This is a genomic window from Pseudomonas sp. LBUM1652 (genome assembly GCF_059716105.1).
In genome coordinates this window covers 2255660-2370098 of sequence record NZ_CP166804.1, presented here as the reverse complement: position 1 = coordinate 2370098, position 114439 = coordinate 2255660, and the positions used below count along the sequence as shown (strand labels likewise).

At 58.2% G+C, this 114439-nt stretch carries 111 protein-coding genes, 10 tRNA genes and 2 pseudogenes (2 of these 123 cut by a window edge); 36 read left to right on the top strand and 87 right to left on the bottom strand.

What is annotated here, in order from left to right; translation table 11 throughout:
* On the bottom strand, positions 1–248 hold the 5' portion of the coding sequence (locus ACA069_RS10715) for a hypothetical protein (protein ID WP_497617409.1). Its footprint begins 100 nt before the window's first position; the window shows 248 of its 348 coding nt (coding positions 1–248); its start codon is at positions 246–248; its stop codon lies off the left edge, out of view.
* A gap of 194 nt (positions 249–442) precedes the next feature.
* Between ACA069_RS10715 and ACA069_RS10710 the strand changes: the two genes are divergently transcribed.
* The 8 genes from ACA069_RS10710 to ACA069_RS10675 all read left to right on the top strand — a co-directional run bounded on the left by ACA069_RS10710 (position 443) and on the right by ACA069_RS10675 (position 4988).
* Positions 443–847 (top strand): hypothetical protein, encoded by a 405-nt coding sequence (locus ACA069_RS10710; RefSeq protein ID WP_497617407.1) that lies wholly within the window; start codon positions 443–445, stop codon positions 845–847.
* A complete protein-coding gene (locus ACA069_RS10705; RefSeq protein ID WP_497617405.1) occupies positions 844–1035 on the top strand; it encodes a hypothetical protein in 192 nt (63 codons plus the stop codon). The genes ACA069_RS10710 and ACA069_RS10705 overlap by 4 nt, the downstream gene beginning before the upstream one ends.
* Positions 1032–1226: a hypothetical protein gene (locus tag ACA069_RS10700; RefSeq protein WP_497617403.1), complete on the top strand. Its 195-nt coding sequence runs from the start codon at positions 1032–1034 to the stop codon at positions 1224–1226. The genes ACA069_RS10705 and ACA069_RS10700 overlap by 4 nt, the downstream gene beginning before the upstream one ends.
* A gap of 156 nt (positions 1227–1382) precedes the next feature.
* Entirely contained in the window at positions 1383–2273 is an 891-nt protein-coding gene (locus ACA069_RS10695; RefSeq protein WP_497617402.1) for a RecT family recombinase, read from the top strand.
* The gene (locus tag ACA069_RS10690) at positions 2270–3898 is read left to right on the top strand and encodes a YqaJ viral recombinase family protein (protein WP_497617400.1); all 1629 of its coding nucleotides are present in this window, start codon (positions 2270–2272) and stop codon (positions 3896–3898) included. Before ACA069_RS10695 ends, ACA069_RS10690 begins: the two co-directional genes overlap by 4 nt.
* Complete coding sequence (locus ACA069_RS10685) at positions 3895–4137, top strand: hypothetical protein (protein WP_497617398.1); 243 nt, start codon at positions 3895–3897, stop codon at positions 4135–4137. The genes ACA069_RS10690 and ACA069_RS10685 overlap by 4 nt, the downstream gene beginning before the upstream one ends.
* On the top strand, positions 4134–4598 hold the full coding sequence (locus tag ACA069_RS10680) for a hypothetical protein (RefSeq protein ID WP_497617396.1): 465 nt from the start codon (positions 4134–4136) through the stop codon (positions 4596–4598). Before ACA069_RS10685 ends, ACA069_RS10680 begins: the two co-directional genes overlap by 4 nt.
* Positions 4599–4673: 75 nt before the next feature.
* On the top strand, positions 4674–4988 hold the full coding sequence (locus ACA069_RS10675) for a hypothetical protein (RefSeq protein ID WP_497617394.1): 315 nt from the start codon (positions 4674–4676) through the stop codon (positions 4986–4988).
* On the opposite strand, the gene ACA069_RS10670 is transcribed toward ACA069_RS10675, so the two are convergent.
* Positions 4989–5201, bottom strand: coding sequence for a hypothetical protein (locus tag ACA069_RS10670; protein ID WP_497617393.1), 213 nt, complete (start codon positions 5199–5201; stop codon positions 4989–4991).
* 109 nt (positions 5202–5310) lie between these two features.
* Between ACA069_RS10670 and ACA069_RS10665 the strand changes: the two genes are divergently transcribed.
* Positions 5311–5712, top strand: a complete 402-nt coding sequence (locus ACA069_RS10665) for a hypothetical protein (RefSeq protein WP_497617391.1) — start codon at positions 5311–5313, stop codon at positions 5710–5712.
* Here ACA069_RS10665 and ACA069_RS10660 read toward each other — a convergent pair whose 3' ends face one another.
* From ACA069_RS10660 to ACA069_RS10650, 3 genes are all read right to left on the bottom strand, one after another.
* Positions 5713–6225, bottom strand: coding sequence for a hypothetical protein (locus tag ACA069_RS10660; RefSeq protein ID WP_497617389.1), 513 nt, complete (start codon positions 6223–6225; stop codon positions 5713–5715).
* Positions 6226–6293: 68 nt separating this feature from the next.
* Positions 6294–6482 (bottom strand): hypothetical protein, encoded by a 189-nt coding sequence (locus ACA069_RS10655; protein ID WP_497617388.1) that lies wholly within the window; start codon positions 6480–6482, stop codon positions 6294–6296.
* 188 nt (positions 6483–6670) lie between these two features.
* Positions 6671–7336, bottom strand: coding sequence for a hypothetical protein (locus ACA069_RS10650; RefSeq protein WP_497617386.1), 666 nt, complete (start codon positions 7334–7336; stop codon positions 6671–6673).
* Between the two features lie 70 nt (positions 7337–7406).
* Between ACA069_RS10650 and ACA069_RS10645 the strand changes: the two genes are divergently transcribed.
* Complete coding sequence (locus ACA069_RS10645; RefSeq protein WP_497617384.1) at positions 7407–9452, top strand: DNA cytosine methyltransferase; 2046 nt, start codon at positions 7407–7409, stop codon at positions 9450–9452.
* Here the strand turns inward: ACA069_RS10645 and ACA069_RS10640 are convergent.
* The gene (locus ACA069_RS10640) at positions 9449–9733 is read right to left on the bottom strand and encodes an Ea8.5 family phage-derived protein (RefSeq protein ID WP_489532186.1); all 285 of its coding nucleotides are present in this window, start codon (positions 9731–9733) and stop codon (positions 9449–9451) included. The two genes, ACA069_RS10645 and ACA069_RS10640, sit on opposite strands and share 4 nt — an antisense overlap.
* Positions 9734–9870: 137 nt before the next feature.
* On the opposite strand from ACA069_RS10640, the gene ACA069_RS10635 reads away from it, so the two are divergent.
* A complete protein-coding gene (locus ACA069_RS10635; RefSeq protein ID WP_497617381.1) occupies positions 9871–10458 on the top strand; it encodes a hypothetical protein in 588 nt (195 codons plus the stop codon).
* Complete coding sequence (locus ACA069_RS10630) at positions 10455–10760, top strand: DUF4406 domain-containing protein (protein WP_497617380.1); 306 nt, start codon at positions 10455–10457, stop codon at positions 10758–10760. The genes ACA069_RS10635 and ACA069_RS10630 overlap by 4 nt, the downstream gene beginning before the upstream one ends.
* 6 nt (positions 10761–10766) lie before the next feature.
* On the opposite strand, the gene ACA069_RS10625 is transcribed toward ACA069_RS10630, so the two are convergent.
* A complete protein-coding gene (locus ACA069_RS10625) occupies positions 10767–11414 on the bottom strand; it encodes a hypothetical protein (RefSeq protein WP_497617378.1) in 648 nt (215 codons plus the stop codon).
* Between the two features lie 88 nt (positions 11415–11502).
* Between ACA069_RS10625 and ACA069_RS10620 the strand changes: the two genes are divergently transcribed.
* The gene (locus tag ACA069_RS10620) at positions 11503–12348 is read left to right on the top strand and encodes a hypothetical protein (RefSeq protein WP_497617377.1); all 846 of its coding nucleotides are present in this window, start codon (positions 11503–11505) and stop codon (positions 12346–12348) included.
* A 57-nt stretch (positions 12349–12405) separates the two neighbouring features.
* Here ACA069_RS10620 and ACA069_RS10615 read toward each other — a convergent pair whose 3' ends face one another.
* On the bottom strand, positions 12406–12720 hold the full coding sequence (locus tag ACA069_RS10615; protein WP_497617375.1) for a hypothetical protein: 315 nt from the start codon (positions 12718–12720) through the stop codon (positions 12406–12408).
* A gap of 21 nt (positions 12721–12741) precedes the next feature.
* Here ACA069_RS10615 and ACA069_RS10610 point away from each other — a divergent pair, with 21 nt between their 5' ends.
* Genes ACA069_RS10610 through ACA069_RS10595 form a run of 4 tightly spaced genes read left to right on the top strand, consistent with a single transcriptional unit; the run spans position 12742 to position 14610 of the window.
* Positions 12742–12864, top strand: coding sequence for a hypothetical protein (locus ACA069_RS10610; protein WP_497617373.1), 123 nt, complete (start codon positions 12742–12744; stop codon positions 12862–12864).
* 48 nt (positions 12865–12912) lie between these two features.
* A complete protein-coding gene (locus ACA069_RS10605) occupies positions 12913–13242 on the top strand; it encodes a hypothetical protein (RefSeq protein WP_497617371.1) in 330 nt (109 codons plus the stop codon).
* A 43-nt stretch (positions 13243–13285) separates the two neighbouring features.
* Positions 13286–13498, top strand: coding sequence for a hypothetical protein (locus ACA069_RS10600; protein ID WP_072392567.1), 213 nt, complete (start codon positions 13286–13288; stop codon positions 13496–13498).
* Entirely contained in the window at positions 13498–14610 is a 1113-nt protein-coding gene (locus ACA069_RS10595) for a tyrosine-type recombinase/integrase (protein ID WP_239779179.1), read from the top strand. The genes ACA069_RS10600 and ACA069_RS10595 overlap by 1 nt, the downstream gene beginning before the upstream one ends.
* Before the next feature lie 89 nt (positions 14611–14699).
* Here ACA069_RS10595 and ACA069_RS10590 read toward each other — a convergent pair.
* The 9 genes from ACA069_RS10590 to thrS form a co-directional block, all read right to left on the bottom strand.
* Positions 14700–14776: transfer RNA gene (locus ACA069_RS10590), tRNA-Pro, on the bottom strand.
* Between the two features lie 89 nt (positions 14777–14865).
* The gene (locus ACA069_RS10585; RefSeq protein WP_003179985.1) at positions 14866–15222 is read right to left on the bottom strand and encodes a MerR family transcriptional regulator; all 357 of its coding nucleotides are present in this window, start codon (positions 15220–15222) and stop codon (positions 14866–14868) included.
* Positions 15203–15505 (bottom strand): integration host factor subunit alpha, encoded by a 303-nt coding sequence (ihfA, locus tag ACA069_RS10580; RefSeq protein WP_002553164.1) that lies wholly within the window; start codon positions 15503–15505, stop codon positions 15203–15205. Before ihfA ends, ACA069_RS10585 begins: the two co-directional genes overlap by 20 nt.
* A gap of 3 nt (positions 15506–15508) precedes the next feature.
* Positions 15509–17887, bottom strand: coding sequence for a phenylalanine--tRNA ligase subunit beta (gene pheT, locus ACA069_RS10575; protein ID WP_497617368.1), 2379 nt, complete (start codon positions 17885–17887; stop codon positions 15509–15511).
* A gap of 26 nt (positions 17888–17913) precedes the next feature.
* Positions 17914–18930 carry a phenylalanine--tRNA ligase subunit alpha gene (pheS, locus tag ACA069_RS10570; protein ID WP_003226365.1) on the bottom strand — a complete coding sequence of 339 codons (1017 nt, stop codon included), beginning with the start codon at positions 18928–18930 and terminating at the stop codon, positions 17914–17916.
* A 109-nt stretch (positions 18931–19039) separates the two neighbouring features.
* Entirely contained in the window at positions 19040–19396 is a 357-nt protein-coding gene (gene rplT, locus ACA069_RS10565; RefSeq protein ID WP_003219940.1) for a 50S ribosomal protein L20, read from the bottom strand.
* Between the two features lie 28 nt (positions 19397–19424).
* Entirely contained in the window at positions 19425–19619 is a 195-nt protein-coding gene (gene rpmI, locus ACA069_RS10560) for a 50S ribosomal protein L35 (RefSeq protein ID WP_002553160.1), read from the bottom strand.
* A gap of 59 nt (positions 19620–19678) precedes the next feature.
* A complete protein-coding gene (gene infC, locus ACA069_RS10555) occupies positions 19679–20230 on the bottom strand; it encodes a translation initiation factor IF-3 (protein WP_170947229.1) in 552 nt (183 codons plus the stop codon).
* Positions 20230–22152 (bottom strand): threonine--tRNA ligase, encoded by a 1923-nt coding sequence (gene thrS / locus ACA069_RS10550; RefSeq protein WP_489881453.1) that lies wholly within the window; start codon positions 22150–22152, stop codon positions 20230–20232. The genes infC and thrS overlap by 1 nt, the downstream gene beginning before the upstream one ends.
* A gap of 372 nt (positions 22153–22524) precedes the next feature.
* Between thrS and ACA069_RS10545 the strand changes: the two genes are divergently transcribed.
* The gene (locus tag ACA069_RS10545) at positions 22525–22827 is read left to right on the top strand and encodes a hypothetical protein (RefSeq protein WP_187676967.1); all 303 of its coding nucleotides are present in this window, start codon (positions 22525–22527) and stop codon (positions 22825–22827) included.
* Positions 22828–23115: 288 nt separating this feature from the next.
* Positions 23116–23328 (top strand): cold-shock protein, encoded by a 213-nt coding sequence (locus tag ACA069_RS10540; RefSeq protein WP_003179963.1) that lies wholly within the window; start codon positions 23116–23118, stop codon positions 23326–23328.
* 72 nt (positions 23329–23400) lie between these two features.
* On the opposite strand, the gene ACA069_RS10535 is transcribed toward ACA069_RS10540, so the two are convergent.
* Both ACA069_RS10535 and ACA069_RS10530 read right to left on the bottom strand, forming a co-directional pair.
* Complete coding sequence (locus tag ACA069_RS10535; protein WP_401271509.1) at positions 23401–23718, bottom strand: I78 family peptidase inhibitor; 318 nt, start codon at positions 23716–23718, stop codon at positions 23401–23403.
* Between the two features lie 168 nt (positions 23719–23886).
* A complete protein-coding gene (locus tag ACA069_RS10530) occupies positions 23887–24192 on the bottom strand; it encodes a hypothetical protein (RefSeq protein ID WP_489881451.1) in 306 nt (101 codons plus the stop codon).
* A 132-nt stretch (positions 24193–24324) separates the two neighbouring features.
* On the opposite strand from ACA069_RS10530, the gene ACA069_RS10525 reads away from it, so the two are divergent.
* Positions 24325–24531 (top strand): hypothetical protein, encoded by a 207-nt coding sequence (locus ACA069_RS10525; protein WP_401271515.1) that lies wholly within the window; start codon positions 24325–24327, stop codon positions 24529–24531.
* A gap of 35 nt (positions 24532–24566) precedes the next feature.
* Here ACA069_RS10525 and ACA069_RS10520 read toward each other — a convergent pair whose 3' ends face one another.
* The 8 genes from ACA069_RS10520 to ACA069_RS10485 form a co-directional block, all read right to left on the bottom strand.
* Positions 24567–25595, bottom strand: coding sequence for a nucleoside hydrolase (locus tag ACA069_RS10520; RefSeq protein WP_123532934.1), 1029 nt, complete (start codon positions 25593–25595; stop codon positions 24567–24569).
* Positions 25596–25626: 31 nt separating this feature from the next.
* Complete coding sequence (gene rbsD / locus ACA069_RS10515; RefSeq protein ID WP_497617364.1) at positions 25627–26031, bottom strand: D-ribose pyranase; 405 nt, start codon at positions 26029–26031, stop codon at positions 25627–25629.
* Entirely contained in the window at positions 26028–26945 is a 918-nt protein-coding gene (gene rbsK, locus ACA069_RS10510) for a ribokinase (RefSeq protein WP_187676961.1), read from the bottom strand. The genes rbsD and rbsK overlap by 4 nt, the downstream gene beginning before the upstream one ends.
* 24 nt (positions 26946–26969) lie before the next feature.
* On the bottom strand, positions 26970–27989 hold the full coding sequence (locus ACA069_RS10505; protein WP_497617362.1) for a LacI family DNA-binding transcriptional regulator: 1020 nt from the start codon (positions 27987–27989) through the stop codon (positions 26970–26972).
* A 3-nt stretch (positions 27990–27992) separates the two neighbouring features.
* Positions 27993–28970, bottom strand: a complete 978-nt coding sequence (locus ACA069_RS10500) for an ABC transporter permease (protein ID WP_187676959.1) — start codon at positions 28968–28970, stop codon at positions 27993–27995.
* Complete coding sequence (locus ACA069_RS10495) at positions 28967–30520, bottom strand: sugar ABC transporter ATP-binding protein (RefSeq protein WP_497617359.1); 1554 nt, start codon at positions 30518–30520, stop codon at positions 28967–28969. Before ACA069_RS10495 ends, ACA069_RS10500 begins: the two co-directional genes overlap by 4 nt.
* A 56-nt stretch (positions 30521–30576) precedes the next feature.
* A complete protein-coding gene (locus ACA069_RS10490) occupies positions 30577–31533 on the bottom strand; it encodes a sugar ABC transporter substrate-binding protein (protein WP_187676957.1) in 957 nt (318 codons plus the stop codon).
* 199 nt (positions 31534–31732) lie between these two features.
* A complete protein-coding gene (locus tag ACA069_RS10485; RefSeq protein ID WP_497617357.1) occupies positions 31733–32182 on the bottom strand; it encodes a hypothetical protein in 450 nt (149 codons plus the stop codon).
* Positions 32183–32531: 349 nt separating this feature from the next.
* Here ACA069_RS10485 and ACA069_RS10480 point away from each other — a divergent pair, with 349 nt between their 5' ends.
* From ACA069_RS10480 to ACA069_RS10470, 3 genes are all read left to right on the top strand, one after another.
* Positions 32532–33620: an asparaginase gene (locus tag ACA069_RS10480; RefSeq protein ID WP_187676955.1), complete on the top strand. Its 1089-nt coding sequence runs from the start codon at positions 32532–32534 to the stop codon at positions 33618–33620.
* Positions 33621–33818: 198 nt separating this feature from the next.
* Positions 33819–34088, top strand: a complete 270-nt coding sequence (locus ACA069_RS10475; RefSeq protein WP_187676954.1) for a DUF1654 domain-containing protein — start codon at positions 33819–33821, stop codon at positions 34086–34088.
* A gap of 4 nt (positions 34089–34092) precedes the next feature.
* Positions 34093–34782, top strand: coding sequence for an endonuclease (locus ACA069_RS10470; RefSeq protein ID WP_497617355.1), 690 nt, complete (start codon positions 34093–34095; stop codon positions 34780–34782).
* Positions 34783–34835: 53 nt separating this feature from the next.
* On the opposite strand, the gene ACA069_RS10465 is transcribed toward ACA069_RS10470, so the two are convergent.
* Both ACA069_RS10465 and ACA069_RS10460 read right to left on the bottom strand, forming a co-directional pair.
* A complete protein-coding gene (locus tag ACA069_RS10465) occupies positions 34836–35747 on the bottom strand; it encodes a siderophore-interacting protein (protein WP_497617354.1) in 912 nt (303 codons plus the stop codon).
* An 87-nt stretch (positions 35748–35834) separates the two neighbouring features.
* A complete protein-coding gene (locus ACA069_RS10460) occupies positions 35835–36203 on the bottom strand; it encodes an SPOR domain-containing protein (RefSeq protein ID WP_489881445.1) in 369 nt (122 codons plus the stop codon).
* A 250-nt stretch (positions 36204–36453) separates the two neighbouring features.
* Between ACA069_RS10460 and csrA the strand changes: the two genes are divergently transcribed.
* A complete protein-coding gene (gene csrA / locus ACA069_RS10455) occupies positions 36454–36648 on the top strand; it encodes a carbon storage regulator CsrA (protein ID WP_003179932.1) in 195 nt (64 codons plus the stop codon).
* A 226-nt stretch (positions 36649–36874) separates the two neighbouring features.
* Here csrA and ACA069_RS10450 read toward each other — a convergent pair whose 3' ends face one another.
* From ACA069_RS10450 to ACA069_RS10440, 3 genes are all read right to left on the bottom strand, one after another.
* Positions 36875–37330 (bottom strand): DUF2214 family protein, encoded by a 456-nt coding sequence (locus ACA069_RS10450; RefSeq protein WP_489881444.1) that lies wholly within the window; start codon positions 37328–37330, stop codon positions 36875–36877.
* Between the two features lie 452 nt (positions 37331–37782).
* A protein-coding gene (locus tag ACA069_RS10445; protein WP_497617351.1) for an IS3 family transposase occupies positions 37783–39005 on the bottom strand; the annotation gives its coding sequence in 2 pieces (ribosomal slippage) (positions 37783–38654 and positions 38654–39005; 1224 coding nt in all).
* Between the two features lie 138 nt (positions 39006–39143).
* Positions 39144–41069 carry an acyltransferase family protein gene (locus ACA069_RS10440; protein WP_497617349.1) on the bottom strand — a complete coding sequence of 642 codons (1926 nt, stop codon included), beginning with the start codon at positions 41067–41069 and terminating at the stop codon, positions 39144–39146.
* A 521-nt stretch (positions 41070–41590) separates the two neighbouring features.
* Here ACA069_RS10440 and ACA069_RS10435 point away from each other — a divergent pair.
* Positions 41591–42751 (top strand): annotated as a pseudogene (locus ACA069_RS10435) (IS3 family transposase).
* A gap of 3 nt (positions 42752–42754) precedes the next feature.
* Here ACA069_RS10435 and ACA069_RS10430 read toward each other — a convergent pair.
* Both ACA069_RS10430 and ACA069_RS10425 read right to left on the bottom strand, forming a co-directional pair.
* A complete protein-coding gene (locus ACA069_RS10430; RefSeq protein ID WP_497617347.1) occupies positions 42755–43090 on the bottom strand; it encodes a nucleotide pyrophosphohydrolase in 336 nt (111 codons plus the stop codon).
* A 292-nt stretch (positions 43091–43382) separates the two neighbouring features.
* Positions 43383–43459, bottom strand: a tRNA-Val gene (locus ACA069_RS10425).
* A gap of 183 nt (positions 43460–43642) precedes the next feature.
* Between ACA069_RS10425 and ACA069_RS10420 the strand changes: the two genes are divergently transcribed.
* Entirely contained in the window at positions 43643–44926 is a 1284-nt protein-coding gene (locus ACA069_RS10420; RefSeq protein WP_187676949.1) for an NAD(P)/FAD-dependent oxidoreductase, read from the top strand.
* Between the two features lie 46 nt (positions 44927–44972).
* Here ACA069_RS10420 and ACA069_RS10415 read toward each other — a convergent pair whose 3' ends face one another.
* From ACA069_RS10415 to leuC, 23 genes are all read right to left on the bottom strand, one after another.
* The gene (locus ACA069_RS10415) at positions 44973–45944 is read right to left on the bottom strand and encodes an XdhC family protein (protein ID WP_401271547.1); all 972 of its coding nucleotides are present in this window, start codon (positions 45942–45944) and stop codon (positions 44973–44975) included.
* 1 nt (position 45945) lies between these two features.
* Positions 45946–47181, bottom strand: a complete 1236-nt coding sequence (locus tag ACA069_RS10410) for a c-type cytochrome (RefSeq protein ID WP_401271549.1) — start codon at positions 47179–47181, stop codon at positions 45946–45948.
* A gap of 2 nt (positions 47182–47183) precedes the next feature.
* Positions 47184–47723, bottom strand: a complete 540-nt coding sequence (locus tag ACA069_RS10405; protein WP_401271552.1) for a (2Fe-2S)-binding protein — start codon at positions 47721–47723, stop codon at positions 47184–47186.
* Entirely contained in the window at positions 47716–50547 is a 2832-nt protein-coding gene (locus ACA069_RS10400) for a xanthine dehydrogenase family protein molybdopterin-binding subunit (RefSeq protein WP_401271554.1), read from the bottom strand. Before ACA069_RS10400 ends, ACA069_RS10405 begins: the two co-directional genes overlap by 8 nt.
* Positions 50548–50962: 415 nt before the next feature.
* Positions 50963–51039 (bottom strand) — tRNA-Asp (locus tag ACA069_RS10395).
* Between the two features lie 93 nt (positions 51040–51132).
* Positions 51133–51209, bottom strand: a tRNA-Asp gene (locus ACA069_RS10390).
* A gap of 55 nt (positions 51210–51264) precedes the next feature.
* A tRNA-Val gene (locus tag ACA069_RS10385) sits at positions 51265–51340 on the bottom strand.
* A gap of 90 nt (positions 51341–51430) precedes the next feature.
* Positions 51431–52207, bottom strand: coding sequence for an SDR family oxidoreductase (locus ACA069_RS10380; protein ID WP_401271556.1), 777 nt, complete (start codon positions 52205–52207; stop codon positions 51431–51433).
* Positions 52204–53415, bottom strand: coding sequence for an O-succinylhomoserine sulfhydrylase (locus tag ACA069_RS10375; protein ID WP_497617344.1), 1212 nt, complete (start codon positions 53413–53415; stop codon positions 52204–52206). Before ACA069_RS10375 ends, ACA069_RS10380 begins: the two co-directional genes overlap by 4 nt.
* Before the next feature lie 80 nt (positions 53416–53495).
* Positions 53496–55001 (bottom strand): amidophosphoribosyltransferase, encoded by a 1506-nt coding sequence (gene purF / locus ACA069_RS10370; protein WP_086793216.1) that lies wholly within the window; start codon positions 54999–55001, stop codon positions 53496–53498.
* A 41-nt stretch (positions 55002–55042) separates the two neighbouring features.
* Positions 55043–55603: a CvpA family protein gene (locus ACA069_RS10365; protein WP_007913461.1), complete on the bottom strand. Its 561-nt coding sequence runs from the start codon at positions 55601–55603 to the stop codon at positions 55043–55045.
* Positions 55604–55701: 98 nt separating this feature from the next.
* The gene (locus ACA069_RS10360; RefSeq protein ID WP_489878732.1) at positions 55702–56358 is read right to left on the bottom strand and encodes an SPOR domain-containing protein; all 657 of its coding nucleotides are present in this window, start codon (positions 56356–56358) and stop codon (positions 55702–55704) included.
* Complete coding sequence (folC, locus tag ACA069_RS10355; RefSeq protein WP_187676940.1) at positions 56342–57649, bottom strand: bifunctional tetrahydrofolate synthase/dihydrofolate synthase; 1308 nt, start codon at positions 57647–57649, stop codon at positions 56342–56344. The genes ACA069_RS10360 and folC overlap by 17 nt, the downstream gene beginning before the upstream one ends.
* Positions 57646–58566 (bottom strand): acetyl-CoA carboxylase, carboxyltransferase subunit beta, encoded by a 921-nt coding sequence (gene accD, locus ACA069_RS10350; protein ID WP_016984535.1) that lies wholly within the window; start codon positions 58564–58566, stop codon positions 57646–57648. The genes folC and accD overlap by 4 nt, the downstream gene beginning before the upstream one ends.
* Positions 58567–58771: 205 nt before the next feature.
* Entirely contained in the window at positions 58772–59392 is a 621-nt protein-coding gene (locus tag ACA069_RS10345; RefSeq protein WP_497617341.1) for a phosphoribosylanthranilate isomerase, read from the bottom strand.
* Between the two features lie 64 nt (positions 59393–59456).
* A complete protein-coding gene (truA, locus tag ACA069_RS10340; RefSeq protein WP_497617339.1) occupies positions 59457–60347 on the bottom strand; it encodes a tRNA pseudouridine(38-40) synthase TruA in 891 nt (296 codons plus the stop codon).
* A gap of 164 nt (positions 60348–60511) precedes the next feature.
* Positions 60512–63160: a motility hub landmark protein FimV gene (locus ACA069_RS10335; RefSeq protein WP_401272085.1), complete on the bottom strand. Its 2649-nt coding sequence runs from the start codon at positions 63158–63160 to the stop codon at positions 60512–60514.
* Between the two features lie 208 nt (positions 63161–63368).
* On the bottom strand, positions 63369–64379 hold the full coding sequence (locus ACA069_RS10330; protein WP_401272086.1) for an aspartate-semialdehyde dehydrogenase: 1011 nt from the start codon (positions 64377–64379) through the stop codon (positions 63369–63371).
* A 181-nt stretch (positions 64380–64560) separates the two neighbouring features.
* Positions 64561–65673 (bottom strand): aspartate-semialdehyde dehydrogenase, encoded by a 1113-nt coding sequence (gene asd / locus ACA069_RS10325; protein ID WP_187676935.1) that lies wholly within the window; start codon positions 65671–65673, stop codon positions 64561–64563.
* 66 nt (positions 65674–65739) lie between these two features.
* Positions 65740–66822, bottom strand: coding sequence for a 3-isopropylmalate dehydrogenase (leuB, locus tag ACA069_RS10320; RefSeq protein WP_497617336.1), 1083 nt, complete (start codon positions 66820–66822; stop codon positions 65740–65742).
* A gap of 55 nt (positions 66823–66877) precedes the next feature.
* Positions 66878–67645, bottom strand: coding sequence for a class I SAM-dependent methyltransferase (locus tag ACA069_RS10315; RefSeq protein ID WP_401265676.1), 768 nt, complete (start codon positions 67643–67645; stop codon positions 66878–66880).
* A gap of 136 nt (positions 67646–67781) precedes the next feature.
* Entirely contained in the window at positions 67782–68426 is a 645-nt protein-coding gene (gene leuD, locus ACA069_RS10310; protein ID WP_187676932.1) for a 3-isopropylmalate dehydratase small subunit, read from the bottom strand.
* A gap of 10 nt (positions 68427–68436) precedes the next feature.
* Positions 68437–69855, bottom strand: a complete 1419-nt coding sequence (gene leuC, locus ACA069_RS10305; protein WP_497617333.1) for a 3-isopropylmalate dehydratase large subunit — start codon at positions 69853–69855, stop codon at positions 68437–68439.
* A gap of 140 nt (positions 69856–69995) precedes the next feature.
* On the opposite strand from leuC, the gene ACA069_RS10300 reads away from it, so the two are divergent.
* The 3 genes from ACA069_RS10300 to ACA069_RS10290 all read left to right on the top strand — a co-directional run bounded on the left by ACA069_RS10300 (position 69996) and on the right by ACA069_RS10290 (position 76011).
* The gene (locus ACA069_RS10300) at positions 69996–70886 is read left to right on the top strand and encodes a LysR family transcriptional regulator (protein ID WP_187676930.1); all 891 of its coding nucleotides are present in this window, start codon (positions 69996–69998) and stop codon (positions 70884–70886) included.
* Between the two features lie 68 nt (positions 70887–70954).
* On the top strand, positions 70955–74233 hold the full coding sequence (locus tag ACA069_RS10295) for a sensor domain-containing protein (RefSeq protein WP_489878727.1): 3279 nt from the start codon (positions 70955–70957) through the stop codon (positions 74231–74233).
* Between the two features lie 86 nt (positions 74234–74319).
* Positions 74320–76011, top strand: coding sequence for an Hsp70 family protein (locus ACA069_RS10290; RefSeq protein WP_497617331.1), 1692 nt, complete (start codon positions 74320–74322; stop codon positions 76009–76011).
* Here the strand turns inward: ACA069_RS10290 and ACA069_RS10285 are convergent.
* The 13 genes from ACA069_RS10285 to uvrB all read right to left on the bottom strand — a co-directional run bounded on the left by ACA069_RS10285 (position 76008) and on the right by uvrB (position 87701).
* Positions 76008–78686 (bottom strand): DUF805 domain-containing protein, encoded by a 2679-nt coding sequence (locus tag ACA069_RS10285; RefSeq protein ID WP_497617328.1) that lies wholly within the window; start codon positions 78684–78686, stop codon positions 76008–76010. The two genes, ACA069_RS10290 and ACA069_RS10285, sit on opposite strands and share 4 nt — an antisense overlap.
* Positions 78683–79378, bottom strand: coding sequence for a DUF1266 domain-containing protein (locus ACA069_RS10280; RefSeq protein WP_489878724.1), 696 nt, complete (start codon positions 79376–79378; stop codon positions 78683–78685). Before ACA069_RS10280 ends, ACA069_RS10285 begins: the two co-directional genes overlap by 4 nt.
* 189 nt (positions 79379–79567) lie before the next feature.
* On the bottom strand, positions 79568–80014 hold the full coding sequence (locus tag ACA069_RS10275) for an Hsp20 family protein (RefSeq protein ID WP_187676925.1): 447 nt from the start codon (positions 80012–80014) through the stop codon (positions 79568–79570).
* Between the two features lie 121 nt (positions 80015–80135).
* A complete protein-coding gene (locus ACA069_RS10270; protein ID WP_497617326.1) occupies positions 80136–81095 on the bottom strand; it encodes a tRNA dihydrouridine synthase in 960 nt (319 codons plus the stop codon).
* A 161-nt stretch (positions 81096–81256) separates the two neighbouring features.
* Positions 81257–81700, bottom strand: coding sequence for an acyl-CoA thioesterase (locus tag ACA069_RS10265; protein WP_489878723.1), 444 nt, complete (start codon positions 81698–81700; stop codon positions 81257–81259).
* A 47-nt stretch (positions 81701–81747) separates the two neighbouring features.
* A complete protein-coding gene (locus tag ACA069_RS10260; protein ID WP_497617323.1) occupies positions 81748–82581 on the bottom strand; it encodes an alpha/beta fold hydrolase in 834 nt (277 codons plus the stop codon).
* Positions 82582–82611: 30 nt separating this feature from the next.
* Entirely contained in the window at positions 82612–83151 is a 540-nt protein-coding gene (locus ACA069_RS10255; RefSeq protein WP_187676922.1) for a TetR/AcrR family transcriptional regulator, read from the bottom strand.
* A 181-nt stretch (positions 83152–83332) separates the two neighbouring features.
* A tRNA-Glu gene (locus ACA069_RS10250) sits at positions 83333–83408 on the bottom strand.
* A gap of 81 nt (positions 83409–83489) precedes the next feature.
* Positions 83490–83565 (bottom strand) — tRNA-Ala (locus ACA069_RS10245).
* Positions 83566–83618: 53 nt separating this feature from the next.
* Positions 83619–83694, bottom strand: a tRNA-Glu gene (locus ACA069_RS10240).
* Between the two features lie 79 nt (positions 83695–83773).
* Positions 83774–83849, bottom strand: a tRNA-Ala gene (locus ACA069_RS10235).
* A 203-nt stretch (positions 83850–84052) separates the two neighbouring features.
* A complete protein-coding gene (gltX, locus tag ACA069_RS10230) occupies positions 84053–85534 on the bottom strand; it encodes a glutamate--tRNA ligase (RefSeq protein ID WP_187676921.1) in 1482 nt (493 codons plus the stop codon).
* Between the two features lie 151 nt (positions 85535–85685).
* A complete protein-coding gene (gene uvrB, locus ACA069_RS10225) occupies positions 85686–87701 on the bottom strand; it encodes an excinuclease ABC subunit UvrB (protein WP_401265658.1) in 2016 nt (671 codons plus the stop codon).
* A 337-nt stretch (positions 87702–88038) separates the two neighbouring features.
* Here uvrB and ACA069_RS10220 point away from each other — a divergent pair, with 337 nt between their 5' ends.
* Together ACA069_RS10220 and ACA069_RS10215 are read left to right on the top strand one after the other, a co-directional pair.
* Positions 88039–89235 carry an amino acid aminotransferase gene (locus ACA069_RS10220; RefSeq protein ID WP_187676919.1) on the top strand — a complete coding sequence of 399 codons (1197 nt, stop codon included), beginning with the start codon at positions 88039–88041 and terminating at the stop codon, positions 89233–89235.
* 134 nt (positions 89236–89369) lie between these two features.
* Positions 89370–89570: a hypothetical protein gene (locus ACA069_RS10215; protein WP_053118898.1), complete on the top strand. Its 201-nt coding sequence runs from the start codon at positions 89370–89372 to the stop codon at positions 89568–89570.
* On the opposite strand, the gene ACA069_RS10210 is transcribed toward ACA069_RS10215, so the two are convergent.
* A complete protein-coding gene (locus ACA069_RS10210) occupies positions 89567–89797 on the bottom strand; it encodes a hypothetical protein (protein WP_150650998.1) in 231 nt (76 codons plus the stop codon). The genes ACA069_RS10215 and ACA069_RS10210 overlap by 4 nt on opposite strands.
* Before the next feature lie 228 nt (positions 89798–90025).
* On the opposite strand from ACA069_RS10210, the gene ACA069_RS10205 reads away from it, so the two are divergent.
* Positions 90026–90101 (top strand) — tRNA-Asn (locus ACA069_RS10205).
* Positions 90102–90224: 123 nt separating this feature from the next.
* On the opposite strand, the gene ACA069_RS10200 is transcribed toward ACA069_RS10205, so the two are convergent.
* Complete coding sequence (locus ACA069_RS10200; protein WP_401265654.1) at positions 90225–91751, bottom strand: nucleobase:cation symporter-2 family protein; 1527 nt, start codon at positions 91749–91751, stop codon at positions 90225–90227.
* Between the two features lie 256 nt (positions 91752–92007).
* Between ACA069_RS10200 and ACA069_RS10195 the strand changes: the two are divergent.
* Positions 92008–92291: pseudogene (locus ACA069_RS10195) on the top strand (BrnT family toxin).
* Positions 92292–92294: 3 nt separating this feature from the next.
* Positions 92295–92627, top strand: coding sequence for a BrnA antitoxin family protein (locus ACA069_RS10190; RefSeq protein ID WP_401265652.1), 333 nt, complete (start codon positions 92295–92297; stop codon positions 92625–92627).
* Here the strand turns inward: ACA069_RS10190 and ACA069_RS10185 are convergent.
* Positions 92624–93457, bottom strand: a complete 834-nt coding sequence (locus tag ACA069_RS10185) for an arylamine N-acetyltransferase family protein (protein ID WP_497617319.1) — start codon at positions 93455–93457, stop codon at positions 92624–92626. The genes ACA069_RS10190 and ACA069_RS10185 overlap by 4 nt on opposite strands.
* A 100-nt stretch (positions 93458–93557) precedes the next feature.
* On the bottom strand, positions 93558–94352 hold the full coding sequence (locus tag ACA069_RS10180; RefSeq protein WP_497617316.1) for an exodeoxyribonuclease III: 795 nt from the start codon (positions 94350–94352) through the stop codon (positions 93558–93560).
* 127 nt (positions 94353–94479) lie between these two features.
* Here ACA069_RS10180 and ACA069_RS10175 point away from each other — a divergent pair, with 127 nt between their 5' ends.
* Positions 94480–95061 carry a GNAT family N-acetyltransferase gene (locus ACA069_RS10175; RefSeq protein WP_497617314.1) on the top strand — a complete coding sequence of 194 codons (582 nt, stop codon included), beginning with the start codon at positions 94480–94482 and terminating at the stop codon, positions 95059–95061.
* 11 nt (positions 95062–95072) lie between these two features.
* On the opposite strand, the gene ACA069_RS10170 is transcribed toward ACA069_RS10175, so the two are convergent.
* A complete protein-coding gene (locus ACA069_RS10170) occupies positions 95073–96515 on the bottom strand; it encodes a mechanosensitive ion channel family protein (RefSeq protein ID WP_187676911.1) in 1443 nt (480 codons plus the stop codon).
* Between the two features lie 149 nt (positions 96516–96664).
* Positions 96665–97531 carry a pirin family protein gene (locus tag ACA069_RS10165; RefSeq protein WP_489878715.1) on the bottom strand — a complete coding sequence of 289 codons (867 nt, stop codon included), beginning with the start codon at positions 97529–97531 and terminating at the stop codon, positions 96665–96667.
* Between the two features lie 370 nt (positions 97532–97901).
* Here ACA069_RS10165 and dkgB point away from each other — a divergent pair, with 370 nt between their 5' ends.
* Positions 97902–98705, top strand: coding sequence for a 2,5-didehydrogluconate reductase DkgB (gene dkgB, locus ACA069_RS10160; protein WP_497617311.1), 804 nt, complete (start codon positions 97902–97904; stop codon positions 98703–98705).
* 4 nt (positions 98706–98709) lie between these two features.
* On the opposite strand, the gene ACA069_RS10155 is transcribed toward dkgB, so the two are convergent.
* The 11 genes from ACA069_RS10155 to ACA069_RS10105 all read right to left on the bottom strand — a co-directional run.
* Complete coding sequence (locus tag ACA069_RS10155) at positions 98710–101901, bottom strand: transporter substrate-binding domain-containing protein (RefSeq protein WP_497617309.1); 3192 nt, start codon at positions 101899–101901, stop codon at positions 98710–98712.
* 37 nt (positions 101902–101938) lie between these two features.
* Positions 101939–102565 carry a response regulator gene (locus ACA069_RS10150; protein ID WP_401265637.1) on the bottom strand — a complete coding sequence of 209 codons (627 nt, stop codon included), beginning with the start codon at positions 102563–102565 and terminating at the stop codon, positions 101939–101941.
* Between the two features lie 133 nt (positions 102566–102698).
* Positions 102699–103121: an ANTAR domain-containing protein gene (locus ACA069_RS10145; protein WP_497617307.1), complete on the bottom strand. Its 423-nt coding sequence runs from the start codon at positions 103119–103121 to the stop codon at positions 102699–102701.
* Between the two features lie 90 nt (positions 103122–103211).
* Positions 103212–104420: an EAL domain-containing response regulator gene (locus ACA069_RS10140; protein WP_489878712.1), complete on the bottom strand. Its 1209-nt coding sequence runs from the start codon at positions 104418–104420 to the stop codon at positions 103212–103214.
* A gap of 93 nt (positions 104421–104513) precedes the next feature.
* Complete coding sequence (locus ACA069_RS10135; protein ID WP_497617305.1) at positions 104514–104903, bottom strand: hypothetical protein; 390 nt, start codon at positions 104901–104903, stop codon at positions 104514–104516.
* Positions 104904–105066: 163 nt separating this feature from the next.
* Positions 105067–107220 carry an autotransporter outer membrane beta-barrel domain-containing protein gene (locus ACA069_RS10130; RefSeq protein ID WP_497617303.1) on the bottom strand — a complete coding sequence of 718 codons (2154 nt, stop codon included), beginning with the start codon at positions 107218–107220 and terminating at the stop codon, positions 105067–105069.
* Positions 107221–107489: 269 nt separating this feature from the next.
* Positions 107490–108263: an OmpA family protein gene (locus ACA069_RS10125; protein WP_497617302.1), complete on the bottom strand. Its 774-nt coding sequence runs from the start codon at positions 108261–108263 to the stop codon at positions 107490–107492.
* A gap of 10 nt (positions 108264–108273) precedes the next feature.
* Positions 108274–108687 carry a DUF4398 domain-containing protein gene (locus ACA069_RS10120; RefSeq protein WP_497617301.1) on the bottom strand — a complete coding sequence of 138 codons (414 nt, stop codon included), beginning with the start codon at positions 108685–108687 and terminating at the stop codon, positions 108274–108276.
* 261 nt (positions 108688–108948) lie between these two features.
* Positions 108949–112596, bottom strand: coding sequence for a transporter substrate-binding domain-containing protein (locus tag ACA069_RS10115; RefSeq protein WP_497617299.1), 3648 nt, complete (start codon positions 112594–112596; stop codon positions 108949–108951).
* Entirely contained in the window at positions 112597–113223 is a 627-nt protein-coding gene (locus ACA069_RS10110; protein ID WP_187676899.1) for a response regulator transcription factor, read from the bottom strand.
* 153 nt (positions 113224–113376) lie between these two features.
* Positions 113377–114439: the 3' portion of an EAL domain-containing response regulator gene (locus tag ACA069_RS10105; protein ID WP_497617297.1), read on the bottom strand. The gene runs 125 nt beyond the window's last position; 1063 of the gene's 1188 nt are visible here — the last part of the coding sequence; its start codon lies beyond the right edge, outside the window; it ends in the stop codon at positions 113377–113379.

Sequence of the window (114439 nt, the reverse complement as noted above, 5' to 3'; positions counted from 1 at the left end):
TCTGCTTTGTGTTTTGGCTGCGAGGAGAATTCCCTAATGTCGTTTGCTAATTGAGTCGACATGTGTGGATGTAGCGATATGTATTGCTCTAAAGAAAGCTCCTTTTCTGGATGCTTCTGTGCGCAGACTTGGTAGAGAGCTGCACCACCGACGGCCATCTCATGTTCGCTGGCAGCCTGTGCGGTCGACGCAAAAGTGCTGCCGATAAGCGCGGCGAACACGCCTATACGCGATCTTTCCAACGGCATTTCATACTCCAGATTTCATGTTTGGCATCAATGCCGACGCAAGACTATCGGCCTAGTCCCATCATTTCTTTACCCCCTCCCCGCTGCCGACACCACCCGAATGCACTCACCTCCCAGCCCAACGGCAACCAGCGGAGCGGATGAGTGCATTGTGAGTTTTGTTGGATCAACACCCCGCCAATCTGGAGGCGACCATGTCAGCTCTACGCAAGCCCATCCCGGAAGACGACTTTCTCGACATGGAGGCAGGTCAGGAATGGCTGACCGAGTCGGTCGACGATCTGCTTTCTCGGCACCACGTCGAAGCGCCGAACCCAGTTGGACGAAGCAAGGTACTGGTCAACGCAGACCACCTGCCGGAGGCGCTGACGGATTACATGGCCGCGAGCCCAGATCCTGATCGATACATAGAGAAGATTTTGATTGAGCTGATCAGGCGCGGTGAGGATGGGATTTTGCACACTTGGGCCGTGGAGGCTGTCGGCGGTGATCCGAAAATTATCCGATCGCTGGCCGGCGACCTGGTCGCGGTGCACGCCAACGAATACCGAGACGCCAAGCGCGAAAGCGATCGCGTGGAACGGGAGTGCGGGTTTTGAGCCCTCACATCCTGATCGACCAGGCCCTTGATGGTGTGTCGGCTCCCGCCGGCGAAGAAGACATCAGCCTGCTGGTGCAGGGCCTGATCACCCGCCTCTTCACCGACGGCGCGATCACCACCGATGAGTTCAACCACTACTGCAAACGCCTGCGTGACACCTGTCAGCGGCGCAAGGAGGACACATGAGTACGGCGCCGGTTAAATCGCTGATCGACGAGCAGCTCGAGGACATCGAACACAAGATCGCCCTGCTCGGCTTCGGTCTTCCCTTCAACGAGGTCATCGGGCGCAAACGCGAGGATCTGGTTGCCAGTCTTCCTCAGCGCCTGGCACCAACGATGAAGGGCGGGCGCATTGCCGTGAAGGTTCGGCCGTGACCGCTCGCCAATGGGCGCGCCGCCTGATCATCTGGCGCGGCGCCTTATCTTCCCTCGGCGTTTTCACCTTCCTGATGCTGCTCAGCGCCCTCGCTGACCGAATCACCCAATAAACAATGCATTCAATCGCTGCGCAGCGCGCGGCAAGGAACAGTCATGTCCGCTCAAAGCGTGGCGCCGGTGGCGCACGACCGAAACCTTCACGTCCTTCCTCACGCCGCAACCAGCACCAGCGCTTTGGTTCTGGATGGTGACAGCTTGGACAAGATGATGCGTCTGGCAGAAGTCATGGCCACCGGCCGCGCCACGCTGCCGAAACACTTCAATGGCAACCCGGCGGATTGTCTGGCGGTCGTCATGCAATCAATGCAGTGGAAAATGAATCCGTTCGCCGTGGCGCAGAAAACGCATTTGGTGAACGGCGTGCTGGGCTACGAGGCACAGCTGGTGAATGCAGTGATCACTACCTGCGCACCGGTGGTGGATCGCCTGCACTACGAGTGGTTCGGTGCCTGGGAAAAGGTGATCGGCCAGTTCGACATCAAGACCAATAGCGAAGGCAAACAATACCGCCAGCCAGGCTGGAAGCTTGAGGACGAGCAAGGTTTGGGCGTGAAGGTCTGGGCGACCTTCCGCGGCGAAGAAGAGCCGCGAGTCCTTGAGTTGCTGCTTGCCCAGGCTCGCACTCGAAACAGCACGCTCTGGGCTGACGACCCTCGCCAGCAACTGGCGTACCTCGCCACCAAGCGCTGGTCGCGCCTCTATTGCCCGGACGTGATCCTCGGCGTGTACAGCCCAGATGAACTCGAAGAATCCGCGCCAACCATTCGCGACGTATCACCGGCGCGCGGCGCGGTACCAACTGAGCTTCCGCCCTACCCCGACGAGAAGCTCGCCGAAAACCTGCCGAAATGGCAAATCGCTGTCGACGCCGGCCGTTCTGCCCCTGATCACCTGATCGCAACCGTCAGTAGCAAATTCACCCTGAGCGAAGAGCAGATCGCCAAGATCAAAGCGCTCGCGCCAATTGAAGGAGATAAAGAATGAAAATCCACAATGTCGCTCAGGGCTCCGAAGCCTGGCATGCGCTCCGCGCCAACTACTTCACTGCATCAGAGGCGCCAGCAATGATGGGAGCCTCGAAGCAGATGAAGCGCACCGAACTGCTGCACGCGAAAAAGACTGGCCTTGATCGGGACGTATCGTGGTGGGTGCAGAAAAACCTGTTCGACAAGGGGCACGAAGCGGAGGCGCTCGCTCGACCGATCCTCGAAGCACGAATCGGAGAGGATCTGTTTCCCGTGGTCGGCACCGAAGGTGATCTACTCGCATCGCTCGACGGCTGCACGATCCTTGGCGATGTGCTTTTCGAACACAAGATGTGGAATGAGCAGCTCGCTGCTGACGTTCGCGCCGGCAGCCTCGATCCGCACTACTACTGGCAGCTCGAACAGCAGTTGCTGGTGAGCGACGCCGAGAAGGTGATCTTCGTCTGCTCCGACGGCACTGAAGAAAATTTCGTTTCGATGGAATACGCGCCGGTACCGGGCCGCGCCGAAACGCTCGTCGCCGGCTGGAAACAGTTCCAAGCCGATTTGCAGGACTTCACCCCTGCTGAAGCGGCGCCGGAAGCCGTTGGAAAAACACCGGAGTCCTTGCCAGCCTTGCGCATCGAAGTAACCGGCATGGTCACCGCCAGCAACCTGGAGCAGTTCAAAGCCCACTCGCTGGCTGTCTTCGGCTCGATCAACACCGAGCTGGAAACCGATCAGCACTTCGCCGACGCCGAGAAAGCGGTCAAATGGTGCAGCGATGTAGAGGAGCGTCTGGAAGCTGCAAAGCAGCATGCGCTGAGCCAAACCGAAAGCATCGACGCGCTGTTCCGTACCATCGACGAAATCAGCGGCGAGGCGCGTGCCAAGCGCCTGATGCTCGACAAGCTGGTGAAGGCTCGCAAGGTGAGCATCCGCGAAGATATCGTCATGACCGCAGCCAAGGCGCTTCAGACGCACATCGACCAGATCAACACTTCGCTTGGTGGCAAAGCCCGGATGCCTGCGGTACCAGCGGATTTCGCCGGAGCCATCAAAGGCAAGAAGACGATCAGCAGTCTGCGCGACTCCGCCGACTCTGAACTGGCCCGGGCGAAAATCGCTGCCAGCCAAATCGGCGACAGCATCCGGAGCAACTTGGCCAGCCTGGACGAACTCGCCGCCGACTACCGGTTCCTGTTCAACGATGTGCAGCAGTTGGTGATGAAAGCGAACGACGACCTGGTCGCGCTGATCAAGGTGCGCATTTCTGAGCATCAGAAGGCCGAGGAGCAGAAAGCCGAAGAACAGCGCGCGCAGATCCGTCAGGAGGAGCTGCAGCGAATCGCCGACGAGGCGAAAGCCAACGCGCCGGTCGAGCCTGCACCAGTTGCCAGCCCCGCACCGGTGAAACCCGCTGCGCCAATTCAGTCTGCCGCGAAGCCAGCGACCACTACCGCAACGCCGGTGAACTTGCAGGCCGAAGTGTTCGATCTGGAGTCGCTGATCAAAGCTGTCGCCTATGGCCAAGCCCCTATTTCGGTGCTGACGGTGGACTGGGAAGCGCTCGACACGATGGTCGCCGCTCAAGGCGCCAAGTTCAGCATGGCCGGCGTCAAGTTGGTCAAGGTGGCGGCATGATCAGCCTCAACCTCAACGCAGTTCGAGCAAAACAAACTAAGTCGGATGAAATCGCCGCTGCGATGGCTGATTTCTGGACGCGGCCCGGCGGCACCTTCAAAGAGCTGTCGCCGGTTCGGATGGAGCCCAGGCCTGCGCGGCGGGACTGGGTAGACCCTGAAACGGTCCTCAAGCGGCGCCCGAAGCCGATATCGGCCGCCGACCGAAAGGCTCTTCGCAAAATGGCCGAATCGCTATGAAGTCGAAACGCAAACCCAACAACGGTTTCGCCCGGGCAGAGCGCAGTTGTCGGGCGCTGCTGCGCACCAACCACGTCGCAGTGGTGAACATCGACCCCAGCGGCAGCCAGATCATGGCGAACTGGAAGAGCTGCCGGCAGATCCGCAGTCTGGCGATCGTCAACGCGATCTTTGATTTCTCCTACCGGTGGACGATCTATATCGGTGCCATGTGTCGCGACGAGCGCGGCGCCGAGTACATCAAGTCGGTGGAGATCTCGCCTGAGGGGATTTACAAGGTCGAGCGCCTGACCGATGCGATCGAGCATTACTACCTGGAGCTGCGCAACAGCTGCAACCCGACCCATATGGTCGCGTCAGGCTGGATCGCCATTCCGGACGAGATATCGATGGACGAAGCTCAAGCCGCGAAGCTGTTCTACGCCGCCGGCGCTTGGCGTCAGGTGAAGATCGCAGCGTGAGACGTTCCAGACCCCAACAACGCAAACGACAGACCTGGCTGGACTTGCCGGCCAGCGGAATAGAAGAGGTAGGCCATGGCCAAGAGCAACGCGGAACGCTCAGAGAAAGCCGCGGCGAAGAGGAAGAGCCGCGGCGAAGAAGAGATCAGGCTGCACTGCCTGCCCGGCACTCGCCAAGCACTTGCTGAGCTGATGGCCTGGAGCGGCATCGAGAAACAGGGCGAGGCGATCACCCTGATGATTCATCACCTGCACGGCCTTGGACCGGGCGGCGCTCTTCCACTGCTTGAGCCGCCGCCGCGACACGAATACGTGATACCTGAAAACGTGTCGCGGAAATTGAAGCTCGCCTATCAGCGAGAGTCTATGCGGATAGCGATCGAGGAGTGATCAGACTTGGAAGCCTGCAGTTAGCTGAATATTCTCGAGAGCCTGCATAGCCGCCGTTTTCTCTTTTGGTCCTCCAGGGCCATTACTTCCCATAATAGAGCCTGCGGCAACATGGAAAACCGAAGCGGGAGGATGACCAGACCTAAGGCTGTTTTCCTTGATAAGGGCAATGACAAGATGCTCGAGAGCGGCCAAGCGTGCTGACTCATCCATAACAGAATCTCCGTGGTAACCGGCCTAATACCGGTCACCCGTAATACCCCACCCCAAACCAAATTGCCACCACCGGTCACGGAGGGCGGCGCCTGACTGGAGATAATCCATGGACCACAACTGCGCGTACGTCCGGCAGCACTATCAGGTGCCTGCCGAAATCGGTCGCCGCGTCATCGCCTACGGAAAGCCCGGTGTGATCCTGGCCGATCGCGGCCACTACATCGGCGTGGTGCTGGACGAAGATCAGAAGAAGCGGATCAGCAACTACCACCCAACCTACGAAATGCAATACTGCGAAATGGCCGAGACGTTACCGCTGAAAGAGTGGTTGGTCCTGCCGTTCGAGCATGATTGGGACGATCTCGACTGGAGCCGGGAGGCCCGCGAAGATCTGGTAAGAGTTTGGGCAGCCACTCGAAGTCAGGCCAAATACAAGGCCTACGAGCGGCTTCAAGATTACTGCCACAGCATCAAGGCGATGCTGAATTTCAAAGTTCGACGCGCTTGATTAAGGCTTATCTTTTCGCACCTGCGGCTTCACGTTTCTTATCCATGTGTGAAAGATGTTCTCGACGCATTTGCGCTGTGCTAATTCAATCAGGGCCCGCTCAAGCCATTCGGATTTAGGAAGAGCCTTGGATATGTATTCAGGGCGATCATGTTCGGATGACTCTTCAATAAGAAAGAAAAGGTCCATCTGAAGAGCGCTCCAAGCAGAGTGGACGTCGTCCAGATCACGATCGGTGAAAAGCAGCTGCAGTCGCACTATGTCCTGCGACAGCTCATATCGAGCTATCGGCCAATGAGCATCGAGCGATTGCTTTTCATGTTGGGTCAAGCCGTGGAGTTGATACTCGCCGTGCACCTCACTAATTAGGAACCTAGTAATGAGATTCGCTCGTAGCAGCGCACCGCTGGTTTTCTCGTAGCGCTCTAACCATAGTTTTTCTTGCTTTGTTTTGAATACCGCGAAATATGCGCCAGCTGCGGCAACCAAAATAGTAAGTAGAAACGAAGACATTACTTCTCCTTGATCCGACTCAATGCCGGGGCGAACAGAGATACCGCAACGAGCGGCAATATTCCAGCTCAGACGAAAATTGTAGGCTCAACGACTAGATGCGCCGACTCCATATAGCTGGCCAGGTCGATGACCTCCCGAAGGAACACGGCCATTTCCAGCTTCACTGCGTCGTCAGGCAGCCCGATCCGTTTCAGCATCGCTTTAGCGTCCTCTTCGATAGCCGCTAGCGCATCTACATCGCTCTGCAACCTCATGTCGGCCTCCTGCCAGTGTGAGATTGCAGATAAATACCCCACTTCTACAAATCACGCCAGCTGGCAAAACAATTGCATGAGCGAGCACTGATAATTCGATATCTGATCACAGGGTTCCAGACTGGTACCAGTCATACTCAGATTGAAGTAGATGGCGCCTTTCCTATTGTGCCGATTAACGCTCCAACTCATTCTGGTCTAGAGTATTTTGCAAGTAGATCATCGGCTTTTTTGCAGATATTAGATTGTACGTCACTAATCAGATTAAGACGGGCCTGCCCTTTCAAAAAATAGTCTTCCCACAAATCAGTAGGCTTTTCACGAAGTGCGAAGATCCTAGTAGAAAATGCAACTATTTCTGAACCGCCGCTTCTGACTTGTTCAATGAACTGCCAATAAGAGGTACTAAGTTCGGCTTGTTCTTCTAAACTCAAATGATGCTGAAGAATAATGTAAGCGCCGTAGAGCGCCGCATCAGCATTAGTCCAAGCTTTTCTAGCAGCTTCCGTTTTACCCCAGAACCAACCGTCGACCTCTCTGTTATCCCACACATCGTCGAGCAGGCTAAAGCCTAGTGAGACGTACCAATAACCCTCACCTGCGCTTTGACACGCTTGGTGAAAATCTCGAATAGCTCTGTACTTTTCAGCAAAAAGAAACTGCTTCCTCCAAGCACTTAAAGCAATCAATGCCGCAGCTGCGGTGATAACGGTGGCAACAGCCCCAAATATTTCAAAAAGATCGTGGACATTATCCACCACGAAAAAACCTGTCTTATCTGGAATCATCCCCCAAATCACCCCTGTACAAAACAACGAGATACAGCCAACCCAGATCACCCAGTCTCTTTTCAAAAAAATTTCCCGGCAAATTTCACTTAACGAAGATTATGCCGAAGCCAAAGGCTTCCGGCGAGGATCCCCTATGTCCGCACAACAGAAGAAACACCCCTTCGATTTCAAAACTCAATACGGACTAGGCTTCAGCACTCAGGACGATGAGATCGTTGTCGACTTCTTCTGCGGTGGCGGCGGCGCCGGTACTGGTCTGGAGATGGGCCTGGGCCGCGCGGTGAACGTGGCGAAAAATCACAGCCCGCAGGCGATCAGCATGCACACCGTGAATCACCCGGGCGCGGTGCACTACACCACCGACGTGTTCGAAGGTGATCCGGACACCGAGTGCGGCGGCAAGGCCGTGGGCTGGTTCCACATGTCACCAGACTGCACGCACCACAGCCAGGCCGCCGGCGGCCAACCGCGAAAGCGTGAGATTCGTAACCTGTCGTGGATCGGCTTGAAGTGGGCCGGCAAGAAGAAGCCCCGCGTGATCAGCCTCGAGAACGTTAAGCAGATTTTGCAGTGGGGCAAACTGATCGCCAAGCGCGATAAGGCCACCGGTCGCGTGGTGAAGCTCGGCGGCGAAGTGGCCGCACCTGGTGAGGTTGTGCCAGTTGGGCAGCAGTTCCTCATCCCAGATCCAAAGCAGCGCGGTCGCACATGGCGCCGCTTCGTGGCTCTGCTTGAAGGGATGGGCTACGTCGTTGAGTGGAAGGTAATCAAGGCCTGCGACTTCGGCGCGCCGACCAGCCGCGAACGACTGTTCATGATCGCCCGTTGCGATGGCCAGCCGATTGTGTGGCCTGAGCCGACCCACGCGAAGAACCCGGCGAAGGGCCAAAAGAAGTGGCGTACCGCCGCCGAGTGCATCGACTGGACCATCCCGAGCAAAAGCATCTTCGACAGGCCTAAGCCTTTGGCGCCGGCCACCCTTCGCCGAATCGCCAAAGGCATGAAGAAGTTCGTCATCGATGCCGCCGACCCGTTCATTGTGCCGATCGCGAACTGGTCCGGTGAGTGCGTGCAGTCTGCGCATGAACCGCTGCGAACCGTTACCTCATGGCCACGCGGCGGATCGTTCGCAATGGCCAGCCCGATCATCGCGCCAGCAACCCATCAGGGCAGCGACCGGATCAACGACCCACATGACCCGCTGCCGACAGTCACTTGCGCCAATCGCGGCGAGTTGACGTTGATCAGTCCGGTACTGGTTGGCACTGGTGGGCCAGCGTACAGCGGCAAGCCTGCGACAGCGGATCAGCCGGCCGGAACATTGATGACCCAGAACCATCGCGCGATCGCTGCCGCACACCTGGTGAAGTTCAGGTTTGCGGATGAAGGCAAGGCGCTCGACGAGCCGCTGCCAACCATCACCAGTGGCGGAAACTACCAGCGCCCCGCCGGCGCAGCGCACGCCATGGGCATTTCAACCGTATTCATGGCGCAAATGAATGGAGGCTTCAATACCACGGCGGCCAAGAGCATCGAAGACCCAATGACCACGGTGACCAACACCGGCAGCCAGCAGCAACTGGTGACAGCGAACCTAGTGCACCTTCGTGGCAACTGCGCTGCACGGGACGCAGCCGAGCCGCTGCACACCATCAGCGCCGGCGGCACCCATCACGGGCTGGTAACCGCCTTCGTGGAGCGCCAGTTCGGCGCCAGCGTCGGGCAGGGTGTAGACGAGCCAGCACCAACCATCACGGCCGGCGGTGGCGGCAAGAGCTCGCTGGTCGAGCTGCAGCTTTCGCCAGAGGTTGAAGCCGGCGCGCTGCGTGTAGCGGCATTCCTGATCAGCTACTACGGCACCGAGAACATGAGCGCCGCCGACGCGCCAGCGCCAACCATCACTACCAAGGATCGGTTGGGCCTGGTCACCGTCACCATCAAGGGCACGCCCTACGTGATCGTCGACATCTGCCTGCGGATGCTGCAACCGGCAGAGCTGTACAAGGCTCAGGGCTTCCCCGCCGACTACATCATCAGCCACGGCGCAGACGGCAAGCCGTTCACCAAGACTCAGCAGGTCCACATGTGCGGCAACAGCGTCAGCCCGCCGCCGATGGCTGCACTGGCGCGAGCCAATGATCCGTGGCGAGCAAACAACCGGCAGGCGGAGGCTGCTTAATCATTATCGCGGATATCGGAGCATGCGTAGCACTCATCTGCGGCTGACTCCACTACCTCCTTGACGTGATCGGTCATGTCACGGGAGTTATCAAAGTTACCCACCTCGCCGCTCGTCATAAGCGAGTTGCCTAACTTGTAGGCAGGGGTGGGGTCGTTGCCCGGGTTGTAATGATTGGAGTGGCGCTCGCAGTACTCCAGCACTCCCGCCCTGACAGCAATACTGATAGCCATGGATTGCTTTTCTTCCTCTTCCATCATCGCATTCTTTGCCTGGCCCATTGCGCTAACTCCGATAGAAATGAGGACTCATCCTGATCCTCTGCGGGACCTCCTTCAAGCACCTTTAAAAAAAGTTGTGGAGGACCATCCGTCGACCACCCTCCACCGCCCGGGCATGCCCCGGCACAGGACGCACCATGCCCACAGAAAACAAACCGGCCGAGCCGTTGCCGAGCTTGGCGACCGGTGCCGCGCTTGATGCGTCGACCTGGACCGACTTCGTCGAGCGCCTCCGTTATCACTGCAACGGCGCAGGCGTTAAATGGCACCACACTGCGGCCGCCATTTTCACCGTGCAGACCAAGCGAATCGATTACGGCTACGAGATCGACTACGCGGAAGGTCGAGTCGTGTGCCTGGAAGATCGGTCGTGGTTCAGCCCTAAGGAGTACTGGGAAGATCTCGACGACGAGGAGCGCGCAGAAATCGAACAGGCTCTGATGGCCGATCGGGAATGCAGCTTTATGGATCTGGACGAGGACGACCAGTGGGAATATCTCGCCGAGTGCGATGACCACACCGTCACCGGCTGGAACAAGCGCTGGGAGATCGTAAACAGTCACTTCACCCGAGAGGCAGCCGAGGCCTTCATCCGACGCAAGCAGCACGACTACGGCGAAATGCGCGTCTACGTCGAGTCGCAGTATTACGCCTGGGAATTTGAAGCCATCAAGGAAGCGATCCTCGACGGCACGCTGACCTACACGCCAAAGGTGGCGGCATGAAGCGCATCTATCTCAGCGGGCCAATGACCGGCCTGCCCGAACTCAACTTCCCCGCCTTCGCCGTAATGACCGCCAACCTGCGCGACGCCGGCCATGCCGTAACCAACCCCGCCGAGCTCAACCCTGACGGCGGTTCCTGGAACGACTGCATGCGCCGCGACATATCCGCCCTGATGGACTGCGACACCGTGGCCACGCTCCCGGGTTGGGAGCACTCAAAGGGCGCCCGCCTCGAAGTGCTGATCGCTGAACGCCTCGGCATGACGGTTGTGAATGCCCATGATCTGGTATCGATTAATTAAAGCGTGTCAGGACGAAAGGTCTTTCAACAACATACGCAGACTCTTGTCTAGCTCATCGTATTTCAATGCAATTGCTTCAGTACCATGTATTGCTCTACGAATTAACTTCAAGCGTCGGTTGTCAGCATTGTCTTCATATGCAACATCCATCACTTCAGAAACCAGATCCTTTGTTTGTTTTTCAATGTCGTCTGGAGAGGTCGTAAAGGTTTGAAGCTCGTTATCGCTCAGTAGATCGCACATGTTCCTCCACGCATATTGGAGGGCGTCCATATGTCGCCACCATGCAGTCATTTCGGCCTGGGGAATTGGCGCATAGGGTTGCCCACTCGCTGTGGACCCTGAGTCGATACCGGCCACTAGCCCAGCTTTTAGGGAATAGATAAAATCTCTAACAATGCCTGAGTTTGACGCAACTAACTGAACCTCCTTTATCAATTTATATTTTTCTGTGTGCTTAAATTGTGGATACCAAGCATGGAGAGCATAAATCGCAGTTAACGCCGCTCCGATCGTCGCCAGGCTTGAAGCAGCGCTCAGAAAAGTGACTAAACCAACCTCTCCATCTTTTGTAAAAATAAACCCAAATACAACGCCTGCCAGAAACAACAGGCAGCAGTAGAAAAAAATCAAATAGCCGTTTGCTCGACTCATAGAGTTACGCCGTTTAATGAGGTTGGCTCGAGTCTACAGCTACTCCCTCCCCCTTCAAAGTCAGCCGCTATAGCGGCAAGGAACCGGCATGCCCAGGAAAAACCACCTCATAGTCGACTCCGGCTGCACGCAGGACAACGAGCGCTGGTCGCTGTCGGCTTGCGGCCTGAATGAAGAATCCGAAGTCGCATGGGACGGCACCCACCAACGCGAATTTGTCAGCTGCAAACGATGCCTGGCGAAAATGGCCAAGCCGCGACCGGCTCCAGAGCCATTCCACAAAGAGCGTCCCATTCTTTTCAACGGTGCGATGGTGCGCGCGATTCTGTCCGGCCAAAAGACGGTCACGCGCCGCCCGATCAAAGGGAATCAGATCCCGACCTATATAAAATCAGATTCCCCCGAACATCAGTGGATGGCCGTGGTTCAAGATCATCCGCGCTGGGGCTTCGGTGCATTCGGTGCGACTGAGGAGGAATGCGCGGCTGAGCTGGCAATGTACGGTGGCTGCCCGTACGGGCGGCAAGGCGATCGGCTGTATGTCCGTGAAACTTTCAATCGCACCAACCCGGGTGGCGCGAAAGGCGTTTATTACTACCGCGCTGACGGGGAGTTCCCGAAAAGCATCGGCGGCGGGAAGTTCACCGATACCGAATCATGGAAGCCTTCGATTCATATGCCGCGAGCAGCCAGCCGCATCCTGCTGGAGATCACCGACGTGCGCGTCGAGCGGTTGCAGGACATCACCTACGAACAGGCCGTAGCAGAGGGTGTTCATCGCGGCCGGCTACGAGAGTGGTGCGCGAGCGACGAAGGCGGCACCTGCCACAAATACCCGATACCGGCATTCCGCGACCTTTGGCAATCCACCGGCGGCGACTGGGACGCCAACCCGTGGGTCTGGGTAGTCGAGTTCAAGAGGGTTCAGCCATGATCTTCGCCACCCTGTTCATGCTCCAGCACATCTACCGAGGGCCGTGGCGATGAACCATCAACCCAAAGGTGGCATGTGCGCCACCTGCACCCACGCCCACCGCAATTGCAGCCACCTTCCCTTCAACACCATGCCGCCGCTTTCGAACGACGGGCAGACGGTGATCGTGCGCTGCACTGACTTCCAGAGGCGCGAGCGATGAATTGCCTGGTCAGCGTCCGCACCGAGGAACTGACCGGCCCGGCGCTGGACTGGGCAATAAACGCGATCGAGGGTGATCAGCAGCCCGGTACCGGTCAACGGCAACTCTTCGCCCTGCCCGACACAGAGCAGCTGATCACAAAGTACGGCGTCTGGGTCGATGTTGGCCACCGGCATCCTTGGCTGGCCGATATGAATAACGACCCGCTCAAACGGGTCGCCGGCGAAACCCGAACCATCGCCGTGTTCCGCGCCGTGGTCTTCGCCAAGCGCGGCGCAACCGTGAAAGTCCCCGCCGAACTGATTCAGCAATAACCCCAACAACTCAACAGCCTGCCGGTGTACGGCGGGCGAGGAATCCTCATGACCAAAGATCAGTTGCCGAAGCTGGTTGCGGCAGTCGCGCGCGCCATCGAAGCAGCTAAAGCCGCAGCAGCAGCTGCTCCGGACGATGGCGGTAGCGCGAACCTTGATCGCGTTTATCTGCGCGTCAGTCGCCTCCGCGAGAAGACGCTGCACGATGCCGGCCTTCATGGCTGGATGCAGGCAGCCAGCACCTTCCACGTCCGCGCTTTCCACCTCGGAGCACCTTTTGATGGCCAAGGCAATCGGCGCTACGCCGGCGTGCAGGCCATGTACAAATCCCTGATAGCGGAATGCGTCGATTGCGGCGTCTGGTACCAGGCTGATTAACCCTCACCACCTTCTGCCGCCACGCGCGGCATGGAGCATCACAATGAGAAAAGAGCTGATCAAGATCAGTGAGTTCCAGCGCCGGCGCTGGGGCGAGAACGGCACGCCTCCGTGCCCCCAAGCAATCCGCAACTACATCCGCAACGGCCAGGTGCCCGGCGAGCAGATCGGAAAACTCTGGTACGTTGATTGGACAGCGTTCAGTCGATCGGACGGCAACGATCTGGTCGCGATGGTATTGAAAGGAGCTGCATGATGGTCCCACGGCCGCGCAACAAGGCGAACAAGAGCCTCCCGCAGAACCTGTACTTCGATTCGCGGCGCTCGACCTATCGCTACCGGCGGCCTACCGACGGTAAGTGGTTCCAGTTCGGCACCGACCGAATCAAAGCGATTGATGCCGCGAAGCAGTTGAACCTGGAGTTCATGCGCGGCGCCGACCTGATCGGCGCGGTGATGGGCAGCACATCCGAATCGTTCGCCGGTTTCTTGGATACCTACGAGCGCGACGTGCTGCCACCACGGGAGCTGGCGAAAGGTACATTGGGCTTGTACGCCGTGCACTTCCGCCGCTTCCGGAAACAGTTCGAAGGCAAAGCAGTCGACCAGATCACGATCCGCATGATCGCGGAGATGCTGGACGCCCTCACGCCGCGCACTGCCAACCAGTGCCGCGCTCTGCTGATCGACATCTTCAACCACGCAGCGGCCAAAGGCCTTTGCCCAGACAACCCCGCGGCCAGCACCATCAATCGAATCGAGAAGAAGCAACGCAAGCGACACACCGTCGAAGGCCTGAAAGCCATCCGGGAGAAGTCACCGTTCTGGCTTCAGAACGCAATCGACCTCGCGCTCATTACTGCGCAGCGCCGGACGGACATCTTGAATATGCGGTTCGATGGTGTTCGGGAAGGGTTTTTGTATGTGGTTCAGCAGAAGACGGCCAAGGCCAGCGACGCGGCGTGGATCCGGTTCAAAGTAACCGAAGAACTCCAGGCAGTTATCAGCCGGTGCCGGGATGACATCGTTTCGCCGTACTTGATCCATCGCCGCCCGGACCGCAAAAAGCAGAAGCAGGCGCAGACGAAGGACCACTGGACGCAGGTCGAAGAGCGATATTTGACGCGAGCCTTCAAAGAGGCCCGGGAAGCGGCGGGTTGTTACAAGGGATGGAAGGAAGAGGAAATGCCAGGCTTCCATGAAGTGCGCGCGCTGTCGCTGCACCTGTACCAGAAAGCCGGAAAAGACGGTCAGAAGATCGCTGGCCATGCCAGCGAGACCATGACGAAGAACTACCAGAAAGACCATGCCGAGATCGTCTGGTCAGAGGCAATTCCTGATTTGAATATCAGCGAAATCACCGGGTAGTTTTGCGCAAGTTTTGCGCGGGTTTTGCGCAGGCACAAAAAAGCCGATCCATCTGATCGGCTTAAGTGTCTGATTTTACTCAGGAAATATGGTCGGGACGGAGTGATTCGAACACTCGACCCCTAGCACCCCATGCTAGTGCGCTACCGGACTGCGCTACGCCCCGACTGGTTTTGCAACTCGCTCTTCACCTCGAAGAACGCTCAAGAATATATCGCAAGCTTTTGAAAACTGGAAGTATTCAAACGCTGCTTTTTATTTCTTGAGTACCACCAGCACATCTTCGAGTTCGGCGATCATCTGGCGGATCATCTGCTTGTATTGGGTTGTGTCATCTTTGGCTTCATCGCCGGAGAGACGCAAGCGCGCGCCTCCAATGGTGAAACCTTGATCGTAAAGGAGCGCGCGGATCTGCCGGATCATCAGCACATCCTGGCGCTGATAATACCGGCGGTTTCCGCGGCGTTTGACGGGGTTGAGTTGAGGAAACTCCTGCTCCCAGTAGCGCAGCACGTGTGGCTTTACGGCACACAGCTCGCTGACTTCACCAATGGTGAAGTAGCGTTTGCCCGGGATGACGGGTAGTTCGTCGTTATGACTTGGTTCCAGCATAAGCCTCAACTCGGGCTTTCAACTTCTGCCCTGGACGAAAGGTGACCACACGGCGAGCCGTGATCGGGATTTCTTCCCCCGTTTTCGGGTTGCGGCCAGGCCGCTGGCGCTTGTCCCGAAGGTCAAAGTTGCCGAAACCGGACAATTTGACCTGCTCGTTGTCTTCAAGAGCGTGCCTGATTTCCTCGAAAAACAGTTCTACCAATTCCTTGGCTTCCCGCTTGTTCAGGCCCAGCTCTTCATACAGACGTTCCGCCATCTCAGCTTTCGTCAAAGCCCCCATACGTCACTTCCTTAACGTGGCGTTCAACCTTTGTTCGAGCGAGGTGAGGATATTTTGCGTCGTCGAATTCACCTCATCGTCATTAAGAGTGCGCGATGGATGCTGCCAGGTCAAGCCAACTGCAAGGCTTTTTCTATCAGGATCAATACCTTTACCCTGATATACGTCAAACAGCCTGAGATCTGTGAGCCATTCGCCTGCATTTTCACGGATTACGTCCAATACAGCCGAGGCTGCAACGTCTTTGTGCGCAATCAATGCAAGGTCACGACGCACTTCAGGAAAGCGCGACAACTCGTGGAATTTCGGCATTTTACCGAGCGCCACTTCCGCCAGAACCAGCTCGAAAACGAAAACCGGACGATCGAGGCCGAGGGATTTCGACAGTTCAGGATGAATAGCGCCGATAAAGCCGACTTCTCGCCCTTCCCGCTCAATGCGTGCGGTTTGACCCGGATGCAGCGCCGGGTGTTTGCCCGGGGCGAAAGTGAACGAATCCAGAGCACCGGCGAAACCCAGTACGGCTTCCACGTCAGCTTTGACGTCGAAGAAATCGACCGTGTCGCGACCTTGCGCCCAACCTTCCGGCAGACGGCTACCGCAAACAACACCGGAGAGCATCGGCTCTTGCTTCAGGCCTTCCAGTTGACCGACAAAGCGCAGGCCACTTTCGAACAGACGCACGCGATCCTGTTGACGGTTCAGGTTGTGCTGCAACGCCTTGACCAGACCCGGCCACAGCGACGAGCGCATGGCTGCCATGTCGTTGGAGATCGGGTTAGCCAGCAACAGCGGCTCGACGCCCGGGCTGAACAGTTCGAACTGCTTTGGATCGATGAAGCTGTAAGTGATCGCTTCCTGATAACCACGAGCCACCAGCAGACGGCGCAGTTCAGGCAGATCGCTACGTGCTTCGGCCTTGGCTTGCGGCGCCAGGCGCGCTTGCGGGTAACGAACCGGCAGACGGTTGTAACCGTACAAACGGGCCAGTTCTTCGATCAAGTCGACTTCCAGACTGATGTCGAAGCGATGGCTTGGCACTTCAACGCGCCACTGCCCTGCTCCGTCGGCGGAAATATTCAGGCCGAGGCCATTGAGCAGACGCTCGACCTGTGCCGAATCCATTTCCATGCCCAGCATTTGGGTGATGCGCTGCGCACGCAGTGTAATCGGGGCAATCGACGGCAAGTGCTGCTCGCTGACCGTCTCGATGATCGGACCGGCTTCACCACCAGTGATTTCCAGCAGCAAGCCAGTAGCGCGCTCCATGGCTTCACGGGCCAGTTGCCAGTCCACGCCACGCTCATAGCGGTGCGAAGCATCGGTGTGCAGGCCGTACGAACGAGCCTTGCCGGCGACAGCGATCTGGTCGAAGAACGCACTTTCAAGAAACACATCGCGAGTAGTCGCGGATACACCGCTGTGCTCGCCACCCATCACACCGGCAATCGCCAGGGCACGTGTGTGGTCGGCAATCACCAGCGTATCGCTACGCAGGCTAACTTCCTGGCCGTCGAGCAATACCAGCTTCTCGCCCTCTTCCGCCATGCGCACACGGATGCCGCCATTGATTTCGGCGAGGTCGAAGGCGTGCAGCGGTTGCCCCAGTTCGAGCATCACGTAGTTGGTGATGTCGACAGCAGCGTCGATGCTGCGCACGTCGGCGCGACGCAGGCGCTCAACCATCCACAGCGGTGTTGGCTTGGACAGATCAACGTTGCGAATGACACGACCCAAGTAACGCGGGCACGCGGCTGGCGCCAGCACTTCTACCGAACGCACTTCGTCATGCACGGCAGGAACGGCAAGCACCACTGGACGGGTGACCGGAGCGGCGTACAACGCGCCAACTTCACGGGCCAGACCAGCCAGCGACAAGCAGTCGCCACGGTTCGGGGTCAGGTCGACCTCGATGCTGGCGTCTTCCAGATCCAGATACACGCGGAAATCTTCGCCCACCGGCGCGTCAGCCGGCAGTTCCATCAGACCGTCATTGCCTTCACCGACCTGCAGCTCGGCTTGCGAGCACAACATGCCGTTGGACTCGACGCCGCGCAGCTTGGCCTTCTTGATCTTGAAGTCGCCCGGCAACTCGGCACCGATCATGGCGAATGGAATCTTCAGGCCCGGACGCACGTTTGGCGCACCGCACACGACCTGGAAGGTTTCCGCACCATTGCCGACCTGGCACACACGCAATTTGTCGGCATCAGGATGCTGCTCGGTGCTCAGCACCTCGCCCACTACCACGCCACTGAATACACCGGCGGCCGGGGTCACGCTATCGACCTCAAGACCGGCCATCGACAGACGGGCAACCAGCTCGTCGCGATTTACCTGCGGGCTAACCCAGCCACGCAGCCATTGTTCACTGAATTTCATCCTGCTCTCCTAAGAATTCGTTACGACTAGCGAAATTGCGCGAGGAACCGCAAGTCGTTGTCGAAGAACAGACGCAAGTCGTTCACGCCGTAACGGAGCATGGCCAGACGCTCGACGCCCATGCCGAAGGCAAAGCCGGAGAACTCTTCCGGATCGATACCAGACATGCGCAGCACGTTCGGGTGAACCATGCCGCAGCCCATCACTTCCAGCCAGCCAGTCTGCTTGCAGACACGGCAGCCTTTACCGCTGCACATCACGCATTCCATGTCGACTTCAGCGGACGGCTCGGTGAACGGGAAGTACGAAGGACGGAAGCGTACGGCCAGTTCTTTCTCGAAGAACACGCGCAGGAATTCTTCGATGGTGCCTTTGAGATCGGCAAAATTGATATCGCGATCAACCAGCAGGCCTTCGACCTGGTGGAACATCGGCGAGTGGGTGATATCGGAGTCGCTACGGTACACACGGCCTGGGCAGACAATGCGGATCGGCGGCTGTTTCGATTCCATGGTGCGGACCTGTACCGGCGAGGTATGGGTGCGCAGCAACATGTTTGCGTTGAAATAGAAGGTGTCGTGCATCGACCGGGCCGGGTGATGGCCTGGGATGTTGAGCGCTTCAAAGTTGTGATAGTCGTCTTCGACTTCGGGGCCTTCGGCGATGCCGTAGCCAATACGAGTAAAGAACTGTTCGACACGCTCCAGAGTCCGGGTAACCGGATGCAGACCACCGGAGGTCTGGCCACGGCCCGGCAACGTCACATCAATGGATTCGGCAGACAGTTTGGCAGCCAGTTCGGCTTCCTCAAACAGCGCCATGCGCGCATTGAGAACGCCTGTAACACGTTCCTTGGCAACGTTGATCAGCGCGCCGACTTGCGGACGCTCTTCTGCCGGCAAATTCCCCAGGGTCTTCATCACCTGAGTCAATTCACCCTTTTTGCCAAGGTATTGAACCCGGATTTGCTCCAGGGCATTGATATCTTCAGCGCTTTGCACAGCCTCTAGTGCTTGAGAGACCAGCGCATCCAGGTTTTCCATGTACAGACTCCAGATACAAAATAGGGGAAGAGCTTGAAGGCTCTTCCCCTATTTATGACGTTTAACACCTGACCCCACAGAGGTGAGGCCGGGTGACTGTCGGGGGTACTTAAGCCAAGGTGGCTTTAGCTTTCTCGACAATCGCAGCAAACGCCGCTTTTTCGTTCACTGCCAGATCAGCCAGAACCTTACGGTCGATCTCGATGGAAGCTTTTTTCAGGCCAGCGATGAAACGGCTGTAGGACAGACCGTTAACACGAGCACCAGCGTTGATACGAGCGATCCACAGAGCGCGGAACTGACGTTTTTTCTGACGACGGTCACGGTAGGCGTATTGGCCAGCCTTGATAACCGCTTGCTTGGCAACACGGAATACGCGGGAGCGTGCGCCGTAGTAGCCTTTAGCAAGTTTCAGAATTTTCTTGTGGCGCTTACGCGCCATGACGCCACGCTTTACACGAGCCATGAGTTACTTCCTCTATTCTTGACTAAAATTAACGAAGGCGCAGCATGCGCTCGACTTTTGCGACGTCCGACGGATGCAGCAAGCTGCTACCGCGCAGTTGACGCTTACGCTTGGTCGACATTTTAGTCAGGATGTGGCTCTTGAAAGCGTGCTTGTGCTTGATACCGTTAGCAGTTTTCAGAAACCGCTTAGCAGCACCACTTTTAGTTTTCATCTTTGGCATGTTCGGTACTCCGCATTCAGTTGATAAACATAATCAGAAGGCCTGCCGTGCCCTATTGATTACTTCTTCTTTTTCGGGGCGATGACCATGATCAGCTGGCGTCCTTCCATCTTAGGATGCTGTTCGACCGAACCGTACTCGAGCAGGTCAGCTTCAACCCGCTTGAGGAGTTCCATCCCCAGCTCCTGGTGGGCCATCTCACGGCCGCGGAATCGCAAGGATACCTTGGCCCTGTCCCCATCACTCAGGAAACGTACCAGGTTGCGCAGTTTTACCTGGTAATCCCCTTCCTCCGTCCCTGGACGAAACTTGATTTCTTTAACCTGAATCTGCTTCTGGTTTTTCTTGGCTGCGGCAACCTGCTTCTTCTTTTCGAAGATCGATTTGCCGTAGTCCATCAGTTTGCAAACAGGGGGTACTGCATCGGCGGAAATTTCCACCAAATCCAGTTTGGCCTCTTCAGCCTTAAGAAGCGCGTCTTCAATTGACACAATCCCAAGCTGTTCACCTTCAGCCCCAATTAACCGAACCTCGCGTGCCGAGATATTCTCGTTGATCGGGGCTTTCGGTGCAGCTCGTTTATCTTGTCTCATTTCACGCTTAATAATAATTACTCCGAATCTGGGCGACCACGCCGGGAAACCGCTTGCGCGAGAAACTCAGCGAACTGGGCGACGGGCATAGAGCCCAGGTCAGCACCTTCACGAGTACGCACAGCGACAGTCTGCATCTCGACTTCCTTATCTCCGATAACCAAAAGATAGGGAACCTTGAGCAAAGTATGCTCGCGGATTTTAAAGCCGATCTTTTCATTTCTCAAGTCGGACTTGGCACGAAATCCGCTTTCAGCGAGAGTTTTTTCAACTTCGGCGACGAAATCCGCCTGTTTATCAGTGATATTCATGATCACTGCCTGGGTTGGCGCCAGCCACGCAGGGAATGCACCTTCGTAATGCTCGATCAGGATTCCGACGAAACGCTCGAAGGATCCAAGGATCGCGCGGTGCAACATCACCGGGTGTTTGCGACTATTGTCTTCGGAGACGTATTCGGCGCCGAGACGGACAGGCAGGTTAAAATCGAGCTGCAAGGTACCACACTGCCACACACGACCGAGGCAATCTTTCAGCGAAAATTCGATCTTCGGACCGTAGAACGCACCCTCACCCGGCTGCAGATCGTACGGCAAGCCCGCAGAATCAAGGGCTGCAGCCAATGCAGCTTCGGCGCGATCCCACAGCTCGTCGGAACCGACGCGCTTTTCCGGACGAGTGGACAGTTTCATCTCGACATCGGTAAAGCCGAAGTCACGATATACGTCCATTGTCAGCTTGATGAACGCAGCGGATTCAGCCTGCATCTGCTCTTCTGTGCAGAAGATGTGGGCGTCGTCCTGAGTGAACGCGCGCACACGCATGATGCCGTGAAGCGCACCCGACGGCTCGTTACGGTGGCAGGCACCGAACTCTGCCAGACGCATCGGCAGCTCGCGGTAGCTCTTCAGGCCTTGATTGAACACCTGCACGTGGCAAGGGCAGTTCATCGGCTTGATCGCGTAGTCGCGGTTTTCCGACTGAGTGGTGAACATGTTGTCGGCGTAGTTGGCCCAGTGCCCGGATTTCTCCCACAGGCTGCGGTCAACCACTTGCGGCGTCTTGATCTCAAGGTAGCCGTTGTCATGCTGCACTTTGCGCATGTACTGCTCGAGCACCTGGTACAGAGTCCAGCCGTTCGGGTGCCAGAACACCATGCCCGGGGATTCTTCCTGAGTGTGGAACAGACCAAGGCGCTTGCCGATCTTGCGGTGATCGCGCTTCTCGGCTTCTTCGATGCGCTGAATGTAAGCCGCCAACTGCTTTTTGTCCGCCCAAGCAGTACCGTAAACGCGCTGCAACTGCTCGTTCTTGGCGTCGCCGCGCCAGTAGGCACCGGACAGCTTGGTCAGCTTGAAGGATTTCAGGAAGCGGGTGTTCGGCACATGCGGGCCGCGGCACATGTCGACATATTCTTCGTGATAGTACAGACCCATGGCCTGTTCATTCGGCATGTCCTCGACCAGACGCAGCTTGTAGTCTTCGCCGCGAGCCTTGAACACTTCGATCACTTCGGCACGCGGAGTGACTTTCTTGATGACGTCGTAATCTTTCTCGATCAGCTGCTGCATGCGCTGTTCGATGGCCGCCATGTCGTCCGGAGTAAAAGGACGCTCGAAGGCGATGTCGTAATAGAAGCCTTCATCGATGACCGGCCCGATCACCATTTTGGCAGTCGGGTAGAGCTGCTTGACCGCATGGCCAACCAGGTGGGCGCAAGAGTGGCGAATGATCTCCAGCCCCTCTTCATCCTTTGGCGTAATGATTTGCAGCGTAGCGTCGCTGTCGATGATGTCGCTGGCGTCGACCAACTGGCCATTGACCTTGCCGGCCAGAGTGGCCTTGGCCAGACCTGCACCAATGGATGCGGCGACCTCGGCTACGGAAACCGGGTGATCGAATGAACGTTGACTGCCGTCGGGAAGAGTAATAGTTGGCATGGCGCCTCCTCTCCTAGTGGTGACCCCTACCAAAGGTCACGTGGGTTGGGATGAGCCAGTACAAGATCCGATCCAGGCCATTCAATGACGAACGCCTGCCTTACAGCGGCAGGAGCCTTGCGGCCAACCGGAAAACCGAACCAGAGTGACTGGGATTCAAATCAGAATATTCGCACGTTGACCGCCGCCGGGACTGAAAGTCATCCGGAGCCTGAGAACGCTTGAGCCCGGCATGCTAGCACAGATGAGCGGTCACTTAATGCCTCTGTTTCACCAGAAGGCAAATCGTCCGCTTTTATGCCAGAGTGCTGAACTTGATGGGCCCTTATGCCCTCAGATAACAAGACATTGACCCACAAGGAGCATCCTCGCATGCGTCTGAATACCTTATTCGCCGTAGTCGCCCCCATTGTTCTGCTGCTGCCGCTGAGCGCTCATGCCGACTGGCCAAAGGGCGAGCGCGACAAATACATGGCCCAGTGCACCCAGGCGGCGACTCCGCAGATTGGCGCCGCCGCGGCCAAGTCTCACTGCGCCTGTGGCGCCGATGCCATCAAGTCTTACCCGGCCGGCGACATTCAAGCGCTGATGGACAACAAGGCCACCCCTGAACTGCAGCAGAAAGCGCTGGGCCAAATCGCCAAATGCAAGGCCAACGCTCCAGCGAAAAAGTAAGAAAAAATGTGATCTGACTCGACTCAACGCCGGAAAAAACGGCTGAATTTGAGCCTTTTCAGACGATTTATGCAGGTTTTACAGGTTTTTTTATTGTCTTTACTTTTCGCTAAAACCCTTTCAAACCGGGGCTTTCAGCCGAAACAGACGGTAAAGAAAACACGACGGATCGGCAAACAGCACGTCCGGGGGGCTACCAAAGCGAACATTTCGACTATGATACCCGGGTGTGCCCAGTTGGCCTGAGCAGCACAGTACTGAAAAATATATGTTTCTTGGAGATACACCATGTCTAATCGCCAAACCGGCACCGTTAAGTGGTTCAACGATGAAAAAGGCTTCGGCTTCATCACTCCTCAAGGTGGCGGTGACGACCTGTTCGTACACTTCAAAGCTATCGAAAGCGACGGTTTCAAAAGCCTGAAAGAAGGCCAGACCGTTTCCTTCGTGGCTGAGAAAGGCCAAAAGGGTATGCAAGCTGCACAGGTTCGCCCAGAGTAATTTCTCGGCGCACTAAAAAAACCCCGTCCATGTGACGGGGTTTTTTATGCCTGACATAAAAGCTGCCAGCAATCAGCCGCAGTTGACGCGAGTAATCACTAGGTTGTTATCGGTATTGAGGTTCAAGCGATCCGAGCGGTATTCCAGGGTGATCATGTCATCTGGCTTGAGGAAACGGGCGTTTTGCGCACCGGCCTTGGCGCGAGCCTGCTCCAGCAACTCTGGCGAAGCTTTCTTGCCAATGGCGAATTCCGCCGCCGTTGCTTCACAGCGGCCATGACCAGCATCGGTCGCCACAGATTCCTTTGCCGACTCGCTGGAGGTCGTACTGCAACCGGCCAACATGGCAACGGCCATAAGTGCACCCAGTGACGCGAACTTCAAAGGCATGAAGCCTCCTTGTTTTCAAATTATTAAGCTGAGATCGTGCGACCGCCGTACCGGCGTTTGGTTGCATGACAAATGCCATCACCCTGCCCCATGACCGGAAAAACGCCGAGTGTGCCTGAGCAGCACCCATCGCCTCATATCTCAATCGTGACTGAATATTAACGACGCTCAGTAGACGTCGATGTAGTCATATGGCGGATTCGGCCAATTCTCTTTTAGCGCGTTGAAGATCTGCATTACCCACACTTCATCACTGGCCGCGACATTACCCACATAACCCGAGCCCTTGGCCCAGGTTTCAAGACGAAACAACAGGCCGTCGATGTTTTGGCCGCCCGTCACCCCCGAAGAGATGTAGGCGATACCGCCCTTGGTCACACGCAGTTGCGTGTGCTTATCATCGCTGGCCGACGCCAGCAATTGACGTACTGCATCGAGGGCAAGGCCGTCAGGAGTACTCAAATCGATCTGCAAAGCACAATCCTTGGATAAGCCGGAAAAGACCAAGTGTCGCATAGCGCTCCGCTCATGCCTAAGTCGCAGTGCCAAACGCCCGACAAAATGGTTAACTCGACGCACAGACCTCCCGACTTTCCGAGCCTCATCATGACCAGCCTAAGCATCGAAGCCGACATCAAAGCCAAATGGGCCGACGGACACAGCTCCTACAGCCCGGGAACCACAGAAGAGTTGGCGCTGATTGGTATTGATCTGCTGGTCAAGGATCTGGGAACACAAGCGGCCCAGCATTTCATCCAGCAGATTTTCGAAAGGTACCCGACCGAGCAGGTCGAACAAGAGCCGGGAGAATAAAAAAACCCGCAGGCTGGCACCTGCGGGTCGCTCATTTACTTCAGGCGTTTCAGGCGTTCGGTCAACAGATCGAAGAAACCCTGGGCATCGCCATTTTCCACCCAGAAGGCATTCTTCGGTGCCTTGAGGCCGTCATACCAATCGACAATGGTCTGACCGAAAGTCGGGCCTTCACGACTATCAACCACGACATTCACCGAACGACCGGTGAAGAGTTCGGGCTTGAGCAGATAAGCCACGACGGTGGCGTCATGCACCGGGCCACCCGGAATGCCGTAGTGCTCCATATCGCCTTTGATGTATTCGTTAAGGATGTCGCCGACAATTTTGCTCGCGTTATTGTTGAGTGCGGCAATCTGCTTCAAGCGCGCATCGCTGGTGAGAATCTTGTGGGTCACATCCAGTGGCAGATAGGTCAGCTTCACGCCGCTCTTGAGCACCACTTCTGCAGCTTGCGGATCGGCAAACAGGTTGAATTCAGCCACCGGGGTGATGTTGCCACCATTGAAGTGCGCACCACCCATGATCACCACTTCCTTGATGCCCTGGACAATCTCCGGCTCCTGGATCAACGCCAGTGCCAGGTTGGTCTGCGGGCCGAGCATGGCGATGGTGATGCTGTGCGGCTTGGCTTTCTTCAGGGTATCGATCAGGTAGTTGACCGCATTACCTTCGGCCAGTCCTTTTTTCGGCTCATGCACAGTGACACCCGACAGGCCTTCCTTGCCATGGATGTTCTCCGCGTAGATCGGCGTACGCATCAGCGGCTTTGGTGCGCCGGCATAGACAGGCACATCCTCGCGCCCCGCCCACTCGCGAGCCAGACGCGCGTTACGCGAAGTCTTGTCGAGGCGCACGTTGCCGGCAACAGTGGTCAGCGCACGAATGTTCAGTTCGTCCGGCGAGGCCAGCGCGAACAGCAAGGCGACCACGTCGTCGGCACCCGGGTCAGTGTCGATGATCAGGTCGATTTTTTCCGCCGCATGAGCGCCGGTTGCAGTTATCACTGACAAAAGCAGCAGGCTCCGGATTAGTTGATGCAGTTTTTGAGCATAGCGTTGCATGGCGCATTCCTTGTGCATGAGAAATCGAAAGTTAGAACGTAACACCTGCCAACAAAACGATGTTGCAGTAAGGCTGACATTCGCCTGTACGAACAATCGCCCGTGCCTGTCGGCTGAGAACCTTGAATTGCTCGTGACTGAGTAGTTCTCGACGACCCAAGGCGCCCTCTTCATTCAACTCGTCCAGCGTGATCAGCGCTGTTGGCTGCTTGTCGAAGATCTCTTTGGCCAGCACATGACTTTCCACCTGCATTTCGCTGAGCACGACTTTCAGCGTGCTGACGAAATCGGGGACACCATGGGTCAGTGCCAGATCGATCAGTTCGACACCGGGCGGCACCGGCAATCCGGCATCACCAATGACCACCATGTCGCCATGACCCAGGGAGGCAATCAGCCGCGACAACGCAATGTTGAGCAATGGAGTCTTCTTCATGCGGGTTTAAACGCCTGTACGTCGGACATTGTTGGGATAGATGGCTGTGCACCGGCGCGAGTCACTGACAATGCGGCGGCAATCTGTCCGTAGCGAATCGCTTCGGCCTCGGACTTGCCAGCGGCCAGCGCAGCGGCGAAACCACCGACGAAAGTGTCCCCCGCCGCCGTGGTATCGACAGCTTTCACTTTCGGAGCGGGGAAATGCTCGAAACCTTTGCCGTTGGCGAATAACGAACCCTCGGCGCCGAGAGTGATGATGACTTTGCCAGCCCCCATCGCAATCAAATGACTCGCCGCGCTTTTCGCGGTGTCCAGCGAGTCGACCGGCAGGCCGCTCAACGCGGCAGCTTCGCTTTCATTGGGAATCAGATAATCGATGGCCGCAAACCAGTCGGCCGGCAATGGACGACTGGCGGGTGCCGGATTGAGGATGACGGTCTTGCCCAGCGCATGTGCGCGTTTGAGCGCATGGCCCACCGTTGCATCCGGGATCTCGAGCTGGCAGATGACAACTTCAGCGGCCTGCAAAACCGGGTCGAACCGGTCGATCACCCCGGGCGTCATTGCGCCGTTGGCTCCGGCGACAATCACAATAGCGTTCTGACTGTTGTCATCGACCACGATCAGCGCAACACCACTGGAATCCTCGACAACGCTCACCGCCTGGCAGTCAATCTGCTCAGCCAACAAGGCGTCACGCAGTTGCACGCCGTAATCGTCGTTGCCAACACAACCAACCATCGCCACTTGCGCGCCCAATCGCGCAGCAGCCACGGCCTGATTGGCGCCCTTGCCACCAGATACGGTGGTAAACGAATGACCGATCAGTGTTTCTCCACCCCGGGGCAACCGTGGCGCCCGGGTCACCAGGTCCATGTTCAGGCTGCCTATTACCACTACATTTGCTGGCATAGATCATTACTCGTCAATTCGGTTTCAGCGGTATTCGGTGAACACGCCGGACAGCGGCGCGGTCGACTCGCGCAAGACAATACTCGGGGTCACGATTCGTTGATCAGTGCCCAGACTCGGGGTAGCAATCCTTCGCAGCAACACTTCGGCCGCCATCTCGCCCAGTTGCAGGATCGACTGGCCGACGGTGGTCAGCGCCGGGTAAACGTAACGACTCATCTGGATATCGTCGAAACCGATCACCGATAGCTCGGTCGGCACCCGCACGTTGCGTTCTGCCGCTGCGCGCAACACACCGATACCGATCATGTCGTTACCGGCAAAAATCGCACTCGGCGGATTCTTTTCGAGCAGGACCGCCGCTGCGTTGTAACCCCCAGTGCTGGTGAAATCGCTTTCCAGCATGCGCGCCGGGCGTACTTCTATACCCGCCTCTTTCAGCGCACGGCAATATCCGGCTTGGCGCATCTGCGCGACGCTGGTGCTCGCCGGGCCGCCGATAGTCGCTATGTCGCGATGACCAAGCTCCAGCAGATGCCGGGTGGCGAGGTAAGCGCCGTATTCATGATCGATACGTACCAGATCCGCATCCACGCCATCCAGGCCACGGTCGACAATCACCATCGGCGTCTTCACACCGGCCAGCCCTTGCGCCAGGCCACTGTCACCACCGGCTGAGGCGACGATCAAACCATCAATGCGTTTCTCCAGCAGAACACGTAAATAGCTGCGCTGTTTCTCAGGGTTGTCATCGGAGTTGCAGAGAATCACGCAGTAGCCGTTACGCTCACAGTAATCCTCAATGCCCCGCGCCAGCTCGGCAAAGTAGGGGTTGAGACTGTTGGGCACCAAGAGGCCAATAGTTGCAGTGGTCTTGGCTTTCAGCGAACGCGCCACCGCGCTTGGTACATAGTCGAGGGTCTTGATGGCCGCTTCGACTTTCAGCCGCACCTCCTGACTGACCGGGCGGGTGTTGTTCACCACATGAGACACGGTCGTATAGGAAATTCCCGCGAGCGCCGCTACATCCTTGATCGTCGCCATGTCTCAGCCCCGCCGACTGGCGCGCTGGCTGCGATAAGTATCGAGCACTACCGCAATGACAATCACTGCACCGGTGATGATGCGTTTGGTCGGTTCAGTTGCGCCAATCTGCGCGAGCCCGGCCGCCAGTACGGAAATAATCAACACGCCGAAGAATGTGCTGATTACCGAACCCCGGCCGCCCATCAGACTGGTGCCGCCGATCACTACAGCGGCAATCACTTGCAGTTCCAGACCGGAACCGGCATTCGGGTCAGCCGCTTCCAGGCGGGAGATCTGAAACAGTGCGGCGACACCGGCCAGCAGGCCCATCAGGCTGAATACCAGAATCTTGTAGGGCTTCGGGTTGATCCCCGCCAGACGCACCGCCTCTTCGTTGGTGCCGATGCCGATCAGGTAACGGCCGAACACGGTGCGCGTCAAAACCGCTTGTGCAATAAAGATCACCAGCAGGGCAATGATGAACGACGGCGAGATGCCGAAAGCGATCGGGTTCGACAGCCAGGCAAAGGAATCACCGATATAAGCCGTGCGCGAGCCAGTCATCTGATACGCCAGACCGCGGGCCATTTCCAGCACACCGAGGGAAACGATGAACGATGGAATCCGCCAGGCCACAGTGATCGAACCGGTAATGGTGCCGGCCAATGCCGCTACCGCCATACCGAGCAACGCCGAGGGCAAGACGCTCCAGCCCCAGCCGAGCATGGCGACGCTGACCGTCGATGCCGCCAGCGCCAGCACCGAGCCCACCGAAAGGTCGATGCCACCGATGATCAGCACGAAGGTCATGCCGACCGCCAGCACCATCAGATCGGGGATCTGGTTGGCCAGCGTACTGAAGGTGTTATAGGACAAAAAGTGGCTGCTCAAGACCGAGAACAGCGCGATCATCGCCAGCAAGGCACCGGCCAGCCCCAGATAGGTACCCAGTCCGTAAAAATTGCCACTACGTTTGCCGGCAGGAGATGCAGTTTTCATGGGAGATCCCTAGGCGCTGCTTCGTTGAGCAACGCATCACGTTTTTGGTAGCCGGCGAACGCGGCGGCAAGCAAATCATCCTGGGTCCAGCTGTCGCGCTCGAAGGTGTCGATCAGACGCCCTGCCGACAGCACGCCGATCCGGTCGCAGATCAGCATCAATTCACGCAGGTCACTGGACACCACCACCAGCGCTTTACCCTGGCGAGTCAGTTCCCCGAGCAAGGCATAAATGTCGAACTTGGCACCGACGTCGATACCGCGCGTGGGCTCGTCGAACAACAGCACCGAACAATCGCGTTCCAGCCAACGGCCAATCACGACCTTCTGCTGGTTGCCGCCGGACAGCTCTGACACCAGCTGTGTCGGGCTGGAACTGCGGATGCGCATGGCGGCAATCTGACGTTGCGCCAACGAGATCTCGTCGCCGTTATTGACGAAACCACCGCTGGAAATTTCCGGCATGTTGCCCAAGGCGATGTTGGCGCTGATCGACTGACTGAGCAGCAGGCCTTCGCCCTTGCGGTCCTCGGTGATCAACGCAATGCCATTACGTACAGCATCGACCGGTGATCGTACGCTCACCACTTGAGCAGGCGAACCCAATGCGATCGTGCCACTGTCGGCGACATCGGCACCGAAGATCAAACGCAGCAGTTCTGTGCGCCCCGCTCCAATCAGCCCGGAAATCCCGAAGATCTCCCCGGCGCGCACTTCGAACGAGACATCGCGCACTTTGTCTGAGCGAGTCAGGCCGTTGACCGTCAACGCCGGAGCGCCAATCTTGCGCGGCCCCAAATCGATGTGTTCGCGCAGCTCCCGGCCGACCATCAGCGTGACCAACTGTTCGCTGTTGTAATTGGCCATCGGCTCGACGCAGACCAGATTTCCGTCGCGCAGCACGGCAATGCGCTGGGCGACTCGCGCCAGCTCTTCAAGACGGTGGGAAATGTAAATGATCGAGACGCCGCGAGCCTGCAATCGGGTGATCTGCTCGAAGAGCATTTCGACTTCGCGCGCGGTGAGCATCGCGGTCGGCTCATCAAGAATCAGCACATGGCAATCGCCGATCAGGTTGCGAGCGATTTCGACCATCTGCTGATGCCCGATGCCCAACTCGCCGACCAGTGTGTCCGGATCGATCGCGTCGAGCCCAACCTGGGCCATGGCCTCGATCGCTGCTTTTCGCAATTGCTTGCGGCTGATCCAGCCACCGTTACTCGGCAAGTTGTCGAGGAACAGGTTCTCCGCTACCGACAGCGTCGGCAGCAGATTGAGTTCTTGCATGACCATGCGCACGCCAAGATCTTCAGCCTGGGTACGGCTGCCCGGACGATAGTCCTTGCCCTGAAATTGCATCTGGCCAGTGGTCGGCGTGACCAGACCACCAATGATCTTCGAAAGCGTGCTTTTACCGGCACCATTCTCGCCGGTCAGCGCCAGCACTTCACCGCGCATCAGCGTCAAATCGATGCCGGCAAGCACCGGTTGCGCATAGGTCTTACCGATACCGCTGACCGAGAGGACAGCGTTCGGGGCGGAAACTGACATAAAAAATCTCCATGCGCTCGCCCGGACGGACGAGCGCCATTGTGTCGCCAGAGGACTTACTTGGTGACCAGCTCGACCGGCGTTTCAATCACGCCATTGGCACCGCTGTCGACCTTCTCGCCCTTGATGATTTTCAGCGCAGTCTCGATGCCGAATACGGCTTGTTTCGCGGCATATTGATCAGCAGTCGCCAGTACGCGACCGTCCTTCAACATTGGCTTGATCGCGTTGATGTTGTCGTAGCCGACAACCTGCACCTGACCAGCCTTGCCAGCGGCCCGCACGGCGGAAACGGCACCGACAGCCATGCTGTCGTTGCCTGCCAGCAATGCTTTGACATCCGGGTATTCGCTGAGAATCGAAGCGGCTACCTTGTTGCCTTTGTCGATCTCCCAGTCACCGGACTGCAGGGACACAACCTTGATCTGCGCCGCTTCCATCGCATCCTTGAAGCCAGCGGTACGCTGCTGAGCGTTGGTCGTCGTGGACACACCTTCAATGATGCCGACTTCGTCACCAGCCTTGAGCTGTTTGGCCAGGTACTCACCGACCAGACGCGCACCTTTGCGGTTATCCGGGCCTACGAATGGCACGCTGATGTTTTTGCTTTTGACGATTTGCGGATCGAGCTGGTTGTCGATGTTGATCACGGTAATACCGGCATCAACGGCTTTCTTGATCACCGGCACCATGGCCTTGGAGTCAGAAGGCGCGATGACCAGGGCGTTGACCTTGGCCAGAATCATTTGCTCGACGATGCGAGTCTGGCCTGCTGTGTCGGTTTCGTCCTTGATGCCGTTGGAGATCAGGTCGAATTCGGCAGAGTGTTCTTTCTGGTAGGCCTTGGCGCCATCTTCCATGGTCAGGAAGAATTCGTTGGCCAGAGATTTCATGACCAGCGCGACTTTTGGTTTTTCCGGGGATTCGGCGAACGCCGAAGAGACAGGCAGTGCAGCGGCTGTGGCAGCCAGCATAGCGACAGCAAGAAGACGTCCAGCGAATGGCAGCTTCATGGGTTCACTCCGATCTTATGATTATTGTGAGCAACGCTTGCGCTGGCGTAAGCTACGTCGCTTTCGCCGACGGCATAGTTCATCGGGAAAGCCGCGCAAACGTTTGCGTAGACCGAACTATGCGAATCCCGCCGACATTTGTCAACAATCAGAAATCGTCATTTATTGTAGGGCGATTCTTCTGACCGCCCCGCGATGCTTATGCCGTGGTATCGACCAGGCCGCCGCTGCTGCTGGAGTCCTTGGCCATCTCCTTGACCAATGCATTGGTGACTTCCGACAGCGCGCTGTTGGTGTCAGCGATTTGCCCCTGCATGGACATGACCACCTGCGCCTTGGCTTCGGGTGTCGGATAGCTCGCCGCCTGTGCCGCAGCCAATTGCTGCTGCTGCTCCTGAAGCTGCTTTTGCAATTCCTGCATCCGCTTCAGCAGCATTTTGACGGTGATACTCAGGTTATCACCGCTTTCGGCCTTACTTTCTTCCTGGGCAGCACCACCGGTTCTGACTTGATTGCCGCCATCTTTATCCGCACCTGACGCCTCGGCGGCAGCGTTCTCTTCCGCCTCACTCAGTGCACTGATTGTGGCTGCGGTTTTGCCGCCGATGGTGACTGCGCCAGGGTTTGAAAAACCGACTGTAAGTGACATGTGAACTCCCTAGAAATTTAGTGCCCTTGAACACGCATCGGCCTGTGCGATGGATTCTTTAGCAGAAAACCCGATACCGACAACCCGATTCGTTCGACAGACGCGGTAGTCCTTTTCGGAGAGCCGAACGTGAAAGCGTGCATTGTTCGGAAACCCGGATAAACGAATCAACAGTGAATTTTACGGATCACAAAATATTGTTTTAAATCATAAGGTTAAACATTTCTCTGACGCAAAGTACGGCTGGTACAGATCCTGCTCCCTTCACCGCACCCGGGCATTCAGATCGGCTCGGGGTGAATCTAGATGAACCTGCATCAGCACCGTCTCACTACTAGAGAGAAAAATAATGAAATCTGCTTTCAACACCTTCGTTCCGGGCGCTTTGGCCCTCCTCCTGCTCCTGCCTGCCGCCCTTCAGGCAAAAGAAGTCGAAACCCAGACCAAACTCGCCAACGTCGTGGTTCTCGCCACTGGCGGCACCATCGCCGGGGCCGGGGCCAGCGCAGCCAACAGCGCGACTTATCAGGCCGCCAAAGTCGGTGTCGAGCAATTGATTGCCGGCATTCCTGAACTGAGCAAACTGGCCAATGTGCGTGGCGAACAAGTCATGCAGATCGCCTCGGAAAGCATCACCAACGACAACCTGCTGCAACTGGGTCGTCGTGTCTCCGAACTGGCAGACAGCAAAGACGTCGACGGTATCGTCATCACCCACGGCACTGACACCCTGGAAGAAACCGCCTACTTCCTGAACCTGGTCGAGAAGACCGACAAGCCGATCATTGTTGTCGGCTCCATGCGTCCAGGCACCGCCATGTCGGCGGACGGCATGCTCAACCTGTACAACGCCGTGGCCGTGGCCAGCAGCAAGGAAGCTCGCGGCAAAGGCGTCCTGGTGACCATGAACGATGAAATCCAGTCCGGTCGCGACGTCAGCAAAACGATCAACATCAAGACCGAGGCATTCAAAAGTGCCTGGGGCCCGCTGGGCATGGTGGTTGAAGGCAAATCCTACTGGTTCCGCATGCCGGCCAAGCGTCACACCATGGATTCGGAATTCGACATCAAAAACATCAAGAGCCTTCCTGACGTAGAAATCGCCTATTCCTACGGCAACGTGAGCGATACCGCCTACAAGGCACTCGCCCAATCCGGCGCCAAAGCCATTATCCACGCCGGTACCGGCAACGGCTCGGTGTCCTCCCGCGTGGTTCCATCCCTGCAGGCACTGCGCAAGGATGGCGTGCAAATCATCCGTTCTTCCCACGTCAACGCTGGCGGCTTCGTTCTGCGCAACGCCGAACAGCCTGACGACAAGTACGACTGGGTCGTTGCTCACGACCTGAATCCGCAAAAAGCCCGCATTCTGGCGATGGTTGCGCTGACCAAAACCAACGACAGCAAAGAGCTGCAACGGATGTTCTGGGAATACTGATTGACCTTCGCCCGATCACCTCTCGGTCGGGCAACCTTCGCACCACTCGCCTCTTCGGCGAGCGGTGCGTCGCCGACAGCACTCAAGCATTTTTCTCACAAAAAAACCGACAGAACTCACACCAAAGTCAGAAAACCGCTGTCAGAGGATTTTCTTGAATTTTAAGCAGTTGCGAAAACGCCTACAGTTAAATACTGTATGCACGTACAGCTTAATAAGGATAACCTCGTGGCCACCTCCCCTGATGCTCCTGACGCTTATGAACGCATGGGTATGCGCGTTCAAAAAATCATCAACTCCCCTACCGCACAAAAAGCCAAAGCCGCACTGATCTTCCGCCTGCCGGATGAGCCGATGGATAAATGGGAACAGCTGCTTGAGGAAATCGACGAGAACGACAACGTCACCCTCGCCTACCGCGACGATGGCGGCGTGCAGATTTTTTGGGTTGTGCCGAAGGAAGATTGATTCAATGATTGTCCGCTGTTTTGCTTTGCTGTTGCTGTTCATCGCCACGGGCGCCCAGGCGGGTGCACCTCGTACATTCACGGAAGCCAAGAAGGTTGCCTGGAAGTTATATGCACCGCAGTCCACCGAGTTTTATTGCGGGTGCAAATACACCGGCAACAAGGTCGATCTGAAAGCTTGCGGTTACGTACCACGCAAAAATGCCAAGCGTGCTTCGCGCATCGAGTGGGAGCACATCGTACCGGCCTGGCAGTTCGGCCATCAGCGCCAATGCTGGCAGGAAGGTGGACGCAAGAATTGCACACGTTACGATCCAAGCTATCAGAAGGCCGAGGCCGACCTGCACAACCTGGTGCCGAGTATTGGCGAGGTCAACGGTGACCGCAGTAACTTCAGCTACGGCTGGCTGCCGGTGCAATCCGGTCAGTACGGCTCGTGCCTGACCCAAGTCGACTTCAAGGCAAAGAAGGTCATGCCTCGCCCTTCGATTCGCGGCATGATCGCCCGCACCTATTTCTACATGAGCAAGCAGTACGGCTTGCGTCTGTCGAAACAGGATCGGCAATTGTATGAGGCGTGGGACAAGACCTACCCGGTGCAAGAGTGGGAACGCCAGCGCAATCAAAGCGTGGCGTGCGTGATGGGACGCGGCAATGAATTTGTCGGCCCGGTGAACATGAAAGCCTGCGGCTGATTGCAACGCAAAAAAGAAAGGCCTCGAACTTTATGTTCGAGGCCTTTTTTTGGCTAGCTGCCAGACTTGTTGTAGCGCCAATACCCCATGAGGTTGAGCGACTCGCGAGGGATACCGCATTCCTTGATCAGGTATCTGCGCAAGCTCATCACCGCCGCAGACTCTCCAGCAACCCAACCGTAAAATCCTTCGGGAGCCGTCTCGGCAATTTCCCAAAGAATGTCCTTGTCGATGTCGACATCGGCCAACTCGACTGCACGCCCTGCTGCCGACCTATGAGTGGGCAGCTTTGCCTCACGCACCGCCTCAACCATCAATGCTCCAGTGACCGTTTCACCCGCTTGATCGCGGATTAACCACTGCACCGACAGCCCCGGCCAATGAGGAACGGCAAGCATGTCCTGTGCGCTATCGACTTCGAAAAATGCCTGGACTTGCGGCGGCTCGGCAAGCACTGCCAACTCATCCAGAATACCCATGGCAGCCGGTAGCGCCGTCGCGTCGGCGACGAGCAGAACCTGCTTGAGGACTTGCGGCGGTTTCCATTCAAATCCTCCGGCATCCTGCGCCGAGAAATGGCTGTCGGGAGCGAGGATCTGCATCGACTCACCGGGCTGCGCTCGAAGCGCCAAGCGAGATGCCGGCCCAGTCTCGCCGTGCAGGACGAAATCGATATCCACTTCACCCTTTGAGGCGCGCAAATGGCGAATGGTGTAAGTGCGCATCGCCGGACGTCGATCCGCCAGCATCGCCCGGAAGCGAGCGTACCAGCCTTCGCTCTGGGAAAGCCTGGATTGCGAACCGTCGGCGGCAGGAAAAAACAGCTTCACCCGTTGATCCGGCGCCCAAGTAGCCATTTCATTGACTGGCGGGCCGCTGAGCGTGATCCGCATCATGTGCGGGGTCAACTGCGTTTTACGATGCAGGATGACATCGAATAATTTGTAGGGATTGGCGGAGGCCATGCGGAGCTCCTTCTGGAAATCATCGGCGACTTCAAAAGGAACGAATCGCGTTTGACAACCTTTAGGCAGCTCCGCCGAATGGATCGTTTACGGCGTGAGCGGATGTTCAACCAGCACCGATTCAACATTCTGCTTTTTGGCCTTCACCAATGCTGCATCAACTTGCACCTTTCGAGCTTCTGCCTCGGCCTGGGAATTGAACGGACCAATCAGAATCCGCGTCTTGCCGCTATTGTCCTTGATGACTGTCGGAACGAAAGCATGTTCGATCAACCAGCCACTCAGGTCACTGACTGCCTGAGGGGTTTCGCCGCGCACTTCCAGATCCCACTGTGGAGCAGAGACCACCGCTGGAGCACTCGCCACCGCCGCTTTCGGCTTCTGCACGTCTACACTCTTGCCTTCACCACATCCTGCCAATGCCAGTGTTGCGACCATCCAGACCAATTTGCGCACAACGCTTTCCTCGGAAATCTCAAAGCGGCGATCTTATCATTCATAAATACTTCGCGAGCCCCGCAAAATGGGCACAAAACAACGAGATTGATGATTGCAGCCTCTGTATAGTTACGCCCTGGGAATTAATGCCGCATCTGCGCGTCAGAAAGAGGCACCCAAACCATGAGACTTCGCACTAATCTATACGTACCACCGACCTCTGCACTGTCTGAATCAGGTGCCCTACAAAGCAATCAAGGAGAAGACCATGCTGATACTCACCCGCAAAGTCGGTGAAAGCATAAATATTGGTGATGACATTACTATCACTATCCTGGGCGTTAGCGGCCAGCAAGTACGAATTGGCATCAATGCCCCGAAGAACGTTGCGGTGCACCGTGAAGAGATTTACCAGCGCATTCAGGCTGGCCTGACCGCTCCGGACAAGCCACAAACTCCCTGAAACGCCTCGCAGTCAGTAGCCAGTTCGTTTGCCTCGTGTAATGACTGGCTAAAGATTCACGCGCCGTATCGCCATCCGCTCCCCACTCTGCTGGGCACGGCGCCTGACACGCGAATCCCCTTCCGATTCATTGCTGTACCCCATCCCCAGTTGCCGCCCGATACTACCCGCCATTCCCGAGGCTGGCTGTCGGACGTTTCCGATAGAGCGCAGGGAATTTGCTCTGCTAAGCGAATGTCACGCCACGCGCCATACCTGTGGCGGCTACCACCATGAGCACCAGCAACAATGCTTCGACATGACTGATTCGTGCGTACAACTTTGCACGCCCGGTATCGAACGCCGCACCCCGCGCTGAGGCAATCCGCCATTTGACCAACGTGATCATCGGCGCAAGCTCTATCAACAGAATAAGCACAAACAACGTCATCTTCAGATGGAACAGTGGCTGATGAAGATAATAGTCAGTGCCCTTTTCATATCCGCCAAACGCCCGCATCCCACCCGTCACAAGCAGAATCAACGCAGAAACGCCCCATAGATTATCGGCAAGCAAAACCCGCCCGGCCTCCCCCGTGCCGGCCGCCAAGCGACTGAACGCCGCTCCGCGCGTCAGCACGGCCCAAAAACCCAAGGCAAAAGCCAGTAGATGAATAGCCGCTAGAAACCAGTGAACCAGCATCGACACACTCCTTTGGAAAGGGTTGGAATTCGCCAGTCAGTAGTAGTTGAAAAAGTACGGATTTGCCCGCACAGGATCGCAGGAACAAAGAGAAGCACTGCGAAAGCCAAATCGCAGGCAAAAAAAATCCCAAGCAGCTGATGGAAGCTTGGGATTTAAAAATGCATAAACCGTGGTGGTGAACGCGGGGCGGATGTTACTGAATTCCACGATCGGTAACAACGATTTTTTGATAACCGGTTGGTTCGTAACATCCGTAAGCCATTAAATATCAACATTATTTAATGGGTGAAAAAGTCGACCCGTTGAAATTTTCAGTTCCGAGCAATCCACATCGAAAAACAGCGGTACTCGCCCAAACCAATACATCAGAAGGGAGCGAAACGAAGAGCTTTGAAGAGATTTAAAATCGCAGTGTCTAGTCCTGAAATAGGTTTACACCTGTTTCAGCCTCAAAACGCCCGATGCACCGCATCGGGCGTTTTGTATTTCAGCGACAGATGAGGCCGCTCGTTGTTATAGATCTGCACCGACTCGTCCACCATCCGGATGGCCTCTGCAAAATCTTTGGGGCGATGCAGCAATAACTCGTTTTTCAAAATCCCGTTCACACGCTCAGCCAACGCATTTTGGTAGCAGTCGTAGCCATCGGTCATTGAGCAGGTGATGCCGTATTTGGCATGCAGCCGCTGATAAAGCTCGGAGCAGTATTGGACGCCTCTATCCGAGTGATGCACCAGGCGTTGCTCCGTTTTCCGCTGCCTGAGGGCTTTGTTGAACGCCTGGATCACCGATTCGGTGTGCAAGCTTTCATGGACATGGTGCCCCACGATTTTTCGGGAGTACGCATCGGTGACCAAACTCAGATAAGCCACACCCGTTTGCGTCGGTAAGTAGGTGATGTCCGCAACCCATACTTGCTCTGGCGCCTTGGCGACTACCTGAATCGGTCCATCTTTGAGCAGGTTTGGATGCCGGCGAAAGCGATGATGGCTGTCTGTCGTTTTGTGATAGGCCCGTCTGCGGGGAACCAGTTCGCGCCGATCTCGCAAGATATCGAATAAACGGTCTCGACCAACCTTTACGGACACTTCTGGCTCAGTGCGCATTAGATTGTGAAGTTTTCGGGTGCCAAGGCGCGGCTGCCTAAGTCGCTTTTCCCTCACGAATCCCATCACTTCCTGGGCATGACGGGCCCGGGCATCACACGCCTGGTTGCGCTTGTAATAAGCCTGACGGGAAATCCCCATGAACTGGCAAGCCCTACTGATGCTCAGGCCTTGGATCTGCCCTTGGGAGAGGACTTGCCGGATCGCTTTTTTACGACAGAAACACCGAAGTCGTTCTTCAAAACGTCAACGACGGCCTCGAAAAACTGAGCTTTCTGGTTGGCTTGGGCAAGCTTTTCTTCAAGCTCTTTGATTCGCTGTTCGGGTGTCAGGGGTTTATCGGGCTCATCCATGGAACGGGGTCTCTTGGAGCGAATGGACGCGCCTTGACTCCAGTCCTGCCGACCATGCCTGCGTAACCAGTTCAGTACGGTCGTTTTACCCTGAATGCCATAGCGCTCTTGAGCCTCTTTATAACTCAACTCGCCTTTTTCGACCTGATCGACGACCGACAATTTAAAGATCAGCGTGTAATCACGCTGACTGCGCCTTTCTCCCGTATTCATTACTCCCTCCTGAGAATGGGTCAGAAGGTGTAAACCTTATTCAGGACGGGACAAGGCAAATAAAAAAAGCAGCTTTCTACAGCTGCTTTTTTGCGGGCCAAGTTTATGCCAATTTCCTAGCCGAGGGAAGAATTGTTGCTAATTACCCGTCCCAGCAAGCTTTTTCTGAGGAAATAATTTAGGGGCTAGTCTCTCACCATAGTATCTCGAACCCTCTCGGGTTAGATGGGCAATATCAAAATGTGCAGGAACTCCATCCACGGTGATCGGGCACTGCCCCTCATGGCAAACGGTATCAAGCACAGATATGTACGTGACATCCTGCCGGCCCGCAAAATGTTTTTGCATGCCAGCATCTCTCCCGTAGACCGATTCCGTCTCCAGATCCGCCCCTGAAAGAGTGCTCGCATTTCCTTGCATGATCCTCTCGGCCGCAATCGAGGGAACGGACCGTTTATAAATAGGGCTTGGACCAACTACTACGACAGCTATATCGGCTTCGCGTAGAAGGTTGATTGTACGATCCACTATCAACAACTGCTCGTCGGAGGCGCTCCAGAGTGCGCCCATAACTACCGTTCCAGGCTTCGCATCAATAATTGCCTTGATAGCAAAATCATTGAAGTCCGCGCAGTTAGGGCGAGCCGCGACTACTACGCCCGGGGTGGGAGCGCACACAGAGGACGTCAGCTGCCCGAGCAAATATCCCTGAGCAGCTGCCGGCTCAACAAGTCCAAAGTAATACTGTGCTATATGGCTATCACCCCAGAGTAGAACGCTCCGTGCGCCTTGCGGCACGCAAGTGGCCGTGTCGAACTCGCTTGGGAGTTGTTCTGGTCTCAGGAAGCAAGAGCCTTCTCGAAACTCGTCTTTATAGTCATACGGCTGGTAGGCCATCATTCTGCCGACACTCTCGCTGATTCGTCCGGGAAACCCTTGAACATGAATGACGGATAGCGAAATACCGACGAAAGCTGTTAACGCAGATCCCGAAGCAACAAGGATTGATTTCCGGGAGGAAAAAAACTTTTTCTGCCGGGTGGGCGTCTCTATTAGCGCATACGACAGATAACCAAGGACGACCGAAACCAGTGCCCCCACCAAAAGAAATAGAGTGTGATCGGCGTATGGGAATAAACGACTCCCGAACACCACAACTGGCCAGTGCACAAGGTACAAAGAGTAGGATATTTTTCCCACAAACCTGAATGGTGCCGTGCCTAGAAGGCGCGATGGTCTGGAAGAAACCATGCCCGCGCCCCATATTACGAGCCCGGTCCCGACACACGGGATCAATGCCGCAACGCCTGGGAAAGACCATTTCTCAGTTACGACAATCATCCCCCCGATGATCAATACAACACCTGAGAAAACTGCCAAGCCGCCCAGCAGGGATGACCTTGGAGCCTTCACACCAGGCAGCGCAATAAGGCAGCCAATCGCGAGCTCGAAAACTCTAAATGGCAACAGGTAGAACGCTGCTGATGGGTCGCGCCCAAGCATCCACTGGGCGCCCGCCAGCGATGCGATCGAAAGGGCCAAGAGCAGGAGCAGAAATGATCGTCGAGACCAATACCGGGTCGCAAGAACCAGTAGCGGGAAGAAAATGTAGAACTGCTCTTCGACTGCCAAAGACCAATAATGCAGCAGCGGAATTTGATTGGCGGCTGGGGCGAAATAATCTGAAGTGGCGTAGAACAGGATATTGGTCCCAAAAAGGGCCGACGCGACTACTGATTTAGCAAATTCAACGAGCTCTTGCGGTAGCAAAATAAAGTAAGCCGCACCTGAAGTTGCGGCTGTAACTGCGAGTAATGCAGGGATGATGCGTCTTGCTCGCTTCTCGTAAAATCCGACAAGTGAAAATGTTCGGTTGGATATATCTTGATATAAGCCTTTGGAGATCAAATATCCAGAAATGACGAAAAAAACGTCAACGCCTAAAAATCCTCCTGGGAGCCACCCCGCTTTGAAATGAGCGAGAACTACGCCAAGTACGGCAATAGCCCGCAAACCATCAATGTGGCCAAGGTGTTTGAGTTTAATATTCAATTGATCCCTCATGAACAGACCGTACCAGCCACGTTAGTACAGCGCGTTCCACAGTCCAAAATGGCAGGCTTGGTGTGGTAGCCACCCGTCAGGTAGTGACTAATAGGCCAAACTCAACCGAGTAGTCATCTCGCTAGTTTTCGCCATCGCCGAAGATTTTTATTAACGTTCGTCGGTGCACAGATGTGCGCGGCCGCGATTGTAATGCGCTATCAAGCTCGGCATCAAGATCCAACTACCTACAAGACCTGCTACAATTTCCACAGAAAAGCCCGCACCGACCGGGCCTTCCGCTTCTGCCACCTTGTCGCGCCCAAACTACAGACCACGCCATGACGCACCACATTGCCCGCCTTGCGTAGGTCATCTTATCGTCAGAAAGGCGCCGGCTCATCCTCCAGCTCACCCACATCCACCGCCTCTGTAATCCGATCATCATCGGTCAGGTCTTCCCACCTCAGAGTCACTGTGTAGTGGTCTAATGAAACCGGACACCCATTTAGGCGAGAATGCTCGCCAGATCGAGGTGTCAGATGACTAAACAACGCCGCTCCTTTACTCCTGAATTCAAGCGCGAGGCTGCTGACCTTGTGCTCAAACAAAACTACAGCTACATCGAAGCCAGCCGTTCGCTCGGCATTGGTGAGTCGGCATTGCACCGCTGGGTTGACCAGATTCAGAAAGAACATAAAGGCGTCACTCCGCAGAGCAAGGCACTGACTCCGGAACAGCAAAAAATTCAGGTGCTGGAAGCCCGGATTGCTCGGCCTGAGCGAGAGAAATCAATACTAAAAAAGGCTACCGCGCTCTTGATGTCGGAAGATCACGAGCGTTCGCGCTGATTGACCAGTTGAGGGCACATGAGCCGGTTGATTGGCTGTGCAAGGTGTTTGACGTCACTCGCTCGTGTTACCGCCCAGCGCCTGCGGCGCCGCACGCCGGATGTCGAACGGCTTCGATTGCGTAGTCGCGTAAGTGAGCTGTTCTCGCAAAGTCGCAGCTCTGCGGGCAGTCGCAGCATCCTGTCACTGATGCGTGAAGACGGTGAGCAACTCGGTCGATTCAAAGTGCGTAGCTTGATGCGCGAGCTTGATTTAGTCAGCAAACAACCCGGCTCCCATGCCTACAAACGAGCAACAGTAGAAAGACTGGATATCCCGAACACATTGAACCGCGAGTTCGACGTGCCTGCGCCCAATCAAGTCTGGTGCGGCGATATCACCTACATTTGGGCACAAGGAAAGTGGCATTACCTGGCTGTCGTCCTGGATCTTTGTACGCGTCGGATCGTGGGCTGGGCGCTGTCGGAAAAGCCAGACGCTGAGCTGGTGATCAAAGCGCTGGATATGGCTTACGAGCAGCGTGGCAGGCCTTCGGATCTGCTATTCCACTCGAACCAGGGATCGCAATATGCAAGCCGACTCTTTCGCCAGCGGTTGTGGCGATACCGCATGCGTCAGAGCATGAGTCGACGAGGAAACTGCTGGGATAACGCACCGATGGAGCGCGTATTTCGTAGCTTGAAAACAGAATGGATACCGACCGTGGGCTATCGAACTGCGCAGGAAGCACAGCGCGATATCAGCCACTTTTTGATGCATCGCTACAACTGGATTCGGCCTCACCAGTTCAACGAGGAGTTGGCACCAGCGCGGACCGAGGAAAAACTTAACGTCGTGTCCGGGATTAGTTGACCACTACACATTGCCCTTGGACTTATCAACGGGATACTTCTCTGCATTTAGCTTGATTTTGGCTTGGGCCGCCGCTGCAACGTCGATCTGTAGCCTATCTCCCAGTCTGAGCAGATAAAGCAGAACATCGGCCATCTCTTCTTCAACGGCCTTTACTGCCTCATCGCTAAGGACAGCACGCTCACTCTGTTCAGCAGTGAGCCACTGAAAGAGCTCTGTAAGCTCCCCCACCTCACCGGACAATGCCATCACTAGATTCTTTGGGGTATGGAACTGATCCCAGTCCCTCTCGATAGCAAACGCAGCCAGATCGGACTGCAGTTGTTTCAGTACGTCCATTCCGATTCCATGCACTATGATCAAGATTGCGTGGACGCTAACGACTCTGACAAAGCCTGTCTAGCGGCCATCACATCACACGATCACCAAGACCTCTCGACAACACAACCCCCCTTCCCCTCCTGCGAAATATAGAAGAATCACAGCTCAGAACAGGTCTTGTAGGCGTTCACATTGCTCGGTGTGAACGAAGCCTATATTTTGTGAACGTTCTGCATTAAATCCAAGACAACAAAAAAGGGCTCACCTTTCGGTGAGCCCTTCTAGACCGCCCAGCAGAGCGGATTTTGTTTGGTAGGCGCGATTGGACTCGAACCAACGACCCCCACCATGTCAAGGTGGTGCTCTAACCAACTGAGCTACGTGCCTGCTGTGAGGCGGCATTCTACGGAATTCCGGAGGGGTGTCAACACCTTTTTTTCACCTAACCCTATGAATATGCAAAATATTTAATTTCTGGCCAGAGAAGAAGATTTTCCAGTGGCTGGCGGAGGTTTTTCAACTCGGGTAGGATCGGCGCACTCGTAAAATATATTAAACAGAGGCTGCAGGATGGCGAATACCCTTTACCCAGAGTCTTATTACGCCGCGTCGGCCAATGCCGTACCGCCACGTCCGGCCTTGCAGGATGATGTGGAGACCGACGTCTGTGTGATTGGCGCCGGGTATACCGGGCTGTCCTCCGCCCTGTTCCTGCTGGAGAACGGTTTTCGCGTGACCGTACTGGAAGCGGCCAAGGTCGGTTTCGGCGCGTCGGGCCGTAATGGTGGCCAGATCGTCAACAGCTACAGCCGCGACATCGACGTGATCGAGCGTACCGTTGGCCCTAAACAGGCGCAACTACTCGGGCAGATGGCTTTTGAGGGCGGGCGGATCATTCGCGAACGCGTGGCCAAGTACAACATTCAGTGCGATCTGAAGGACGGGGGCGTGTTTGCCGCACTGACAGCAAAACAAATGGGCCATCTGGAATCGCAGAAACGCCTGTGGGAGCGTTTCGGCCACACGCAATTAGAGTTGCTGGATCAGCGCCGTATTCGCGAAGTGGTCGCCTGCGATCAATACGTCGGCGGGATGCTCGACATGAGCGGTGGCCACATACATCCACTGAACCTGGCGCTCGGCGAAGCGGCCGCCGTTGAATCCCTCGGCGGCACTATCTATGAGCAATCGCCCGCCGTGCGCATCGAGCGCGGCGCAAACCCGGTCGTGCATACACCGCAAGGCAAGGTCAGAGCAAAATTCATCATCGTCGCCGGCAACGCCTACCTCGGCAATCTGGTGCCGGAGCTGGCAGCCAAATCCATGCCGTGCGGCACCCAGGTGATTACCACGGAGCCGCTGGGTGATGAACTGGCAAAGACCCTGCTGCCTCAGGACTACTGCGTCGAGGACTGCAACTACTTGCTCGATTATTACCGCCTGACGGGCGACAAGCGCCTGATCTTCGGCGGCGGCGTGGTTTATGGCGCACGGGATCCGGCCAACATCGAAGCAATCATCCGCCCGAAAATGCTCAAAGCCTTTCCGCAGCTCAAGGACGTGAAGATCGACTACGCCTGGACAGGAAATTTCCTGCTGACGCTGTCGCGTTTGCCTCAGGTTGGGCGTTTGGGTGACAACATCTATTACTCGCAAGGCTGCAGCGGCCATGGTGTGACTTATACGCATCTGGCCGGCAAGGTGTTGGCCGAGGCATTGCGTGGTCAGGCCGAGCGTTTTGATGCGTTCGCTGATCTGCCGCACTACCCGTTCCCGGGTGGACAAATGTTGCGCACACCGTTTGCAGCGCTAGGCGCTTGGTATTACGGACTGCGCGACAAGTTTGGAATGTAAAAGAAGGCCGCTGGAAAAGCGGCCTTTTATTGAGAGCGAAACACTGTCAGAGCTGATCGCGAGCAATCCCGCTACGAATCCGCAAGATATCGGCAAGCACCGCCAAGGCAATCTCCGCCGGCGTCTTGCTGCCGAGGTTAAGACCAATCGGCGCATGAATCCGCGCCAACTCGCCCTCCCCCAACCCGCCGATACGACGCAAACGCTCGAAGCGCTTCTGCGATGTCTGCTGTGAACCCATGACACCAATGTAGAACGCCTCGGTGCGTACCGCTTCCATCATCGCCAGATCGTCGATACGTGGATCGTGGGTCAGTGCCACCACTGCCGTGTCGCGGTGGCAACCACCGTCGGCAATGAACACCGACGGCAGTTGCCGACGAATCTCCACACCATTGAGAACCACGCCTTCAAGCACTTCATCGCGCGGGTCACAGAGAATCACTTCGAAACCCAATCCCACGGCAAACTCGGCACACGCCTGCGCCACGCTGGAATACCCGGCGAGCAACAAGCGCTGCGCCGCGCCGACACGGATACGCACCCGATCGATCTCACGCTCGATCCGCGCACCCTGCTCACGGTCAGCAAACAGACTGCGCGCACCACTGGCCAGATCGACCTCACGAATCAGCCGACGCTGACCAAGCAGCGCCGACTCCAGTTCACGCAAATGCGCCTGCACATCACAGTCAGCGTCAAATTTCTCTACCAGCACATCGAGAATGCCGCCACAGGGCAGGCTGACCCGCGAACGCGGATCGTCGCCTTCGCCGTAGCGCACCACGCTGACCGCATCGAGAAACGCACCTTCGGCGACGCGCTCGAGAAAATCCTCCTCGACGCAACCGCCGGACAGCGACCCGATCCACAGTCCGCCATCATTCACTGCCAGCAGCGAACCCGGCGCACGCGGTGCCGAGCCATAAGTGGTCAGCACGGTGCAGAGCCAGATTCGCCGCCCCGCCACCGACCACTCCAGTGCCCGTCGCACCACTTGTAGATCAAGATGCTGCATGTCAGTGCGCCTTGTGCTCAATGGACGGCGCTTCGGCTTGCAGCTTCTGCACCTCGGTCACCGCCAGTTCACCGGACTGACCACCCCAGCCTTGTCGCAGGTAGTTCAGCAGATCAGTCAGCTGTTCGGGGCTCAACTTATCGGCAAAACCCGGCATCGGCTGCATGTGCTCGAAACCGGCGAACTTCTGTTCACCGATACCGTCTTCGATCACGCGCAACAGATTGCGTGGATCTTCCAGTCGCAGTGTGGTGTTGCCGCGCATGGCCACCGCAATGTGCGGCTTGCCTTCGCCACCAGCGGCGTGGCAACCGGCGCAGACGTTCAAGTAGTCTTGACGGCCGCGCTGGGCGCTTGGGCTGAGCTTGTCCACTGGCACTTCGACCAGTGCTTTGGCTGCCGGCGGTTTATCGCCAAGCAGGAAGGTGGCCATCGCTGCCAGATCGGTGTCGTTCAGCCCCTGGGTGCTGTTGTGGAACACCGGAAACATCTCGTTGAACATCGTCCCTTGCGCACTCATGCCGTGCTTGAGAAACGTGCTCAGGTCCTGATGATTCCAGCCGCGCGCCGCCAGATCAGTGGCCAGCAGGCTCGGCGCCAGATAGCCATTGAGGATGCCGCCAGTCATGCGTTTGTCCATCTGCATCGCGCCCGGCAGGCCGCGTGGCGTATGGCACTCGCCGCAGTGGCCAAGGACGTCGACCATGTATTGCCCGCGCTTCCAGGCTTCACTTTTGCCTTCGCCAGACTCAAGTTTCACGTCTTTGCCGTACATCATGTTCCAGCCCATCAGGCCCAGACGCACGTTGAACGGAAAGCTGAGGCTGGTGACCGGAGCCGCGCGCTCGATTGGCTCGACGGTTTTCAGGTACGCATGAATCGCGTCCGAATCTTCACGCGGCACCAAGTGATACGAGGTATACGGCATTGCCGGATACAGGTTCGCACCATCGCGACGCTTGCCTGCGGTCAGCGCAGCGAAGAACTCGTCATCGGTATACAAACCGATGCCGTGCTCTTTGCTCGGAGTGATGTTGGTGCCGTAAATCGTGCCAAACGGCGACACAATCGGCAGGCCGCCAGCATACGGCGCGCCACCTGGCGCGGTATGGCAGGCCATGCAGTCGGCGGCGCGGGCAAGGTACTCGCCGCGCTTGACCTGATCATCGGCATTGGCAAAAAGTACCGGCGCAGCCAGCCCGACCGCCAGGGTCAGGCGGGTGATTAAAAGCTTCATGCTTAACCCTCCTTGACCAGGCCGAGATCGGTTAACACGTTGCGGGTGGCGCTGTAGTAACGCACGTACCCGGTGCAACGGCAGACGTGGTGACCGAGGCTGTCCTCAATGACTTGTTCCAGTTTGCTTTTGACGATCGGCTGGCGTTGCAGCTTTTCAACCAAAACGGTCGCGGCGTTGACGAAGCCCGGAGCGCAGTAGCTGCACTGGAAGGCGAATTCATCGACGAAGCGTTGCTGGATCGGATTCAGCTCAGTGACCTGTCCCTGCTCATCGCGGGTCGCATGGCCTTCGATGGTGCGGACTTTTTTGCCTTCGAAGTAATGCGCGCCAGTGATGCAGGTGCGCACTTCTTCGCTGGTGCCGTCCGGGTTGTCGACGATCACCACGCAGGCGTGGCAAATACCCTGGCCACAACCCAGACGCGAACCGGTGAGATTTTTGTATTCGTGCAAGTAGTCGATCATCGGCAGGTCATCAGGGATGTCCACCGGGCCGACGGATTGACCATTAAGGGTCAGTTGAAGCGGACGGTTAGCCATTGAGGGCCTCCTTGATGCGCGCAGCAGTGATAGGCAGATCGCGAACACGTTTACCGATGGCGTGTGCCACGGCGTTACCGATGGCACCGACCACCGGGATCATCACCACTTCGGCAATGCCTTTGGACGGGTCGCTTGGCGACAGCGGCGGCAGAATTTCCGCCGTCTGCTTCCACACCGCGACGTGGCGCGCCATCGGCAGACGGTAACGGTTGAAGTTCCAGTCCCCCTCCCCTGGCCCACCTTCGTACAGCGGCATTTCTTCCATCAGCGCGTGACCGATACCCATGGCGATGCCGCCTTCGAGCTGACCCTTGACCAGTTCTTCGACCAGCACGCGACCGCATTCGACCCACGAATGGTGGTTGAGCACTTCGACTTCCGCCGAGCCTTTGTTGACCTTCAACTCGACCAGCGTGGCCACAGGGCTGTAGTAAGTCACCGCCGCGTTGTTCAGTTGAGTTACCGGATAGTTGATGTTCTGGCGATCCAGCAGGTGGAAACCGGCAGTGCTCATCAGCGCCTGCTTGGCTTTCGGTGCGCCGTCGCCGTACTTGACCGCAAGACCGTCGAGCGGCAGACGCTCTTTCACGCCGTCGATGCTGTATTCGGCCTCGGCCCAGCTCCAACGGTTGAAACCATGCACCGTGGCGCCAGTGACCAGACCGCGCTCGTGAGCACGCTTTGCCAGCTCCTCGAAGCTCAGCGGCTGCATGCCGTTGGCGGTGAGTTTGCCGTCAACCCAATGCGCATCTTCGCGACGCACAACATAAGGGTTGGCCTGACCGCCATAAGGGCCCTGACGCCAGATCTCCAGCGCCGCTGGCCACAAGCCGTGGTTGAACAACACACGCGCCGCTTCGCGGGTGGCGTGGCTGAAGTAGTAAGCCGAGTTGGTCGCCGACGACGCCGAGGCCAACTTGCCAACCCAACGCGGATTGCGCAGCAGATTGTCCTGCTCGGCCTGGCTCATGATGTATGGGTTGCCGCTGGTGATCAGCTGCATTTCCTTCCATTCGGTTTCGCCCGTCTTTACTTCGTGGGCTGGACTGCCAAGGAAGTCGGCGACCACCAGGGCTTGCGAAGTAGACATGCCGGTGCCGATTTCGATGCCGATGTGACGCAAGGTGATGCGACCGTCAGCGGTGAATTCGATGCTGGCCATCGGCGCTTCGGAACCGGTGCCGAAGTCTTTCTGGCAAATGGCGAAACCAACGCCGTACCAGTTATCCGGATCGGCCGCTTCGCGCTGCTTCTTGATCGCGTCGCGGTTTTTCCAGACTTCGTGCACCGAGGCCTTGTCGAGAATTTCGTGCAGGCGCAAGGCACCGGCCGGGATCGCACCCTGGGTGTTTTTCATGCCGGAACGCAGAGCATTCTTGCGACGCAGATCAATCGCGTCGACACCGAGGCGATTGGCGATTTCGTCGACCATCATTTCGGTCGAGGCCATGCTCTGCAGCGTGCCGTAACCGCGCATCGAACCCGCCTCAACAGCACGGGAGTGGTAAGCGGTGACTTGCAAGTCGTTCTGCGGCATGTAGTAGATCGACTGCGCCGCCGTAGCGCCAACCGCAGCTACCGATGGGCTGTAGTTGATGCGACCGCCACCGTCGACGCTCATTTCGGCGCGGAAGATCTTGAAGCTGTAGTCATTCTTGTCCACGGCCAACTGGTAGCGGATGTCGAACGGGTGACGCTTGATGCCGCTCTGGAACTGTTCGTAGCGGTCGTTGGCCAGACGTACCGGCACACCGGCGCCATACAGCGCAGCAAGGGCTGCGTAGTAGACGAAGATGTTGTGGTCTTTGGAACCGTAGCCCACGGTGTAACCGGGGTGCATGTTCAGATTGGTCAGCCCGAATCGCGACGGCCCGATCATTTTCGCGGTCTCGGTCGCAGTTTCCAGTGGACACTGGGTGGCCACGACGAAGTGCAAAGTCTTGGTTTTCGGATCGTACCAACCGTTGCCGTTATCCGGCTCCATGGCGGCTGGCTCGATCGACGGGGTCTTGTAGCGTTCGTCGAACACCAGCCAGTTGTCCGGTGGTGTGTCGATCTCTTTCTTCATGCGCTCGGCGTAGAACAGGCCCCGCTCGGTCAGGTTACCGTGCAGGTTCGGCTGTGAATTCCACACCGGGCGACGGTTTTTCAGCATCGGGAACAGGATCGAGTCCTTGAGGCTGGCGAACTCGTCTTCATCGGCCGAGGTCGGGCCGCCGACGCGCACGTAGCGGAAGCTGCCGTAGGGATCGCCTTCGTAGAACGGCACTTGAGCACCGTAACGAATCGCCTTGTCATTGAATTTGAGTTTGTTCTTCGCTTGGCGGAAACGCTCGAAGTCGTTCCAGATCAGGATCGCCACGGGGTGACCGATGAACATCGGCACCTTGCCTTCCGGCAGCAAAGGGTCCGGCGCGTGCTCTTCCGGAAACACGATGCCGTCCTTGACCAAGTCGGCAGCGGTGACGATGCGATCAGGCTGCAAGTCGGCGCCGAGCCACGACAGATCGTAACCCTCGTAGATACGGTCGGCCTTGATGGTTTTCAGCAGCATGGCGTGGCCTTGTTGCTCAGGCCAGCCCGGCATGTCCTTGGAGCGGATGTCGCGGGCAAACACTTTGCTGCCGCAGACTTTAGACAAGGCATCGTTACGCTGGCGCGCCTTGCCGTTGTTGCCGAGCCACTTCTCGGACGGCACGGTCACGCTGTTTTCCATCAAGGCAGCCAGCGCCTGACTGCTGAGCGGCGTGAGCGTGACGCTCACACCCGCCACCAGCCCGCCCTGGAGGAACGAGCGCCGGGATATTTCACGGTTGGACATGGATCATCCTCTGGGCGGTTATGTGTCCGCCCTTCTGGTTATCTACTGGGAATCTCGAGTCTTGCAGAAGCTCTTTCTGGCGAAGCAAAGAGCTGTGTTGACAGTGCAAAGCTGACCGAAAGGTTAACTTTAAAGGTTTCTTCGGCCGCGGCAAACAACCAGTTACAAAAATTTGACTAAAGAATCAAAAAATCAATGCGACGTGGCATCGCAGCAGGTCCGTAGGGATAACCAGGCGTGCCTATGCGGGATCTGTATTGGACAGTGGATGGGGGGAACAGGAAGAGAGAGAGTGGAGGGTCAAATTTCAGACACAAAAAACCCCGGTCTTTCGACCAGGGTCTTTGCTATCGGATCCGACTCAGCAATGCTGACTTCGGTGCTTCAAGGCGTTCAGTGGGCCTTGTAGCAGATATGGCGCAGCGGACGGGACTCGAACCCGCGACCCCCGGCGTGACAGGCCGGTATTCTAACCGACTGAACTACCGCTGCGTATCGCTTTGAGCTTGCGCTCAAGTAACTCGTTTTGACTGAAAGCTTCGGTGCTTTGCAATCGCGAACCAGACATGTCTGATTCGTTAAATATGGCGCAGCGGACGGGACTCGAACCCGCGACCCCCGGCGTGACAGGCCGGTATTCTAACCGACTGAACTACCGCTGCGCGTCGGTGCAGGCACTTTCAGCCTACGCTCTTGCTTTAGCAAGTTACTCGGAAGTGGTGGGTGATGACGGGATCGAACCGCCGACATTCTGCTTGTAAGGCAGACGCTCTCCCAGCTGAGCTAATCACCCGTTTGCATCTCCGAGGCCGCGAAATTTACGCAGGTAGCGAACCTAAGTCAATAGCAGGATTGAAGTTTTTCTAAAAAAGACGAAATAGAGTCATTCCGTATAGATCATCTTCTTGGTCATACCGCCATCGACCACAAATTCCTGCCCGGTAACAAACCCGGCATTGCGCGATAGCAGCCAGGCAACCATCGCCGCCACATCCTCGACCGTCCCTACCCTGCCCGCCGGATGCTGGGCATGATCGGCATCAGCCAGGGGCTCAGCCCGACGCGCAGACGGATCCCGCGCATCGATCCAGCCCGGGCTGACCGCATTGACGCGAATCTCCGGCCCAAGGCTGATGGCCAACGCATGCGTCAGTGCCAGCAATCCACCCTTGCTCGCTGCATAGGCCTCAGTATCCGGCTCAGACTGCCCGGCACGCGTCGATGCCAGATTGACGATCGAGCCATTATGCGCCCGCAGATACGGCGCGCAGTGCTTGGCCAACAGCATCGGCCCACTGAGATTCACCGCCAACACCCGGTTCCAGTAAGCCAGATCAAGGCTTTCCAGGGTGATGTTGTGCGGATCGGCCACCGCCGCGTTGCACACCAGCGCATCGAGACGGCCAAACTGCCCCAGCACTTCGGCCACACCGAGAGCCACCTGACTTTCATCGGCAACGTCCATGGCAATGAACCAGGCGTTTTCGCCCAGCACTTTCGCCACTTTCGAACCACGCGCACGATCCAGGTCAGTCAGCACCACTTGCCAGCCTTCACTGATCAGCCATGCCGCGATACCAAGACCGATGCCGCGCGCAGCCCCCGTGACCAGCGCAACGCGGCCATGGGTGGCGGCTTTCGGAGTGGACAACTCGATCACAACGCCGCCAGACCGCGCGCCAGATCGGCTTGCAGATCAGCCACGTCTTCCAGACCGACCGCAACTCGAATCAGACTGTCACGAATGCCCGCCGCTTCACGCTCCTGCGGCGCCAGACGACCGTGGGACGTGGTGCTCGGGTGGGTGATGGTGGTTTTGCTGTCGCCGAGGTTGGCGGTGATCGAAATCAACCGCGTCGCATCGATAAAGCGCCACGCGCCCTCTTTGCCGCCCTTGACCTCAAAACTCACCAGCGCACCGAAGCCCTTCTGCTGACGCTGCGCCAGCTCATGCTGCGGATGACTCTTGAGACCGGCGTAATGGACTTTCTCGATGCCATCCTGCTGCTCCAGCCATTCGGCCAGTTGCTGGGCATTGGCACAGTGGGCCTTCATCCGCAGGTTCAGGGTTTCCAGACCTTTGAGGAAGATCCACGCGTTGAACGGACTCAGGGTCGGCCCGGCGGTACGCAGGAAGCCGACAACCTCTTTCATCTGCTCGCCGCGACCGGCAACCACGCCGCCCATGCAACGGCCCTGGCCGTCGATGAACTTGGTCGCAGAATGCACGACGATATCGGCGCCGAGCTTCAGCGGCTGCTGCAACGCAGGCGTGCAGAAGCAGTTGTCGACCACCAGCATTGCGCCTTTGGCGTGAGCGATTTGCGCCAGCGCAGCGATGTCCACCAGCTCAGCCAGCGGATTGGACGGCGACTCGACAAAGAGCAATTTTGTGTTGGACTTGATCGCCGCATCCCAGGCCGACAGCTCGGCCAACGGTACGTAATCGACTTCCACGCCGAAACGCTTGAAGTACTTCTCGAACAGACTGATGGTCGAACCGAAAACGCTGCGCGATACCAGCACGTGATCGCCGGCACTGCACAGGCTCATGACCACAGCCATGATCGCGGCCATACCGGTCGCAGTCGCAACTGCCTGCTCGGCACTTTCCAGCGCGGCAATGCGCTCTTCGAACGCGCGCACGGTCGGATTGGTGTAACGCGAGTAAACGTTGCCCGGCACTTCCCCGGCAAACCGCGCGGCCGCGTCAGCAGCGGTGCGGAACACATAGCTGGAGGTGAAGAACATCGGATCACCGTGCTCGCCTTCCGGCGTACGGTGCTGACCGGCACGTACGGCCAGGGTATCGAACGCTACGCCTTCGAGATCGCTGTCCAGCCGACCGGCATCCCATTCCTGACTCATGCTGTCACTCCTCGCCCTGTTCTAAATAAATAAAAGTCTTTTGCCAGATACAAAACCGGCCCCTCAGGGCCGGTAGAAACTCAGTTGTTGTACAGATCGATGATCGCACTGACCGCCTGGGTCTTGACCTTCGAGGCATCGTTGCGTGCCTGTTCGATCTTGTCCAGATAAGCCTCGTCGACGTCGCCGGTGACGTACTTGCCGTCGAACACCGCGCAATCGAAGTTCTCGATCTTGATCTTGCCGCCACCGACCGCTTCGATCAAGTCAGGCAAGTCCTGATAGATCAGCCAGTCTGCGCCGATCAGATCAGCCACGTCCTGAGTCGAACGGTTATGGGCGATCAGCTCGTGAGCGCTCGGCATGTCGATGCCGTAGACGTTCGGGAAGCGCACTGCCGGAGCAGCCGAGCAGAAGTAGACGTTTTTCGCGCCGGCTTCGCGGGCCATCTGAATGATCTGCTTGCACGTGGTGCCGCGCACGATGGAGTCATCCACCAGCATCACGTTCTTGCCGCGGAATTCCAGCTCGATGGCGTTGAGCTTCTGGCGTACCGATTTCTTGCGGGCAGCCTGGCCCGGCATGATGAAGGTACGGCCGATGTAACGGTTCTTGACGAAACCTTCGCGGAATTTCACGCCCAGATGATTGGCCAGCTCCAGCGCTGCGGTGCGGCTGGTGTCCGGAATCGGGATGACCACGTCGATGTCGTGCTCAGGACGCTCGCGAAGGATCTTCTCGGCAAGCTTCTCACCCATGCGCAGACGAGCCTTGTACACCGACACACCGTCGATGATCGAGTCCGGACGCGCCAGATAGACGTGTTCGAAGATGCACGGGGTCAGGGACGGGTTGGTCGCGCACTGACGGGTGTGCAGCTTGCCGTCTTCAGTGATGTAGACCGCTTCGCCCGGCGCCAGGTCGCGAATCAGGGTGAAACCGAGCACGTCCAGCGAAACGCTTTCCGAGGCGATCATGTACTCGACGCCTTCGTCGGTATGACGCTGGCCGAACACGATCGGGCGGATGCCGTGTGGGTCGCGGAAACCGACGATGCCGTAACCGGTGATCATCGCTACTACCGCGTAACCGCCGACGCAACGGTTGTGCACATCGGTCACCGCGGCAAACACGTCTTCTTCGGTCGGTTGCAGCTTGCCGCGCTGGGCCAGCTCGTGAGCGAACACGTTGAGCAGCACTTCCGAGTCGGAACTGGTGTTGACGTGACGCAGATCGGATTCGTAGATTTCTTTGGCCAACTGCTCAACGTTGGTCAGGTTACCGTTATGCGCCAGAGTGATGCCGTAAGGCGAGTTGACGTAAAACGGCTGGGCTTCGGCCGAAGTCGAGCTGCCCGCTGTCGGGTAGCGGACGTGGCCGATACCCATATGGCCGACCAGACGCTGCATGTGGCGCTGATGAAACACGTCACGCACCAGGCCATTGTCCTTGCGCAAGAACAACCGGCCATCATGGCTGGTCACGATACCGGCAGCGTCCTGGCCGCGGTGCTGGAGCACGGTTAGCGCGTCATACAGCGCCTGATTGACGTTCGACTTACCGACGATACCGACGATGCCACACATGCGACGCAACCCCTACTTAATGGATCTGAACTGAACAACACTCACTGTGGCGTTTTCGCCGACGGCAAGAGTTGCTCCTTGAACGGAATATCAGCGGGTACGCTGATTCCGCTGGCAAGCCACTGACTGCTCCACCCGAGAATCAGGTTTTTGGACCAGTCGGCGACCAATAGAAACTTTGGCACGAGCTGTGATTCTTTCCACCACCCGTCCTGCTGTACCGGCCCCAGGCTCAATAGCCCGACTGCCACGACCACCAGCAACACGCCACGCGCAGCGCCGAAGGCCATGCCCAGGAATCGGTCGGTCCCGGACAACCCGGTGACGCGAACCAACTCGCCGATAAGATAATTGATCATTGCGCCCACGATCAGTGTGGCGACAAACATGATGGCACAGCCCGCTATCACGCGAGCCGATGGGGTTTCGATGTATCCGGCGAGGTACTCGGACAGTGAGCCACCGAACATCCAGGCGACGACTCCTGCGATGATCCAGGTCACCAGCGATAATGCTTCCTTGACGAAGCCGCGGCTCAAACTGATCAAAGCGGAGATGGCGATGATTGCAACGATCGCCCAGTCAACCCAGGTAAATGGCACAGTGCAGCCTACAGACGGATAAGGCGGCGCATTTTAGCAGAGCGCATGGCTATCGGTAAGCTGCGATTTTCAGTGCATTTCAATCGAATCGATAGATCTTAGCCACGCTCGGGCTGGAAGCGCACGACAAAGCCCTTGAGGTTCTGCTGACGGCTCAACAGATCACGCAGACGATCGGCCTCGGCACGCTCGATCAGCGGCCCGACGAACACCCGATTCTTGCCATCGGCAGAGCGGATGTAAGCGTTATACCCCTGGCTGCGCAGGTTTTTTTGCAAGCTTTCGGCGCTGGCGCGACTCGACAGGCTCGCCAGTTGAACCGACCAGCTCACCGACAGACCATTGGCATCGACACGGCTTTGCGCGGCATCAGGCTTGGTCGACGCAGCAGCGATCGGCTGAGCAGGCGCCGGAATCGGCTTGGCCACCGCAGGCGGCGCAGTCGGTTTGGCGATTGCTATGGGAGCTGTCGGCGCCGGGGCAGGCGCGATCGGTGCAGCAGGTGCAGTGTCTTCTGCGACCTCTTCATCCGTTGGCACAGGTTCTTGCGGCAAAGCTTGCGGCTCAGGCACGGCCACCGACTCCAATTGCACCTGCGGCACAGAAGGGGCTTGCGGAGCAGCCGGGGCCTCGACAGTCACTTGCCGCTGTTCGTCCTGACGGGAAAACAGCATCGGCAGGAAAATCACCGCCAGCGCTACCAGCACCAGCGCGCCAACCATGCGCTGCTTGTACGCTTTATCCAGCAAAGCCATTTGCCGCTTCCTCCGTGGAGCGCCGGGCCAGCCATTCAAGGGCCTCGGCGACACAATAAAATGATCCGAACAACAGAATCTCGTCGTCGCGGGTTGCGACTGCGCACTGCCCTTCCAAAGCGGCGGCAACACTGTCGTAAGACGTGACCGATGCGCCAAGGTTCTGCAAGGTCGCATGCAATTCTGCTACCGGACGCGCGCGCGGCGAATCCAGCGGTGCCACGGCCCAGTGCTGGACACTAGCATTCAATTCGCTGACAACACCATCCAGATCCTTGTCCGCCAGCAAGCCGAACACCGCCAGACGCTTGCCGACCGGAGGTCGCGAGGCCAGACGACGGGCTAAATACTCGGCCGCGTGCGGGTTATGACCCACATCCAGCAACAGATTCAGGCGCTTGCCGTTCCATTCGAACGAACGACGATCCAGCCGACCGACCACGCGAGTCGCCTGCAAGGCGGCCACAATTTGCCGGGCATTCCATGGCAAACCGAGCAGCAGATAAGCCTGCAACGCCAGCGCGGCGTTTTCCATCGGCAGATCGAGCAATGGCAAGTCGTGCAATTCGACAACCTGGCCCTGCGCATCGGTGCCGCGCCACTGCCAGTTCTGGTCAGTGATGCCAAGGTCAAAGTCGCGTCCACGCAGAAAGAACGGGCATGCCAGTTCGCGCGCTTTATCGAGCAACGGTTGCGGAGGATTCAGGTCGCCACACAAGGCAGGCTTGCCCTGGCGGAAGATACCGGCCTTCTCGAAGGCCACCGACTCACGGGTGTCGCCCAGATAATCGGCGTGATCGACGCCAATGCTGGTGACCAGCGCGATATCGGCGTCTACCACGTTGACCGTGTCCAGACGCCCGCCCAGACCGACTTCCAGCACCACCGCATCGAGCCCAGCCTGTTGAAACAGCCAGAACGCCGCCAGGGTGCCCATTTCGAAGTAAGTCAGGGAAGTTTCGCCGCGCCCGGCCTCGACCGCTGCAAAGGCTTCGCACAGCTGTGCGTCAGTGGCTTCGACACCATTGAGCTGCACCCGCTCGTTGTAACGCAGCAGGTGCGGAGAATTGTAGACACCAACGCTCAGGCCCTGCGCCCGCAGCAACGAAGCCACGAATGCGCAGGTCGACCCCTTGCCGTTGGTGCCGGTGACCGTAATCACCCGAGGCGCCGGCTGGCCCAGCCCCATACGGGACGCTACCTGTTGCGAACGCTCCAGGCCCATGTCGATGGCCGACGGATGCAACTGCTCAAGGTAGGCGAGCCACTCGCCAAGGGTGCGCTCGGTCATAGGCCAGCAGGCACCGGCGGAACCACGATCGGCTCGATTGGCGCCGCGACGAATTTTGGCGTCGGCTTGCCAGTCATTTGGGCCAGCAGGTTACCCAAACGTGGGCGAAGTTCCTGACGGTGGATGATCATGTCGATCGCACCGTGCTCCAGCAGGAATTCACTGCGCTGGAAGCCTTCCGGAAGTTTTTCACGTACGGTCTGCTCGATGACACGCGGACCGGCGAAACCGATCAGGGCCTTAGGTTCGCCGACGATCACGTCGCCGAGCATCGCCAGACTGGCGGAAACACCGCCGTAGACCGGATCGGTCAGCACGGAGATGAACGGAATGCCTTCTTCACGCAGACGCGCCAGCACGGCCGAAGTCTTGGCCATCTGCATCAGCGAGATCAGGGCTTCCTGCATACGCGCACCACCGGAGGCGGCGAAGCAAATCATCGGGCAACGATTTTCCAGTGCGTAGTTGGCAGCGCGTACGAAACGCTCACCAACGATGGCGCCCATGGAGCCGCCCATGAAGCTGAATTCAAACGCCGAAACCACCACCGGCATGCCCAGCAGGGTGCCACTTACGGAGATCAGTGCGTCTTTTTCGCCAGTCTGCTTCTGCGCAGCGGTCAGGCGATCCTTGTACTTCTTGCCGTCGCGGAATTTCAGACGGTCAACCGGCTCCAGATCGGCGCCCAGTTCGTTGCGACCTTCGGCATCGAGGAAGATGTCGATACGCGCACGTGCGCCGATGCGCATGTGGTGGTTGCACTTGGGGCAAACGTCCAGGGTCTTTTCCAGCTCCGGACGATACAGCACAGCCTCGCAGGACGGGCATTTGTGCCACAGACCTTCAGGCACCGAGCTCTTCTTGACCTCCGAACGCATGATCGAAGGGATCAGTTTGTCTACTAACCAGTTGCTCATGCTTTCTTTCTCCAGTACCGGCGGCCCGAACGCTCTGGTTCGCAGCCCCGCGTATGCCCTTCAGCTAAATTCATGTGTGTGGCGATGATTGCTGGACAGCCACGGTCAGTGCGAAACATGACCTGCGTGCCATCCGGAAACCCTCAGCCTCGCCTGCTTTATGCAGGTGCATTGATGGACGGCGGCAGTTCGCCAGCCGTCACATTCATATCCCGCGTACAGCGTTGATAAACCCGCGAATCTTTGCGTGATCCTTGATGCCCTTGCTCGCCTCTACCCCGCCGCTGACATCGACTGCATACGGGTGAACCCGCGCCACCGCATCTGCGACGTTCTCTGGAGTGAGCCCGCCCGCCAGAATCAGCGGCTTACTCAACTCCCGAGGAATCAATGACCAGTCAAACGCCTCGCCGGTTCCGCCGGGCACACCTTCAACGTAGGTATCAAGCAATACGCCGCTGGCACTCGGATAAGCGTTGCAGGCGGCAGCAATATCATCGCCAGCCTTGACTCGCAGCGCCTTGATGTACGGACGATGCCAGCCTTCACACTCCTCAGCGGTCTCGTCACCGTGAAACTGCAACAGATCCAGCGGCACGGCATCGAGGATTTCCCCCAACTCGCAGCGGCTGGCATTAACGAACAGCCCCACCGTGGTCACGAACGGCGGCAATGCCTTGATGATCGCCCGAGCCTGCTGCACGGTTACCGCGCGCGGGCTCTTGGGGTAAAACACGAATCCGATCGCATCCGCCCCAGCCTCAACGGCGGCCAGCGCATCTTCTATGCGGGTAATCCCGCAGATCTTGCTGCGAACGGCTGACATGTCGAGAAAAACTCCGAGGCAAATACGGGAAAGTCCCGGATGGTAACAAAAGCGTTCGAGGGCGTCAGCCGTCAAGTTCCGAGAAACCCGTAAGGAAGTGTGGCCCGATAAAACGTTCGGGCAACGGGAATTCGTCGTGGTACTCGACCTGCACGAGATACAACCCATATGGATGCGCCGTGACACCGCCGGAACGGCGTTCGCGGCTTTCCAGCACTTCCTTCATCCACTCAACTGGCCGCTCGCCAGCTCCGATGGTCATCAGTACACCGGCGATATTGCGCACCATGTGATGCAGGAAGGCGTTGGCGCGAATGTCGAGCACGATCATCTTGCCGTGACGGGTGACGCGCAGGTGATGCATCTTCTTGATCGGCGACTTGGCCTGGCACTGGCCGGCACGGAAGGCGCTGAAATCATGAGTGCCAATCAGATACTGAGCGGCCTCGGCCATGCGCTCGACATCCAGTGGGCGGTGGTTCCAGGTGATTTCTTCGTTGAGATGCGCCGGACGAATCTGGTCGTTGTAGATGACGTAACGATAACGCCGGGCGATGGCTTTGAACCGGGCATGAAAATGCGCCGGCATGACCCGCGCCCAACTGACGCTGATGTCGTGGGGCAGGTTGATATTGGCGCCCATCACCCAGGCTTTCAGCGAGCGATTGACCTGAGTGTCAAAATGCACCACTTGTCCGCAGGCGTGCACGCCTGCGTCGGTACGGCCGGCACACTGCAGGGAAACCGGCGCATTGGCGACTTTCGACAGGGCTTTCTCAAGTTCTTCCTGCACCGTCGACACACCCGTTAACTGACGCTGCCAGCCGCTGTAGCGCGAGCCTTTGTATTCAACGCCGAGCGCGACGCGGTAAAAACCGTCGGGGGCCAGTTCGGCGACCGGGTTATCTATGTTTGCCAAGGTGGGACAGCCTGCTGTTTTTGCAAAGGCGGGCATTATAGGGCCTCAAGATCAAAAGATCGCAGCCTTCGACAGCTCCTACATAAAAACGCGGATCACGATGTAGGAGCTGTCGAAGGCTGCGATCTTTTGCTTTTGGAAAAACAAACAAAAACGGCAGCCTCGATGGGCTGCCGTTCTGTTGACTGCTGAACGCTGACTCAGGCCAGGTTGGAAAGCATTTCCTTCGCTTCGCCGCGCTGTTTCTCGTCACCTTCGGTCAACACTTCGTTGAGGATGTCGCGTGCACCTTCGCTGTCGCCCATATCGATGTAGGCCTGGGCCAGATCGAGTTTGGTGGCCGCTTCGTCAGTACCGGCAAGGAAGTCGAAATCATCTTCGCCCAGATCATCACCCATTGCCGCATCGGCTTCGGTGAAGGTCGGTTCGGCGATGCTTTGCGACAGACGATCCAGCTCGGCGTTGACATCGTCCAGTTCGGCAGCAAACGCATCAGGCTCGGCCGGATTGCTGTCCATTTCGTCAGCCAGCGACAGATCGAAATCGGCTGGCAGCTCTAGGTCATCCTGCGGCACGTCGGCAACGACCGGCGCCTCGACAGCTGGCAGATCCTTCACGCCTTCGTCCAGATCCAGCAGGAAGTCGTCATCGGCCAATGCCACGGGCGCAGGCTCAGCGCCAAGGTCCATGTCCAGGTCGAAGTCCGACAGATCGTCCAGATTCTCTTTGATTTCGGTCTGCTGTTGCAGCACCGACTCGAAGCTCAAATCGTCATCCGAAGGGAATTCATCCAGCTCGATCGGAGCTTCTGGCTCGACCACTGGCGCAGGCTCAACCGGGGTGATGTTGTCGAGATCGTCCAGGCTCAGATCAAACGCGCTGTCGAGATTGTCTTCAACAGGAGTCGATTCCGGCGCTTGCGGCTCATCCAGCAGCAGATCCTTGACGTACTGCGCATCCAGCTCGGCGGCAATAGCCGCTGCCGCCAGACCGCCGGCGACCGCTACGGCCATGGCCGGGAAGCGGCTTTTCAGCTCTTCGACCTTGGCGAAGTTGTCGCCATTGGCCACCAACTGACGCTCCTGAGCAACGAACGCATCACGATCACCTTGCTGACCGTAAACTTCCATCAGCTTCAGACGCAGGTCGCTGCGCTGTGGCTCAAAGCTGACGCCCTCTTCCAGCAACGCGGCTGCCTGATTCAGGCGACCGGCATTAATGTGCGACTGCGCCTTGTCCAGCACGTCGTCGGAGCGCTCGGCTGCCGGGGCAACCAGTGGCGCGGCAATCGGTTCGGCCATGACCACCGGCGCAACTACTGCTGCCGGGATTGGAGATGGCGCAGGGGTTGGCGTGTTCAGTTTGACGCTGGCGGCCGGCGTTTCCAGACCTTCAAAGCTGCTTTCCGGCAAATCCTGCTCGGCGGAGAACTCTTGTTCTTCAGCCAGGGCGCGAGCCATCCGCACATGTTTCTCGGCTTCCTGCTGAGCTTTGCGGCGACGCGCCAAAAGCAACAGCAGGAGCAGCAGAACCACAGCACCGCCACCGATCAGACCCAGCAGGATCGGATTGGTCAGCAGCTCGTTAAACGTCTTCTCGTCATCGACAACCGGTTTCGGCTCGACCACCGGAGTTTCAGCCGGTGTCTCAGCCGGCGGCGCAATAGCCGATTCCGGCGTAGGCGATGCCGCTGCCGCTTCTGCTGGCGTGGCTGGCGGAGTTGCGGCCAGTTCGGCAGTGATCGCTGGAACCGGTGCAACGGCAGGATTGGCGGCTGGCGCAGCGCCCGACCCTTCGGCCTGCATCTTCGCCAGTTGATTGTTCTTCAGTTCGATCAGCTTTTGCAGCTTGTCCAGCTGACTTTGCAGATCGGACATGCGGCTTTTCAGTTCCTCGTTGTCACGACGGGTCGTGTCGAGGCTTTCCTGGGTCACGGCGAGCTTGTTGCTCAGGGCCTTGGCATCGCCGGCCGGGCCGTTGCCGCGCGCCTTGGCGCTTTCGGCGGAGACCAGGCTCAGATTGTCCTGGGCATTGGGCGCAGCGCCGGCATTGCCGCGACCACGATTGGTCGCATCGAGTTGCTGCTGGCCAGTGCCAGGCTTGGCCACGTAACGACGCCCCTGACGCCATGCTTCGTTTTGTGCAGCGACTTCAGCAATAGCTTTCGACTGTGGCAGCGAAGTACTTTGTACCGAGTCAGGCAGACGCAGCACCTGGCCGGTTTTCAATCGATTGATGTTGCCGCCAATGAACGCATCCGGGTTCAGCGCTTGAATGGCCAGCATGGTCTGCTGCACCGAACCGCCGGTGCGCGCCTTCGCGGCGATTTCCCACAGGGTATCGCGCGGCGTGGTGGTGTATTGATTCGAGTGAGTGGCGCCAGTGGTCGGCGCAGTGACGGTTTGCGACGGTGCTGGCTGAGCGGCAGCATCTGCGGTCTGCGGCGAGAACTTCGACGGATCCAGCAGCACGCTGTAATCGCGCAGCAGACGGCCGTTCGGCCACATCACCTGGACGAGGAATTTCACCATCGGTTCCGACAGTGGCTTGCTCGAGGTCACGCGCAACACGCTCTTGCCGCTGGCGTTGAGCACCGGGGTAAACGTCAGATCGTTAAGGAAGGCCTGGCGATCAACACCGGCCTTGGCGAAATCTTCCGGCGAGGCCAGGCTCGGCACCACTTCGGCAGCGGTGAGATCCTTGACGTCGAGCAGCTCGATCTCGGCCACCAGCGGCTGGTTCAGGGTCGACTTCAGGGTCAGCTCCCCGAGCCCGAGGGCATGCGCCATACCGGAGGACAGCGCCGAGGCGGCCGCTATTGCTAACACCAGTTTGCGAACTTGAACCATAGCCTCATCCTTTGTTTGAACGTTCCTCGGCCAGCGAGAAGATGTTGATTGCCGCTGCCGTAAGGCATTGCGCGCGACGACGACAGGTGTCGCGCGCGATCATTTCTTTGATGCCCCGGAAAGTCCCGGAGGGTAAAACGTTATCGAGTGCTCCGGCCAAGCATAGCGCTCACCTAGATTCAGTCGACAAATTGTTGCCAAGTATCTTTTACAGCAGGTCTTTTATCAACAATTCAGCCACCTGCACAGCATTGAGGGCGGCGCCTTTGCGTACGTTATCTGACGTCAGCCACAGATTTAGTTCCGCCGGGTCGTCGACACCACTGCGCACGCGCCCGACATAAACAACGTCCTGCCCGACCGCGTCACCAACTGCTGTCGGGTAATCACCCGCTTCGACCAGTTCGATACCCGACGCAGCTTCGAGCGCGGCATTGACCTTTTCCAGGTCCACGGCCTTCGTTGACTGCAAGGTCACGCTAAAGCTATCGCCAAAAAACACCGGGGCTTGAACGCAAGTTGCGGAAATCTTTAATAAAGGCTGCGCCAGCACCTGACGCAACTCACGCACCAGGCGTTTTTCCAGCAGCGTATGGCCTTGTGCGTCGGGGGTGCCGACCTGCGCCAGCAGGTTGAAAGCCATTTGACGGTCGAAAAATGTTGGCTCCAGCGGGCGCATGTTCAGCAGTTCGGCGGTCTGTCTCGCCAGTTCGGTCACGGCTTCGCGACCTTGGGCGGAAACGGCCAGATTGGCGGTGACATTGACGTATTGCAGGTCGATCAGATCAAGCAGCGGCGCCAGCACCACGGCGAGCGTGGTGGCCGACGGGCTTGGACTGCTGACCTGGAACGGCGCTTTCAAACCGGCGAGTACAGCGGCGTTGGCTTCCGGCACCACTTGCGGCGCCTGATCGGCCGGCAAGGCGCCGGACAGATCGATCAGCGAGCAACCGGCAGCATGAGCGCGAGCGGCGTAGCTTAGCGAGACGGCAGCACCGGCGGCAAAGAACACCAGTTTGACCTTGCTGAAATCGAACTCGTCGACTTCACGCACGCGCACGTTTTTGTTACGGAACAGCACCGAACTGCCAGCGGATTCACTGCTGGCCAGCAGGTGCAGGTTGCCGACCGGGAAGTCGCGCTCTTGGAGAATCTGTACGAGGGTTTCGCCGACAGTACCGGTGGCGCCGATCACGGCAATATCTAGGGTCTGGGTCATGGTGCGGCCTCTGGCGAAACGGGGGGAGCGGCACTTTACCGGGTGAGTGCCGCACAGGCAATTTCTGTCCGGGATTTGCGGTGCCTGCTCGCGAAGAGGCTGGCACAGTCGCCCGAGAAACTTAGGACATAAAAAAACCCGCGCCTCTCGCAAGGCGCGGGTTGTTCATTGCTTCAAGCGATCAACGTTCCAGCAGGATCCGGAGCATGCGACGCAGCGGTTCGGCCGCGCCCCACAGCAGTTGGTCGCCGACGGTGAAAGCACCGACGAACTGCGAACCCATGTTCAGCTTGCGCAAACGGCCGACCGGAACATTCAGAGTGCCGGTGACCTTGGTCGGGCTCAGCTCCTGCATGCTGATCTCGCGCTGGTTCGGCACCAGTTTGACCCAAGGATTGTGCTGGCTGATCAGCCCTTCGATGTCGGCGATCGGTACGTCTTTGTTCAGCTTGATGGTCAGCGCCTGGCTGTGGCAACGCATGGCGCCGATGCGCACGCAGATGCCGTCGACCGGGATCGGGCTCTTGAAGCGACCCAGAATCTTGTTGGTCTCGGCCTGGGCCTTCCACTCTTCGCGGCTCTGGCCGTTCGGCAATTCCTTGTCGATCCACGGGATCAGGCTGCCGGCCAGCGGCACGCCGAAGTTCTCGGTCGGGTACGCTTCGCTGCGCATGGCTTCAGCCACGCGACGATCGATGTCGAGGATCGCGCTGGCGGGATCGGCCAGTTGATCGGCAACAGCGGCGTGAGTCGCGCCCATCTGCTTGATCAGTTCACGCATGTTCTGCGCGCCGGCACCGGAGGCCGCCTGATAGGTCATGGCGCTCATCCACTCGACCAGACCGGCCTCGAACAGACCGCCCAGGCCCATCAGCATCAGGCTGACGGTGCAGTTGCCGCCGATGTAGTTCTTGGTGCCCGCATCCAGTTGCTGGTCGATAACCTTGCGGTTGACCGGATCGAGAATGATGACCGCGTCATCGTTCATGCGCAGGCTGGAAGCCGCGTCGATCCAGTAACCCTGCCAGCCGGCTTCGCGCAGCTTGGGGAACACTTCGCTGGTGTAGTCGCCGCCCTGGCACGTCAGGATCACGTCGAGGGTTTTCAGCTCTTCAATGCTGTAAGCGTCCTTGAGCGGAGCAATATCCTTGCCCACGGACGGGCCTTGGCCACCGACATTGGAAGTGGTGAAAAACACCGGCTCGATAAGATCGAAATCCTGCTCTTCCAGCATCCGCTGCATGAGCACGGAACCGACCATACCGCGCCAACCGATCAGACCTACACGTTTCATCGCAACTACACCTTCTTGAAAAGTGGGCCGCTGCTTTGTATTGAATTTCGCAGCGGGCCCGAGAGATTACAGATTCCGCAGCGCGGCGACTACTGCGTCGCCCATTTCCTGCGTACCGACTTTAGTGCAACCGGCCGAATAGATGTCGCCGGTGCGCAGCCCTTGATAGAGCACGACGATGACGGCTTTCTCGATGGCATCGGCCGCATCCTGCAGATTGAAGCTATAACGCAGCATCATCGACACCGACAGAATCGTCGCCAACGGGTTGGCAATGCCCTTGCCGGCAATGTCCGGCGCCGAACCGTGGCAAGGCTCGTACATGCCCTTGTTGTTGGCATCCAGCGAGGCCGACGGCAGCATGCCGATGGAGCCGGTGAGCATCGACGCTTCGTCGGACAGGATGTCGCCGAACAGGTTGTCGGTGACGATCACGTCGAACTGCTTCGGCGCGCGCACCAGTTGCATGGCGGCGTTGTCGACGTACATGTGGCTCAGTTCGACTTCCGGGTAATCCTTGGCCACCTGCTCAACCACTTCACGCCACAGTTGGCTGGACGCCAACACGTTGGCCTTGTCCACTGAACAGAGCTTCTTGCCACGCACCATGGCCATGTCGAAACCGACGCGGGCGATGCGGCGGATTTCGCTTTCGCTGTACGGCAGGGTGTCGTAGGCCTGACGCTCGCCGTTTTCCAGCTCGCGGGTGCCACGCGGCGCGCCGAAGTAGATGCCACCGGTCAGCTCACGAACGATCAGGATGTCCAGACCGGCAACGATTTCCGGCTTCAGGCTGGAAGCGTCGGCCAACTGCGGATAGAGAATCGCCGGACGCAGGTTGCCGAACAGGCCCAGTTGCGCACGAATTTTCAGCAGACCGCGCTCAGGGCGAATGTCGCGCTCGATGGTGTCCCATTTCGGCCCACCCACGGCGCCCAGCAGCACAGCATCGGCAGCGCGGGCACGGGCGAGGGTTTCGTCGGCCAACGGCACGCCGTGCTTGTCGATGGCCGCGCCACCGATCACGTCATGACTCAGCTCGAAGCCCAGGCTGTATTTGTCGTTGGCCAGCTCCAGCACCTTGACCGCTTCGGCCATGATTTCCGGACCAATACCGTCACCTGGGAGAATCAGAATCTGCTTGCTCATGCTTTCCTCGTGTCTTCAATCGGTGCGCCGTTTACTGGCACTCCCGGAAAAATTCTTAGCGTTCAGCCATCAACACAATCACATCTGTACTGAACGAGCCGTCGGCATCAATCTCAAAATATTCGCGCACTTCGTTGCCCATCGACTGCTGCAACTGGCGGATCGCCGCGCGCATCACTTCGGGTGTGCGCATGCGCTCGACCCAACTGCTGTATTCCAGACGCAGGCGTTGACGCGTGGTGCTGCGGGTATGCAGACCGGCTTCGCTGACCTGACGCAACCACTCGCCGGCGGAATAATCGCGCACATGGCTGGTGTCGCGCAGCACTTCGACGCTTTGCAGGTAAGTGTCGAACAACGGGCTGCCCGGTGACAACACGTCAACAAACGCCGCCACGCCGCCCGGCTTCAGCACCCGACGCACTTCGCGCAGGGCCAGACCGAGGTCGCTCCAGTGATGCGCCGAATAACGGCTGAACACGAAGTCGAACTCGCCATCGGCAAACGGCAGACGCTCGGCGGCACCGTTGACCGTGGAAATATTGTTCAGACCGCGATCAACGGCAGCGGTAGCCACCACGTCGAGCATCTGCTGCGACAGGTCATAGGCAACCACTTCCTTGACCAGCGGCGCCACGTGAAAACTCACATGGCCGGCGCCACACCCCAGATCCAGCACCCGAGCCTCGCCCTGCCCTGCCAGTTCAGCCTGTAGCAGCGCAAATTCAGTGCCTTGAGCGTGAACGGCGCTGCTCAGGTAGGCGGCGGCCTGTTCACCGAATTGCTTCTGTACGACCTGAGTGTGCTGGGCGGTGCTGGTCATGGTCTCATCCTGCATTTGTGTTGTTTGAGCTGCCGTCTTCGCGAGCAGGCTCGCTCCCACATTTGAAATGCATTCCAATGTGGGAGCGAGCCTGCTCGCGAAGAGGCCCGCTCTAACTACATCAGTCTCAAATCAATCAAGCGTCGCGGAACAGCCAAGGCTGGCTAACCCGATGCTTGGCCTCAAACGTCGCAATCGCTTCGTGGTCCTGCAAGGTCAGGCCGATATCGTCCAGACCATTCAACAGGCAGTGTTTGCGGAAAGCATCGATCTCAAAGCTGTAAACCTTGCCATCCGGGCGGGTCACGGTCTGTGCTTGCAGATCAACCTGCAATTGATAGCCCGGCTCGGCTTCGACCTGTTTGAACAGTTCGTCGACTTCAGCGTCGCTGAGGATGATCGGCAGCAAGCCGTTCTTGAAGCTGTTGTTGAAGAATATGTCGGCGTAGCTCGGCGCGATGATGCTGCGGAAACCGTATTCTTCCAGCGCCCACGGCGCGTGTTCACGGCTCGAGCCGCAACCGAAGTTCTCGCGGGCCAGCAACACGCTGGCGCCTTGATAACGCTCGGCGTTGAGGACGAAGTCCTTGTTCAGCGGGCGCTTGGAGTTGTCCTGGTACGGCTGACCGACATCCAGGTAACGCCATTCGTCGAACAGGTTAGGGCCGAAACCGGTGCGCTTGATCGACTTCAAGAATTGCTTCGGAATGATCTGATCGGTGTCGACGTTGGCACGATCCAAGGGCGCGACAAGGCCAGTGTGCTGGGTAAAAGCTTTCATGCTGCGCTCCTTAAATCAATTCACGAACGTCGATGAAACGACCGTTCACCGCTGCCGCAGCAGCCATGGCCGGGCTGACGAGATGGGTACGGCCACCGGCGCCCTGACGGCCTTCGAAGTTACGGTTGGAGGTCGAGGCGCAATGCTCGCCGGACTCCAAGCGGTCCGGGTTCATCGCCAGGCACATCGAGCAACCCGGCTCGCGCCATTCGAAACCGGCTTCGAGGAAAATCTTGTCCAGACCTTCGGATTCAGCCTGCGCCTTCACCAGACCCGAACCCGGCACCACGATCGCTTGCTTGATAGTCGAAGCCACCTTGCGGCCCTTGGCGATCACGGCGGCAGCGCGCAAGTCTTCAATTCGCGAGTTGGTGCAGGAGCCGATAAACACGCGATCGAGCTGAATGTCGGTGATCGCCTGATTGGCGGTCAAACCCATGTATTTCAAGGCGCGGACGATCGAGTCGCGTTTGACCAGATCCATCTCTTTGGCCGGGTCCGGCACGATCTGATCAACGGCCAAAACCATTTCCGGCGAAGTGCCCCAGCTGACTTGCGGCTTGATCTGCGCGGCGTCGAGTTCAACCACGGTGTCGAACTTGGCGTCGGCGTCGGACACCAGCTCTTTCCAGGCTTCGACTGCCATGTCCCACTGCGCACCTTTTGGTGCGAATGGGCGACCTTTCACGTAATCGACCGTCTTTTGATCCGCTGCCACCAGACCCACACGGGCGCCGGCTTCGATGGACATGTTGCAGATGGTCATGCGGCCTTCGACGGACAAGTCGCGGATCGCGCTGCCGGCGAATTCGATAGCGTGGCCGTTACCGCCGGCAGTGCCGATCTTGCCGATAACGGCGAGGACGATGTCCTTGGCGGTCACGCCGAACGGCAATTGGCCTTCGACGCGCACCAGCATGTTCTTCATTTTTTTGGCGACCAGGCACTGGGTGGCGAGCACGTGCTCGACTTCGGAAGTGCCGATACCGTGAGCCAAGGCGCCGAATGCGCCGTGGGTCGAGGTGTGGGAGTCGCCGCAGACCACGGTCATGCCCGGCAAGGTCGCGCCCTGCTCCGGGCTGATCACGTGGACGATGCCTTGGCGCACGTCGTTCATCTTGAATTCGACGATGCCGTATTCATCGCAGTTGTCGTCGAGGGTCTGAACCTGCAAACGCGAGACCTGGTCGGCAATCGCGGCGATGCCGCCCTTGCGCTCTGGCGTGGTCGGTACGTTGTGATCCGGGGTCGCGATGTTGGCATCGATGCGCCAAGGCTTGCGCCCGGCCAGACGCAGGCCTTCAAAGGCTTGCGGCGAAGTCACTTCGTGAATGATGTGACGGTCGATGTAGATCAGCGCCGAGCCATCGTCGCGCTGTTTGACCAAATGCGAATCCCAGAGCTTGTCGTAGAGCGTTTTGCCGGCCATCAGACGGTTCCTCATCAGCTTGTTTCTATGCCTTGGGCTTATCAATAACCCTTTGGCTTGTGAGGCCGATCCTATGGGGTTAGATTAAATAACTCAAATTCATATTTTTTATGCTTTGGATAACCAACTGGAATACCAACATGGATCTGGCCAACCTCAACGCTTTTATTGCGATCGCCGAGACCGGTAGCTTCTCCGGCGCCGGCGAACGCTTGCATCTGACACAACCGGCGATCAGCAAGCGTATCGCCGGGCTGGAGCAGCAACTGAAGGTGCGCCTGTTTGATCGACTGGGTCGCGAAGTCGGCCTGACCGAAGCCGGCCGCGCCCTGCTGCCCCGGGCTTATCAGATTCTCAACGTGCTGGACGACACCCGTCGCGCACTGACCAATCTGACCGGCGAAGTCAGCGGTCGCCTGACGCTGGCCACCAGTCACCACATCGGTCTGCATCGTTTGCCGGCTCTATTAAGGGAGTTCACCCGCCGCTTCCCACAAGTCGCGCTGGATATTCAGTTTCTCGATTCGGAAGTGGCCTACGAAGAAATTCTCCATGGCCGTGCGGAACTGGCGGTCATCACCCTCGCCCCGGAGCCCCACACACTGGTCAAAGCCACGCCAGTTTGGGACGACCCGCTGGATTTCGTGGTCGCTCCCGAGCATTCGCTGATCAGCAATGGCGCCGTCAGCCTCGCGGACATCGCCGGTCATCCGGCGGTTTTCCCCGGCGGCAACACATTTACACACCATATTGTTCAGCGGTTATTCGAGGCGCAGGGCCTGACGCCGAACATCGCCATGAGCACCAACTATCTGGAAACCATCAAAATGATGGTCTCGATCGGTCTGGCCTGGAGCGTTCTGCCGCGCACCATGCTCGACGATCAGGTGGCGAGCATCGCATTGCCGGGCATACAGCTCACTCGCCAGCTAGGCTATATCGTGCACACCGAACGGACGCTATCGAATGCGGCAAGGGCGTTTATGGCCTTGCTGGATGCACAAATCGATCTGCCAGGGACTCACGGCTAACTTGTGCTACTCCTATAGAGCTGCTGTCTCTGTGCCTAACGCCACCACCCGCTCAAGGCCTGTTAACGATGCCGAAATCTGTTGACCGAATTCCGCCGATGCCGCGCATTCAAGCCATTGACCCGCGACACTCCGAGCAGAGCTGGGAGAGCGCGCCGCAATTGCTCGCGGCGCTCAACGGCGCGCGGCTCGGCGCCTGGTATTGGGATATCGAGCGTGGGCAGATCAGTTGGTCACGGGGCACCCAGGCATTGTTCGGCTTCGATCCGCGCCAGCCGCTGCCGGAAGATCTCGAGTACCTCGATTTGCTGCCGCCGGAAGATCGGGCGAAAACCGTCCGCGCCTTCCACGCGGTGATTGCCGGCGCACCGCTGGAACAGGCGATGCACCACCGCATCCGCTGGCCCGACGGCAGCCTGCACTGGCTGGAGATCAACGGCAGTTTGCTCCCGGACAAAAACGGCCGCCCCCGAATGATCGGGGTGATTCGCGAAATCACCCACCAGCGCCAACGCGAACAGGCCCTCAGCAGTTCGGAAAAACGTTTCGCCACGTTGTTTCACCTGTGCCCGAACATGGTTCTGCTGACCCGCCAGGAAGACGGCTTGATCAGCGAAGCCAACCAGTATTTCGAAAGCCTCTTCGGTTGGCCGGTGCAGAGCGCCATTGGCCGCACCACCCTGGAACTGGGCCTGTGGGTTCACCCCGAGCAACGCGCCGAGCTTGTCAAGAAAACCAAGGCCAAGGGCGAACTGATCAGCATGGAAGTGCAATTTCGCGCCAGTAACGGCCAGGTCCACGACGGCATCCTCAGTGCGCAAAAGGTCGAACTCGAAGGCCAGCCCTATCTGCTCAGCACCTTCCTCGACACCACCGATCGCAAAGTTGCCGAACACGCCCTCAAAGACAGCCAGGAACGCCTCGATCTGGCGCTGGACTCGGCGCAGCTCGGTACCTGGGACTGGCACATTCCCAGTGGCATGCTCTACGGCTCGGCCCGTGCTGCGCAACTGCATGGCCTGGAACCGATTCCGTTTCATGAATCGTTCGACGAGTTTTTCGAAGGCGTGCCCGGCGAAGAACGCGACAGCATGCGCGATGCGTATCGCAGCCTGCGCGAAGGCCCGGCAGGAAACTATCAACTGACGTATCGCGTGCAACTGCCGGATGGCAGCTCACGTTATCTGGAAAGCCGCGCGCGCCTCTATCGCGACGACAACGGCGCGCCACTGCGCATGGCCGGCACACTGCTGGACATCACCGATCAGGTCGAGCGCGAGCAGCGGCTGGTGGCGTCGGAAGAAAAATTCGCCACGCTGTTCCAGGTCAGCCCCGACCCGATCTGCGTTACCCGCCAGGACAGCGGCGATTTCATCGAAATCAATTCCAGCTTCACCCAAACGTTCGGCTGGAGCGCTGCTGACGTGATCGGTCGCACCGCCGAAGATATCGGCCTGTGGGACGCCTCGGCAAAAAGCCTGCAACGCATCGAACGGGTCATCCGTGAACAGGGCCTGAGCAATGTCGCGATCATCGTCCAGCACAAGGACGGACAGTCGCTGACTTGCGTGATTTCCAGCCGGCAGATCAGCGTCGGCAACCAACCGTGCATCGTCACCACGCTGCGGGATATCACCCAACAGCAACGCTCGGAAGCCGCACTCAAGGCCAGCGAAGAGAAATTCGCCAAGGCCTTTCACTCCAGCCCCGACGCGATCACCATCACCGAGCGCGACACCGGGCGCTATCTGGAGGTCAACGATGGTTTCTGTCGCCTCACCGGCTATCGCGCCGATGAAGTGGTCGGTAAAACCGTGTATCAGGTGGGCATCTGGGCCGAGGAGAAACAACGCTCGGCATTGTTGGCCGAGTTGCAGATCAAGGGCCGCGTGCATCATCAGGAAATGCTCGGGCGCAACAAACGCGGGGAAATGCTCACGGTTGAGGTCTCGGTCGAGCCGATCACCCTGAACGAAACGGCGTGCCTGCTGCTGACTGCCCGGGACGTCAGCCTGCTGAAAAACGCCGAAGCACAGATCCGTCATCTGGCTTACCACGACCCGCTGACCAACCTGCCCAACCGTGCCCTGCTGATGGATCGTCTGAGTCAGCAGATCGCCCTGCTCAAACGCCACAACCTGCGCGGTGCGCTGCTGTTTCTCGATCTGGATCACTTCAAACACATCAACGACTCCCTCGGCCACCCGGTCGGCGACACCGTGCTGAAGATCATCACCGCACGGCTCGAAGCCAGCGTACGCATGGAAGATACCGTGGCGCGCCTGGGTGGCGATGAATTCGTGGTGTTGCTCAGCGGCCTGGAAGGCTCGCGCAACGAAGTCAGCGCGCAGGTGCGCAATCTGGCCGACACCATTCGCGAACTGCTCTCGGAACCGATGTTCCTCGATGGCCAGCGCCTGCAAGTGACGCCGAGCATCGGCGTGGCGCTGATTCCAGACCACGGCTCGACCCCGACTGATCTGCTCAAACGCGCCGACATCGCCCTGTACCGGGCCAAGGATTCCGGGCGCAACACCACGACGATGTACCACAACACCATGCAGAAGGCGGCCAGCGAACGGCTGCGCATGGAGACCGACTTGCGCCTGGCGCTGTCTCGCGGCGAATTCAATGTGCATTTTCAGCCGCAGATCGACGCGCGCGACAACCGCATCATTGGCGCCGAAGCTTTGGTGCGCTGGAATCATCCGGAACTCGGTGCGCAGTCGCCGACCGAGTTCATCAAGGTACTGGAAGACAGCGGCCTGATTCTGGAGGTCGGCACGTGGATCCTCGACGAAGCATGCGAAGCCTTCAAACAACTAATCGCCCTGAAGCTGGTCGATCCGCTGAATTTCAGCCTGTGCGTGAACATCAGCCCGCGACAGTTCCGTCAGAATGACTTCGTCGAGCGCATCGAACACAGCATGACCAGCCACGGCCTGCCTTGCTCGTTGCTGAAACTGGAAATCACCGAAGGCATCGTCATTCAGAACCTGGAAGACACCATCAGTAAAATGCGTCGTCTGAAAAAACTCGGCGTGAGCTTCGCCATGGACGATTTCGGCACCGGCTATTCGTCGCTGACTTACCTCAAGCGTTTGCCGGTGGACACGCTGAAAATCGACCAGTCGTTCATTCGCGACGCAACCACCGATCCGAACGACGCGGAGATCATCCGCGCCATCGTTGCCATGGCCCGCAGCCTGGAACTCGAAGTGATCGCCGAAGGCGTGGAAACCCCTGAGCAACTGGCATTCCTGCAAGGTCTGGGCTGCCACTTGTATCAGGGCTATCTGCACAGTCGGCCATTGCCGCTGGAGGGTCTGAAAAAGCTGCTGCCCTGATGCGCGCAGGTTGCAACAGACCGGCAATTGCCAGTGCTGACGGCAACCTGTAGGGTCGCGTTTTTTGCGCCGTTTCGAGATCGATCATGCAGGATGCAACCCTCCCCCGCCCGGCCCTGCTGGGCATTGACCTTGGCACCACCAACAGTCTGATCGCCGTCTGGCAGGACGGCCAGGCCCGATTGATTCCCAACGCCCTCGGCGACGTGCTGACCCCATCGGTGGTCAGCCTCGATGAAGACGACACGATTCTGGTCGGCAAAGCCGCCCGCGCCCGACTGACCACGCACCCGGAGCGCACCGCCGCTGCGTTCAAGCGGTTCATGGGCAGCGACAAACAAATAGAACTCGGCAGTCGCCAGTTCAGACCGGAGGAGTTATCGGCGCTGGTGCTTGGCTCACTCAAGCAGGACGCCGAAGCCTTTCTCGGTCATTCGGTCTCTGAGGCGGTGATTTCCGTGCCGGCTTATTTCAGCGACGAACAACGCAAACGCACGCTGTTTGCTGCGGAGTTGGCCGGCCTGTCCGTCACGCGCCTGATTAACGAGCCGACCGCTGCCGCCATGGCTTATGGGCTGCATGAACAGAAATTCGAACGCACGCTGATTTTCGATCTGGGCGGCGGCACCTTCGATGTCACGGTGCTGGAATATGCGCTGCCACTGATCGAGGTGCATGCGTCGACCGGTGACAACTTTCTCGGTGGCGAAGACTTCACCGCTGCGCTGTTGCAGGCCTGCCTCAAGGACTGGCAACTCACCCCGTCAATGATCGATGCGCAAGGCATGGCCAGCCTCGGTGATGCGCTGGAGCAGCTCAAATGCAAACTCGGCGAAGGTATCCAGACATTGAGCTGGCGGCATGCCGACAAGACATTCGAATGGTCGCTGGACGAAGCGGGTGGCGTGAAGATTTGGGAGCCACTGCTCGGCCGCCTGCGCGCACCGATCGAACAAGCCCTGCGCGATGCCCGGCTCAAACCGCGTGACCTCGACAGTCTGGTGCTGGTGGGGGGTGCCACGCGGATGCCGGCGGTGCAGCAGATGGTCGCCACGCTGTTCGGGCGCCTGCCCTATCGGCATCTTGATCCGGACACCATTGTCGCGCTCGGCGCGGCCACGCAAGCGGCGTGCAAGGCACGGGATGGAGCGGTTGAAGAGTTGATCCTGACCGATGTGTGTCCGTACACGCTGGGGATTTCGACCATGCGCGGCGATGACGTCAAAGGCGCGTTCTCACCCATTATCGAACGCAACACCATCATTCCGACGTCACGGGTGGAGCGCTTCCACACCACTTCGCCCAGGCAGGACGTCATCCGCATTGCGGTCTATCAGGGTGAACGGCCGTGGGTGCGCGACAACATCTTCATCGATGCCTTCGATGTCACGCTGACACCCAGCGATCACATCCAGGCGCTGGACGTGCGCTTCAGTTACGACATCAATGGCTTGCTCGAAGTAGACGTCACGTTGCTGGAAACCGGCGAGCGCCACAGCCATAGCATCGATCGCAGCCCGACCGGGCTCGATGAGCAATCGCGTCAGGCCAGCCAGGAACGCTTGTCCAGCCTGAAAATTCATCCTCGCGATGCTCTGCCCAACCGAACCCTGCTGGCGCGACTGGAACGTGCCTGGATGCAAAGCCTTGGCGAGGAGCGTCAGCGCATCGCTGAATGGCTGGACAGTTTCAACACGGTGCTGAGTGGCCAGCGATCAGAAGAAATCGCCAGCCATCGCTCACAACTCAACAAAGTGCTGGATGAGCTGCGTCTCTAACCGTTGAGTCGCCGCAACGCGGCCTGCAAACCACCGGATAACGTGTCCTCACGATCACTGTCCGGTGGTACACCGTAGCGGTTGGGCAACTTCTCGCCGGGAAAGCCGAACAGCACCAGCGGCAGAAATGGCAAGACCGGGGTCAGGCCGGCCAGAATCAGAAAGCTGGCAACACCTCGGCCCATATCATGCAGGCGCCTCAGAATGGCGCTGAGCATCAGCACCAGCGCCGCTGCCAACACCACGAAAGCGGAAAACATCGAGCCACTGAACAAGGCCAGCAATGGCGTAAGCAGCACGATGCCGATCACCTGACCGATAAATGCCTCGCGCCCCAGTCGTGTGCCAAGGCGCCAGAACGCGGTTGCAGGCGTCGGCCGAGTGTCAGCCTTGGCCAACAGCAAACGCTCTGACCACGACAGCAATGCACTGAAGGCAAAGCGTAAGCCGAGGCCATTGTGCGTGTTGTCCTTGGCCTGCTGCATGCGCATCAGAATTTTCTGTCGCGGCACCCCGGCGCTACCGTAACGCGCCAGATCCTTGAGCACATCCAGCGCCAGGTAAAACGAGTCGGTGTAATCAACGCCGTCATCCTCCAGCACCTCACGCGGCGGGCGTATGGGTTCACCTTTGATCAGACTGTGGCGGAATCCGTCGAACCAGTCCTGAGGATTGACGACTTCGGTGATGCTCTCAAGCAGGTATTTGCGCTGTTGCGCATTCAGCAGCGGATCGTGATAAAGCACCCCACCCAACAACATGCGACCGAGCAAATCCTCATTGAAACGGCTGATATCGCTGCGCATGCACTCGTACAAGCGGTCATTGCTCAACAGCCGTGTGCTGTCGAGCGCTTCCTGGACGCTGAACAATTTACGCGCGAGCAAGGCATGCACTGGATCCTTCGCTTGCAGCCAGCCCAGCAGACCACTGGCGCTGCCCTGCTCGCGATTCAATCGGCACAGCAGAGGCTGCAAACGCGCCAATGGATGCTCACGCGCAACGTTCATCGAATCAACGCAGTGCGCCGATTGAGCACCTAGCCAACGTGCCGGCTCATCGAGAGTCGCCAGCAAATACAACGCCTGACGATGCCATTCCCATACATCACCATGGGTATTGATGGCCGGGAGCAACATGCCCTGTTCCGCCAACTGTGCTTGCAGTTTCAGGCCGTCGAGCACGACATCGCGCTTGTTCAGACTGAATGCTTCGTCCAGCCGCGCCAGCGAACGCGCGTCATAGGCTCGCAAGCGGCGCATCCACAGCAGACTGAGCTCTAGCGGCTCGCCATTTTGCAGTTCCGGCGGCAGTTGCGCCGCTGCATCGCTGGCCAGAAACGCATGCAGCGCACGCGGAATGGGTGCCTGGGACAGCCAGCAGATCTGCTGATCGGCTTGATACTTGAAGCCCTCTAGCACCAACTGGTCAAGAATCTCCGGAGTCTCTGGCGCATCCATGATTCGTTGCAACAAGGTCACATCACCACGATGCAAGGCCCAGGCATGTTGGTACAGGGTTTGGAGTGACGGGTCGTCGCTTTCAATGATCAACCACGCCAGCAGGGGTAATTCATCACCGCTGACGCGCCATTCAACAAAGGCATCGGCGATGCCCTGCAAGTCGAGCTGCCGTGCGCGGAACCAGCGCCCCAACGTTTCCGGGCGCTGCGATGGACTGCCGTATTCCTGGGTGACATCACTGAGGTCAGCGGACCAGCCGCGGAAGTTTTCCAGACGATCGAACGCCTGGATCAGCAATGGCAAGCGCTGTGGTTGATGGCGCGCGCACAGATCCAGCAACCAGGTGGCGGCTTTTGGGTGTTGATGCTCTCGCCAGAGTTGCACCCAGGCCTGAAGCGCCAACTCTTCCATGCCCAGCGCACTGCGCTGACATGCCAGCAGATAAAGCCAGTCAACATCCTGCGGCGCGAGCCGATGCTGCTCGCTGATGATGTCGAGAAAGTCTTTACTGGCAATGCCGGCCTGACTGAACTGTATTGCCAGACGTTGTAACAGCGCGTCATCCCCAGGCAGCGCAATGCAGGTATGCAGGCTGGCGAAGTAGCGGAAATCGTCCAGCGATGCGTTACGGTGAAGATGATTCAACGTGCGCACGTACCAGAGGGTCTCCAGTTGCGCGGTGGCTGGCCAATGGCTCATCAACGAGGTGTCGAACGGATCCGGCGCGTCGATAGCCTTCAAAAACTCATCGACAGTGCGGGCGTTGTCGAAAGCCAGATCGAGCATCCGACTCGCCCAGCCCATGCGCTGCGCGAGCAAACGCGCACAGACGTGGGAAATCGGGCCGGCGTCGAGCAACGCGCGCAACAGCGGCCAGCAGACTTCGTCCAGCACCTCTAGCGGCAGTCGATCAAGCTCAAGGTTGAATGCCTGCCAGGCCGTCGGAGTGAATCGACGCGTCGAATCGAGCAGTAGCGCTTCGAAGTCCGCCAACATCTGGTCAGCAGGACTCACCTCATCGTCGGTCGGCACGTGCGCTTCAGATACTTCCTCGCGGGCGAATCGCAGTGCCAGTTCATAGGCCTCGCGCAGGGCCTGAAAACCTTCCGGATCGGTTTCCGGGTGGTGTTGCGGCAAACGCGCACGATAGGCACCGCGAATGGCGTCATTGTCTTTGGTGGGATCGATACCCAAGCGATTCCAGCAGCTCATGACCAGTCGAACTCCCCTAGTGAGTCCGGCCGCTCAGGCAGATGCAGGGGCATGTCCCAGGGCAATTGGGCAAAGAATTCGCGGGCATCGCGATCAAGCTTTCTGATGACCACCGTTGTGCCGATGTAGTCGCCTTGCCGATCGTATTCGTGGGCAAGTTCCTCATCTTTATTCCCCAGACAATGCCAGAAGGCTTTGCCGAGGACGAAGCCATTCAGGTAACTCGTCCAACTGTCGTAGTAGTACCGCGCACGCGCCGCCATGCGACCGTGCAGCCAGAGACTTTCGGTGAGATCGATCCAGCCATGCAGTACCGCCGAGCGCAACAGAAAGCCCATTCGGCCAATGTCCCAGGCGCGAATACCACCCGAGCCGCACTCGCCGAACGTGCGACTGGCCAACTCATAAAAGGCGCGTTGACGGGTATCCAGCGAGTCGAGCAAGGCTTGCCATTCGGACGGCAGGCAACGCTCCCACTGTCGATAGGCTTCATTCAAATAGGTCGCGTGCCCATCGTCGGCCGTGCTCAGCATGTCGAGCAATTGCGGGCGCGTTGTAATGCCCCAGCCGCCTTCGACGTCGACATGCTTGAGGTCAAAGCAGTATGTGGGTGCGGCGTAGTCCGCATCGGGATTGAGGGCGACCAAAGGCGCAGAAAGCGCATAGAGCCAGCGCTGTTCCATTTCGTCCATGAAGAAAGGCTCCGGAGCCAGCGGGAATGAGGGAGTGCCGGCCTTGTTGACGCGGATTGTAAAGAGCCGTGGCAGGAGCGGCAAATATTGTGAGCGCGTTTACTGCGCGCACAAAAAAGGCCCCGACGTATCGGGGCCTTCGTTCAGCGACTCATCGCCTGTTCAGACGAGTGTGTTGCTGCTTATGACTCAGTGCTGCAGAGCCGGTTTTTGCTCCCCGTTGATCGGGATGCGTTTGGCTTTCGCTTCTTCCGGGATCACCCGCAACAGGTCGATGCTCAACAAACCGTTGCTCAAGCCGGCAGCCTTGATCTCGATGTGATCGGCCAGGCGGAAGGACAACTTGAAGGCACGCTGGGCAATACCCTGATGCAGGAAGGTCACGCCTTCGTTGGCATCACGTTTGCCGCCACTGATGGTCAGCACACCCTTCTCGACTTGCAGCTCCAGGTCTTCTTCCTGGAAGCCGGCTGCCGCTACGACGATGCGGTATTGGTCGTCGCCGTGTTTTTCAACGTTGTAGGGAGGATAGGTGCTGCCTGGCTCGTTGCGCAGGGCGGTTTCGAACAGGTCGTTGAAACGGTCGAAACCCACCGAGGAACGGAACAGTGGCGCGAGGGAAAATGCAGTACTCATGGTTCAAATCTCCTGAAAACAATCAGCAAGGTTTTTTGATTCCGCGACCCGAATTCGGCATCGCGTAACCCCTAGATAGGGCCCGCTGATTTGATTTCAAGAGATTATTTGCAGATTTTTTTCAGGCCGCTTCGGCGACCGGCAGACCGAGCAAACGCGAGACATGATCCGGTTCGGTCTCACGGCGCAGGACAGTAAACAGCTCGGTGGCTTCAGGATAATTGCGCGTCAGCATGGCCAGCCATTGCTTCAAACGACCCGGGGATTGACGTGCAGTCATCTGCGCCTTGGCCTGCAACCAGAAGTCCTGGATCAGCGGCATCAGCTCGGCCCAGGTCATCTCGACCACTTCTTCGCCGGCCCGTGCAGCGGCGATCTGTTTGGCCAGATCCGGGCGCGACACCAGGCCGCGACCAAGCATGATGTCTTCCACGCCGCTGATTTCGCGGCAACGACGCCAGTCTTCGACGCTCCAGATATCACCGTTGGCGAACACCGGCACGTTGACCACGTCCTGCACGCGCGGAATCCACTCCCAATGCGCCGGCGGTTTGTAGCCGTCCATTTTGGTCCGGGCATGGACCACGATGTGTTCCGCCCCACCCTCAGCCAACGCGGTGGCGCAGACCAGCGAGCCGTCCGGGCTGTCGAAGCCCAGGCGCATCTTGGCGGTTACGGGAATGTGTGCAGGCACGGCGCGACGCACGTGCTCGACGATCTGGTTGAGCAGTTCCGGCTCTTTGAGCAGCACCGCACCGCCACGGGACTTGTTGACGGTTTTGGCCGGGCAACCGAAGTTGAGGTCGATCACTTCGGAACCCAGCTCACAGGCCAGCGCAGCGTTTTCCGCCAGGCACACCGGGTCGGAACCCAACAGTTGAACACGCAGCGGCACCCCGGACGCCGTGCGGGCACCGTTGAGCAGCTCCGGGCCGAACTTGTGGAAATAGGCCGGAGTGAGCAACTGATCGTTGACGCGAATGAATTCGGTCACGCACCAGTCGATGCCGCCAACGCGGGTCAGCACGTCGCGAAGGATGTCGTCGACCAACCCCTCCATGGGCGCCAGAGCAATTTGCATGGGGAAACACTACTTAAAGGAAAAACGTGCGGCAGTTTACTGGATTACAGCCTTGATGCGGTAAACCGTGTAGGAGCTGCCGAAGGCTGCGATCTTTTGATCTTGCTTTTTAAAAACCAACATCAAAAGATCGCAGCCTTCGGCAGCTCCTACAGGGGGATTTACGCTGGTTCTGAATTTTGTATGGCAGGGCCGTAGCCTTCGATGAACTCGGCCGGCATGCGCTTGGGCTTGCCGGTGGACAGTTCGATGCACACGAACGTGGTTTGAGCGCGCAGCAGCGTGGCGTTGTCGCTCGGGCGAATCAGCTGGAAATGCCGGGTCATTTTCAGGCGCTGATCCCAATCGACAATCCACGTCGCCAACTGCAACTCGTCGCCTTCATAGGCCGCCGCCAGATAATCAATCTCGTGACGCACCACCGCCATCGCCCGATCCAGGCGCCGGTACTCGACCAGATCCAGCCCCAGTCGCTGCGAGTGGCGCCAGGCGCAGCGTTCGAGCCAGGTGACGTAAACCGCGTTGTTCGCGTGGCCCAGTCCGTCGATGTCCTCGGCGCCCACTTGCAGATCAATGGTAAACGGCGTTGCCCGATCCCAGCCCATGCCCCACTCCCGGTCAGATTATTCAACCGGGGCAGTGTAACGGATGCTTACGCCGATTGCCGTGCCTGAAGGCTGCGACCGGCCAGCAGTGATAACACGCCATCAATCACCCGAGGGTCGGCCAGCACACGCTGATGGCCGCCGGCTTCCAGGCGCAGTAGTCGGCTGTCGAACCAGGCTTCGTGGATCAGTTGCGATTCTTTGACCGAGACGAAGTTGTCGTCCTCGGCATGCACGATCAGGCCGGGCATATCCAGTTGGTAGTGGGCGACGTCCAGCGTGGCGGCACGCATGCCCACATCCTGCTCGACCTGACGAATGAACGCGGAACGTGCTCTGGGTGGCATCCCGACATAGCGTGCGAAACCGCGCAGCACGCCGAGAATTCGCGCGGGAGCAGCAATGCTGACGAGAGTTTCGGTGCGCAAGCCCTGTTGCACGGCCAGCATCGCACTGGCGCCACCCATGGAGTGACCGATCACGGCTTGCAATGGCGGCAGCTCGGCGGCGGCTTCGAGCATCGCTCGGGCAAACAATACGACATTGGCCTCGCGCCCCGGCGATCTGCCGTGAGCCGGGCCATCGAGTGCGACGACCGTGTAACCGGCCTCGACCAGCGCGGTGATCAGCGCGGCGAATTGGGTTGGCCGCCCTTCCCAGCCGTGCATCAGTAAAACGGTCGGACCTTGCCCCCACCGCAGGGCTGACAGACCAAAGCGCAACGTGATCCGTTCGGAATTGGCCAGCAACGGTAACTCCCAATCCCGCAGTGGTAGCGCACGCGGCGTCATGAACGCCAGGCGCATTTTGCTCGCTACCCGTTTCGGTGCAATCCAGCCCAAGGTGCCATTAACGCCACGAACCCACTTCAACGTGTTCATCGCTCTCTCCTCAGGCGTGTTGCCTTCAGGTCAACGCACCGCCGACTTGGCCGCGCGCAGCAATCGATCAGATAAATCGCCAGGGCCGAGCGCTCTTGCGAGCGCCAGACCTCCCACCATCAAGGCCACGTCGGCCAAGGCTTTGTCGGTGTCCTCAGGGCTGGACGCCAACTGCGCAAGCATCAATTCCAGATGTTCGTTGAGCGCGATGCGGAACGACTCCGGCAAACGCCCCAGTTCGCCGATAGAGGCCGGAATTGGGCATGCTGACTCGCTGGAATCACGGTGCTTGCGCGACAGGTAAAAAGCAGCGACCAGGGCACGACGCTCTTCGCCGGTCAGTTCGGCGTCCATGTCGGCAATCAGGTCGCGACGGCGGCCGAGCAATTGCTTGAACGCCTCAAGCATCATTGCGTCCTTGCTTTCGAAGTGCGCATAAAAACCGCCGACGGTCAGGCCGGCCGCGCCCATCACTTCGCCCACGCTTGGGTCTGCCGGGCCACGCTGGATCAGTGCGGCGCTGGCAGCCTTGAGGATGCGTTCGCGGGTTTGAGCTTTTTTATCGTTCATCGTTGCCTCCGAATATTACGACTAGAATATTATTCGCATAATAATATTCTGCAAGTCGAGGATATGACCGCTGGTCTGAAGCACAGTGTAAGGAAAAAGGAGAATTGGCCAAACGCCAGACAAACAAAAGGGCCATTCAATAATTGAATGACCCTTATAAATCCCGCAGAGCGGGTAATCGTGGCGTCCCCTAGGGGACTCGAACCCCTGTTACCGCCGTGAAAGGGCGGTGTCCTAGGCCACTAGACGAAGGGGACACAAACCCTTCTATACAACTGATCAGTGCTGAGAGCTGATCCATTCAAGGCCGGTGTGGCCAGACCTTGAACTTGTAAAATTGGTGGAGCTTAGCGGGATCGAACCGCTGACCTCCTGCATGCCATGCAGGCGCTCTCCCAGCTGAGCTAAAGCCCCGGATTTTTCGCCTCGCGGCGGAGTGATATCTTGCAACATCACTTCTGTAAAACTGGCGTCCCCTAGGGGACTCGAACCCCTGTTACCGCCGTGAAAGGGCGGTGTCCTAGGCCACTAGACGAAGGGGACGCAAACCCTTCTATACAACTGATCAACGCTAAGTGTTGATCGCTTCGAAGCCGGTGTGGCCAGGCATCGAAGTGTAAATTGGTGGAGCTAGACGGGATCGAACCGTCGACCTCTTGCATGCCATGCAAGCGCTCTCCCAGCTGAGCTATAGCCCCTCATCGTTGATGTCATCGCTGAGGACGGGGCGAATCTTAAGGGCGTATCGGAGGGCTGTCAAACTTATTTTTAAAATATTTCAAAGTTTTTTGTCGGCATAACAATCACTTACCGCCCTCCCCCCGATAATCCGCTGGGAAAACGCCGAAGGCCAGAATCAAACGATCCCGGCCTCCGGCGGTTCCTGCAGAGTCAGACGCTCTTAAGCGATAGCGCCCAGCAGCTTTTCCCACTCTTTGTTTTCTTTCTTCGACACGCCGCCCAGCAGGTCAATCGCCTGGCGCAGACGGTAACGGGTCAGGTCCGGCCCGAGGATTTCCATCGCATCGAGTACCGACACCGAACTGGCCTGCCCGGTGATCGCCGCAAACATCAGCGGCATCGCGTCGCGCAGTTTCAGCTCAAGGGATTCGACCACCGCTTGAATCGTCGCGGTAATGTTGTCCTTTTCCCACTGACGCAGGCTTTCAAGCTTCCAAAGGATCAGTTGCATCAACTGGCGAACCTGGTCACCCGAGAGCTTTTTCGATTCGAACAACTTGGCATCCGGGTTGACGCCGCCAGCAAAGAAGAACCCGCCCAGCGGTGCAACCTGGCTGAAGGTTTCGACGCGGCCCTGAACATGCGGCGCGATCTTCATCATGTATTCGGAGTTGAATGCCCACTTCTGCACGCGGGCGGCGAACTCTTCCACCGGCAGATCGCGCAACCACTGGCCGTTGAGCCACGACAGCTTCTCGATGTCGAAGATCGGTCCGCCGAGGGACACACGCTTGAGGTCGAAGTTGTCGACCATTTCCTGCAGCGAGAACTTCTCGCGCTCGTCCGGCATCGACCAGCCCATGCGCCCCAGGTAGTTGAGCATCGCTTCCGGCATAAAGCCCATGCGCTCGTAGAACGTTACCGATGTCGGGTTCTTGCGCTTGGACAGCTTGCTCTTGTCCGGGTTACGCAGCAGCGGCATGTAGCACAGCTCCGGTTGTTCCCAGCCGAAGTATTCGTAGAGCAGGATCAGTTTCGGCGCCGACGGCAGCCATTCTTCGCCGCGCAGTACGTGAGTGATGCCCATCAGGTGGTCGTCGACAACGTTGGCGAGGAAGTACGTCGGCAGGCCGTCGGTCTTCATCAGCACTTGCATGTCCATGCGATCCCACGGGATCTCGACATCGCCACGCAGCATGTCCGGCACGACGCAGACGCCTTCGCTCGGCACTTTCATGCGGATCACATGAGGTTCGCCGGCGGCCAGGCGTGCTGCCACTTCTTCCTTGGACAGCAGCAGCGCGCGGCCGTCGTAGCGTGGGGTTTCGCCGCGAGCCATTTGCTCGGCGCGCATCTGATCCAGCTCTTCAGCGGTGCAGAAGCACGGGAAAGCATGGCCCATGTCGACCAGTTGCTGGCAATACTTCTGATAGATCTCGCCGCGCTCGCTTTGACGGTATGGACCGTGCGGGCCGCCGACATCCGGGCCTTCGCTCCAGTCGATACCCAGCCAGCGCAGGGCGTCGAAGATCTGCTGTTCGGACTCGCGGGTCGAACGCAACTGGTCGGTGTCTTCGATCCGCAGGATGAACTCACCGCCATGCTGCTTGGCAAAGCAGTAGTTGAACAATGCGATGTAAGCGGTACCTACGTGGGGGTCCCCGGTAGGCGATGGCGCGATGCGAGTGCGGACGGTGGTCATGGCATGTCTCGAAAAGAATGAAAAGCAAAACAATCAAGCGGCGAATGGTAACAGGCGACACCCGCCCCGCTCCAGCGGGCAGGGCATTTAAGCCAGGTTTGTGTCTGTCAGGTCCGCTGGCCGCGATGAGGCCGGACAATTCACCGCACAATCACACAGCCAGAAGACGCTCGCGCAGCTTGGCAATTTCATCGCGCATCTGCGCCGCCGCTTCAAACTCCAGGTCCCGAGCAAGCTGATACATCTTCTCTTCCAGCGCCCGAATACGCTTGGTGATCTCGCTCGGCGAGCGCAATTCGGCTTCGTACTTGGCGTTTTCCTCGGCAGCCTTGGCCATGCCCTTGCGCTTCTTGCTGCGCGAGCCGGGCACGGTGGCGCCTTCCATGATGTCGGCGACGTCCTTGAACACACCTTTCGGGGTGATTCCGTTTTCGAGGTTGAAGGCGATCTGCTTGTCACGGCGGCGCTCGGTTTCGCCAATCGCCCGTTCCATTGAACCGGTGATGCGATCGGCGTACAGAATCGCCCGGCCATTGAGGTTACGCGCGGCACGGCCGATGGTCTGGATCAGCGAGCGTTCGGAGCGCAGGAAGCCTTCCTTGTCGGCATCGAGAATCGCCACCAACGACACTTCCGGCATGTCCAGACCTTCGCGCAGCAGGTTGATCCCGACCAGCACATCGAAGGTGCCGAGGCGCAGGTCACGGATGATTTCAACCCGCTCGACGGTGTCGATATCCGAGTGCAGATAACGCACACGCACGCCGTGATCGGCGAGGTAATCGGTCAAATCCTCCGACATGCGCTTGGTCAGCGTGGTGACCAAGACGCGTTCTTCCAGCGCCACACGCTTGGTGATTTCCGAGAGCAGATCATCCACCTGAGTCAACGCCGGACGGATTTCGATTTGCGGGTCCACCAGACCGGTCGGACGCACCAGTTGCTCGACAACGCGACCGGCGTGTTCCGCCTCGTAATTGCCTGGCGTGGCCGAGACAAAAATCGTTTGCGGGCTGATGCCTTCAAATTCGTCGAAACGCATAGGCCGGTTGTCCAGCGCCGATGGCAGACGAAAACCGTATTCCACCAAGGTTTCTTTACGCGAGCGGTCACCTTTATACATCGCGCCGACCTGCGGCACGCTGACGTGGGATTCGTCGATCACCAGCAAGGCATCGGCCGGAAGATAGTCGAACAAGGTCGGCGGCGCCTGACCGGAGTCGCGACCCGAGAGGTAACGCGAGTAGTTTTCGATGCCGTTGCAGTAGCCCAGCTCGAGAATCATCTCCAGATCGAAGCGGGTGCGCTGCTCCAGACGCTGGGCTTCCACCAGTTTGTTGTTGCTGCGCAAGTATTCGAGACGTTCCTGCAACTCGACCTTGATCCCCTCGATGGCACCCAGCAGGGTTTCGCGCGGCGTGACGTAGTGGCTTTTCGGGTAAAAAGTGAAGCGCGGCATCTTGCGGATGACTTCGCCGGTCAGCGGATCGAACGCGGAAATACTCTCGACCTCGTCATCGAACAGCTCGATGCGGATGGCTTCCAGATCCGATTCCGCCGGGTAGATGTCGATCACATCGCCGCGTACGCGAAAGGTCGCGCGGGCAAAGTCCATATCATTGCGGGTGTATTGCAGATCGGCCAGACGCCGCAGCAGCGCACGCTGATCGAGTTTGTCGCCGCGATCGACGTGCAGCACCATCTTCAAATAGGTTTCCGGGCTACCGAGACCGTAGATGCACGACACCGTGGTAACGATGATCGCGTCCTTGCGCTCGAGCAGCGCTTTGGTCGCGGAAAGGCGCATCTGTTCAATGTGGTCGTTGATCGACGCATCCTTCTCGATGAAGGTGTCGGACGATGGCACATACGCTTCGGGCTGGTAGTAGTCGTAGTAGGAAACAAAATACTCGACCGAGTTGTTCGGGAAAAACGCCTTGAACTCGCCGTACAGCTGCGCGGCCAGAGTTTTGTTCGGCGCCAGCACCAGAGTCGGGCGCTGAATTTGCGCGATGACATTGGCGATGCTGAAGGTCTTGCCCGAGCCGGTCACACCGAGCAGCGTCTGGTGCGCCAGCCCGGCTTCGATGCCCTCCACCAATTGGCGAATGGCTTCCGGCTGATCGCCGGCGGGCTCGAAGCGGGTGACTAGCTGGAATTCGGACATAAACACCTCTGGGGTCGCGGAGATCCAAGCAAAGCGGATCACCACGAGAAACACCGCAAACGACCGATGTCGCGCAAGAAAAAACCTGGATTGTGCTCAATGTGGTGTCGATTGCCTCAGCTTTCAAGGTAAACGTCCTACATCCGGTAAAGACTCTGACACGACCAATCGACTAACGGTCGAGAAATAATCGGAAAAACTTGCCCTAAAAGCCGATTCGCCTGTCGCCATTGCTCAGTGATGGCCTCTATACTAGCTCCCCGTTTGTGCACCGCTCTAGTGCATCCGGCTGGAGCGCGACACGTCCCTCCACACTCCATTCAGAGCCGCCGTAATAATGAGCCTGTTCTCCGCTGTCGAAATGGCACCCCGCGATCCAATCCTGGGCCTCAACGAAGCATTCAACGCCGATACCCGGACCACCAAGGTCAACCTGGGTGTAGGTGTTTACTGCAACGAAGAGGGGCGAATTCCACTTCTGCGCGCCGTGATCGAAGCCGAAACCGTTCGCGCTGCTCAACACGCTTCGCGCGGTTACCTGCCGATCGATGGCATCGCTGCCTACGACCAGGCCGTGCAAAAGCTGTTGTTCGGCAACGACTCGCCGCTGATCAGCGCCGGTCGCGTCATCACCACTCAGGCCGTCGGCGGGACTGGCGCACTGAAAATCGGTGCCGATTTCCTCAAGCAACTGCTGCCGAACGCTGTCGTGGCGATCAGCGACCCGAGCTGGGAAAACCACCGCGCGCTGTTCGAAACCGCCGGCTTTGCGGTGCAGAACTACCGTTACTACGACGCCGCCACCCACGATGTGAACCGTGCCGGCCTGCTCGAAGACCTTAACGCCCTGCCGAACGGCTCGATCGTTGTCCTGCACGCGTGCTGCCACAACCCGACTGGTGTCGACCTGAGCCCGGCGGACTGGAACAACGTGCTGCAAGTGGTCAAGACCAAAGGGCACGTGCCGTTCCTCGACATGGCTTACCAGGGTTTCGGTGACGGCATCGACGAAGACGCCGCTGCTGTGCGCCTGTTCGCTGAGTCCGGCCTGACTTTCTTCGTGTCGAGTTCGTTCTCCAAGTCGTTCTCGCTGTACGGCGAGCGCGTGGGTGCTCTGTCGATCATCAGCGAATCGAAAGAAGAAAGCGCGCGCGTGCTGTCGCAAGTCAAACGCGTGATCCGCACCAACTACTCCAACCCGCCGACCCACGGTGCAAGCATCGTCGCTGCCGTGCTGAACAGCCCGGAACTGCGCGCTCAGTGGGAAGCGGAGCTGGCGGAAATGCGTCTGCGCATTCGCGGCATGCGCGAGCAAATGGTGACGATGCTGGCAGAGAAAGCGCCACAGCGTGACTTCAGCTTCGTCGGCCGTCAGCGCGGCATGTTCTCCTACTCCGGCCTGACCACTGAACAGGTTCACCGCCTGCGCAACGAGTTCGGCATCTACGCCCTGGACACCGGCCGCATCTGCGTGGCGGCGCTGAACCAGAGCAACATCAAGGCTGTGACGGATGCGATTGTTCAAGTCATCTGATTTCGCAGCGTGATGAAAAACGGGAAGCCTTGGGCTTCCCGTTTTTTATTTGTCCCGGAAACGTGTCCACACCCTCTAGACTGCACACACTCCTACAGATTTGTGTACACCCGAGATTTTTGAAGAGAACCCAAATGAAAAACGACAACCTGCGTGCCGACCGTGACGACCTGGATGACTTCATCCCCCGCGCCTCGGCCAAACGCGAAAAAAGCCTGGTACTGCAAGTCGCGGCCGGGGTCTTCCTCGGCGGTCTGGTGCTGTGGCTGGTGCAACTTGCAGCCACCGCGGCTTACGCCAAACTGATGCTCGGCACCATTACCTTCGGCAGTTAAGTCAGTTCAGTCGCGCGCTGGCTGGCGGCATCGTCATAGGCGACGTAGAGCGATTCGGCGATCTGGCTTTTGATCGCCTTGGTGCTTTCCAGGCCCAGGACAAAACCTTCGGCTTTGCCACCGGCGCGGTTCAACTCTTCAGCGGTGCTGGCTTGAGTGATTGCGTCGAAGAGCTTTTCGGCGTGCGGGCCGACCCCTTTGGGCAGGCTGATCTGAGCGATGCTCATGCGAGCACCCCGCTGTTGCGAGATTTGATAGCTGGGCGATTCATGGCGCGTACCTTTTCGGCGAATGACCGGCAGCGCGTGTTACCACTTCCGGGCGGCCATGGTAGACCTCCGGCGCGGTTCTGGTAACCGTCAATCGCTGACAAACCACCGCCCGTCTCGTCGAATCGCCTATTTTCACAACCGATGCTTGACTTCTCTTTTTGAATCAGTAACATACGCACCAATTCCGCAATAGCTCAGTTGGTAGAGCAAATGACTGTTAATCATTGGGTCCCTGGTTCGAGTCCAGGTTGTGGAGCCAAATAGCAAAGCCCCTGAATCGAAAGATTCAGGGGCTTTTTTGTGGACGGTCGAAAAACCGGCGCAATAAAAAGGGCCGATCAGTCTCGCAACTGATCGGCCCTTTTCTATTCAGACACAGCGGTCAGACATGCTCGCTGCTTTTAGTCTGCACCTTCGGCGCACCGTGCCCATGATCATGCTCCGCATCAGGTTCAATCACCGGCACTTCTTTGCCATCGCAGTCATGCAGTTTGCCGTCGCTGAAGTAATCGCCTTCACGCAGCGCCGCCAGATCGCGAAAACGCAGGGTTCGCTCTTCCGCTGCCGCAAACACCGACTGCTGGTCCGAGTTACCGGTGGTGAAGTGGTTGAACGCCAGGTTGAGCAGGATCGCCATGATCGCCGACGAACTGATGCCCGAATGGAAAATGGTCGCGAACCAGCTCGGGAAGTGATCGTAGAAGTTCGGCGCAGCAATCGGGATCATGCCGAAACCGATCGAAGTGGCGACGATGATCAGGTTGACGTTGTTGCGGTAATCAACCTTCGACAGGGTACGAATACCACTCGCTGCCACCGTGCCGAACAGCACGATACCGGCGCCGCCGAGTACCGAAGTCGGCACCGCCGCGATCACCCGGCCCATGAACGGCAGCAGGCCGAGAATCACCAGAAACAGACCGCCAGTGGCCACCACAAAACGGCTCTTGATCCCGGTTACCGCCACCAGCCCAACGTTCTGGGCGAAGGCGCTTTGGGTGAATGAGCCAAAGATCGGCGCAAACATACTCGACAGCATGTCCGCACGCAGACCATTGCCCAGCCGTTTTGAGTCAACCTTGGTGCCGATGATTTCGCCGACGGCCAAAATGTCCGCCGAGGTTTCCACCAGCGTCACCATGACCACGATGCACATCGACAGGATCGCCGCGAAGTGGAACGTCGGCATGCCGAAGTGAAACGGCGTCGGGAAGCCGAACATCGGGCCAGTGGTGACGCTGGAAAAATCCGCCATGCCGAGGAACACCGCCAGCACGGTACCGATCACCATGGCCAACAGGATCGACAGACGCGAGATGGTAGAGCTGCCGACCTTGCTCAGCAGCAACACCAGTACCAGCGTAACCGCCGCCAGACCGATGTTCTGCATGCTGCCGAAGTCCGGCGCATGGCTGTTACCGCCCATGGCCCAACGCGCGGCCACCGGCATCAGCGTCAAACCGATGGTCGTGATGACGATGCCGGTCACCAACGGTGGGAAAAACTTGGTGATTCGCGAAAACACCGGGGTAATCAACAGCCCTATCAGCGAGGCCGCTATCACCGCGCCAAGCACCGACTGGAAGCCGCCCTCCCCGCCACTGCTAACGATCGCCACCATGGTTGCAACGCCGGAGAACGACACGCCCTGCACCAGCGGCAACTGACAGCCAAAAAACGGCAGACCCAGGGTTTGCAGCAACGTCGCCAGCCCCCCCGCAAACAATGAAGCAGCAATCAACAAACCAATGTCCGCCGGCGACAGCCCGGCCGCCTGACCGATGATCAGTGGTACCGCGACGATACCGCCATACATGGTCAGAACATGTTGCAGGCCGTAAGCCATATTCGCGCCGACCCCGAGATTTTCGTCCTCGGGCCGTTGGTGTGAAACATGGGGCGTTTTCATGGTTGGGGGGTTCCCTGGTTTTTGTTATGCGCACACTGTATTCAATACTCGTGACAAATGTCCATAGAGTTGTATACAACTTGTCAGTCACATAATGGATAGGTAGCCACCCAACCTTCTATCCCGCTGCTTGCATCCCCCACAAATCCGGCAACACATGCCCCGCTGCCCCCTCCACCATCCCCCACTAGGCTGAAGTGTTCACGGCGACCGACGGTGTGGTTGCACTCTTTTTTATACATACAAAGTATGCATAATGAAGTCATTCAATATTCAGTACGACAAAAGCAAGAACGCAGCCAACAAACTCAAGCACAGAGGCGTGAGCCTGCCGAGACCGAAGCGGTTTTTCACGACGAAAGAGCACTGACGATTGAGGACAACGACCATGACGAACAACGCTGGATCACCCTCGGCCTCGACGCCAAGGGACGTTTACTGGTGGTTGCGTACAGTTACCGCGAAGCGAATGTCATACGAATCATTTCTGCGCGTGTCGCCACACCGGGCGAACGTTGCGAGTATTTTCTGGAGGATTGACCGATGAAAGACGAATACGACTTCTCTCAGGGCAAACGTGGCGCAGTGGTGTCCACCAAGGGCAAAACCCGCATCACCATCATGCTCGACGATGCAGTTATCGAGGCCGCGCGCACCGTGGCGGAAAACGAAGGGTTTGGTTATCAGACGGTGATCAATAACACCCTTCGCCATGCCTTGCTCAACGGCGCAGACAGTCAGGGCCAGACCGAGTCTGACCACGGCGGGCAGTTCAAGAAAGGTATTACCGCCGCCGACCTCAAGAGTCTTGAGAAAAAGCTGTCGGCGGCCGTCGGGGAGATTCGTCGGGTACTGGAGCCGGATGCGAAGCCCTAGGCTTCAGGCGCGACAATCATCCGCCCCAGCGCGTGGCGCAGTTGCGGTTGTTCGGGCAGGCGAAGATCAAATTCCTGCTCCAGCAATTCAATCAGCTCATCAACGTCGGTCACTTCGCGCCGTTCGCTATCGGCGCCCATGCGATGGACGGCGAAGTTGCCGTTGTTCAACGTCTTGCGCCAGCCATTACCCGTGCGCGCGACCATCAGCCGATTGGCGAACGGTGATTGCGGATGGGTCGAGACGTACCAGTTGCCGATGGTGAAATCGATGTCCTCCTGGCGCTGTAGATCGAACAGGTACATCGACCGCCATTCTCCCGCGACGTTGGCGCGCAGCATGTAACCATCGTTCTGTTTTTCGATGCGATACGGTTCGTGTGGAGTGGCTTGCTCAGCCTCGGTGTCGAGGATCAGCGGTGCAGTCGGCACCATGCCACCGAAACCGACATCAGTGATGTAACGCACGCCGTCGAGTGTCACCAGACTCAAGCGGTGCGTGCGCGCGGTCCAGGTGCCCTCGGGCTGATTCATCACTACTCGCCCACTGATCGCCCGAACGTCGAAGCCCAATTCAGACAACAGCGCAAAAAACAGGTGATTGAGCTCGTAGCAGTAACCGCCTCGGCCATCGTGCAGGACTTTCTGTTCAATTGACGCAAGATCGATCATTACCGGTGCACCGGTAATCGTCGCGAGGTTTTCGAAGGGGAAGACGCCGGTGTGACGCAACTGCAGCTGACGCAAGGTTTCCAGCGTCGGCGCCGGCGGTGCATCGAAACCCAGGCGTTGCAGATAAAGCGTCAAACTCGTCAGGCGTGGCTCACTCATTGCTCAGTCCTTTTGCATGGGGCCGCAGGTCACTGCGTTGATGGTCGCCATGTATACGGGATCGGGCACTGATTTCGACAATTGATTTCACCAATCGCCTCTAGCGTTTCTTGCGTGAACCAATACGAATCCACGTCGGCGCATGGTCACTGGCATGTGGTTCGTTGCGCACCCAGGCGTCTACACCGGCCTCGTGCAGATAAGGGCTCAGCGCCGGGTTGAGCAGCAGATGGTCGATGCGCAAACCCGAGTTGGTTTGCCAGTGGTTACGAAAATAATCCCAGAAGGTGTAGAGGCGATCGTCCGGGTAGAGATGCCGCAGCGAATCGGTCCAGCCCTGGTTAAGCAAGCGCTGATAACACTCGCGACTCTCGGGCTGCAGCAACGCATCCTTGAGCCATGAGCGGGTGTTGTAGATGTCCATGTCCGTGGGCACGACGTTGTAGTCGCCGGCCAGCACCACGGGGTGATCGCTGCCTTGCAGATCCTTCGCGTAACTGATCAGCCGCTCGAACCAGGCCAGTTTGTAATCGAACTTCGGCCCCGGTTGCGGGTTGCCGTTGGGCAGATACAGACAACCGACGAGCACGCCATGCACCGCGGCTTCCAGATAACGGCTGTGCTTGTCTTCGGGATCGCCCGGCAAGCCTCGGCGGCTTTCCAGCGGTTGCGCATCACGGGAGAGAATCGCCACGCCGTTCCAGGCAGCTTGGCCGTGCCAGATCGCGCCGTAACCGGCCGCTTCCAGCTCGACGGCGGGAAACGCACTGTCGAGCGATTTCAGTTCTTGCAGGCAAACAATGTCCGGTTGCTCGCGCTTGAGCCAATCAAGCAGGTTGGGCAACCGTGCGCGCAGGCCGTTGACGTTGAACGTGGCGATCCGCAGGTTTTTCATCGTCCGGGCTCCTGCCGGTAGGGATAGAAATAGTGACCCTGCGGCCACCGCACTGGTTGCATCGGATCGTCTCGCTGCGGCGTAATAGGCGCTCGTCATTCGCACGCACTGCCGAGACCAGAATTCCATGCAAACCAAGCTTGAAGGCCAGCGCATCCTTCTGCGCCCGCTTCAGTACAGCGACGCCGCCGACCTGCTCCAAGCCGCCGCCGACGGCGAGTTGTGGAACCTCACCGTCACCGTCGTGCCCTCGGCGACCACCGTCGATAGCTACCTGAAAAAAGCCCTTGATGGCCGCGAGGCCGGGACGGTGATGCCGTTTGTCATCGTGCTGAAGGACAGCGGCGAGGTGATCGGCTCTACCCGTTTCTGGAAGATCGACGCGCTCAACCGCAAACTGGAAATCGGCAGCAGCTGGATCTCGGCGAGCTGGCAGAAATCCTTCGTCAACACCGAAGCCAAATACCTGATGTTGCGTCACGCCTTCGACGTGCTGAACTGCGTGCGCGTGCAGTTCACCACCGACGAGAACAACCAGAAATCACGCCATGCGATCCTGCGCCTCGGTGCGCAACAGGAAGGCATCGTCCGCCACGAACGGATCATGCCGGACGGGCGCAAGCGCAACTCGGTGCGTTTCAGCATCATCGACGACGAGTGGCCGCAAGTGCGCTTGAACCTGGAGCAGAAACTCGCCAGCTACGAGTAACGCAGGATCACTCAGGCGCGATTGCGCAGCCACTGCAAAAAGCCTTTCTTCGGCACGACCACCGGCTCGTCCTGAGTCAGGGCCTGGGCTTTGTGCAGCCGGTAATCAAGCAAGGTTTTCATGGCATCGCTGATATCGTGACGGGCATCCAGGCACGGCTTCAGATAGGTCTTTTCGATGCGGTACAAAGCGCAGAAGGTCTTTGCGGTAAACGTGGCGGGCACCGACGAATCGGAAAGAATGCCGGCCTCGCCGATCACTTCGCCCGGCCCCATGCGTCCGGACTCGAACGGTGCGCCATGGCGCATCAGTGCCACCGTAACCACGCCGGACTCAATGATGAACAGGTGGTCGCTGACCTCCCCTGCCCCCAGAATCTGCTCGCCGGCGCGGAAGGTTTGCAGGGTCATGTTCTGGCTGAAGGTGTCTTTCTCTTCCTGACGCAGGGTCGAGAAAATCGGCGAGCTGTCGAGCAATGCCCGTGGCCGCGAGAGATTGCCCGCCACGACAGGTTCGACGCTCGACAGCAGATTGACCCCGGATGCCTGCAAGTGCCGATACGCTAGATCGAACAACTGATTGCGCACCACACGCTTTTCGCCCATCGACGCGACGAAACCACTGATCTCGTACTCCGAACCGCTGCTGCCAGAACTTTTCAACGCCACACTCGGCGCCGGTGTTTCCAGTAATTGCCGGCAGCCTTGCATCGCCCGCTCCAGCGCATCAATCACCGAACTGGGTCGCGCATGCGGGCTGACTTGCACGCTGACCGAGACGCCGAACATGTTGCTCGGCCGACTGAAGTTGATGATCTTGGCCTTGGCCGCCAGCGAGTTGGGAATGACCGCCATGCTGCCCTGGCTGGTTTGCAGACGCGTGGCGCGCCAATCGATATCGGTGACCCGGCCTTCGGTGCCGTCGATGGAGATCCAGTCATCCAGTTGATAAGGCTTGGTGGTATTGAGCACGATCCCGGAAAATACGTCACTCAATGTGCTCTGCAAGGCCAAACCGACGATGATCGCCAAAGCGCCGGACGTCGCCAGCACGCCTTTGACCGGCAGATCCAGCACGTAGGCCAGCGCCGCAATGATTGCGATCAGGAAAATCACCGCACCCAGCAAATCCTGCAGCAACCGCCCGGTGTGCCCGACACGCTGCATCATCACTGCGCCGATCAACACCGTCAGGGTGCGTGCGCCGAACAGCCACCAACCAATCTGCAAACCGGTCGCCGCCAGATGCAGCGGCACGTTATCGACCCATGGCGCGGGCTCCATCGGGTTGAGGCCTTCGTTGAACAGCAGGACGCTGAATAACGTGAATATCAGTACTCGCACCAGCAGTTTCCACTCGCTGCCATGGGAACTGATCAGACGCCACAGACCGAGATCGAGCAGGATCAGGATCAACGCGCAAAACAAAGGGTGTTCGCTCAGCAGAGACAGCATCAAACAACTCCGACGGGGGCCAATCGCGAGAAGATCGCACAGATTGGGGACAGTGTAGGAGTAATTGATTTCAGAGAACGAACACCCGCCAAAAAACACCGCAAAACCCAATGTAGGAGCAGCCTGCGGCAGCTCCTACAGGGTGAGTGTCAGCCGTGCATCCGGCCAAAGCGTCCGGACTGGAAGTCGGCGAAGGCCTGATGGATTTCCTGCTCGGTGTTCATCACGAACGGGCCGTGACCGACGATTGGCTCGTCGATCGGCTCGCCGCTGAGCAGCAACACCACCGCATCCTGGCTGGCTTCGAGGGTGAGTTGCTGGCCATCGCGTTCGAACAACACCAGTTGCCCTTGCTGCGCCGATTCCTGTCCATTGATCTGCACCGAGCCTTTAAGCACAACCAGCGCCGTATTGCGGCCATCGTGCAGATCCAGCGTCAGCAACTTGCCAGCGTTCAGGCGCAGATCCCACACATCGATTGGCGTGAAGGTGCGCGACGGCCCCTTGTGACCGTCGAACTCACCGGCGATCAGACGCAAGCTGCCGGCGTCGTTCGTGAGCGCGATGCTCGGGATTTCGCTGTCCAGAATGGTCTGGTAGCCCGGCTCGGCCATCTTGTCCTTGGCCGGCAGGTTGACCCACAGCTGAACCATTTCCAGTTTGCCGCCGGTTTTGGCGAAGTTTTCCGAATGGAACTCTTCATGCAGGATCCCGGAAGCCGCCGTCATCCATTGCACATCGCCCGGGCCGATAGTGCCCCCACTGCCGGTGGAGTCGCGATGCTGCACTTCACCGTCGTAAACAATCGTCACGGTTTCGAAACCACGGTGTGGATGCTGACCAACGCCACGTCGTTCGGTGGTCGGGGTGAATTCGGCAGGCCCTGCGTGATCGAGCAGCAGGAACGGGCTGATGTGTTTGCCCAGGTTGTCGTAGGAAAACAGTGTCCGCACCGGGAACCCATCGCCGACCCAATGGCCGCGCGGGCTGGTGTAGATACCGATGATGTTTTTCATGGTGGGCTCCAATTGGGTAAGTGACGCAATGGATTGAGCTTAAATCCATGACGATTAATGCACTAGACGGCAAAAATCGGCTTCATTGTTCTATCTGAAGAACAGTGAGCTCGTGGACAGATTCAAAACCGAGGCGCCGCCATCGCGGGCAAGCCCGGTTCCCACAGGGATCTCCAGTGAACTCAGATTGTGCGAACACCAGAGAAACCTGTGGGAGCGGGCTTGCCCGCGAAGAGGCCAGCCAGACAACACAATTCCCGCAAAAGATTCATGACTTTTGATCAAAAGTGCTTTGCCACACCAACGGTTTTTCTCACGGATGCAGACGCGGATACTCCTGCCCATTCCCACTGCAACCCTGGAGTCCTCAATGTCTGTCCCCGCTTTCGGTCTTGGTACGTTTCGCTTGCAAGGCCAGGTGGTCATCGACTCGGTAAGCACCGCCCTTGAGCTCGGCTACCGGGTCATCGACACCGCACAGATTTACGAAAACGAAGCCGATGTCGGCGCGGCCATCGCCGCCAGCGGTATTCCTCGCGAAGAACTGTTCATCACCAGCAAGATCTGGGTCGCCAACTTCGCCAAGGATCGCCTGATCGCCAGCCTCCGGGAAAGCCTGGAAAAACTGCAGACCGACTACCTCGACCTGACGCTCATCCACTGGCCATCGCCGGAAAACCAAGTGCCGGTCGAAGAATTCATGGGCGCGCTGCTGGAAGCCAAACGCCTGGGCCTGACCCGACAGATCGGTGTTTCCAATTTCACCATCGACCTGATGAAACAGGCGATTGTTGCGGTCGGCGCCGACAACATCGCGACCAACCAGATCGAGCTGCATCCGTACCTGCAAAATCGCAAAGTGGTCGAGTTCGCCCAGAGTCAGGGCATCCAGATCACTTCGTACATGACCCTGGCTTACGGCGAAGTGCTGAAGGATCCGCTGATCCAGCAGATCGCCCAACGCCTGCACGCCACCCCGGCGCAAGTCACCCTCGCCTGGGCCGTGCAATCGGGTTACGCGGTGATCCCGTCGTCGACCAAACGCGCCAACCTGCAAAGCAACCTTGGTGCCACGGCACTGACGCTGAGCGAAGCCGACATGGCGCAAATCGCCACGCTGGATCGCGGCCATCGTCTGACCAGCCCGAAAGGCATTGCGCCCGTCTGGGATTGAAGGCTCAGGCTCGAAGACGTTGCGCGAGGCTTTGCATGGCCTCGCGCAATTGATTGAGTGCCATGATCACCGCGACGGCTTCGGCCTCGCGGCAAGCCTGTTCAAGGTCTGCGCATGCCGAAACCACGCGCGCGGCACCGACCATCTGCGCACCACCCTTGATGTGATGAGCCAGCTCGCGCAGCCCTCCACGGTCATGCTCATGCCCCAGATTGTCCAGTCGTTGCAGATCGAGATGCAGGCTGTTCAGCACTTCTCCGCGCAGGCGCTCGATCATCGATTGATCATTGCCGGCCATCTGCTCTAGCGTACTCAGGTCGATTTCTGTCAGAGCAATCTGCTCATTCGAGTCGACATCACTCTCGCAGTGGCTCGCGCCATTCAATGCCTGCTGCAGATCATGCAGGCGAATCGGTTTGAACAGACATTCATCCATGCCGGCGTCGAGGCAGCGACGTTTCTCCTCGATCTGCGCATTGGCGGTAAACCCGAGGATCAGGCAGGGTGGCCGGCCGCTCGCGACCTCTTCATCACGGATGGTCCGTGCCAATTCATAGCCATTGCGTCGCGGCATGTTGCAGTCGGTGATCACCACATCGAACAGCTGCGCACGCCAACGCTCCAGCCCTGAATGGCCGTCCTCGGTGTCGACCGTACGATGCCCGAGTTCACTCAACTGCCAGCACAGCAACAAACGGTTGACCGGATGATCGTCCACCACCAGAACGCTCAGTGAACACGCAGTCGCACCGGGCGTTTCAGCGGCGGGAGGCTTTTGTGCGAGTGCGTCCAACAGAGGCAACTCAAGACTGACTGTAACTTGCGTCCCACGGCCAGGCTCACTGTCGAGGCGCACTGCGCCGCCCATCATTTCGCACAGACTGCGACTGATCACCAGGCCCAGTCCGGAACCGCTGCGCACCGATTGCGCGTGATTGCTCGCCTGCACGAACGGACTGAACAGCCGTTGCCGATCCTGCGCACTGATGCCGATTCCGCTGTCTTCGATAACCACTTTCACGGCCAGTCGCTCGGCCGACAATGGCGTCACACCAAGGCGCAGACTCACTTCGCCGTTTTCGGTGAACTTGATCGCGTTGCTCAGCAGATTCGACAGCACCTGCTTGAAGCGCGTCGGGTCAATCAACACATCGACGTCGCTGTGCGCATCGAGTTCGATGTGCCACAGCAAGCGTTTCTGCCGCGCCAGCCCCTCGAACACCCGGCAGACCGATACCACCAGTTCACGCAAGTTCGCCCGTTCCGGGGCGAGGGACAAATGCCCGGTTTCAATACGCGCGATGTCGAGAATGTCGCCGATCAGGGCGAGCAGTTGTTGCCCGGCGTTGGACGCGACCTGAATCGCCAGGCGATCAGTCCCCCCCTCTTCTGCTCGTTTCAGGGCCAGTTCGAGCATGCCGATCAGCGCGTTCATCGGTGTGCGGATTTCATGGCTCATGGTTGCCAGAAACGTGGTCTTGGCGCGATTGGCGTCGTCAGCCGCCTCTTTGGCCTGCTGCAATTGCTGCAACCATTGCTGCCGCTGGCGGATCTGCCGACGCTGAAAACCGATCCACCCCAGCGCCAGCAACAGCAAGCCCGCCGCACCGGCGAAGCCAAAGAAAATCTCGCGACGATGACGTAGCCAGTAGCTGTCCTCCACCACCACATCATGGCTCCAGCGCTCAACCAGTTCGTCCATCTGTTGCGGGGCAATGCTCAGCAGTGCCTTGTTCAGGATCGAATGCAGCATGAGCGCCTGCGGCGCTGTGGCCAGCGCGATACGGGCCGGTTGATCGCCGACCGTGCTGGCGATGCGCAGACGCTCGCGGTAATGCCGGGCGAGCAGGTAACGGGCCACCACCAACGAACTCACAACGGCATCAGCCTGCCCCATGGCGACCAACTCCATACCTTCGGCGGGGCTCTTGACTTCGATGAAGCGCAATCGAGGTACGCGCTCCTGCAGATAACCACGCAACGGATGGCCGCGATAAATCGCCAGGCGTCTACCCTCCAGATCATCCAGATTGCGCGGACTCTGCGCCGTTAATGCACTGACCAGCACAAACGGATTGTTCAGGTAGGCCCGGGTGAATTGCAGTTCGGTTTCACGTTCGCTGCTGGGCGTCACCACCGGCAGCACGTCCAGTTCACCCGCCTTCAGTTGCTCGATCTGACGATCCAGCGAATCCCCGCGCACGATCTCGAAATTAAGCCCGCTACGCTGGCTGATCAAGTTCAGCAGTTGCGCCGAAAGCCCGCTGAAGCGGCCATCGGCATCAAAAAAAGTCAGTGGCGCGAAATCTCCAATGCCGCCGACCCGCACCACAGGATGTTGATCCAGCCATTGCAACTCGGCGGCACTGAGTTGCACCCGGGACTGTTCGGCCATATCGGCAACACCGGCACTCCAGCGCTGCTCGATACGTTGTCGACGCTCCATGGGAATGGCCAGTAACGCCTTGTCGATGACGCGTTTGAGGCGCACATCGCTGCGCAACAACGCAAAGCCGAACGGATTGGCATCCAGCCCTGACGGCCCGGCCAATTGCAGGTCGTTGCGATAATTGGTGTTGATCAAGTAATTGGCACTGATGAAGTCGCCCAGATAAACATCATCAGTGCCGAACGCCACTGCGCCGAGCGCATCCATCGCCGAAGAGTACCGTTGCACGCTCGCCTCGGGGTAGAACGCCTGCACACTCGCCAGCGGCAGATAGTCTTCGACCATGGCGACGCGCTTGCCTGCCAGGTCCACCGGCAAGGCTTCGTCGAGGCGGCTCACCAGCATCGGCTGATCCTCGGCATAGGCACGGGACAGAATGAATGCCGGGTCGGCCGACTCAAAACTGTTGGACGTGCCCAGCAGATCCAACTCGCCGCGTTTCAGCGCAGCCATCAATGCATCCCGGTCGGCAAAGCGCCGGACTTCGATCCGGAGACCGAGCAACTGGGCGAGCAGATCAGCGTAGTCGGCCGTGAGCCCTTCCAGTTCATGCTGATTGCGGGTGATTTCGAACGGTGGGTAATCCGGCCCGGAAATGCCCATGCGCAACACTGCGTGTTGACGCAACCATTGGCGGTCCGGTTCGTCCAGGCGAACCTGAATATCCTCCGGCCCGGCGCGGGTCAGCACTTCCAGCACTTGCGACGCATCCGTCGCCCCGCAGGTGGCCACAAGGCTCAGCCACATCCAGCACACCCGCCCTGCGAGGCTCATGTTTGCTGGCTCAGATCAAATGATTGCGCTTGGCGAAATCGCGCAAGTGCACTGCTGAACAGACCCCTAGTTTCTTCATCAAACGGGTTTTGTAGGTACTGATGGTCTTGTGGCTAAGGTGCATGTCCTCGGCAATCGCCTTGTTGGCCTTGCCCTGCCCCAGTTGTACGAAAATGCTCAGCTCGCGATCAGAGAGTTGATCGATCATCTGTTTTTCCGTGGACTGCACTGCGTTCAACACGCTGACGTTATCCGGCAGCGCGCAAAAATAGGTGTAACCCGACATCACCGCTTGAATGGCCTTATGCAGTTGTTGCAACTGATTGGTTTTGGTCACGTAGCCCATTGCCCCGGCGCGTAAACAGCGCTCCTGGTAAAACAAGGGGTCATGGGAACTGAACACCAGGACCCGGCAATCAAGGTCGTTGGCCCTAATCCGCACCAGCACATCCAGCCCATCAGGTGCCGGCAAATGCAGGTCGAGTATCACCAGACGGGGTTTGTGCTCGCGGATCAACGCCAGCACCTCATTACCATTGGAGGCTTCGTAGATTTCCTTGAACCCTTCGGCTTGCAGCACGATGCGGATGGCGGCGCGCACCACTGGATGATCGTCGACGATCAGCGCTGACTTCATGAGCACTCCCGGTGCAACAGTTAACGATGACCGCCGGTATGGGTTGATCCAGACTCAGTGGCTGCGCAGAGACTGTTACACGGAACGGCAAATGAAGCACCTGTCAGGTCTGACAGTTGCGATAAACGTTTTTCTATGCGTAAGCCCGGCGCTGCGCGGGCCGTTGCTGCTGCAACTGGGGAACGTCGACGATCGACATCAAGTGCCTGATCGCCTGCGCATTGGGCAACGCCGCATGATTGATCTGCACGTTTTCCTGCGCGAAGCCTGAAACCACTTGCAGCGGCGCCGAGGGTTCGTTGTAGATCAACGCATGACGCACCTGTGGGTTATCAAGAAGAAAACCCAACAAATCCAGCGTGCCTGCTGCCAGTTCGGCGTTGATGATCACGACATCGAACGGTTCACACCCATAGTCCACCAGCGTCAGCAGCTCGGCGAGGCTCTGCACCGGCGCCACGCGAAAGTAGTCGAGGCCGTTTAGCAGACGCTCGATTTTCAGCCGGTGGAAATGCTGTGGGTCGGCGATCAGGATACGCAGGGCTTTATTGATCATGCTCGATCTCCTGGTGGTTACGGTTTCGAGAAGCGGCAAGACTACGCAAGCTTCGTAACGGACTCTGTAGGACTATTCCTAAAAAAACGCTCATTGATCCGAGGCCTCACGATCATTGCGCCGATGCAGCCAGGCGAGAAAATCGTCCCCGGCCATCGGTCGCGCGTACCAGTACCCCTGCCCCTGCGTACAGCCCAACCCCAGCAATTGAAGGCGCTGTGCATCGGTTTCAATTCCTTCGATCACCACGGCCATGCCGAGAGTTTCGCCGAGCGCCAGGGTGCTGCTGATAGCCGCACGGCAGCGCGGTTCGTGCTCAAGGTTGCGCACGAAATCGGCATCAAGTTTGATTTCGTTGAACGGCAGTTGACACAAGCGTTGCAACGAGGAAAACCCGGCACCGAAATCATCAATGGACAAGCGGCAGCCCATCATGCGCAAGCGCACCAGACTTTCCAGGCTGGTAGCCGGCGCTTCCAGCAGGCCGCTTTCAGTCAGTTCGAAGGTCAGACTTGAACCGGGTGCCGCATGACTGACCAGAATGTGCCTGATGGCAGCCGTCAGATCACTGTTGGCGAGTTGAGAAGCCTGCAAATTGAACGCGATGTTCAACACAAAGCCTTGCGCCCTGGCACTGGTCTGCAAAGTCAACGCTTCATCTATTTGGCAAAACAGCAACTCGTCGAGCAAGCCGCATCGCTCCAGCACAGGCATGAACACCGCAGGCGGAATGATCCCCCTCGTCGGGTGCTGCCAGCGGCACAGGACTTCGACACCACAGACCTCGCCGGTCTGCAGATTGAATTTGGGTTGATACCAGGCCTTTAACTGCCGCTGCGCCAGTGCCTCGCGCACCGCGTCTTCGCTGGCCAGTGGGCTTGCGCTGATCGGTGGCTGCTGGCTGACCGGTTTGGCAAGGGCCTTTTTCAACAAATCATGCAACACCTGCGCATCCAGCGGTTTACCCACATCGCCCAACAACTCCAGTCCGAGCAGCGTCACCATTTGATGCACCGCCCGACACAGATCCGCCGACAACGAGCTGCTGATGATGACCGACTTGACCTGCCCCGACGCACCCACCCGCTGCAAAAACTCCAGACCGTCCATGCCCTCCATTTGCAAGTCGCACAGAGCAATATCCACCTGCCCGACTGCTTCCAGCACCGCCAGTGCCTGGGCGCCGTCACTGGCCTCGAACACCTCTTGGCAGCCCAACGCCTGGAGCATGCTCACCGCGACGGAACGCTGGAAAGTATGATCTTCTAGAACCAGGACACGGAGCGGCAAAGTAGGCATGGCGATCGACTCATCTCTTGAGGGGCAAGACAATTTTCAAAAATCAGAGGACTAAACACTCTAGGAAAGATCCAAAAATGTGTAGGAGTTTTCCTAAGCATTAAGAGACACCAGCACGGCGTCCATGGACTGCCGGTCGGGCGTGCGAATCAGGTTCAATTGACGTTGCTGGCTGGCATAAATCGTCTCCGCCTTCGGCTGCCCTCGACGTGCGTCATGGATCAAACCGTGGCGGATCTGCGGATTGCTGAGGAAAAATCGCACCGGATCAATCCCCGTAGCCGCTAATAGTTCGCCGTTGATGATCATCAGTTCAAAGCCTTCGAAAGGATCGTGCGAGTAATGAGTCAGGCCAAGCAGCTCCCGAAAGGACTGCGCGGTTGTGAGCCTGCGGCAACCCAGTTCCTTGAGAGACTTCTCGATTCTGACACGCAGATAAGGCTGGTCTTCGGCGATCAGGATTCGCCAGCATTTGTAAGGCATGAGATTTCAACAATGGCGTGAAGATCAGAGCATGAGGCTCGGGTCAGGTCACGCTAACCAAAAGGCTCGACGATCTATGTAAGAAAGTTCTGAAAAGCGATCCGAATACATCCTGAATCCCACAACAAAGCCGCGTCGGGACTACCCGACGCGGCCTTTTTTCTTACCAAAGATAGCGATAACCCAGGCTCACACCGAATGGCTGCTCGATACCGTTGCCCTTGGCGTACTCGGCATCCAGGGAAATCTTGCTTTTCTCCGTGACTTGCAACACGCCACCGAATCCGACTTCCACACGGCTACCTGGCAATTCGGCATCAAATTTATTGCCGTTGACGGTGACCTTGCCGCTACCCGCGTGCTCGGTAATGTAGGACGCTTTGACGTATGGCTGAGCTTTCATACCGTTACTCAGTTCCAGACTGCGACCAAAGAGCGAACCGACGCGACTTTGCAACGAGTCCAGATTATCGGTCTTGACCCGCAGACCGTTGCTGGCGGTATAGCTCGCCCCCTGGGTCTGGGTGGCCGTGAGTTCGACCTGCGGCTCAACGAACCAGCCATCTTTGAGCGCGATGCGTTTACCGATCTCGATGTCTGCACCGACACCGTTGGTGCTGTAGGAACCTTTTACCGACTCGCCCAGATTGCTCGGGGTTTTGATGTCGTTATCGAAGCGGCTGTACTTCAACACGCTGTCGACATAGACGCCGTTATCGTTCAGGTAGGTGGCATAGATCCCGAACATGCGGCTGTCGATTTCACCCGAGGCGCCTTCGCCGAAGTCCAGATCCGAACGGGCCGTGCCGACCATTGCACCGACATAGACTTTGCCACTCTCGACAGCAAACGCTTTGTCGGCACCGATTTCCAGACCACTGACGTCCTGGGTGTAAGCACGGCTGGAGTGTTCGCTGACATCGAAGCGCTTACCGATAGCACGCGTCCAGATACCACCATCGTCCTGCCCCATGCGCAATTCGCCCAGACGTTTGACCAGCGCATTCATTTGCGCACTCCACAGACTGGCGCCTGCCGTATGCGCGGCGATGGCGGCGTTAGTGCCCTTGGAGAGGTTTTCGGGTCGTGGATTGACCGGAGTCGGTGGCGTCACCGGATCCAGCGGTTTTGCTGGATCGACAGGCGTCACCGGATCCACAGGCTTTTCGGGATCGACAGGCGTTACAGGATCCACAGGAAGGCTGCCGCCACTGGCCAGCACCCAGTCATCACCCTGTTGCTGCAAGGTGTAGCGGAACGCGCCGGCATCGACATGACCACCGTGGAGTCCAAACTTCGCACTGCCGCCATTGGTGTCCACTAACACCAGACGTCCATCCATAGATGTCGGTTCGCGGCCCGAGTCCCCTACGATCAGCGTGTGATCGCCACTGGCCATTCCCGCGCCCTGCACCACCAGCAAGTCGTCATGCTGACTGGCAATATCGGTGTTCATCAAGATGCTGCCGCTGCCGGACAAAGCGTTGACCGTGAACGTCTTGAAGCTGCCATCAGCGCTCGGTACGAAGGCCAGGCTGCCGCCATTGAGGGTCAGGGAATCAACGGTTTTTACACCGTCCTCCATGATATTGACGGTGCCCCCCGCCTCCGCTACCAACCCATTGGCCTGTGCGCCCTGGTACAGGTTGATCCGCCCGCCATTGCTCACGGTGCTGTTGTTGGCCGTGGCGGTGTCATAGACACTCTGTAAGCCACCGTCGATGCGTGTATTGGTTGCCACCACGCCGCCGAGCATGCCCCTTTGCAGGCTCTGCTCTGCGCCGCTGTTGACCTGAGTGTCGTTCGCAACACCCTTATTGGTCACTACCTGCAGGCCGCCGTTGTTGATGACCGTGTCAGCAGCAGTGCCCATGAGCGTGACGGTCTGCACGCCATTCTGATTGATCACTGTACGGTTGGCCCGCCCTGTCGGGTTTTGCACCGTCTGCGCGCCACCGTTCAGAATTGTGTCGTTGGCCACACTGGCGATGCCCACCTTCTGTGAGCCGCCGGCATTGACGATGCTGCGGTTGGCGATGCCACTCTGAACATCCTGGACTCCGTTGACAGTAGCGTCATTCGACACACCGTTCTGAAAAACCGTCTGCGTCCCGGTGACTTCGATCAACGTGTTGTTTGCCGTACCGTTGGTGCCGATATTCTGCGTGCCACCGACCACGGTTTCACCATCGACTACAGCACCACTGTTAACGGATGAAGTGAACGCATTCGCGTGTGCCGGCAGCAACAGGAAGATGGCCAGGGCAAGGGGCGAAAGCGTCAGTGCTGGATTCTGTTTGGAGTTGATCGTCTTCATGTTCAGTACCTCATTCGTACTGCCGAGTCGGCAGTGGAAATGCCAATGGCATAGGGGCTGAGCAACGACTGACGGAAGGCCGGCGGCTCAGTTGAGGTCTGTAATTTAGAGATCGAAGAGAACTTTCTGAGTAGGAAATTTCCCTAGGTTTGTAGGAAATTTCCGAAGCGCATGAGCGGTATTAAAAGCATTCGTCTAGCGAAAATGCTCCTTTTGCAGCAAACCCGCGCTCCTCAAAGGAGAGCGGGTAACAGGCTTCATTGGCGCGATCAGTGACGCTCGCCCACCTCCTCGGCCCCATTCGACAGGATCACTTCGACCCGCCGATTTTGCTGGCGGCCTGTCGCGCTACCGTTATCGGCCACCGAGAATTCCTCGCCGAATCCCTGGGTCACGATACGCCGACGATCCACTCCCAATTGCGACAGCGCACTGGCGACAGAGTCCGCGCGGCGCTCGGACAACACCTGATTGGCGGCTTCGTTACCGACGTTGTCGGTGAAGCCTTCCACCCGCACCTTGCGCTCCGGGTTGCTGGCCAGAAAATCGGCCAGTTGCTGAAACTGACGCTGACTGCCGTATTTCAAATCAGCCTTGCCGGTATCGAACAGCACGTCACCGAAGGTCACTACCTCACCCCGATCAGTCTTTTTGGCTTTCAGTGCTTGCAGGGCCTTGAGCTGCTGGGTACGGACATCAAGCTGCACCTGAGTGCGTTCGGCGTCGATTTTCTTCAGGTCGGCTTCTGCCTGGCGACCGACAATGGTCTGCTCGGCCAGAGCAATTTTCTGGCTGGCCAGATAGGCCAACTGATCAACGTCCGGCGCCTGACGATCCTTGAGGGAAGCCTGATCGGCCTTGTTCAGCGCAGTGAACGCGTCCTTGGTTTCGATCGCCGCGAGGGTGTTTGACTCGGCTTTTTGTTGCAGCGCGACAAATTGCGCACGGGCTTGCAGCAATTGCGGGTTTTCCGGCGGTGTGGCGCAACCGCCGAGCATCAGGGCAAACAGGGAAACGGCTGGCAGTAATTTGAAAGTCTGCATGGGGTTTTCCTTATTGAGCACTGGCAGGCGGATTGAAACCGGTGACCGGGTCTTGCAGCATTTCCTGCTTGAGCACCTGGATGCCGCTGCGGGCGTCTGACAATTGCTTCTGCCACTTCACAGCCCGCGACTTGCGTTCGGCCAGGTTGGCGTCAGCTTCGATCTGCTCAGCCAGCACTTTGGCTTGTGGGTAATTTTTTTCGCCCAAGGCGCGCTCCATCAGGAACATCTTGTCCTGCGCTGCCTTCATTTCCAGCGGGGCATATTGGGTCGCATCTGCCGAAACGGCACGATTGACCGCATCTTTGGACAGCGAAATCTGTTGCTCCGGAATCGGTGCACTGGCACAGGCACTCAAAGCTGCCGCGACAACCAGCACGCTGACCGAAAGTCGCGCACGGGAAGACAGATGTTGAAAGTTCATCAACTGCTCCAAACAATAAAAAGTGGGATGACACGCAGCGTGAAGGGGGTCGGCGTTACCGAGAATCAGTGACCCTGCTCGTTGCGTGCGGCGCTTCGATAGGGGCCGTCAGCGTTGCGCTGACAGTCCATATCGGTCGCCCGTTGTCTGAATCAGCCTTCGGCTGACACCACGGCACGTTAGCGAGAGAGGGGCATTGGCGAATGTAGGAAAATTCGCAAATATCGACGTTCAAATCGTAAAAAATCCAGCGAACCGCGATCAGTTCGCCAAGTAGGTTTCCAATTGCGCGGCGAGGTGTTCCATGGCCTGCTGCAGGGCGTCCACCGCCTCGATCAACACCGCCGAATCCAGACCTTCACTGGCGGCTTCCAAGGCCTCACAGGCCTCGATCAGTGACTGCACCTTGATAATCCGTGCGCCACCTTTGACCCGGTGTGCAAGATCCGCCAATCCTGGCAAATCATGCTGCGTAAACAGACGCATGAGTTTGGCCATGTCGTCGTCATTACTGGTGGCCAGATCCTTCAGCAGGCTCTTGATTGACGCCCGGTCTCCGCGGGTCAGTTGCTCAAGACTGCTCAGGTCAAAATCAGCGCCGCCGTCCGCCACGCCGCTATCCTCACCTTCAGTTGCAGGCCGGTCGTGAGGCGTGACAGAGGCCAGACGCGCATTCAGATCCTTGAGGCTGATGGGCTTGAACAGGCAATCGTCCATGCCCGCTTCCGCGCAACGCACCTTTTCTTCAGCCAGTGCATTGGCGGTGAAACCCAGTACCAGGCTGCGCGGTAACGCTCGTGCACCCTCTTCGTCGCGTATCGCCCGCGCCAACTCGTAGCCGTTCATGATCGGCATGTTGCAATCGGTGATGACTACATCGAAAGTCTCGTTGCGCCAGGCCCGCAAACCATGGGCGCCATCTTCAGCGTCCGTGACCCGGTGCCCCAGATAAGTCAGCTGTTGAGACAACAACAAACGGTTGGCCGGATAGTCATCGATCACCAGGATATTCAGCGCCCGACTGACCGTCACCGGTTCAATCTCGGCTACCACAACGCGGGCCTGGGGCTGGAGGGTGGGTAAACTCAGGCGCACCTCAATCTGCGTGCCCTGCCCCAACTGACTGTGCATCGTCAGCGTGCCGCCCATCATTTCGCACAAGGTGCGGCTGATCACCAGCCCCAACCCGGAACCGCCCTGCGCAGACTGGCCATGGTTGCCAGCCTGCGTGAACGGCGTGAACAGCCGTTGCTGATCTTCGACGGATATTCCGCGACCACTGTCTTCGACCCGCAGGCATAGCGCCAACCGATCCTGGTCAGCAGCAGATTCGACCCGCACGCGCAAAACGACGTGGCCCACCTCGGTGAACTTGATCGCATTGCTCAACAGATTCGACAGCACTTGCTTGAAGCGCAGCGGATCGATCAATACGTCTGCGTTGGCCAGCGCATCCAGATCCAGTTGCAGGCGCAGTTGTTTCTGTCGCGCCAAGCCTTCGAATATCCGCACCACCGACTCGATCAGCTCACGCAGATTGGCCCGTTCCGGCGCCAGCGACAAACGGCCGGATTCGATCCGTGCGATGTCGAGAATGTCGCCGATAAGATCGAGCAAGCCCCGCGCCGCGCCCGAGGCCACCTCGATGGCGAAACGATCCATGACGCCCTGATCGGCTTTTTTCATGGCCAGTTCAAGCATCCCGATCACGGCATTCATCGGCGTGCGGATCTCGTGACTCATGGTCGCCAGGAACGTGGTCTTGGCGCGGTTGGCATCATCGGCGCCATCTTTGGCGATGCGCAGTTCGTGCAACAGTTGCTGGCGTTCGCTGACGTCGATCCAGCCGGAAATCATGCCGCTGACTTCGCCATCACTGCCACGGTAAGGCAGCATCCAGTGATAAATAGTCAGGACACGACCGTCTGCCAAACTGAGCCTGCGATCCTCAATTCGGGGCACGCCTTCATCCATGACTTGCCGGTAATCGTTGGCAAAGCCCTGCGCTTCGACAGTGTCACTCAGCACACCGTCAGTCACGGTTTTGCCGATCACTGCTTCGCGCTCAACGCCAAATACTTGCAGGTAACCGCTGTTACAAGTCACCAGCCGTCCTTCGCGGTCGCGGACATAAATCGGGTGCGGCGTGCCGTCGATCAACACGCGCATGAACTCCATCTGGTCGTTGAGGGCGATTTCAGCCTGACGCCGCTTGCGCATCAGCATGCGCAGGTAAGCAATCCAGCCGAACGCTACCAGCAGCAAGACACCGGCAATGACGAACCCTTGAATGATCGTGCTGCGGTGGCGCAACCAATAGCTGTCGTCGACCACAACTTCGGTACGCCAGCGGTTGGTCAGTTCATCCATTTCTTCAGGGGAGATGCTCAACAGCGCCTTGTCGAGAATCGAGTACAACTCCAGCGCACCACGATTGGTGGCCAGCGCGATGCGCGCCTGCTGAGTCCCCACGGTGCTGGTGACTTGCAACCGACCGCGATACTGGCGGGAGATCAAGTAGCGGGCATTGATCAAAGAGTTGATCGCGCCGTCGACTTCGCCCTGCGCGACCATGTTCATCGCGTCGGCAGCATTTTGCGCCGTCACCAGGTGCACCTGAGGGAACTGCTCCACAAGGTATTCGCGCAACACGTTGCCGCGAATCAACGCCAAACGCTTGCCGGCCATTTGATCCAGGGTCTGGGGATTGGCATCGCCGCTGGCCGTGACCAATACAAACGGGTTGGTCAGGTAAGGCCGGGTGAAACGCAAAGCGCCTTCACGCTCGGTACTGGGGGTAAACGCGGCGAGCATGTCAGCCTCGCCGCTGGTCACCCGATCAATAAGGTCACTGACCGACTCGGCCCGTTGTACGTCGAACTTCAGGCCAGTGCGCAGACTGACCTTGGCCAGGACATCGGCACTGATGCCTCGAAAATTGCCTTCACTGTCGAAGAACGTCAGCGGTAGAAAATTCTCGTTGATCGCCACTCTTATCCGGGGATGACGCTCCAGCCAGCGTTGCTCGCTGACGCTGAAATGCAGAATCTGTCGCCCGGGCATGGTCGCGCCCCCCGAACTCCAACGGCGCAAAATGCTCATGCGCTCACTGGTCGGAATTGTGTCCAGCGCCGTATTGAGGATACGCAACAGTCGGTCATTCCCACGACTCACGGCAAAGCCGAATGGCTGCACTTCCATCCGCGAGAAATCACTGAGCTGCACGTTATTGAGGTAATTCTTGCTGATCAGGTAATTGGAGCTGATCGAGTCACCCAAGTACACGTCCGCCTGGCTGAACGCCACCGCACCGATAGCGCTCAAGGTCGAGGGGTACAACTGAATGATGGCCTTGGGATAGAACGCCTTCACCACTTCTGGCGGCAAATAGTGATAGAGCATCGCCACGCGCTTGCCAGCCAGATCCACCGGCAGGTTCTGGTTGTCGCCGATACGGGTCAGCAACGTCGGCTGATCGTCGGCGTACGGATGGGACATCGCCAGGTCGGGATCGACCGCCTCGTAACCATTAGCGGTGCCAAGCAAATCAATCTCACCGCTTTTGAGCGCAGCCAGCACCTCGGTACGCGATTCAAAACGACGCACCTCGACCTTGATATGCAGCAACTGAGCGATCAATTGCGCATAGTCGGCCGTCAGACCTTCGTAGTCATTGTCATTGGTGGTAATGCCAAACGGTGAGTAATCGGGAGCCGAAGCACCCAGCAACAGAGTTTTGCGGTGCCGCAACCAGTTCCAGTCCGCCTCGTCGAGTGAAACCGAGTATTCATCGACCGTCGAACGCCCAAGCAACTGCATTGTTTCAGGCGCAGCTGCAAAGGCACTGCCAGCTACCAGCAAGCCAGACAGCAGCAGGCCCGCCAGGTACTTTTTGAAAGAAATATTCATCTAGACAAGGTTATTGCGCTTGGCGAAATCGGCGAGGTACACCACCGATTTGACCTTGAGCTTCTCGATCAGCCGGGTCTTGTAAGTGCTGACGGTTTTGTTGCTCAGCAGCATCGCTTCACCGATTTCTTTGTTGCTCAGGCCGTTGGACAACTGTTGCAGGATCGCCAACTCACGATCGGACAAGCTCTGGATCAGTTCCAGATCAGAGGTATCGACATCGCTGCGCCGCACCGAACTGGTGGCCAGATTGGGAAAGAAGGTATAGCCGTCCATCACGGCCTTGATGGCTTTGATCAGCTCATCGAGGTCGTTGGTCTTGGAGATATAGCCAGCGGCGCCGGCCTTCATGCAGCGCATGGAATAGAACAGCGCCGACTGCGAGGTCAGTACCAGAATCTTGCTCGACAGCCCCAGTGCACTGATGCGCGAAATCACTTCCAGCCCATCGAGCTTGGGCATGGCGATATCCAGAACAATCAGATCCGGGGCGTATTCACGGGCCAGTTGCACAGCATCGGCGCCGTTGTCTGCCTCGGCCACGACCTCGAACTGTTCCTGCTTGAGCAGCATCTTGACCGAAGAGCGAATGAACGGATGATCGTCCACAACTATCGCTTTAAGCATAAAAACCTCTGGAAAGCACGCCGGCAAACGACATCGTCAAGGCCATGAGTGTGAGTGTTACAGCAAGCCATTCGGTGCGTGCAGCAAAAATACACGAGCGCGAATGAAGTATAGGAAATTTCTGCAAATACATCGGAGTAAACCCTGAAGTATTCACCGTGCATTCTCCATTGCTTCCAGCCATTGCAGCAGATCGTGCCCAGTCATGGGCCGGGCCAAGTGAAACCCCTGACCAGTGTCACAACCCAGTTCAAGCAGGCCCTCACGAATCCGCAAACTGCTGACGCCCTCAATCACCAGCCTCATGTCCAGCGACTGCGCCAGCCCCTGTGTGCAGGTCACCATGGCGCGATTGCGTTGACGATCCAGGCGCTGAACAAAGCGTCCATCGAGCTTGATCTGATTGAAGGGTAGCCGGCAAAGCAGCTTGAGCGAAGAGAAGCCCACGCCGAAGTCATCGACCGACAAACCGCAGCCCAACAGCCTCAATCGCAGCAGGTTTTCATGGATGCCGGGGGCGCTGTCGAGCAAGCCGTTTTCCGCCAGTTCGAACATCAGCCTCGAACCCTTGAAGGCATGTCGCTCGAGTGCCCGTTTGATGTGCTCGATCAGTTCACCGCTTGCCAGTTGCGAGGCATGCAGGTTGAACGCCAGCGTCAGGTTGACGCCTTGGCGACGCAAGATCCCCATCAGGCTCAAGCCCTGCTCCAGCAGACTTTTGAACATCTGATCAATCAAGTCATACGCCAGCACTGCCGCCAGGAACTCACTGGGCAGCAACACACCCCGCGACGGATGTTGCCATCGAGCAAGCGCCTCGAACCCGACGGCGGTGCCGGTCTGGAGTTCTATCTGCGGCTGAAACCAGGCACGAAACTCCCCCAACGCAAGCCCGCGACGCACCTCTTCTTCAGTGGGCAGTTCTTTGCGTAGCACGTTCGGCACTGGCACTGCACGAGCGAGACTGAAGCGGTGCAAGAGACGATGCAGCGAGCGCAGTTGAATCGGCCGACGGAGTATCCCGAGCAGTTGCAGCCCGGCCAGCGAATGCATTTGCCCCAGCGCACGATGCAACTCCGGTTGCAATTCGCTGCATAGCACCACCGCGCGTACCATGCCGCTTTGACTGGCGCGCCGCAGAAACTCAAGGCAATCGAGCCCGCGATCGGTCAGGTCGCATAGCACGATGTCGACGCCGCCATACAGGTGCATCTGC

Coding starts and splice junctions, on each gene's coding strand:
- ACA069_RS10710 (WP_497617407.1), top strand. CDS start 443: ATGTCAGCTCTACGCAAGCCCATCCCGGAAGACGACTTTCTCGACATG.
- ACA069_RS10700 (WP_497617403.1), top strand. CDS start 1,032: ATGAGTACGGCGCCGGTTAAATCGCTGATCGACGAGCAGCTCGAGGAC.
- ACA069_RS10695 (WP_497617402.1), top strand. CDS start 1,383: ATGTCCGCTCAAAGCGTGGCGCCGGTGGCGCACGACCGAAACCTTCAC.
- ACA069_RS10690 (WP_497617400.1), top strand. CDS start 2,270: ATGAAAATCCACAATGTCGCTCAGGGCTCCGAAGCCTGGCATGCGCTC.
- ACA069_RS10685 (WP_497617398.1), top strand. CDS start 3,895: ATGATCAGCCTCAACCTCAACGCAGTTCGAGCAAAACAAACTAAGTCG.
- ACA069_RS10680 (WP_497617396.1), top strand. CDS start 4,134: ATGAAGTCGAAACGCAAACCCAACAACGGTTTCGCCCGGGCAGAGCGC.
- ACA069_RS10675 (WP_497617394.1), top strand. CDS start 4,674: ATGGCCAAGAGCAACGCGGAACGCTCAGAGAAAGCCGCGGCGAAGAGG.
- ACA069_RS10670 (WP_497617393.1), bottom strand. CDS start 5,201: ATGGATGAGTCAGCACGCTTGGCCGCTCTCGAGCATCTTGTCATTGCC.
- ACA069_RS10665 (WP_497617391.1), top strand. CDS start 5,311: ATGGACCACAACTGCGCGTACGTCCGGCAGCACTATCAGGTGCCTGCC.
- ACA069_RS10660 (WP_497617389.1), bottom strand. CDS start 6,225: ATGTCTTCGTTTCTACTTACTATTTTGGTTGCCGCAGCTGGCGCATAT.
- ACA069_RS10655 (WP_497617388.1), bottom strand. CDS start 6,482: ATGAGGTTGCAGAGCGATGTAGATGCGCTAGCGGCTATCGAAGAGGAC.
- ACA069_RS10645 (WP_497617384.1), top strand. CDS start 7,407: ATGTCCGCACAACAGAAGAAACACCCCTTCGATTTCAAAACTCAATAC.
- ACA069_RS10640 (WP_489532186.1), bottom strand. CDS start 9,733: ATGGGCCAGGCAAAGAATGCGATGATGGAAGAGGAAGAAAAGCAATCC.
- ACA069_RS10635 (WP_497617381.1), top strand. CDS start 9,871: ATGCCCACAGAAAACAAACCGGCCGAGCCGTTGCCGAGCTTGGCGACC.
- ACA069_RS10630 (WP_497617380.1), top strand. CDS start 10,455: ATGAAGCGCATCTATCTCAGCGGGCCAATGACCGGCCTGCCCGAACTC.
- ACA069_RS10625 (WP_497617378.1), bottom strand. CDS start 11,414: ATGAGTCGAGCAAACGGCTATTTGATTTTTTTCTACTGCTGCCTGTTG.
- ACA069_RS10620 (WP_497617377.1), top strand. CDS start 11,503: ATGCCCAGGAAAAACCACCTCATAGTCGACTCCGGCTGCACGCAGGAC.
- ACA069_RS10610 (WP_497617373.1), top strand. CDS start 12,742: ATGAATAACGACCCGCTCAAACGGGTCGCCGGCGAAACCCGAACCATC.
- ACA069_RS10605 (WP_497617371.1), top strand. CDS start 12,913: ATGACCAAAGATCAGTTGCCGAAGCTGGTTGCGGCAGTCGCGCGCGCC.
- ACA069_RS10600 (WP_072392567.1), top strand. CDS start 13,286: ATGAGAAAAGAGCTGATCAAGATCAGTGAGTTCCAGCGCCGGCGCTGG.
- ACA069_RS10595 (WP_239779179.1), top strand. CDS start 13,498: ATGGTCCCACGGCCGCGCAACAAGGCGAACAAGAGCCTCCCGCAGAAC.
- ACA069_RS10585 (WP_003179985.1), bottom strand. CDS start 15,222: ATGCTGGAACCAAGTCATAACGACGAACTACCCGTCATCCCGGGCAAA.
- ihfA (WP_002553164.1), bottom strand. CDS start 15,505: ATGGGGGCTTTGACGAAAGCTGAGATGGCGGAACGTCTGTATGAAGAG.
- pheT (WP_497617368.1), bottom strand. CDS start 17,887: ATGAAATTCAGTGAACAATGGCTGCGTGGCTGGGTTAGCCCGCAGGTA.
- pheS (WP_003226365.1), bottom strand. CDS start 18,930: ATGGAAAACCTGGATGCGCTGGTCTCTCAAGCACTAGAGGCTGTGCAA.
- rplT (WP_003219940.1), bottom strand. CDS start 19,396: ATGGCTCGTGTAAAGCGTGGCGTCATGGCGCGTAAGCGCCACAAGAAA.
- rpmI (WP_002553160.1), bottom strand. CDS start 19,619: ATGCCAAAGATGAAAACTAAAAGTGGTGCTGCTAAGCGGTTTCTGAAA.
- thrS (WP_489881453.1), bottom strand. CDS start 22,152: ATGCCAACTATTACTCTTCCCGACGGCAGTCAACGTTCATTCGATCAC.
- ACA069_RS10545 (WP_187676967.1), top strand. CDS start 22,525: ATGCGTCTGAATACCTTATTCGCCGTAGTCGCCCCCATTGTTCTGCTG.
- ACA069_RS10540 (WP_003179963.1), top strand. CDS start 23,116: ATGTCTAATCGCCAAACCGGCACCGTTAAGTGGTTCAACGATGAAAAA.
- ACA069_RS10535 (WP_401271509.1), bottom strand. CDS start 23,718: ATGCCTTTGAAGTTCGCGTCACTGGGTGCACTTATGGCCGTTGCCATG.
- ACA069_RS10525 (WP_401271515.1), top strand. CDS start 24,325: ATGACCAGCCTAAGCATCGAAGCCGACATCAAAGCCAAATGGGCCGAC.
- ACA069_RS10520 (WP_123532934.1), bottom strand. CDS start 25,595: ATGCAACGCTATGCTCAAAAACTGCATCAACTAATCCGGAGCCTGCTG.
- rbsD (WP_497617364.1), bottom strand. CDS start 26,031: ATGAAGAAGACTCCATTGCTCAACATTGCGTTGTCGCGGCTGATTGCC.
- rbsK (WP_187676961.1), bottom strand. CDS start 26,945: ATGCCAGCAAATGTAGTGGTAATAGGCAGCCTGAACATGGACCTGGTG.
- ACA069_RS10505 (WP_497617362.1), bottom strand. CDS start 27,989: ATGGCGACGATCAAGGATGTAGCGGCGCTCGCGGGAATTTCCTATACG.
- ACA069_RS10500 (WP_187676959.1), bottom strand. CDS start 28,970: ATGAAAACTGCATCTCCTGCCGGCAAACGTAGTGGCAATTTTTACGGA.
- ACA069_RS10495 (WP_497617359.1), bottom strand. CDS start 30,520: ATGTCAGTTTCCGCCCCGAACGCTGTCCTCTCGGTCAGCGGTATCGGT.
- ACA069_RS10490 (WP_187676957.1), bottom strand. CDS start 31,533: ATGAAGCTGCCATTCGCTGGACGTCTTCTTGCTGTCGCTATGCTGGCT.
- ACA069_RS10485 (WP_497617357.1), bottom strand. CDS start 32,182: ATGTCACTTACAGTCGGTTTTTCAAACCCTGGCGCAGTCACCATCGGC.
- ACA069_RS10480 (WP_187676955.1), top strand. CDS start 32,532: ATGAAATCTGCTTTCAACACCTTCGTTCCGGGCGCTTTGGCCCTCCTC.
- ACA069_RS10475 (WP_187676954.1), top strand. CDS start 33,819: ATGCACGTACAGCTTAATAAGGATAACCTCGTGGCCACCTCCCCTGAT.
- ACA069_RS10470 (WP_497617355.1), top strand. CDS start 34,093: ATGATTGTCCGCTGTTTTGCTTTGCTGTTGCTGTTCATCGCCACGGGC.
- ACA069_RS10465 (WP_497617354.1), bottom strand. CDS start 35,747: ATGGCCTCCGCCAATCCCTACAAATTATTCGATGTCATCCTGCATCGT.
- csrA (WP_003179932.1), top strand. CDS start 36,454: ATGCTGATACTCACCCGCAAAGTCGGTGAAAGCATAAATATTGGTGAT.
- ACA069_RS10450 (WP_489881444.1), bottom strand. CDS start 37,330: ATGCTGGTTCACTGGTTTCTAGCGGCTATTCATCTACTGGCTTTTGCC.
- ACA069_RS10440 (WP_497617349.1), bottom strand. CDS start 41,069: ATGAGGGATCAATTGAATATTAAACTCAAACACCTTGGCCACATTGAT.
- ACA069_RS10430 (WP_497617347.1), bottom strand. CDS start 43,090: ATGGACGTACTGAAACAACTGCAGTCCGATCTGGCTGCGTTTGCTATC.
- ACA069_RS10420 (WP_187676949.1), top strand. CDS start 43,643: ATGGCGAATACCCTTTACCCAGAGTCTTATTACGCCGCGTCGGCCAAT.
- ACA069_RS10415 (WP_401271547.1), bottom strand. CDS start 45,944: ATGCAGCATCTTGATCTACAAGTGGTGCGACGGGCACTGGAGTGGTCG.
- ACA069_RS10410 (WP_401271549.1), bottom strand. CDS start 47,181: ATGAAGCTTTTAATCACCCGCCTGACCCTGGCGGTCGGGCTGGCTGCG.
- ACA069_RS10405 (WP_401271552.1), bottom strand. CDS start 47,723: ATGGCTAACCGTCCGCTTCAACTGACCCTTAATGGTCAATCCGTCGGC.
- ACA069_RS10400 (WP_401271554.1), bottom strand. CDS start 50,547: ATGTCCAACCGTGAAATATCCCGGCGCTCGTTCCTCCAGGGCGGGCTG.
- ACA069_RS10375 (WP_497617344.1), bottom strand. CDS start 53,415: ATGAGTCAGGAATGGGATGCCGGTCGGCTGGACAGCGATCTCGAAGGC.
- purF (WP_086793216.1), bottom strand. CDS start 55,001: ATGTGTGGCATCGTCGGTATCGTCGGTAAGTCGAACGTCAATCAGGCG.
- ACA069_RS10360 (WP_489878732.1), bottom strand. CDS start 56,358: ATGGCTTTGCTGGATAAAGCGTACAAGCAGCGCATGGTTGGCGCGCTG.
- folC (WP_187676940.1), bottom strand. CDS start 57,649: ATGACCGAGCGCACCCTTGGCGAGTGGCTCGCCTACCTTGAGCAGTTG.
- accD (WP_016984535.1), bottom strand. CDS start 58,566: ATGAGCAACTGGTTAGTAGACAAACTGATCCCTTCGATCATGCGTTCG.
- ACA069_RS10345 (WP_497617341.1), bottom strand. CDS start 59,392: ATGTCAGCCGTTCGCAGCAAGATCTGCGGGATTACCCGCATAGAAGAT.
- truA (WP_497617339.1), bottom strand. CDS start 60,347: ATGCCCGCCTTTGCAAAAACAGCAGGCTGTCCCACCTTGGCAAACATA.
- ACA069_RS10335 (WP_401272085.1), bottom strand. CDS start 63,160: ATGGTTCAAGTTCGCAAACTGGTGTTAGCAATAGCGGCCGCCTCGGCG.
- ACA069_RS10330 (WP_401272086.1), bottom strand. CDS start 64,379: ATGACCCAGACCCTAGATATTGCCGTGATCGGCGCCACCGGTACTGTC.
- asd (WP_187676935.1), bottom strand. CDS start 65,673: ATGAAACGTGTAGGTCTGATCGGTTGGCGCGGTATGGTCGGTTCCGTG.
- leuB (WP_497617336.1), bottom strand. CDS start 66,822: ATGAGCAAGCAGATTCTGATTCTCCCAGGTGACGGTATTGGTCCGGAA.
- ACA069_RS10315 (WP_401265676.1), bottom strand. CDS start 67,645: ATGACCAGCACCGCCCAGCACACTCAGGTCGTACAGAAGCAATTCGGT.
- leuD (WP_187676932.1), bottom strand. CDS start 68,426: ATGAAAGCTTTTACCCAGCACACTGGCCTTGTCGCGCCCTTGGATCGT.
- leuC (WP_497617333.1), bottom strand. CDS start 69,855: ATGGCCGGCAAAACGCTCTACGACAAGCTCTGGGATTCGCATTTGGTC.
- ACA069_RS10300 (WP_187676930.1), top strand. CDS start 69,996: ATGGATCTGGCCAACCTCAACGCTTTTATTGCGATCGCCGAGACCGGT.
- ACA069_RS10295 (WP_489878727.1), top strand. CDS start 70,955: ATGCCGAAATCTGTTGACCGAATTCCGCCGATGCCGCGCATTCAAGCC.
- ACA069_RS10290 (WP_497617331.1), top strand. CDS start 74,320: ATGCAGGATGCAACCCTCCCCCGCCCGGCCCTGCTGGGCATTGACCTT.
- ACA069_RS10285 (WP_497617328.1), bottom strand. CDS start 78,686: ATGAGCTGCTGGAATCGCTTGGGTATCGATCCCACCAAAGACAATGAC.
- ACA069_RS10280 (WP_489878724.1), bottom strand. CDS start 79,378: ATGGACGAAATGGAACAGCGCTGGCTCTATGCGCTTTCTGCGCCTTTG.
- ACA069_RS10275 (WP_187676925.1), bottom strand. CDS start 80,014: ATGAGTACTGCATTTTCCCTCGCGCCACTGTTCCGTTCCTCGGTGGGT.
- ACA069_RS10270 (WP_497617326.1), bottom strand. CDS start 81,095: ATGCAAATTGCTCTGGCGCCCATGGAGGGGTTGGTCGACGACATCCTT.
- ACA069_RS10265 (WP_489878723.1), bottom strand. CDS start 81,700: ATGGGCTGGGATCGGGCAACGCCGTTTACCATTGATCTGCAAGTGGGC.
- ACA069_RS10260 (WP_497617323.1), bottom strand. CDS start 82,581: ATGAACACGTTGAAGTGGGTTCGTGGCGTTAATGGCACCTTGGGCTGG.
- ACA069_RS10255 (WP_187676922.1), bottom strand. CDS start 83,151: ATGAACGATAAAAAAGCTCAAACCCGCGAACGCATCCTCAAGGCTGCC.
- gltX (WP_187676921.1), bottom strand. CDS start 85,534: ATGACCACCGTCCGCACTCGCATCGCGCCATCGCCTACCGGGGACCCC.
- uvrB (WP_401265658.1), bottom strand. CDS start 87,701: ATGTCCGAATTCCAGCTAGTCACCCGCTTCGAGCCCGCCGGCGATCAG.
- ACA069_RS10220 (WP_187676919.1), top strand. CDS start 88,039: ATGAGCCTGTTCTCCGCTGTCGAAATGGCACCCCGCGATCCAATCCTG.
- ACA069_RS10215 (WP_053118898.1), top strand. CDS start 89,370: ATGAAAAACGACAACCTGCGTGCCGACCGTGACGACCTGGATGACTTC.
- ACA069_RS10210 (WP_150650998.1), bottom strand. CDS start 89,797: ATGAGCATCGCTCAGATCAGCCTGCCCAAAGGGGTCGGCCCGCACGCC.
- ACA069_RS10200 (WP_401265654.1), bottom strand. CDS start 91,751: ATGAAAACGCCCCATGTTTCACACCAACGGCCCGAGGACGAAAATCTC.
- ACA069_RS10190 (WP_401265652.1), top strand. CDS start 92,295: ATGAAAGACGAATACGACTTCTCTCAGGGCAAACGTGGCGCAGTGGTG.
- ACA069_RS10185 (WP_497617319.1), bottom strand. CDS start 93,457: ATGAGTGAGCCACGCCTGACGAGTTTGACGCTTTATCTGCAACGCCTG.
- ACA069_RS10180 (WP_497617316.1), bottom strand. CDS start 94,352: ATGAAAAACCTGCGGATCGCCACGTTCAACGTCAACGGCCTGCGCGCA.
- ACA069_RS10175 (WP_497617314.1), top strand. CDS start 94,480: ATGCAAACCAAGCTTGAAGGCCAGCGCATCCTTCTGCGCCCGCTTCAG.
- ACA069_RS10170 (WP_187676911.1), bottom strand. CDS start 96,515: ATGCTGTCTCTGCTGAGCGAACACCCTTTGTTTTGCGCGTTGATCCTG.
- ACA069_RS10165 (WP_489878715.1), bottom strand. CDS start 97,531: ATGAAAAACATCATCGGTATCTACACCAGCCCGCGCGGCCATTGGGTC.
- dkgB (WP_497617311.1), top strand. CDS start 97,902: ATGTCTGTCCCCGCTTTCGGTCTTGGTACGTTTCGCTTGCAAGGCCAG.
- ACA069_RS10155 (WP_497617309.1), bottom strand. CDS start 101,901: ATGTGGCTGAGCCTTGTGGCCACCTGCGGGGCGACGGATGCGTCGCAA.
- ACA069_RS10150 (WP_401265637.1), bottom strand. CDS start 102,565: ATGAAGTCAGCGCTGATCGTCGACGATCATCCAGTGGTGCGCGCCGCC.
- ACA069_RS10145 (WP_497617307.1), bottom strand. CDS start 103,121: ATGATCAATAAAGCCCTGCGTATCCTGATCGCCGACCCACAGCATTTC.
- ACA069_RS10140 (WP_489878712.1), bottom strand. CDS start 104,420: ATGCCTACTTTGCCGCTCCGTGTCCTGGTTCTAGAAGATCATACTTTC.
- ACA069_RS10135 (WP_497617305.1), bottom strand. CDS start 104,903: ATGCCTTACAAATGCTGGCGAATCCTGATCGCCGAAGACCAGCCTTAT.
- ACA069_RS10130 (WP_497617303.1), bottom strand. CDS start 107,220: ATGAAGACGATCAACTCCAAACAGAATCCAGCACTGACGCTTTCGCCC.
- ACA069_RS10125 (WP_497617302.1), bottom strand. CDS start 108,263: ATGCAGACTTTCAAATTACTGCCAGCCGTTTCCCTGTTTGCCCTGATG.
- ACA069_RS10120 (WP_497617301.1), bottom strand. CDS start 108,687: ATGAACTTTCAACATCTGTCTTCCCGTGCGCGACTTTCGGTCAGCGTG.
- ACA069_RS10115 (WP_497617299.1), bottom strand. CDS start 112,596: ATGAATATTTCTTTCAAAAAGTACCTGGCGGGCCTGCTGCTGTCTGGC.
- ACA069_RS10110 (WP_187676899.1), bottom strand. CDS start 113,223: ATGCTTAAAGCGATAGTTGTGGACGATCATCCGTTCATTCGCTCTTCG.